The 115,343-nt window shown below is 52.7% G+C and carries 106 protein-coding genes, 1 tRNA gene and 2 pseudogenes (1 of these 109 running past the window's edge); 57 read left to right on the top strand and 52 right to left on the bottom strand.

The window, feature by feature from the left end:
• Positions 1–960 carry the end of an ABC transporter permease gene (locus tag GO984_RS15270; protein WP_157023481.1) on the top strand. 1,560 nt of this gene lie to the left of the window's left edge, so the window shows 960 of its 2,520 coding nt (coding positions 1,561–2,520); its start codon lies beyond the left edge, outside the window; the stop codon is at positions 958–960.
• 20 nt (positions 961–980) lie between these two features.
• Here GO984_RS15270 and GO984_RS15265 read toward each other — a convergent pair whose 3' ends face one another.
• Complete coding sequence (locus GO984_RS15265) at positions 981–1,427, bottom strand: RrF2 family transcriptional regulator (RefSeq protein WP_157023480.1); 447 nt, start codon at positions 1,425–1,427, stop codon at positions 981–983.
• Positions 1,428–1,533: 106 nt separating this feature from the next.
• On the opposite strand from GO984_RS15265, the gene GO984_RS15260 reads away from it, so the two are divergent.
• Positions 1,534–2,103 (top strand): gamma-glutamylcyclotransferase family protein, encoded by a 570-nt coding sequence (locus GO984_RS15260; RefSeq protein ID WP_157023479.1) that lies wholly within the window; start codon positions 1,534–1,536, stop codon positions 2,101–2,103.
• A gap of 543 nt (positions 2,104–2,646) precedes the next feature.
• Positions 2,647–3,300 carry a class I SAM-dependent methyltransferase gene (locus GO984_RS15255; RefSeq protein WP_167740365.1) on the top strand — a complete coding sequence of 218 codons (654 nt, stop codon included), beginning with the start codon at positions 2,647–2,649 and terminating at the stop codon, positions 3,298–3,300.
• A gap of 98 nt (positions 3,301–3,398) precedes the next feature.
• On the opposite strand, the gene GO984_RS15250 is transcribed toward GO984_RS15255, so the two are convergent.
• Positions 3,399–4,229 carry a class I SAM-dependent methyltransferase gene (locus tag GO984_RS15250; RefSeq protein WP_157023477.1) on the bottom strand — a complete coding sequence of 277 codons (831 nt, stop codon included), beginning with the start codon at positions 4,227–4,229 and terminating at the stop codon, positions 3,399–3,401.
• 303 nt (positions 4,230–4,532) lie between these two features.
• Here GO984_RS15250 and GO984_RS15245 point away from each other — a divergent pair, with 303 nt between their 5' ends.
• Positions 4,533–5,420 carry a DMT family transporter gene (locus GO984_RS15245; RefSeq protein ID WP_157023476.1) on the top strand — a complete coding sequence of 296 codons (888 nt, stop codon included), beginning with the start codon at positions 4,533–4,535 and terminating at the stop codon, positions 5,418–5,420.
• 56 nt (positions 5,421–5,476) lie between these two features.
• Here GO984_RS15245 and GO984_RS15240 read toward each other — a convergent pair whose 3' ends face one another.
• Both GO984_RS15240 and GO984_RS15235 read right to left on the bottom strand, forming a co-directional pair.
• Entirely contained in the window at positions 5,477–7,126 is a 1,650-nt protein-coding gene (locus GO984_RS15240; RefSeq protein WP_157023475.1) for a lysine--tRNA ligase, read from the bottom strand.
• Positions 7,127–7,247: 121 nt separating this feature from the next.
• On the bottom strand, positions 7,248–8,135 hold the full coding sequence (locus GO984_RS15235) for a LysR family transcriptional regulator (RefSeq protein WP_157023474.1): 888 nt from the start codon (positions 8,133–8,135) through the stop codon (positions 7,248–7,250).
• A 96-nt stretch (positions 8,136–8,231) separates the two neighbouring features.
• On the opposite strand from GO984_RS15235, the gene GO984_RS15230 reads away from it, so the two are divergent.
• The 4 genes from GO984_RS15230 (at position 8,232) to GO984_RS15215 (ending at position 10,539) form a co-directional block, all read left to right on the top strand.
• Entirely contained in the window at positions 8,232–8,690 is a 459-nt protein-coding gene (locus GO984_RS15230) for a cupin domain-containing protein (RefSeq protein ID WP_157023473.1), read from the top strand.
• Between the two features lie 89 nt (positions 8,691–8,779).
• Complete coding sequence (locus GO984_RS15225) at positions 8,780–9,202, top strand: tellurite resistance TerB family protein (RefSeq protein ID WP_157023472.1); 423 nt, start codon at positions 8,780–8,782, stop codon at positions 9,200–9,202.
• 59 nt (positions 9,203–9,261) lie between these two features.
• Entirely contained in the window at positions 9,262–9,948 is a 687-nt protein-coding gene (locus GO984_RS15220; RefSeq protein WP_167740364.1) for a pentapeptide repeat-containing protein, read from the top strand.
• Between the two features lie 51 nt (positions 9,949–9,999).
• Positions 10,000–10,539, top strand: coding sequence for a GNAT family N-acetyltransferase (locus GO984_RS15215; protein WP_157023470.1), 540 nt, complete (start codon positions 10,000–10,002; stop codon positions 10,537–10,539).
• A 150-nt stretch (positions 10,540–10,689) separates the two neighbouring features.
• Here GO984_RS15215 and GO984_RS15210 read toward each other — a convergent pair whose 3' ends face one another.
• The 3 genes from GO984_RS15210 to dacB form a co-directional block, all read right to left on the bottom strand.
• The gene (locus GO984_RS15210; protein ID WP_167740363.1) at positions 10,690–11,148 is read right to left on the bottom strand and encodes a hypothetical protein; all 459 of its coding nucleotides are present in this window, start codon (positions 11,146–11,148) and stop codon (positions 10,690–10,692) included.
• A 44-nt stretch (positions 11,149–11,192) separates the two neighbouring features.
• Positions 11,193–11,354, bottom strand: a complete 162-nt coding sequence (locus GO984_RS15205; protein ID WP_157023468.1) for a hypothetical protein — start codon at positions 11,352–11,354, stop codon at positions 11,193–11,195.
• 283 nt (positions 11,355–11,637) lie between these two features.
• Positions 11,638–13,122, bottom strand: coding sequence for a D-alanyl-D-alanine carboxypeptidase/D-alanyl-D-alanine endopeptidase (dacB, locus tag GO984_RS15200; RefSeq protein ID WP_157023551.1), 1,485 nt, complete (start codon positions 13,120–13,122; stop codon positions 11,638–11,640).
• A 90-nt stretch (positions 13,123–13,212) separates the two neighbouring features.
• Here dacB and GO984_RS15195 point away from each other — a divergent pair, with 90 nt between their 5' ends.
• Positions 13,213–14,040 carry a DMT family transporter gene (locus tag GO984_RS15195; RefSeq protein WP_157023467.1) on the top strand — a complete coding sequence of 276 codons (828 nt, stop codon included), beginning with the start codon at positions 13,213–13,215 and terminating at the stop codon, positions 14,038–14,040.
• On the opposite strand, the gene GO984_RS15190 is transcribed toward GO984_RS15195, so the two are convergent.
• Positions 14,020–14,652 (bottom strand): nicotinate-nucleotide adenylyltransferase, encoded by a 633-nt coding sequence (locus GO984_RS15190; RefSeq protein ID WP_425339656.1) that lies wholly within the window; start codon positions 14,650–14,652, stop codon positions 14,020–14,022. The genes GO984_RS15195 and GO984_RS15190 overlap by 21 nt on opposite strands.
• Before the next feature lie 74 nt (positions 14,653–14,726).
• The gene (locus GO984_RS23660; protein ID WP_245231137.1) at positions 14,727–15,287 is read right to left on the bottom strand and encodes a hypothetical protein; all 561 of its coding nucleotides are present in this window, start codon (positions 15,285–15,287) and stop codon (positions 14,727–14,729) included.
• A gap of 95 nt (positions 15,288–15,382) precedes the next feature.
• On the opposite strand from GO984_RS23660, the gene ettA reads away from it, so the two are divergent.
• The 4 genes from ettA (at position 15,383) to GO984_RS15165 (ending at position 21,421) form a co-directional block, all read left to right on the top strand.
• Positions 15,383–17,038: an energy-dependent translational throttle protein EttA gene (gene ettA / locus GO984_RS15180; protein ID WP_157023466.1), complete on the top strand. Its 1,656-nt coding sequence runs from the start codon at positions 15,383–15,385 to the stop codon at positions 17,036–17,038.
• 59 nt (positions 17,039–17,097) lie between these two features.
• Entirely contained in the window at positions 17,098–18,162 is a 1,065-nt protein-coding gene (locus GO984_RS15175; RefSeq protein ID WP_209279428.1) for a DUF262 domain-containing protein, read from the top strand.
• Between the two features lie 2 nt (positions 18,163–18,164).
• The gene (locus GO984_RS15170; RefSeq protein ID WP_342448097.1) at positions 18,165–18,671 is read left to right on the top strand and encodes a HEPN domain-containing protein; all 507 of its coding nucleotides are present in this window, start codon (positions 18,165–18,167) and stop codon (positions 18,669–18,671) included.
• Positions 18,672–19,135: 464 nt separating this feature from the next.
• Positions 19,136–21,421, top strand: a complete 2,286-nt coding sequence (locus GO984_RS15165) for a glycosyl hydrolase family 28-related protein (RefSeq protein ID WP_157023463.1) — start codon at positions 19,136–19,138, stop codon at positions 21,419–21,421.
• Here GO984_RS15165 and GO984_RS15160 read toward each other — a convergent pair whose 3' ends face one another.
• Positions 21,422–21,904, bottom strand: coding sequence for a HugZ family pyridoxamine 5'-phosphate oxidase (locus GO984_RS15160; RefSeq protein ID WP_157023462.1), 483 nt, complete (start codon positions 21,902–21,904; stop codon positions 21,422–21,424). It lies immediately after the preceding gene.
• A 161-nt stretch (positions 21,905–22,065) separates the two neighbouring features.
• On the opposite strand from GO984_RS15160, the gene GO984_RS15155 reads away from it, so the two are divergent.
• Positions 22,066–22,386: an antibiotic biosynthesis monooxygenase family protein gene (locus GO984_RS15155; RefSeq protein WP_157023461.1), complete on the top strand. Its 321-nt coding sequence runs from the start codon at positions 22,066–22,068 to the stop codon at positions 22,384–22,386.
• A gap of 8 nt (positions 22,387–22,394) precedes the next feature.
• On the opposite strand, the gene GO984_RS15150 is transcribed toward GO984_RS15155, so the two are convergent.
• Positions 22,395–22,952, bottom strand: coding sequence for a hypothetical protein (locus GO984_RS15150; protein ID WP_157023460.1), 558 nt, complete (start codon positions 22,950–22,952; stop codon positions 22,395–22,397).
• Between the two features lie 343 nt (positions 22,953–23,295).
• Here GO984_RS15150 and GO984_RS15145 point away from each other — a divergent pair, with 343 nt between their 5' ends.
• Together GO984_RS15145 and GO984_RS15140 are read left to right on the top strand one after the other, a co-directional pair.
• Entirely contained in the window at positions 23,296–23,703 is a 408-nt protein-coding gene (locus GO984_RS15145) for a universal stress protein (protein ID WP_157023459.1), read from the top strand.
• Positions 23,704–23,779: 76 nt separating this feature from the next.
• Positions 23,780–24,373 carry a rhodanese-like domain-containing protein gene (locus GO984_RS15140; protein ID WP_157023458.1) on the top strand — a complete coding sequence of 198 codons (594 nt, stop codon included), beginning with the start codon at positions 23,780–23,782 and terminating at the stop codon, positions 24,371–24,373.
• A gap of 106 nt (positions 24,374–24,479) precedes the next feature.
• Here GO984_RS15140 and GO984_RS15135 read toward each other — a convergent pair whose 3' ends face one another.
• Together GO984_RS15135 and GO984_RS15130 are read right to left on the bottom strand one after the other, a co-directional pair.
• On the bottom strand, positions 24,480–25,073 hold the full coding sequence (locus GO984_RS15135; protein ID WP_245231136.1) for a hypothetical protein: 594 nt from the start codon (positions 25,071–25,073) through the stop codon (positions 24,480–24,482).
• A 94-nt stretch (positions 25,074–25,167) separates the two neighbouring features.
• The gene (locus GO984_RS15130) at positions 25,168–25,638 is read right to left on the bottom strand and encodes an aminoacyl-tRNA deacylase (RefSeq protein WP_157023456.1); all 471 of its coding nucleotides are present in this window, start codon (positions 25,636–25,638) and stop codon (positions 25,168–25,170) included.
• 208 nt (positions 25,639–25,846) lie between these two features.
• On the opposite strand from GO984_RS15130, the gene GO984_RS15125 reads away from it, so the two are divergent.
• Entirely contained in the window at positions 25,847–26,131 is a 285-nt protein-coding gene (locus GO984_RS15125) for a cupin domain-containing protein (protein WP_167740362.1), read from the top strand.
• Between the two features lie 3 nt (positions 26,132–26,134).
• Here GO984_RS15125 and GO984_RS15120 read toward each other — a convergent pair whose 3' ends face one another.
• The 3 genes from GO984_RS15120 to uvrB form a co-directional block, all read right to left on the bottom strand.
• A complete protein-coding gene (locus GO984_RS15120) occupies positions 26,135–26,920 on the bottom strand; it encodes a formate/nitrite transporter family protein (RefSeq protein WP_157023455.1) in 786 nt (261 codons plus the stop codon).
• A gap of 182 nt (positions 26,921–27,102) precedes the next feature.
• Positions 27,103–27,975, bottom strand: coding sequence for a DUF4238 domain-containing protein (locus GO984_RS15115; RefSeq protein ID WP_157023454.1), 873 nt, complete (start codon positions 27,973–27,975; stop codon positions 27,103–27,105).
• A 185-nt stretch (positions 27,976–28,160) separates the two neighbouring features.
• Entirely contained in the window at positions 28,161–30,353 is a 2,193-nt protein-coding gene (gene uvrB, locus GO984_RS15110) for an excinuclease ABC subunit UvrB (RefSeq protein ID WP_157023453.1), read from the bottom strand.
• A 173-nt stretch (positions 30,354–30,526) separates the two neighbouring features.
• Between uvrB and GO984_RS15105 the strand changes: the two genes are divergently transcribed.
• The 3 genes from GO984_RS15105 (at position 30,527) to GO984_RS15095 (ending at position 31,427) form a co-directional block, all read left to right on the top strand.
• Positions 30,527–30,838, top strand: a complete 312-nt coding sequence (locus GO984_RS15105) for an ETC complex I subunit (protein ID WP_138164288.1) — start codon at positions 30,527–30,529, stop codon at positions 30,836–30,838.
• A complete protein-coding gene (locus GO984_RS15100; protein WP_157023452.1) occupies positions 30,839–31,315 on the top strand; it encodes a GNAT family N-acetyltransferase in 477 nt (158 codons plus the stop codon).
• Between the two features lie 35 nt (positions 31,316–31,350).
• Positions 31,351–31,427: transfer RNA gene (locus tag GO984_RS15095), tRNA-Arg, on the top strand.
• A gap of 8 nt (positions 31,428–31,435) precedes the next feature.
• Here the strand turns inward: GO984_RS15095 and GO984_RS23655 are convergent.
• From GO984_RS23655 to GO984_RS15070, 6 genes are all read right to left on the bottom strand, one after another.
• Positions 31,436–31,756: a tyrosine-type recombinase/integrase gene (locus GO984_RS23655; protein WP_245231135.1), complete on the bottom strand. Its 321-nt coding sequence runs from the start codon at positions 31,754–31,756 to the stop codon at positions 31,436–31,438.
• Between the two features lie 36 nt (positions 31,757–31,792).
• Entirely contained in the window at positions 31,793–32,458 is a 666-nt protein-coding gene (locus tag GO984_RS15090) for a hypothetical protein (RefSeq protein WP_245231134.1), read from the bottom strand.
• Between the two features lie 24 nt (positions 32,459–32,482).
• Complete coding sequence (locus GO984_RS15085; protein WP_157023451.1) at positions 32,483–32,731, bottom strand: helix-turn-helix domain-containing protein; 249 nt, start codon at positions 32,729–32,731, stop codon at positions 32,483–32,485.
• An 842-nt stretch (positions 32,732–33,573) separates the two neighbouring features.
• A complete protein-coding gene (locus GO984_RS15080) occupies positions 33,574–34,359 on the bottom strand; it encodes a gamma-glutamyl-gamma-aminobutyrate hydrolase family protein (protein WP_157023450.1) in 786 nt (261 codons plus the stop codon).
• 29 nt (positions 34,360–34,388) lie between these two features.
• The gene (locus GO984_RS15075) at positions 34,389–35,363 is read right to left on the bottom strand and encodes an amino acid ABC transporter permease (protein ID WP_157023449.1); all 975 of its coding nucleotides are present in this window, start codon (positions 35,361–35,363) and stop codon (positions 34,389–34,391) included.
• A gap of 9 nt (positions 35,364–35,372) precedes the next feature.
• Positions 35,373–36,209: a transporter substrate-binding domain-containing protein gene (locus GO984_RS15070; protein WP_157023448.1), complete on the bottom strand. Its 837-nt coding sequence runs from the start codon at positions 36,207–36,209 to the stop codon at positions 35,373–35,375.
• Between the two features lie 113 nt (positions 36,210–36,322).
• Here GO984_RS15070 and GO984_RS15065 point away from each other — a divergent pair, with 113 nt between their 5' ends.
• Complete coding sequence (locus GO984_RS15065) at positions 36,323–37,270, top strand: LysR substrate-binding domain-containing protein (protein WP_157023447.1); 948 nt, start codon at positions 36,323–36,325, stop codon at positions 37,268–37,270.
• Between the two features lie 540 nt (positions 37,271–37,810).
• Positions 37,811–38,620: a class I SAM-dependent methyltransferase gene (locus tag GO984_RS15060; protein ID WP_157023446.1), complete on the top strand. Its 810-nt coding sequence runs from the start codon at positions 37,811–37,813 to the stop codon at positions 38,618–38,620.
• 478 nt (positions 38,621–39,098) lie between these two features.
• Here GO984_RS15060 and GO984_RS15055 read toward each other — a convergent pair whose 3' ends face one another.
• From GO984_RS15055 to GO984_RS15035, 5 genes are all read right to left on the bottom strand, one after another.
• Complete coding sequence (locus GO984_RS15055; RefSeq protein WP_157023445.1) at positions 39,099–40,595, bottom strand: UxaA family hydrolase; 1,497 nt, start codon at positions 40,593–40,595, stop codon at positions 39,099–39,101.
• 4 nt (positions 40,596–40,599) lie between these two features.
• Positions 40,600–41,616, bottom strand: coding sequence for a zinc-binding alcohol dehydrogenase family protein (locus GO984_RS15050; protein ID WP_157023444.1), 1,017 nt, complete (start codon positions 41,614–41,616; stop codon positions 40,600–40,602).
• The gene (locus GO984_RS15045; protein ID WP_157023443.1) at positions 41,613–42,398 is read right to left on the bottom strand and encodes an ATP-binding cassette domain-containing protein; all 786 of its coding nucleotides are present in this window, start codon (positions 42,396–42,398) and stop codon (positions 41,613–41,615) included. The genes GO984_RS15050 and GO984_RS15045 overlap by 4 nt, the downstream gene beginning before the upstream one ends.
• Positions 42,399–42,459: 61 nt before the next feature.
• Complete coding sequence (locus tag GO984_RS15040) at positions 42,460–43,398, bottom strand: ABC transporter substrate-binding protein (protein WP_157023442.1); 939 nt, start codon at positions 43,396–43,398, stop codon at positions 42,460–42,462.
• Positions 43,399–43,441: 43 nt separating this feature from the next.
• A complete protein-coding gene (locus GO984_RS15035) occupies positions 43,442–44,455 on the bottom strand; it encodes an ABC transporter permease (RefSeq protein ID WP_138163339.1) in 1,014 nt (337 codons plus the stop codon).
• A 150-nt stretch (positions 44,456–44,605) separates the two neighbouring features.
• Between GO984_RS15035 and GO984_RS15030 the strand changes: the two genes are divergently transcribed.
• Positions 44,606–45,511, top strand: a complete 906-nt coding sequence (locus tag GO984_RS15030) for a GntR family transcriptional regulator (RefSeq protein ID WP_157023441.1) — start codon at positions 44,606–44,608, stop codon at positions 45,509–45,511.
• On the opposite strand, the gene GO984_RS15025 is transcribed toward GO984_RS15030, so the two are convergent.
• Both GO984_RS15025 and GO984_RS23935 read right to left on the bottom strand, forming a co-directional pair.
• Positions 45,508–46,485: an aldo/keto reductase gene (locus GO984_RS15025; protein ID WP_157023440.1), complete on the bottom strand. Its 978-nt coding sequence runs from the start codon at positions 46,483–46,485 to the stop codon at positions 45,508–45,510. The two genes, GO984_RS15030 and GO984_RS15025, sit on opposite strands and share 4 nt — an antisense overlap.
• Complete coding sequence (locus GO984_RS23935; RefSeq protein ID WP_167740361.1) at positions 46,485–47,597, bottom strand: mannitol dehydrogenase family protein; 1,113 nt, start codon at positions 47,595–47,597, stop codon at positions 46,485–46,487. The genes GO984_RS15025 and GO984_RS23935 overlap by 1 nt, the downstream gene beginning before the upstream one ends.
• Positions 47,598–47,699: 102 nt before the next feature.
• Here GO984_RS23935 and GO984_RS15015 point away from each other — a divergent pair, with 102 nt between their 5' ends.
• The 4 genes from GO984_RS15015 to GO984_RS15000 are packed head-to-tail and all read left to right on the top strand — an operon-like array spanning position 47,700 to position 51,467.
• Positions 47,700–48,554 carry an amidohydrolase family protein gene (locus GO984_RS15015; protein WP_157023439.1) on the top strand — a complete coding sequence of 285 codons (855 nt, stop codon included), beginning with the start codon at positions 47,700–47,702 and terminating at the stop codon, positions 48,552–48,554.
• Positions 48,551–49,792 (top strand): PfkB family carbohydrate kinase, encoded by a 1,242-nt coding sequence (locus GO984_RS15010; RefSeq protein WP_157023438.1) that lies wholly within the window; start codon positions 48,551–48,553, stop codon positions 49,790–49,792. Before GO984_RS15015 ends, GO984_RS15010 begins: the two co-directional genes overlap by 4 nt.
• A 58-nt stretch (positions 49,793–49,850) precedes the next feature.
• Positions 49,851–50,600, top strand: coding sequence for an SDR family oxidoreductase (locus GO984_RS15005; RefSeq protein ID WP_157023437.1), 750 nt, complete (start codon positions 49,851–49,853; stop codon positions 50,598–50,600).
• Between the two features lie 21 nt (positions 50,601–50,621).
• Positions 50,622–51,467, top strand: a complete 846-nt coding sequence (locus GO984_RS15000; RefSeq protein ID WP_157023436.1) for a fumarylacetoacetate hydrolase family protein — start codon at positions 50,622–50,624, stop codon at positions 51,465–51,467.
• Positions 51,468–51,983: 516 nt separating this feature from the next.
• On the opposite strand, the gene GO984_RS14995 is transcribed toward GO984_RS15000, so the two are convergent.
• From GO984_RS14995 to GO984_RS14975, 5 genes are all read right to left on the bottom strand, one after another.
• Positions 51,984–52,292: a hypothetical protein gene (locus tag GO984_RS14995; protein ID WP_157023435.1), complete on the bottom strand. Its 309-nt coding sequence runs from the start codon at positions 52,290–52,292 to the stop codon at positions 51,984–51,986.
• Positions 52,282–53,160 (bottom strand): hypothetical protein, encoded by an 879-nt coding sequence (locus GO984_RS14990; RefSeq protein WP_245231133.1) that lies wholly within the window; start codon positions 53,158–53,160, stop codon positions 52,282–52,284. The genes GO984_RS14995 and GO984_RS14990 overlap by 11 nt, the downstream gene beginning before the upstream one ends.
• A gap of 170 nt (positions 53,161–53,330) precedes the next feature.
• On the bottom strand, positions 53,331–53,738 hold the full coding sequence (locus GO984_RS14985; RefSeq protein WP_157023434.1) for a hypothetical protein: 408 nt from the start codon (positions 53,736–53,738) through the stop codon (positions 53,331–53,333).
• Positions 53,735–55,222, bottom strand: a complete 1,488-nt coding sequence (locus GO984_RS14980; RefSeq protein WP_157023433.1) for an FAD-binding oxidoreductase — start codon at positions 55,220–55,222, stop codon at positions 53,735–53,737. Before GO984_RS14980 ends, GO984_RS14985 begins: the two co-directional genes overlap by 4 nt.
• Positions 55,223–55,986: 764 nt before the next feature.
• Positions 55,987–56,739: a hypothetical protein gene (locus tag GO984_RS14975; protein ID WP_157023432.1), complete on the bottom strand. Its 753-nt coding sequence runs from the start codon at positions 56,737–56,739 to the stop codon at positions 55,987–55,989.
• Between the two features lie 387 nt (positions 56,740–57,126).
• On the opposite strand from GO984_RS14975, the gene GO984_RS14970 reads away from it, so the two are divergent.
• The 3 genes from GO984_RS14970 to GO984_RS14960 all read left to right on the top strand — a co-directional run bounded on the left by GO984_RS14970 (position 57,127) and on the right by GO984_RS14960 (position 60,734).
• Entirely contained in the window at positions 57,127–57,429 is a 303-nt protein-coding gene (locus GO984_RS14970) for a hypothetical protein (RefSeq protein WP_157023431.1), read from the top strand.
• A 49-nt stretch (positions 57,430–57,478) separates the two neighbouring features.
• Entirely contained in the window at positions 57,479–58,039 is a 561-nt protein-coding gene (locus tag GO984_RS14965) for a hypothetical protein (RefSeq protein WP_157023430.1), read from the top strand.
• Between the two features lie 487 nt (positions 58,040–58,526).
• On the top strand, positions 58,527–60,734 hold the full coding sequence (locus GO984_RS14960; RefSeq protein ID WP_157023429.1) for an adenylate/guanylate cyclase domain-containing protein: 2,208 nt from the start codon (positions 58,527–58,529) through the stop codon (positions 60,732–60,734).
• Between the two features lie 7 nt (positions 60,735–60,741).
• On the opposite strand, the gene GO984_RS14955 is transcribed toward GO984_RS14960, so the two are convergent.
• Both GO984_RS14955 and GO984_RS14950 read right to left on the bottom strand, forming a co-directional pair.
• Positions 60,742–61,221 carry a YHS domain-containing (seleno)protein gene (locus tag GO984_RS14955; protein WP_209279427.1) on the bottom strand — a complete coding sequence of 160 codons (480 nt, stop codon included), beginning with the start codon at positions 61,219–61,221 and terminating at the stop codon, positions 60,742–60,744.
• A 14-nt stretch (positions 61,222–61,235) separates the two neighbouring features.
• Positions 61,236–61,832 (bottom strand): ankyrin repeat domain-containing protein, encoded by a 597-nt coding sequence (locus tag GO984_RS14950; RefSeq protein WP_157023428.1) that lies wholly within the window; start codon positions 61,830–61,832, stop codon positions 61,236–61,238.
• A 535-nt stretch (positions 61,833–62,367) separates the two neighbouring features.
• Between GO984_RS14950 and GO984_RS14945 the strand changes: the two are divergent.
• From GO984_RS14945 to GO984_RS14920, 6 genes and pseudogenes are all read left to right on the top strand, one after another.
• A pseudogene (locus GO984_RS14945) lies at positions 62,368–63,159 on the top strand (transposase); the annotation flags it as partial.
• A 68-nt stretch (positions 63,160–63,227) separates the two neighbouring features.
• A pseudogene (locus GO984_RS14940) lies at positions 63,228–64,364 on the top strand (IS3 family transposase).
• Between the two features lie 790 nt (positions 64,365–65,154).
• The gene (locus tag GO984_RS14935) at positions 65,155–67,329 is read left to right on the top strand and encodes a tetratricopeptide repeat protein (RefSeq protein WP_157023427.1); all 2,175 of its coding nucleotides are present in this window, start codon (positions 65,155–65,157) and stop codon (positions 67,327–67,329) included.
• 89 nt (positions 67,330–67,418) lie between these two features.
• Complete coding sequence (locus tag GO984_RS14930; protein ID WP_157023426.1) at positions 67,419–67,862, top strand: hypothetical protein; 444 nt, start codon at positions 67,419–67,421, stop codon at positions 67,860–67,862.
• Positions 67,863–68,331: 469 nt separating this feature from the next.
• Positions 68,332–68,568, top strand: a complete 237-nt coding sequence (locus GO984_RS14925) for a hypothetical protein (RefSeq protein ID WP_157023425.1) — start codon at positions 68,332–68,334, stop codon at positions 68,566–68,568.
• A gap of 450 nt (positions 68,569–69,018) precedes the next feature.
• Positions 69,019–69,276, top strand: a complete 258-nt coding sequence (locus GO984_RS14920) for a hypothetical protein (protein WP_157023424.1) — start codon at positions 69,019–69,021, stop codon at positions 69,274–69,276.
• Positions 69,277–69,342: 66 nt separating this feature from the next.
• Here the strand turns inward: GO984_RS14920 and GO984_RS14915 are convergent, their stop codons facing one another.
• Together GO984_RS14915 and GO984_RS14910 are read right to left on the bottom strand one after the other, a co-directional pair.
• The gene (locus GO984_RS14915; protein ID WP_167740359.1) at positions 69,343–71,394 is read right to left on the bottom strand and encodes an ABC transporter permease; all 2,052 of its coding nucleotides are present in this window, start codon (positions 71,392–71,394) and stop codon (positions 69,343–69,345) included.
• 20 nt (positions 71,395–71,414) lie between these two features.
• Positions 71,415–72,773, bottom strand: a complete 1,359-nt coding sequence (locus GO984_RS14910; RefSeq protein ID WP_157023422.1) for an efflux RND transporter periplasmic adaptor subunit — start codon at positions 72,771–72,773, stop codon at positions 71,415–71,417.
• 412 nt (positions 72,774–73,185) lie between these two features.
• On the opposite strand from GO984_RS14910, the gene GO984_RS14905 reads away from it, so the two are divergent.
• From GO984_RS14905 to GO984_RS14895, 3 genes are all read left to right on the top strand, one after another.
• Positions 73,186–73,677, top strand: a complete 492-nt coding sequence (locus GO984_RS14905; protein ID WP_157023421.1) for a hypothetical protein — start codon at positions 73,186–73,188, stop codon at positions 73,675–73,677.
• A gap of 129 nt (positions 73,678–73,806) precedes the next feature.
• A complete protein-coding gene (locus tag GO984_RS14900) occupies positions 73,807–73,998 on the top strand; it encodes a hypothetical protein (RefSeq protein ID WP_157023420.1) in 192 nt (63 codons plus the stop codon).
• A 209-nt stretch (positions 73,999–74,207) separates the two neighbouring features.
• Entirely contained in the window at positions 74,208–74,744 is a 537-nt protein-coding gene (locus GO984_RS14895) for a GNAT family N-acetyltransferase (RefSeq protein ID WP_157023419.1), read from the top strand.
• 9 nt (positions 74,745–74,753) lie between these two features.
• On the opposite strand, the gene GO984_RS14890 is transcribed toward GO984_RS14895, so the two are convergent.
• On the bottom strand, positions 74,754–75,149 hold the full coding sequence (locus tag GO984_RS14890; RefSeq protein ID WP_157023418.1) for a hypothetical protein: 396 nt from the start codon (positions 75,147–75,149) through the stop codon (positions 74,754–74,756).
• 12 nt (positions 75,150–75,161) lie between these two features.
• Positions 75,162–75,827 (bottom strand): hypothetical protein, encoded by a 666-nt coding sequence (locus tag GO984_RS14885; protein ID WP_157023417.1) that lies wholly within the window; start codon positions 75,825–75,827, stop codon positions 75,162–75,164.
• Between the two features lie 465 nt (positions 75,828–76,292).
• On the opposite strand from GO984_RS14885, the gene GO984_RS14880 reads away from it, so the two are divergent.
• Positions 76,293–78,023 carry a hypothetical protein gene (locus tag GO984_RS14880; protein WP_157023416.1) on the top strand — a complete coding sequence of 577 codons (1,731 nt, stop codon included), beginning with the start codon at positions 76,293–76,295 and terminating at the stop codon, positions 78,021–78,023.
• 371 nt (positions 78,024–78,394) lie between these two features.
• On the opposite strand, the gene GO984_RS14875 is transcribed toward GO984_RS14880, so the two are convergent.
• From GO984_RS14875 to GO984_RS14860, 4 genes are all read right to left on the bottom strand, one after another.
• Complete coding sequence (locus GO984_RS14875) at positions 78,395–79,033, bottom strand: insulinase family protein (protein WP_245231132.1); 639 nt, start codon at positions 79,031–79,033, stop codon at positions 78,395–78,397.
• Positions 79,030–79,641: a hypothetical protein gene (locus GO984_RS14870; protein ID WP_157023415.1), complete on the bottom strand. Its 612-nt coding sequence runs from the start codon at positions 79,639–79,641 to the stop codon at positions 79,030–79,032. Before GO984_RS14870 ends, GO984_RS14875 begins: the two co-directional genes overlap by 4 nt.
• A 1-nt stretch (position 79,642) precedes the next feature.
• Positions 79,643–81,046 (bottom strand): M16 family metallopeptidase, encoded by a 1,404-nt coding sequence (locus GO984_RS14865; protein WP_245231130.1) that lies wholly within the window; start codon positions 81,044–81,046, stop codon positions 79,643–79,645.
• Between the two features lie 201 nt (positions 81,047–81,247).
• A complete protein-coding gene (locus GO984_RS14860; RefSeq protein ID WP_157023414.1) occupies positions 81,248–82,144 on the bottom strand; it encodes a LysR family transcriptional regulator in 897 nt (298 codons plus the stop codon).
• Positions 82,145–82,218: 74 nt separating this feature from the next.
• Here GO984_RS14860 and GO984_RS14855 point away from each other — a divergent pair, with 74 nt between their 5' ends.
• From GO984_RS14855 to GO984_RS14845, 3 genes are read left to right on the top strand one after another with little or no spacing between them, the layout of a single operon-like run.
• Complete coding sequence (locus tag GO984_RS14855; RefSeq protein WP_157023413.1) at positions 82,219–83,274, top strand: four-carbon acid sugar kinase family protein; 1,056 nt, start codon at positions 82,219–82,221, stop codon at positions 83,272–83,274.
• Positions 83,275–83,283: 9 nt separating this feature from the next.
• Positions 83,284–84,288 (top strand): 4-hydroxythreonine-4-phosphate dehydrogenase PdxA, encoded by a 1,005-nt coding sequence (gene pdxA, locus GO984_RS14850; protein ID WP_157023412.1) that lies wholly within the window; start codon positions 83,284–83,286, stop codon positions 84,286–84,288.
• A complete protein-coding gene (locus GO984_RS14845) occupies positions 84,288–85,343 on the top strand; it encodes a cupin domain-containing protein (RefSeq protein WP_157023411.1) in 1,056 nt (351 codons plus the stop codon). The genes pdxA and GO984_RS14845 overlap by 1 nt, the downstream gene beginning before the upstream one ends.
• Positions 85,344–85,415: 72 nt before the next feature.
• On the opposite strand, the gene GO984_RS14840 is transcribed toward GO984_RS14845, so the two are convergent.
• Positions 85,416–86,279, bottom strand: a complete 864-nt coding sequence (locus GO984_RS14840) for a cobaltochelatase CobT-related protein (protein WP_167740358.1) — start codon at positions 86,277–86,279, stop codon at positions 85,416–85,418.
• A 613-nt stretch (positions 86,280–86,892) separates the two neighbouring features.
• Between GO984_RS14840 and GO984_RS14835 the strand changes: the two genes are divergently transcribed.
• The 7 genes from GO984_RS14835 to GO984_RS14805 all read left to right on the top strand — a co-directional run bounded on the left by GO984_RS14835 (position 86,893) and on the right by GO984_RS14805 (position 94,658).
• Positions 86,893–88,425 (top strand): DUF4153 domain-containing protein, encoded by a 1,533-nt coding sequence (locus GO984_RS14835; protein WP_157023409.1) that lies wholly within the window; start codon positions 86,893–86,895, stop codon positions 88,423–88,425.
• Positions 88,426–88,432: 7 nt separating this feature from the next.
• Positions 88,433–89,125 carry a response regulator transcription factor gene (locus GO984_RS14830; RefSeq protein ID WP_157023408.1) on the top strand — a complete coding sequence of 231 codons (693 nt, stop codon included), beginning with the start codon at positions 88,433–88,435 and terminating at the stop codon, positions 89,123–89,125.
• Complete coding sequence (locus GO984_RS14825; RefSeq protein WP_157023407.1) at positions 89,110–90,648, top strand: sensor histidine kinase; 1,539 nt, start codon at positions 89,110–89,112, stop codon at positions 90,646–90,648. The genes GO984_RS14830 and GO984_RS14825 overlap by 16 nt, the downstream gene beginning before the upstream one ends.
• Positions 90,649–90,899: 251 nt before the next feature.
• Positions 90,900–91,826, top strand: a complete 927-nt coding sequence (gene rlmF, locus GO984_RS14820; protein WP_157023406.1) for a 23S rRNA (adenine(1618)-N(6))-methyltransferase RlmF — start codon at positions 90,900–90,902, stop codon at positions 91,824–91,826.
• Between the two features lie 34 nt (positions 91,827–91,860).
• Positions 91,861–92,457 carry a hypothetical protein gene (locus GO984_RS14815; protein ID WP_157023405.1) on the top strand — a complete coding sequence of 199 codons (597 nt, stop codon included), beginning with the start codon at positions 91,861–91,863 and terminating at the stop codon, positions 92,455–92,457.
• A 63-nt stretch (positions 92,458–92,520) separates the two neighbouring features.
• Positions 92,521–92,979, top strand: coding sequence for a hypothetical protein (locus GO984_RS14810; protein ID WP_157023404.1), 459 nt, complete (start codon positions 92,521–92,523; stop codon positions 92,977–92,979).
• 314 nt (positions 92,980–93,293) lie between these two features.
• Entirely contained in the window at positions 93,294–94,658 is a 1,365-nt protein-coding gene (locus GO984_RS14805; RefSeq protein WP_157023403.1) for a hypothetical protein, read from the top strand.
• 304 nt (positions 94,659–94,962) lie between these two features.
• Here GO984_RS14805 and GO984_RS14800 read toward each other — a convergent pair whose 3' ends face one another.
• Entirely contained in the window at positions 94,963–96,441 is a 1,479-nt protein-coding gene (locus tag GO984_RS14800) for an SH3 domain-containing protein (protein WP_157023402.1), read from the bottom strand.
• A 1,041-nt stretch (positions 96,442–97,482) separates the two neighbouring features.
• Between GO984_RS14800 and GO984_RS14795 the strand changes: the two genes are divergently transcribed.
• Complete coding sequence (locus GO984_RS14795; protein WP_167740357.1) at positions 97,483–100,221, top strand: ATP-binding protein; 2,739 nt, start codon at positions 97,483–97,485, stop codon at positions 100,219–100,221.
• A 134-nt stretch (positions 100,222–100,355) separates the two neighbouring features.
• Here the strand turns inward: GO984_RS14795 and GO984_RS14790 are convergent, their stop codons facing one another.
• Complete coding sequence (locus GO984_RS14790; RefSeq protein ID WP_157023400.1) at positions 100,356–102,185, bottom strand: methyl-accepting chemotaxis protein; 1,830 nt, start codon at positions 102,183–102,185, stop codon at positions 100,356–100,358.
• A gap of 43 nt (positions 102,186–102,228) precedes the next feature.
• Positions 102,229–102,807: a hypothetical protein gene (locus tag GO984_RS14785; protein WP_245231129.1), complete on the bottom strand. Its 579-nt coding sequence runs from the start codon at positions 102,805–102,807 to the stop codon at positions 102,229–102,231.
• 263 nt (positions 102,808–103,070) lie between these two features.
• Between GO984_RS14785 and GO984_RS14780 the strand changes: the two genes are divergently transcribed.
• Positions 103,071–103,418 carry a RidA family protein gene (locus GO984_RS14780; protein WP_157023399.1) on the top strand — a complete coding sequence of 116 codons (348 nt, stop codon included), beginning with the start codon at positions 103,071–103,073 and terminating at the stop codon, positions 103,416–103,418.
• A gap of 5 nt (positions 103,419–103,423) precedes the next feature.
• On the opposite strand, the gene GO984_RS14775 is transcribed toward GO984_RS14780, so the two are convergent.
• The 3 genes from GO984_RS14775 to GO984_RS14765 form a co-directional block, all read right to left on the bottom strand.
• Entirely contained in the window at positions 103,424–105,628 is a 2,205-nt protein-coding gene (locus GO984_RS14775; RefSeq protein ID WP_167740356.1) for a PAS-domain containing protein, read from the bottom strand.
• Positions 105,625–106,803: an FIST N-terminal domain-containing protein gene (locus tag GO984_RS14770; protein ID WP_157023398.1), complete on the bottom strand. Its 1,179-nt coding sequence runs from the start codon at positions 106,801–106,803 to the stop codon at positions 105,625–105,627. Before GO984_RS14770 ends, GO984_RS14775 begins: the two co-directional genes overlap by 4 nt.
• 110 nt (positions 106,804–106,913) lie before the next feature.
• Positions 106,914–107,576, bottom strand: coding sequence for a response regulator (locus tag GO984_RS14765; protein ID WP_157023397.1), 663 nt, complete (start codon positions 107,574–107,576; stop codon positions 106,914–106,916).
• A 221-nt stretch (positions 107,577–107,797) separates the two neighbouring features.
• Here GO984_RS14765 and GO984_RS14760 point away from each other — a divergent pair, with 221 nt between their 5' ends.
• From GO984_RS14760 to fdhF, 3 genes are all read left to right on the top strand, one after another.
• Entirely contained in the window at positions 107,798–108,685 is an 888-nt protein-coding gene (locus tag GO984_RS14760) for a LysR family transcriptional regulator (protein ID WP_157023542.1), read from the top strand.
• Between the two features lie 94 nt (positions 108,686–108,779).
• The gene (locus GO984_RS14755; protein ID WP_167740355.1) at positions 108,780–110,468 is read left to right on the top strand and encodes an NAD(P)H-dependent oxidoreductase subunit E; all 1,689 of its coding nucleotides are present in this window, start codon (positions 108,780–108,782) and stop codon (positions 110,466–110,468) included.
• 3 nt (positions 110,469–110,471) lie between these two features.
• Positions 110,472–113,249: a formate dehydrogenase subunit alpha gene (fdhF, locus tag GO984_RS14750; protein WP_157023395.1), complete on the top strand. Its 2,778-nt coding sequence runs from the start codon at positions 110,472–110,474 to the stop codon at positions 113,247–113,249.
• Between the two features lie 128 nt (positions 113,250–113,377).
• Here the strand turns inward: fdhF and GO984_RS14745 are convergent, their stop codons facing one another.
• Positions 113,378–113,659: a DUF1330 domain-containing protein gene (locus GO984_RS14745; RefSeq protein WP_157023394.1), complete on the bottom strand. Its 282-nt coding sequence runs from the start codon at positions 113,657–113,659 to the stop codon at positions 113,378–113,380.
• A 76-nt stretch (positions 113,660–113,735) separates the two neighbouring features.
• Between GO984_RS14745 and GO984_RS14740 the strand changes: the two genes are divergently transcribed.
• Both GO984_RS14740 and GO984_RS14735 read left to right on the top strand, forming a co-directional pair.
• Positions 113,736–114,632: a LysR family transcriptional regulator gene (locus GO984_RS14740; protein WP_245231128.1), complete on the top strand. Its 897-nt coding sequence runs from the start codon at positions 113,736–113,738 to the stop codon at positions 114,630–114,632.
• Positions 114,633–114,739: 107 nt separating this feature from the next.
• On the top strand, positions 114,740–115,285 hold the full coding sequence (locus tag GO984_RS14735) for an NADPH-dependent FMN reductase (protein ID WP_245231127.1): 546 nt from the start codon (positions 114,740–114,742) through the stop codon (positions 115,283–115,285).
• Positions 115,286–115,343 lie beyond the last annotated feature (58 nt).

Raw genomic sequence — 115,343 nt, 5'->3', positions numbered from 1 at the left:
GATATCCAACGGGATCAGATGCCTGCTTTTGCAGAGCGGATTAATGGTGATCCGGAGGTTTCCAAAATGGAAAGCGCGCCGATGTTGCGCGGTGTTGTCACTCAGATCAATGGCCAACCCGCGCGCGAAGTGGCAAGGGATCACTGGGTGGTGCGCGGCGACCGGGGGATCAGCTATGCGGGCCAAAAGCCCGAGGAAACCAAACTGACAGCTGGCGAATGGTGGCCTGAGGATTATTCCGGTCCACCCCAAATCAGCTTTGCTGCTGAAGAGGCCGAGGAGCTGGGGTTGACGCTGGGGGATACCCTGACGATGAACATTATGGGCCGTGACATCACGGCGACAATTACCAGCCTGCGTGATGTTGATTTTTCCAACGCCGGAATGGGTTTTGTTCTGGTCCTGAATGAACAAGCACTGGCTGCGGCCCCCCACAGCTTTATCGCCACCGTTTATGCCGAGGAACAAGCCGAGGCACTGATCCTGCGTGATCTGGGGCGTGACATGCCCAATGTGACAGGCATCCGGGTGCGGGACGCAATTGAGCGCGTGTCTGAGGTTCTGCGCCAGATTGCCTCTGCCACGGCTTACGGCGCGGCGGCAACGTTATTGACTGGGTTCTTGGTCCTGCTGGGAACCGCTGCCGCAGGCGAGCCAGCGCGTCGCTATGAAGCTGCATTGTTAAAAACGCTTGGTGCCTCGCGTGCACGCATATTGTCCAGTTTTGCGCTCCGTTCCGTTATCTTAGGCGCGGGGGCTGGCGTCGTTGCGCTGTCGGCCGGTATTGCCGGGGCTTGGGCGGTGAACACCTATGTGTTCGAGATCAGCTATCAAGTGATCTGGCCCAATGCGCTGGCCATTGTCAGCGGTGGTGTACTGGCAACCCTGTTGGCCGGGCTGGTGTTCGCCTGGCAACCTCTGGCCGCGCGTCCGGCAGGGCAATTGCGGTCACGGGAATAGAGTCAGAGTGCAGCTGCGGTTTAACGACCGCAGCTGACGGGTTGCAGGATTTTCATCAAGTCGAAGTTGTCACAGACCAGAGATTCAAGGGTAATATCATCCAGCGACGCATAGAAAGCGTGCGCAGCGTCGGTAAGGGCCAGTTTCAAACGACAGGCATTGGTAAGCGGACAGGTATTGTCGTTATCAGCAAAACACTCGACCATTGGCAGGTCGCCCTCGACCTGGCGAAAAACCTCGCCTATGCGGATGTCGGTGGCGGGTTTCTGCAGGCTCATGCCGCCGTTGCGTCCCCGTTGGGTGTGCAGAATGCCCAGTTGGCCAAGCTGATTGATCACCTGCGCCAGATGGTTTTCAGAGATATTGCAGCATTCTGCAATTTCAGATTTGGTCACCAACCGGTCAGTGTTGGTTGCACAATACATCAACAATCGTACTGCAATGTTGGTTCTTTTGGTTATACGCATTTCACTCTTCCAATCACTACTTGTAATTCATTATTGCACAGCCATTCAAAAAGCGGTTTGACATACATCAATAAGACAGATTGACGCTATGTGAGGTCCAACCCTGATGTCCAACCCTTATTTCTTTGGCTATGGAAGCCTGGTGAACCTGGCGACCCACGACTATCACGACCCACAGCCCGCACGGTTGAGAGGCTGGCGTCGCAGTTGGGCACATACCACCCTGCGCGAAGTTGCCTTTCTGACGGCTGTTCCCTGTGCAGAGAGCGAAATCGACGGGTTGATCGCTGCGGTTCCGAATGCGGACTGGGAGGCGCTGGACCAACGCGAATTCGCGTATGATCGGTTGTCGACACAGAACGCAGTCCAGCATGGGATGCAGCAATCCCCTGAAATTTCAGTCTATGCGGTGCCGCCGGCATGTCAGCAAGCGGTTACAGATCAGCACCCAATTCTGTTGAGTTACTTGGATGTCGTGGTGCAGGGCTATGCTCAGGTGTTTGGTGCAGACGGAGTGGCGGAGTTTTTTGCCAGCACGGATGGCTGGACAGCCCCCATTCTGAACGACCGTTCTGCGCCACGTTATCCGCGCCACCAACCCTTAGGTCCTGCTGAATTGCAATTGGTTGATGATCACCTGAACGCCCTGGATGCCCGGATTATCGCTGCAGCATAGCTGCCGAATTTGAAAAAACAGGGGTTACAACTATAATTACGGCAAACCTAATCAGGGCAGGTGGGCCGTAATTGAAATTTTTAAATCAAAATTCTGCTAAGCATGGTAAAGGTGATATATAAACTGAGCCGTGCACATTTTTGAAACTAGGCGCGGCCCAACTTCAATACACAGTGCCCACCTTTGTTACGCGGATATTTCTCCCGAACTATAATAGCTAAGGTTCATACCTCACATAAGAAACTCAACTGGCAAAAATCTTTGGAGCTTTGATTAATGTGTTCAAAAATGAATATTCCCTTCAAAGCATTGAGCGAAGTAAAAACCTGTCCCGTTTGCAATGAAAATTCAGTCGAATACGCGAGCAACTACCCATCTGAAGTTGAACCATTTGCATCAAGTACGATTGAGTATTGTACAGCCTGTGGCCTGGGCTACGTCGTAGATGCCGATGTCTTGCTAGATAACTTTTACAGCGTTCAATATTCCCGGTCCAATCGGGGGGATCGACAAATTGAACCAGAGCAATACTTCTCCCCTGAAATGCGGAGCAAAAGTCCACGCCTTTCCCGTTATTTTGCTCGTGCGAGTCGGCAGCTTTCGGTGCTCGAAAGCCTGAGAAATCCGCTTAAGCATATATTGGATTTTGGCAGTGGACCCGGCTATCTACTTTCGATCTCTCAGGCAAAAACACTTGCCGCGTTTGAACCTGATCTAGATAGCCAAAAGTACCTGTCTTATATTGGTGCTACCCAATATGAGAGCCTGGATGACTTGCCACGTGGGTCGTTTGACGCGATCATATCTTCACATTCGATGGAGCACCTTGTCGCCGAACGACTGGTGGAAACGCTGACTGTTCTGCTTGGCTGTTTGAAGGCAAATGGGCGCTTGTTGATCGAAGTGCCTCAAGGCGGGTTAAGCCATTTGGTTCTGAATTCCCGGCATGATCCGCATACCATTTTTTTTACACAGGAAAGTCTGACCAAGGCAATTCAGGCCGCAGGTGGTGAATTGGTTTTCTCGAAGTGCTTTGCCGAGAAACAGTCTAACAAGCGCCCAGACGCAGTTTATGAGCCCAAGGGGAGCAAGTTCCTCCGGTCTCGGTCAGGATCGGTGACAATTGTCGCCGGCCGTAAGCCGGGGTTTGCAGGTCGGGTTGGAAACAAATTTGACCGGCTCTCACGGGGGTTGTGAAAGGCCATTGGTGTAAACTGTACAGGGTCGCTCATCGCAGCAAAATTGCCGATCCCATCGCCAATATAGGATGCGTGCAATTCCTATCTGCTTTCCATCTACGGCTTCGACTTCCTGGATTGAAATGTAATTTCCCGAAACGGTAATGCGACCGGCACCGGTCCAAAGGTGTCTTCCAGCTTTTTGCTTGCTGCCGTGATGAGGGTTTCAATGTCTACAGAACCGCGGTCATTTACCTCTAACACCGTCGGATTTCCGGTGAGGAAGCCGCGTGCAACGTTTTCATGGTCGAGCACTTTTGCAGCTTCACTGACATGGGCGACCTCAACGTCCTGAAAACCCGCGCCATGGTACAGGCTTTCCACTGCGCTGACATCGAGCAGATTAAAGGGCACCTCAAGAAAGCGCGGTGGGTTGGCGTCAAACGCACTTTTAATGACGCTATCAACAATCCCGACAGCCGGGTTGAACTCAAAGCGATCCCAAATTGTGATGGTCAACTGACCGCCGGGTTTCAGAACACGCGACATTTCGGCTAGACCTGCGGCTTTGTCCGGAAAGAACATTACCCCAAACTGGCAAACCACGGCATCGAATTCATTGTCCGCAAAGGGCAGGGCCAGAGCGTCGGCCTGTTGGTATGTTACCCCCTCAAGTGAGCCATTTCTCTCAGCGGCAAAATCCAGCATGGCCTGGTTCAGGTCTGTTGCGGTGATTTCGGTTCCGCCAAGTGTCTTTTCAGACAGATGACGTGTCGAAATGCCTGTCCCACATGCCACCTCCAGAATTCGAGCGGGACCGTCTAGTCCGCTTGCCACCCGCTTTGCCATGTCAGCAGCCGAGAACTCAAATATCAACGGGCCAAGATAGCGGTCATAATTTGCCGGGATCGTGCCAATAAAGGATGCGCTGGGACTATCAATTTCCATAATACAACTCGCTCTCTTGAAACCATCGCCAACGGGGTCACACCGTTTTATGAGATAGCCAAATGTAAACGTTCCAAATCTTACCCCCGATCAAACAGGTGTCGAACAAATCGAGTCAATGGTTTTATGTCACCCGTCCGTCAATCAGGTGCAACGTTTTGCTCTGTAAAGGGGGTGGTAGACGTGAACGTTTAGACTGGACACTCGCTTCTGCCGCGCATTTAATCTCAAGCTGAATATTTCTCACGCTTAGTAAAGAGAACCCGGACCAGCCAAGCCAATTCAATCACCTAAAGATTTGGAATGTCACAGGATCAATTTGGCCTTGCCCTACGTGTAGCAGCGAGCTTTTTCTTCACCGTTATGGTGGTTTTTGTAAAGCTGACTACAGAAACCGTCCCTTTGGGGCAGATCATCTTTTGGCGCAGTGCTGTCGCTCTGCTGCCGCTGGTGATCTATTTGTACTTGACCGGAGATCTCCCAACCGGATTGCTGACCAAGCGCCCCGGGTCCCATATCCTACGCTGCTTGTTGGGGATGGCGGCCATGGCCACGTCTTTTGCCTCGCTAAAATACCTGCCGGTTGCTGACAGCACGGTGATTGGCTACCTTACTCCGATTGTAATGCTGATCCTTGGGCGCATCATGCTGGGAGAAGAGATCAACCGAACCCGCATCCTGGCCGTTGTCTTTGGCTTTGCCGGTGTGCTGGTGATTACCGTCCCCGCGATCGAGGGCAGCCAAGGCGACGGTTATTTGCTTGGTGTAATGCTGGGATTGATCACTGCAGTGATCACCGCCTTTGCCAAGGTGCAGATCCGTGGCCTGACCAAAACCGAACATCCCGGCGCCATCGCCTTTTACTTTGCCTTGGTTTGCGCAATTGGTGGGCTGTGTTCACTCCCGTTAGGTTGGGCCAGTCCCGACCTTGTCACCTATGGCTATCTTATTGGCGCCGGACTGGCCGGCGGTCTTGCCCATATCTGCATGACGCTTGGGTTGAAACTCGCCGAAACCGCCAAGCTGGCCGGGGTGGAATACCTATCGCTGATTTTTGCCGTGGGTGCGGATCTGGTGGTGTTTCAGATCTGGCCGGGTCTTGCCTTTGTACCGGCCACATGTCTGGTGCTGATCGCGGCCTATCTGGTCAGTTTCCGTGATAAGCCCACAGCAGCCAAATCGCCCAGCTAAGTAACAAAAAAGGCGCCGCAGGGGCGCCTTTTCTATCTTCAAACCGATGTTAAGCCTTAGTCGCTGACCAGCTCGCCCTTCAACGCGCTGTCGATCAGGGCGATGGTCTCGTCGACGCCATACAGGGCGATGAAACCACCAAAGCGTGGGCCTTGGGTTGCACCCAGCAGGACCTCGTAGATGGCCGAAAACCAAGCGCGCAGCGGGTCGAACCCGTGGATCTTGCCAATGGCAAAGACCACCGACTGTAGGAAATCATCGCTGCCAAAATCAACCTCTGGCAACGCATCATCCTTGCCGTCGATCTCATTCTTCTTGGCAATTGCCGCCAATGCTGCTTCGGGCGATTTTAACGCTTCGGCCAGATCGGACAGCGCAGTGCGTTCCTGATCTGTTGGCAGGCGGTAGGTCTTGGCCGGTTTCACGAAGTCATTGAAATAGGCCACCGCAAAGCCTGCGGCTTGATCCAATGTCGGGTTGCTTTCCGGTGTCGCGTCAGGGGCGTACTTGTTGATGAAACCCCACAGGGTTTCCTTGTCCTCGGCATTGGACACGCTGGCGATGTTCAGCAGCATGGCAAATGGCACCACCATATCCGACTGCGGAACGTCGCCGCCGTGGATGTGCCAGACAGGGTTGTTCAACTGCGCTTTGGTATCCTGCCCGTGATAGGCGCGCAGCTGCTGGTGATATTCATCCACTGCCTTGGGGATCACATCAAAGTGCATCCGCTTGGCCGTCTTTGGCTTGAGGTACATGAAGTACGACAGGCTTTCTGAGCTGGCATAGGTCAGCCATTCGTCAATCGAGATGCCATTGCCGGATGTTTTTGAGATCTTCTGCCCGTTGGCATCCAGGAACAGCTCATAGGTGAAATGGTCCGGTGCACGGTGGCCCAGAATGCGACAAATGCTGTCATAGATCGGTGTGTTGGTGCTGTGGTCCTTGCCGTACATTTCAAAATCAACACCCAGCGCGGCCCAGCGAGCACCAAAGTCCGGCTTCCACTGCAGTTTCACATTGCCGCCGGTGACAGGCACAGTCCACTCCTTGCCGTCTTCGTCGTCAAACGTGATGGTGTAGGTCTCGGCGCAGACTTTCTTCATTGGGACATAAAGAACGCGACCACTTTCCGGGTGGATTGGCAGGAAGATGGAATAGGTCTGGCGTCGCTCTTCGCGCAGTGATTTCAGCATCACCGCCATAACCTCGTCATACTTCTCAACCGCGCGCTTCAGCACCTCGTCAAACTGGCCCGAGCCATAGAAATCATTGGCCGAGATAAATTCATACTCGAACCCGAATGTATCCAGGAACCGTCGAAGCATGGCGTTGTTGTGATGGCCAAAGCTTTCGTGGGTGCCAAACGGATCTGGCACCGCGGTCAGCGGCTTTTGCATATGCTCGACCAGCGCATCGGGGTTTGGCACGTTGCCCGGGACTTTGCGCATGCCGTCCAGATCATCCGAGAAACAGACCAACTTGGTTGGGATGTCGGAAATCTCTTCAAACGCGCGTTTGATCATTGTGGTCCGGGCGACTTCGCCAAAGGTTCCAATGTGCGGCAAACCCGATGGGCCATAGCCGGTTTCGAACAGGACAAATCCCTTTTCCGGCGCGCCTTTGGCATAACGTTTGAGCACCTTACGGGCTTCTTCAAACGGCCAGGCTTTGCTCTTCAGAGCAGTTTCGCGCAGATCAGACATAGTGTTCTCCATCGGATGGCCTCAATTGGGCCGCATCGCGTATCCAGCTGCCCCATGCAGCCGACTGGCCCGGTCTATTGTGCTAGTGCAGCATGAGTCAATGAACAGCACAACATTGGCGCTATTTACAGGCCTCTTTTGTGATCCAATCCAGAATTTGCTGCACATCCTGCCCTGCAGCCAGTCCATCCCGCGCTGTCGCGAAATAACCGCGCAGGGAACTCGCGCTGGGCCCGTGTAGGCGCACCAGTGCTCCGGTTTGCAAAAAGGTATCCAGTACCCCACCCCAGGCCAGAAACACGCCTTGGCCAGCTAAGCCCGCATTCACCAACATTGCGTAGGAGCTGAAATCCAAAGATCGCACCCCGCGCGGCATCACCATTCCGGCGGCCTGAAACCAGCTGGGCCAGTCATGCCACTGACTGCGTGCGGCTTCCATCGTCAACAGGGTCACACTGGACAGATCATGCTGTTCGGGCGTCATCCCGCGTCGATCCAAATACAGGGGGCTGGCGACCGGAAAAACCTCAGTGCTGAGCAGGCGTCTTTCCTCTGTGGCTTCCAGGTCGGGTAGGCCAAACCGGATCACAACGTCACCAGGGCGCGCGGCCTCACCATACTCTTGACTTATGATACGAATGGTCAGGTCCGGGAAGCTTTCTTCCAGCTGTCCCAACCGAGGGATCAGCCAGAATGCCACAAACCCAGAGGGCGCGGTGACTGTGACAACACGCGATTGTGCCGCCTGCCGAATTTGCGCAACGGTGTTTTCAATCTGACCAAACCCACTGTGCAGCGCCTGCAGCAGGTCCCTGCCTTGTTGCGTTATCTGGGCAGGTTTATGTGATCGGTCAAACAGCAGGCACCCGAGATCCGCCTCTAACGCCGCAATGCGTCGTGATACGGCGGGTTGGGATACATTCAATTCCTGTGCGGCTGCCGTCAGTGTTCCGTGACGTGCTGCAGCGTAGAAAGCTGTGAGACCTGAGAAGCCTGGAAGTTGTCGCATGTATCATAACCTCAGCGTATGTTGTGATGCAGCTTTACCTTATTGAACTGGCTCCGCCCAGCCCTCTAACTGGCGGCAGGAAGAGGAGACTGCGCTATGACTGAGATTCTGTATGGGTTTGCTGCTGAGATTGGTGAAACGGAGGTGCTGAACCAAGCCAGTAACCTGCCGCATGCGCCTTTGGCGGTGAACGCGGCCCATGTCCCGTTGTCCGGCGGCACTGATCCGACCTATGGCGAAGTGCGCTGGCGCACGCTGATCAATGGCACCGCTGAGACACCGCGTGACATGGTTCTGGGTATTGCAGAATTTGAGGCTGGCGGCCGGTTGCAAGCTCATCGTCATGACCCGGCTGAGTTCTATTTTGGTCTGGAGGGCGCCGGGATTGTCACAATTGATGGAATGCCACATGATATCAGTCCGGGCGTTGCGATTTATATTCCTGGTGGCGCAGAACATGGCACCGTTGCGGGGGGCGAAGGTCTACGCTTTGCCTATGGGTTTCCAAATGGCTGCTTTGAGGACATCGAATACCAATTCTCAGCGCAGGGCTGATTGTCGCCAATATGAAAGGCAGCAGTTGAACCTATCCCGCAGGCTGCCTATCCTATCCTCTGCAAGAGACAGCATAAAAGGATGCGCATATGACCGAGCCAACCCCACACCCGCTTACCCCGCAGGATTGTCTTGTTGCGATCATGGTGGCGGTGTCGGCTTCGGACGAAAATATTCGCACCTCTGAACTGATCGAGATCCAGTCAGCGGTGAATATGCTGCCAATTTTTGCCGATTATGACATCGACCGGATCAAACGGATGTCGCAGACCGTGTTCGACCTTTTTGAACAAGAGGACGGGTTGGATGCGCTATTTGGCCTGATCCGAGATAACCTGCCCGAACGGCTACACGAGACCGCCTATGCGCTGGCTTGTGATGTCGCAGCGTCGGATGGGAAACTGGCCGAGACCGAATTGGAGTTTTTGGCTGAGATCCGATACGAGCTGAACATTGACCGGCTACATGCCGCCGCGATTGAGCGCGGCGCGCGGGCACGACATGTGACCTGATCCAATTTGTACTTGCTAAAGAGTGTCTGGTGGCCCTGGTCGCTAGGGGGTCTATGCCTATGTGTTTGAATTCAATGTTGGAAAAAGAAAAACTGCGGTTCACCCGAGGTGATTTTGAAAAGAGCCTGTCGCAGGATCAAACATCGTTTCAGTCGATCGACATTACAGGTGTGGATCTGTCTGGGCTGGATTTCACCGAATGCTCTTTCGAAGAATGCCGTTTTTCAGAGAGCAGGCTCACAAATTTGTCCTGTGAAGGCGCTACGTTTAAATCCTGTCGCGCCCTGAAATGTGACTTCAGCTACGGTGATTTTTCCGAAGCCAGGTTCGACAATTGCAACTTGTCGCTTTCTGTTTGGCGGGGTGCTTATTTGTCGGCAGCGAGTTTTACGGACTGCAAACTGACAGGCGCCAATTTTGGCGAGGCACGGACGTTGGGCGTCCAGTTTTCTAAATCCACTTTGTCCAATGCGTTTCTTAGGAAGATGAATTTCCGAAAGTATGAACTGGAAGAGGTTGATTTTTCTGGTGCTGATTTGGCGGACTGTGATTTTCGCGATGCGGTGCTGTACCGATGCCGGTTGGACGATGCGCATATGTCAACAACACGTTTTGCCGGCGCTGATCTGAGAGAGGCTGATCTGGGGGACCTTAGTTTTTCCAGCGCAGCAAATTTCAAAGGCGCAATTATTTCTAAAGACCAGGCCACCGAGCTGCTAAGGGGGCTTGGTCTGAAAGTTTTCTAGAGGGGGAAGAGTTTTTCGCCCTCGCCATATGTATTTTGCAAAGGACCACTGATGTCTGTTCCGGATATTGTCACCCAACGTCTTCAGTTGCGTCAACGCGGTTTGGTTGATTTCGACGACTGCCTGAGGATGGACCGTGACCCTGACGTCACCGAGTTCGTCAAGGGACCATGGAACAACCCAGAACAACACAGCGCATTTCTGACCGAACGCATGCAGACCAACTATCCGGACGGATTGGGGTACTGGACGGTTCGTCTATTGGGGTACTGGACGGTTCGTCTAAAAGACGCAGATCAGGGATTTCTGGGTTGGATAATGCTACTTCCTGATGATCCGGACAGGGAGTGTGCAGAGATTGGATGGCGCTTCAATCGCAAGACTTGGGGAAAAGGCTATGGGACGGAAGCGGCCAAAGCCGTGTTGGAGTATGCGCAAACCTTTCTAAAGTTGCCGCGAATTTTTGCTGAGATTGACCAACGCAACATCGGGTCAATTCGTGTTGCAGAGAAACTTGGAATGTTGGCCGTCGGTCGTTCCACCGACGCCGGACAGGGCGATCTTGTCTTTGTGGTAGAGGACAAGAAATGAAAGGTTCCGCAAAGCTAACCTTGAGCATGAAGTGCGACGGCGTGTCTTTGTGACGGTATTTACCTGTGTCCCTCGGATGGTGGGCAAAAAAGGGGGAGGCGGGCATTTCTGCCGCCTCCTTTCTTATCATTCGCAACCACATCGGTTGATTTACGGTTGCAGAATTTGGGTGCGGGTAAAGTTTCTGGTTTTCTTAGACCCGTTAGCAAAGGTCATTGTCACGCTGACAGTCTCGATGGAGTTCTGAGAAAAGGTCCAATATGGTGGGTTGGCCTTTGTTTTACCGCCTGTGCAGGGTGAGAACAACTGTGTCTGTGTTTCGCCACCGTTGACTGAGAACTGCATCTGTTTGATCCCGCAGTCGTAGGGGGCCACAGCTGACAGATCAAGCATATCATGAGGCCAGCTTTTTGAGAGTGTCGCCCAAAGTGTGCTGGCGTTCTTCAACGTGGCCTGATCCTGGGCAACACGAGAGGAAGACACAGATGGTGCCGGGGCTGCTGCCGCTGGCGCAGTTGATCGGCCAGTTGACGGAGGTGCGGCACCGCCATTTAGGCTTGCATAGTTTGCTTCCCAGACAGATCGGGACGGAAAGGTGAGATGTCCCATTTGAGCAGGGTCATTCCGTTTGGCTTCTTCGAACATGGCCCGGCCTAAAGCATAGTCATCGGTGACGTCGACGCCGGGATACTTTGCCGGTACTCTTCCTGAACACGACGCTCGGCGGCGTCATCTACGGCTGAATAAAATGGATCAGCTGCACCTGTAGCCAGTACCGCTGCGGTGCAGGCAGATTGCGACAAAACAATTGCCATCAGAGCCATTTTTAGCCAGCCCGCACCTGAACGTGATTTTCTGCGCGCACAGCACTGTCAAAATTGCAGTATTTCATTAATCAGATTTCCCGATGTAAAAGTTTACTAAGGTGTAAACAGTATACATCTTCTGGAATTCAAACCGTTTTGCTGTGCTGATCCGAAGAAACAATCTTTGATTGTAAGTGTTTTTGGTCTGTGGGCTTGGTTTAACTTGTGGGTTGAGTATTAGATCACAACGCCTTGGGCGATCCCTTGGCAGTGGGGGCCCGAACCGGTCACTTTAGCTGCCGTAGACCGACCCCCAGCGCTCGATCAGCTTTTGTTGCATCTTCTTGGCTTTTCGGTTCCAACCGCGTGCGCCTTCTGGCCGTTCACGATCGGCGCGTTTGATCCGCGAGCGTGCGCCCTGATCGGCAGCAAAGATGGCAAAAGCCAATTCGGTTCCGTCCGCAGCGGTCATAAAACCACCCAGACCAGAGACAAAATTCAACGTTCCGGTTTTGGCGTTCACCTTGATCGGGTGGTTCTTGTTCACCTTGCCATTAGCATCCCGCATCAGGAAGGGTTTGAGCAATGGTTTTAATTGACCACTCTTTCGGGCTGCAATCAGGGCACCAACCAGATCATTTGGAGTCATCCGAGATTTTTCACCCAGGCCTGAGTGATCCACCAGCCGGGTGCTGGTCATGCCATATTTGCCAGCGGCCCAGCGGTTCATGGCGTCTGCGGATGCTTTCAGCGAGTTTGGGCTTCGCCCGCTTGCCGCTGAGGCGGACATGCCGATCATTTCAGCCATCAGGTTGTTGGAATATTTCAACATGCCACGCAGCAAAACCGAGAGCGCGGCGCTACTGTGATGTGCCAGGACCTCTCCCTTTGGCAGTGATTTCAGCTTGCGGGGTTTGCCCAGTACAATGCCATTGGCGCGGGCCATGGTCCGAAACACATCGCCGGTGTATTCGGCTGGGCGCCGCACAGGCAGCCAGCGTGATCCACCTTTGCCCAAGGCTGCATTGGCCACAGTCCACTGATCTGCGCCACCTTTGTCAGAGTAAGTGTAGACTGGTGTTGTGCGTGTCACTACTTTCATACGCGCCGTAGATACCTCGGGGCGGTATTTTTCGGTGCGGGCGTCCATGGTTACGGCCCACTTTTGGCCCGCGCGCTTCCATTCAAAATGCACCCGGTTATAGTTTAGCGACAGACCTGAAATTGCCGGGCTATAGCCAACGTGGTCGGGTTGGTCGGGGTCGATGGAGCGCACGTAGGGCAGGGCACCGTCCCACAGTTTAAATCCGCCTTTGACTTCACGCACCCCGGCGCTCTTGAGCGCCTTGGCCATCTGCGCCAAATGATCGGTGCTGAGGGTCGGGTCGCCGCCACCTACAAGGATCAGATCCCCCTGGATTACACCGGCACGCAGACCACCAGTCGCGATAATTTTGGTTTGAAACCGATGGTCTGCGCCCAAAACATCCAATGCATACAAAGAGGTCAGTGCCTTGGCGACGCTGGCTGGGGGCAGGCCGGCGGCCCCATTTTCAGCCTCAAGCCGCAGACCTGTTTCAACATCGGCCACAGCGCAGGCGACTTTGCCCGGTAGGGCCGCGCGTCGTAAGACGCCTTTTAGACCGTCAGCGGTACTGATCCGGACCGCCTCACGCCGGGCATGAGGTCGCAATGAAGTGGTCGGGGCGTTGGCCCAGGCCCCACGAGCCCCGATCAGGGCCAAGCTGGATAGCAGAAAATGTCGACGAGAAACCATATTGCTCATAGTCTAATAAATTCGTTTCAAAACGGCAAACAATCACCATTAGGGGTTTTTAGTAAGTGGGCTGCCTGTTAAGGGAGCCTCATGTTACAGGCAGTCATTCTCATGTTCGTCGCGATGTCAATGATCCCTGCCGGGGATCTGTGTGGCAAGCTGTTGACCAGCAGCGGCATAGCAACACCTGCCTTTGTTGCCTCGTCGCGTTTCGTCGTCGGCAGCCTATTGCTTTTGCCGTTTGTTCCCCGGCGGGCCTATTTGCTGCTGAAGAACTGGCGTATGTGGCTGCGTGCCCTGTTTCTGGTTGGTGGTATTTTTTCAGTTCAGATGGCGCTTAAAACCGAGCCGATGGCCGATGTGTTTGCGGCCTTTTTTATCGGCCCAATTATCAGTTACGTTCTGTCGGCATTGTTCTTGCGTGAACCTACCACCTGGTTGCGATCTTTGCTTATGGCGGTCGGGTTTGCCGGTGTAATTCTTGTTGTCAGGCCTGGTTTTGGCGGATCGGTCAACCTTTTATGGGCGGTGCTCGCAGGTAGTTTTTATGGCGCATTTCTGACCACTGGCCGTTGGCTTGCACATCTTGGATCACCGCTGGAACTGAGCCTGATCCAACTGTTGTTAGCTGCTGTGGCAATGCTGCCTTTGGGTTTGGCAAACCTGCCGGAACTGACGCCGAGTACAACAGCCCTTACCGTCGGTAGTGCTGCGTTTTCAATGTTGGGGAATTTGATCCTCCTGTTTGCCTACAACAAGGTGGCAGCAACCAAACTGGCACCGATGGTCTATTTCCAGCTGATCGCGGCGGTGGGGCTGGGCTGGGCTGTCTTTGGACAACTGCCTGATATGCTGACATGGTTGGGGTTGCTGGTGGTTGTCAGCGCTGGTCTGGGGTCAGCACTGCTGCGTCGCTGACCAGTTGCCGTTTGCGCGAATAGCCGAAGAACTGGCATCGACCATTGGCACATTGATGAAACACCAGGCTGGTGACTGCGCATGGGCCAGCAAATGACTGCTATTCCCTTTTAGCCTTGCATGGGTATAGATCTGCGCCGCAGGAGACAAACGTGCCGAGATCCGATCTCGGGGCCGGGCCAACACGCCGATCGGGACCGTCTCCATAATATCGCGCCAGTCTTTCCAGCGATGGAACTGCGCCAGATTATCTGCACCCATCAACCAAACAAAGCGTACACCGGGATAGCGGCGCCGCAAATGCCGTAGTGTTTGTGCCGTATAGCGGGTCCCCAGCTGTGCCTCGGCGTCGCTGATAAGGATGCGCGGATGCTGCATGATCTGGCGCGCCGCTTGCATCCGTTTCTCTAACGGGGCGGGTTGATGGCGTTTCAGCGGATTGCCCGGGGACACTAGCCACCAGACCCGGTCGAGCCCAAAGTGTTTCAACGCCGCCCGGCTGATCTGTACATGACCCATATGGGCCGGATCAAAAGATCCGCCCAACAACCCAACGGTCATACCGGGGCGTAAAAAGGGAAAGCCATGTTCCATCCGGGGCTTGATGCACATATTTGGCAGGGAAGCCAAGTGTAACCGAGGGCGCGGACTGTTCTTAGGTAAGTGCTAGGTCGACGGTTTGATGGTCAGCCAGAGCACTTTAGATAGGTTTTTAACAGATTGTCCCAGGCGCGCTGATCATTGAAATCATCCACCAGACCGTCACCTTCAAATCCGGTAATGGCCTTCATGCCATGCTGAATCATATAAGATGGGGAATGCCTGGGCAGGCCTTGTTGTTTGACCTGCTGGCAGAGTTTGGTGTGATGAGGCGATCCAGTGCCACCAAAACGCTGAAAGGCTTCTTGCATTTGCCTTTGGTACCGACGTCCACCTGCATCCTGTGTCTGAAGAGCCAAAACCTGCATCGCTTGATGTGCTGTCTTGTCCGCAACGCGCAGCTTATCAAACTCACCACGCAGCTGAGCGACAATCATCAGTTCTACCGCTTTGTCATAGCTGCGGTCACGGTGGCATTCAGATATGCCACCAAACAGATCAGCAGGCGAGAAGTCTGCAGCCACTTGTTCGACGGAGATGCATCCAACGTCATGCTCCGACTTCAAATTGCCGGGGGTCTCAATATTTGTGACCTGCGCTATTGTCCCGCTGGCAACACAACACAGAACCAGCAAAAATCTCTTCATCTTGATATCCTTCAGAATAGGTTCCTAATTGCCCTTTACCCGCAGCTTGTCTAGACCAATTGCTAAATAGAAATTCCCCATCACGGAGCTGTCTCATGGCCGCCTATCAATACGTCTACCACATGCAGGGTGTCTCCAAGACATATCCCGGTGGAAAGAAATGTTTTGAAAACATTCACCTGTCCTTCCTCCCCGGTGTGAAAATCGGTGTTGTCGGGGTCAACGGTGCGGGTAAATCGACCCTGATGAAGATCATGGCCGGTCTGGACAAGGACTTCACCGGCGAGGCCTGGGCGGCTGAAGGTGCCCGCGTTGGCTATCTGCCGCAGGAGCCAAAGCTGGACGAGAGCCTGTCGGTGCGTGAAAACGTCATGCTGGGTGTGGCCTCGAAAAAGGCGATCCTGGACCGTTATAACGAGTTGGCGATGAACTACTCGGACGAAACCGCTGACGAGATGGCCGAGCTGCAGGACAAGATCGACGCCGAGAATCTATGGGATCTGGACAGCCAGATTGATGTGTCGATGGAGGCCCTGCGCTGCCCACCGGATGATGCTGAAATCGCCAATCTGTCGGGTGGTGAAAAACGCCGCGTGGCGCTGTGCAAACTGCTGCTTGAAGCGCCCGAAATGCTGCTGCTCGATGAGCCGACCAACCACCTGGACGCCGAAACCATCGCTTGGCTGCAGCAGCACCTGATCGACTACAAGGGCACCATCCTCTGCGTCACCCACGACCGCTATTTCCTGGATGACATCACCAGCTGGATCCTGGAATTGGACCGCGGCAAGGGCATACCTTACGAAGGCAACTATTCAGCATGGTTGGAGCAGAAAGCCAAGCGTCTGGAGCAGGAAGCCCGCGAGGACAAATCCAAGCAACAGACGCTGCAACGCGAGCTGGACTGGATGCGTCAGGGCGCCAAGGCCCGTCAGGCCAAATCCAAGGCCCGGATCAACGCGTACAACGATCTTGCTGCCCAATCCGAGCGCGAAAAACTGACCCGCGCCCAGATCGTCATCCCCAACGGCCCACGCTTGGGCAACAAGGTGATCGAGGTCGAAGGTCTGGCCAAGCACTATGGCGACAAGCAGCTGGTTGAAGGTCTGTCATTTGATCTGCCCCCCGGTGGCATCGTCGGCGTGATCGGCCCCAACGGCGCCGGTAAATCCACCCTGTTCCGCATGCTGACCGGTCAGGAACAGCCGGATGAGGGCACCGTGTCCTATGGTGACACCGTGAAACTGTCCTATGTGGATCAGTCGCGCGATGACCTGAAAGACAACGAAACCGTCTGGGAAGCCATCTCCGGTGGGGCCGAGATCATCGAATTGGGCGATGCGCAGGTCAATTCGCGCGCCTATTGCTCTTCGTTCAACTTCAAGGGCGGAGACCAGCAGAAACCACTGAACCTGCTATCCGGTGGGGAACGCAACCGTGTCCACATGGCGCGTCTGTTGAAAGAAGGCGGCAACGTGTTGCTGCTCGATGAACCGACTAACGATCTGGACGTGGAAACCCTGCGTGCGCTCGAAGACGCGCTGGTCGATTTCGCCGGCTGCGCCGTGGTGATCTCGCACGATCGCTTCTTCCTTGACCGGATCTGTACCCACATGCTGGCGTTCGAGGGCGACGCCCATGTCGAGTGGTTCGAGGGTAACTTCGAGGACTATGAGGAAGACAAGAAACGCCGCCTGGGCGCTGATGCGCTAGAGCCCAAGCGGTTGAAGCATAAGAAGTTTGTGCGGTAGGAAAAAAGAGGAAGGCGGGCATTTTCCCGCCTTCACCACAAATGTATTGCGAGAATGATATGAGCGAAGACGAATTTGAAGTCGAAACCCACAATGAAGACGCCGAAAGTTTCATTGAGTACGATTTGCAGATTTACCCCTCTGATTACACTCTCAGAGGCATCAACGACATGTGGAAAGACGGTGAAATTGAAATTCCGGAGTTTCAACGTAACTTTGTTTGGACCATCAAACAGTCATCTCTTCTGATAGAGTCCTTTTTACTCGGTTTACCTGTTCCTCAGCTTTTCTTCTACATTGATGACGAACACAAAAATCTTGTTATTGATGGACAACAGCGCATTACAACAGTCATTGATTTCCTCGAAGGTTACTTTGGGCCTGAAAACAACAAAGGTCGCCGCCAAGTTTTCCGATTGGCAGGATTAGACGACAAAAGCCCATATAACAAAAAGCGCTTTACTGACCTAGAAGAAAAGGATCAGAGAAAATTAAAAAATACAGTTCTGAGAGTAGTCAACATACGACAAGTCGCTCCGGCAAATGATACCACGAGTATGTATCACATATTCGAAAGGCTGAATACCGGGGGAACCCCACTAAAACCGCAAGAAATAAGAAATTGCGTCTTCTCGGGGCCTATCGTCAAAGAGCTGAGAGCGCTAAACCTTGACGAAAATTGGCGAACAATCCTTGGCCGTCCTGCACCAGAAAAGCACCAGAGAGATATTGAAATGCTTTTACGTGTTTTCGCATTTACCTTCCACGCCAGGGAATACGAGAAACCAATGAAAGAATTTCTCAACATTGCCATGAAGAAAAGCAAGGCAGGAACAACTCAAGACTGGGAAAAGTTCAAACAAGTATTCCCAGTTGTTTGTGAAGAACTTGTCAAACAGACGGGAGATCGCCCTTTCAATGTGAGAGGACCGATTAATCTTGCGGCTATGGACTCAATCCTACCTACGTTAATAAATTCCAGACCCCACAACGGAAAAAATCTAAAGGACAAACTGTCGAAACTATTTAGCGATGAAGAATACAGGGAAAACATCTTTTTCAACACGAGTGACAACGCCGCCGTTGAAAAACGGATAAAAATCGCAAAAACGTACTTGGCCTAAAAATGAGTTTCGAAAGTAGGTTCACTTTAGCAGACGACTTCTTAACGCATGTCGATGGACTAATGGATGACATTGATGATCCCTTTATTCGGTATAGATATTTAGGGTTTATCGCGGTGGCTGCGGTCACCGCATATGAGTTGGCAATTAAAGATGTCATGCAGCGTTTTGCTGATGAAAAACACAAGGCTCTTGGCGAACTCACCAGAGCCAAATTTTCAAGGTTGAACGGACGGATCTCACTTAATGACTTGAAAAGAGGACAAATTGTGTGCTTTGGGCGAAAATACCTGGTCAAATTTGACAAAAAGCTGCTGGAAGCTGAGACGATTGCACGCACAGCTCGAGAACCTAGCATTGCAAGCAGTTACGGGAACTTGGTGAGTTGGCGGCACAAGTTCGTACATGAAGGTGAACCACCAACCAACGCTACTTATCCGGAATTGCGAAGCGCATACACGCAAGGAAAAGAAGTCATTCGCTGTATGGACATGGCTCTCCGCAGATAGCTCCATACAGTGGACAAGCTAGATTATCGATTTGCACAATCGAACTATTTTAATTGTCCAACGTAATCTTTCGAGCAACACTAGGCCCGTGCCTGACCTTGGGGAGGTGCAAAGCGCCTGCCCGGGGGGAAGGTCAGGCGCGGGCCGTGCGGCTTTGCCTTACGTCCCAAGGGGGAATTCCTGCAGGCGTTACGTTTGGGGGGCTGTTGGTGCGCGGGGCTCCGCCCGTTCATGCCTCAAACAGCGTCCCACGCTGTTTGCCGCTGCGCGGACCGGTTCGAACTCCACGAGGGGAAGGTCAGGCGGGGGCTGGGCCACTGGGTGGCACACCCCAAAGAAAGCTCAACTGTTCTGTATTCGACCGGGTGTTGCCCACCCAGCGTGCGCTGTGCTTGGGGTGAATTAATCCTGACACCTTAAACCCTCACTCCCAAAGCTATTGGCGCTGTTGGAAAGGGTTTTACATGAACAAGGCAATCACCGAGGGCGTTGCATTGATGCCACCTGCATTTGTGGATGGTCTGGATCAGTGGTCCAGCGGCGATGGCACGCCAGGGTCGGATACCTATGACGGCGCGGTCAACGCGGCCTTTGTGCCGTCGGATGCGGATTTTGGGGGCTGTCTGGAGCTGCAAAAAACCGCCTCGACCCAGAACCTGCGGCATATGGGGCAAACGCCGTTGCTGCCGGGGTGCTATTTGCAGGTCAAGGCGCGGATCAAAGCGATCAGTGGTGCCTTACCCAGCGTGCGTATTGCTGCCTGGGCTGGTGGGTCAGGCGGTAGCCACATTGGCGGTGTGGTTGAAACCGGGCCCAGCACCACCCTGACCAGCTATGGCGCGGTGGTTGAGGTGAGCGCAATCATCGGCACCGGCGCGCGCGGTGGGGTGGATATGGCTTGGGGGCGCAATGCAACCTACGGCCATATGGGGCTGGATCTGACCGGGCCAACCGGTGGCGTGGTGCGGATTGAAGATATCGAGATCACCGATATCACCAGCGCCTATCTGCGCGATATGCTTAGCTTGGTGGATGTCACTGACTTTGGCGCGGTGGGCGATGGGGTGACCAATGATGCACCAGCGTTTGAGGCCGCAGATGACGCCGCGGATGGGCGGCGAATTCTGGTGCCGGCTGGTGAGTTCTATCTGGATGACACCGTGTCCCTAAACCACCGAGTGGTGTTTGAAGGTACGGTCACCATGCCCACCGACAAGATGCTGCTACTGACCAAGGATTTTGACCTGCCCACCTATGCTGCCGCCTTTGGCGAGGAGGAGATGGGGTTCAAAAAGGCCTTTCAGGCGCTGATCAACAATTCAGACCATGAATCGCTGGATCTGGGCGGCCGCAAGGTCAGCTTGAGTGGTCCGGTGGATATGCAGGCGGCGGTGCCGAACAAGACCAGCTATTCAACGCGGCGGATAATCCGCAATGGACAGATTGAGGCACAGTCAGGGGTGGCCTGGGATACCGAAACCGTGACGGCGCAGGCCACCTATGATCCCAATGACTCGCGGACCCTGACATCCGTTGCCAATATCGCCAATATCCCGGTTGGCGCCCTGGTCGAGGGCAGCGGGGTGGGGCGCGAGGTCTATGTGAAGTCGAAGAACACTGGCGCGGGTGAGCTGACGTTGAATTCGCCGCTTTATGATGCGGCCGGGACGCAGGTGTTTACCTTCAAAGATTTCAAATACATGCTGGATTTCAGTGGCTTCAGTTCGCTGAGCAAATTTGGCATGACGGAGGTTGAGATCCAGTGCAACAGCCATTGCAGTGCCATACGGCTGGCCCCGGCTGGGTCGGTATTCAGCTTGGATCACTGTTTTATCTCACGGCCCAAAGATCGCGGCATTTCGTCGATTGGGTCGGGCTGTCAGGGCATTTTGATCGACAACTGTCAGTTCCTGTCTGCAGAAGAACCCGACAATGTGCCAGACCGCGTCAGTGTTGCGCTGAACGTCAACGCCAATGACGCCAAACTGCGCAACAACAGGGCCACCAAATTCCGCCATTTTGCTATCTTGGCAGGTGAGAACAACACGGTGACCGGCAACCACTTCTTCCAAGGCGACACGGTGACAGACGGGGTTCGCACCGCTGGGTTGGTGATTTCCAGCACCTATTGTTCAACAACGGTGTCGGACAATTATGTCGATAACTGCTTTATCGAATGGACCAATGAGCTGGACTCGACACCAGATTTCACTGCCGGGTTTTCATTCAGTTCGCTGTCGATCACCGACAACGTCTTTCTGTCAGGGGATGTTGCACCGTGGTTCAGCTATATTGTGATCAAGCCTTACGGCAGTGACCACTTCCTGAATGGGATGTCCGTGAGTGGCAACAAATTCCGTTCGATCAATGGGTCAATAGACCGTGCCGAGCGGGTGGATACCAGTTTTTCCGGCCTGGACTTTAGTCGCACCAAAAACGTGTTTTTTGAGGGCAATACCTTTCACAATGTTAGTGCCGCTGTTTCGAACCCGTTGCGGGTGCGGCATGACCAATCATCCGCGACTAAAACCTGGACGATTGATCCTGATGATGGGTTGCCCTTTGGTGGTCGATCACGCGGAGTGGATAGCGTGATTGCGTTGGGGGCCATCAGGACCAGCGGTGGCTCGTCTCGCTATGCGATGCCCTATGTCGATCTGGAGCAGGGTAGCAACCAAGATCAGATAGATCTCGTTTGGGAAGAATCCGTGCATGGAGAAGTACAGGTGACCATGCGTATGGACAAATGATCAGGACTGGCCAAGGTCTTGGGCCGTGAGGTGAAAGGCCTTGCCAAAGCCGCCATTCAGATGGCCTTCGGTGACGTTCAGCTGGGCAAATGCAAAATCGCTGAAGTCGATGTAGAGTTTGGATTTGGGGTGGTCGCGCAGGTAATGTGCGGCCAGTTCGCTGTATCCGTCCTCACCATGACGCACAAATGAGGCGCGGCAGATCAGGCTCAATCGAGGATGAGTCAGGGGATCGCCCTTGTCGCCGGGTTCCCCCACCAACAGTGAACAAGCTGGGTTCGCCTGTAAGGCGCGGGTGTGCATTGACAGGGATGACACCAAACTAACAGGACGGCCCTGTGGGCACAGGCCAAAGGCAATACGGGTTACCAAAGGTGCGCCATTGTCTGTAACAACACCCAATGCTGCAAATCGGGCATTGACCATCAGGGATTGAGCCAATGCGCGGGCTTCGTTGTCTGTAGGTCGAATTGGGTTTGTCATGTTTTGGCGGTTCCAGTTGTGCGACGTGATGTTATCCGTCGGCTAACGACAGACAAGTTAAAACACGCGCAACGACTTCATTTCTATTGTGCGGATTGCTGAAAACTCTTCTGCTTTTGCAATGTCTTCGGTTAGGCTGAACCCATTCAACGGAGGAGCCAATGCCAACAATCGCCAAAGCCGCTGATATCCAGACGGTCATCACCACGTTTGAGATGACCCCCGGGACATGCCAGGATCTGCTGGATGCGCTGACCGAAGCTTACGCTGAATTCATTTCACTACAGCCGGGGTTTATTTCGGCGGGCCTGCACGTCAATGACGCCCAAACCCGGATTGCCAACTATTCCCAATGGCGCCGCCGTGAGGATTTTCTGGCAATGCTGAGAACCCAGGAAATGCGGGACCGAAATCGAAAAATACACGAATTATGCCGCAGTTTTGAGCCTGTGATGTATGATGTTGCCGAGACCTTTGGCTGACACCAGCGTTATGTCAGATGCTTGAACAGGACCTGCATCAACAACTGCGAGCGGATGATCAGCTTGTTGGAGCCGACAACCGAGGCAATACGTTCGTAGTGAATTCTGATTGGGCCATTGGCACGTAGCAGAATGGTTGTGGCCTCAGCCCGCGCACGCTCAAAAGCCGCGGAGGCGGACTTTACCGCGTCAGATTGGACGGGTTTGTAGGTGCGCCCATTGCTGCGCAGCGGTGGGGTTGCCTTGTCGGGGTATTGTTTCAGCACCGCCTTCAGGGTTTTTTCAACATGGCGGAAGGCTTTGCGTGCTTCGCTGTAATCGGGAAATTTGCTGACGGAGGAGCCGGCGCGACGGAACATTTGCCGGTAACAATCAAACTGATAGACATTCGGGATGCCACGACATTCATCGCCGCCCTCCTGCAACACCAACACGACTTTGCTGGTTACAGTGTCAGACATCGCCAGCTGTATGGTTCCCGTTTCGTTTGGCGAAGGGTTGGATGCAGCGACGCCAATTGTCGGGAGCGATAGGATCAATAGAATTTTTAGAGAGTGGGCAAACATGAGAGTACGCCTTTAACCAATTAAAACAGTTGTTTTGGCCTGCCGTTATCAAACAGGCCTACTTCGTCCGACAAACTACCCAATAATGTTCCGCACTATGCGTTTGAAGAACCGGATGGGCGTTCGCTAACTGAAGTCGAAGCGCTAAATAGTGGTGTGCCCAATGCTGAATTCTGTCTTGGGTCGGCTATGTGAGACTGGGCCGAGTATATTTACACCAAGGTATTGGGCAACAACAAATGCGTAAATTCCTGACGAGTTGTATTTTGACGCTGGCTGACCTGTATCAAGGTCAGTTGCCCGTCTGTGGAATAGCCTGAAACCGCAAGAGAGGAGACTAGTGATGTATCATAAAATTCTGGTGCCAATTTCCTTTGATCCCGACCGCGATATAAATGGGCCGCTCAAACTGGCCAAGCTGTTGTGTGCTGAGGGTGGAGCTGTAACGCTACTGCATGTAGTAGAGCATATTCCGGCCTATGCCATTTCATATATGCCCCTTGATTACCTTGCCCAGGCCCGGGCCGCGCTACAAACGGAGCTCGACATCTTGGCGGCCAGTCTGCCGCATGCAATTGGGGTTGTCATCGAGGGTCACTCTGGGCGTTCAATCCTGGACTGGGCTGAGACCAACAGCCCGGATTTGATCATTATCGCGTCACACCGTCCGGGAATGCAGGATCTATTACTTGGTTCGACGGCTTCCCAAGTGGTGCGTCATGCGGCCTGTGCTGTGCATGTGGTGCGGTAAATAGAAATGGAGTGTCTGCGCTCTGGTTGAGTAGTTCGCCCGGACGTGCTTGGGTGTGTGAAAATGGAAGGGATAGATGATGCGGATTTTTCATGCGCTGGCGGTTGTCGGTGTTGCGGTAACCTGTGCTGGGGCCACGTTGGCGGAAACGGTCGGGATCACCAAGACGATCATTGAGGTCACAGTGCAGACCTCAGACGGCCCGGTTGGAATTTCCCGTGTTCAGGACACTGAAAATCGGGTTGACGAGAATTGGGCCCGGACCTCGCGAGCCTGTCCACCGTTTTGCGTGCAGCCCATGGTGCCTGCCGAAGGCGTGACAGCGATTGGCGAACTTGAACTTATGGATATGTTAGTCGATCCAGAGGCCATGGTGGTCGACAGCAGGGTTGTTGCTAACTTTGCTGGAGGGTCGATCCCTGGCGCGGTCAATATTCCGTTTGCCGAGGCCTCTGATCGGCTGGACGAACTTGGCTGTGAGATCGATTTTGACGGGTTTGACTGTCAGGCTGCCAAGCCCGTGGCACTGTTTTGCAATGGACCATGGTGTGGCCAGTCGCCAACTGCAGCGCGCAATATGATTGCCGCTGGATATCCCGCAGATAAGATTTTTTATTATCGCGGTGGGATGCAGAACTGGCGGATGTTGGGGCTGACGGTCACCGATTAATCGGAACCCCGTTTATAGAAGAAAAGGCAGAGACGGCTCCCAATGGGCTGTCTCTGCCTTTTTCCCGTCAATGCTCAGATGAGTAAGTCACAGGGCATTAAGGTCGTTATACTGGCCTAAGCTGCATCAGGTGCCAAGCGAACCGTAACAATCCACCCGGCAACAGGGCAGAGCGAAGCAATACCTTGTTTGAATTCACTGCGTCAGCGATGCGGGCAAAATGCGTCTGCTTGTTGTCCGGAGCCCGCAATAACACTGTTTGAGCCTGATCCATTGCACGTTCGGTGCGGGCTTTGGCTTCGGGAATGGCCGCTTCGTGAATGGCTCTGTAAGTATTTAAACCTCGCCGGACCGGCTTTTTGCTAGGATCCACATTGTTGCGCACAACAAGACGAAGGGTGTCTTCAACGCCAGATATAGCCTTATGTGCTTCTGAGTAGACGAGGCTGCCACGCAGAACGTCCGAGGCCTTTTTGTATGTTTTCCAGTAGCAGTCATAGCGGTAGATCCGTGGAAGGCGTTTGCACTTGCCAAATCCCCGAGTCAAAATATCCACAACCCGACCGGTGGTTGAGGCATTGAGGGTATTCGTGTTGAGGTTATCGCCCCGGCCGCCACCTTCGTTTCCTCCACCACCTTCGCTGGCGAAAACAGGATGGGCGGTGACAAGGGCTGCAATCAGCAGAAAACGAAAAACCATTGTAAACATAAGCGATACCTCTGTTGATTGAGCATAGCCTGATTGCAGCAGGCGGCAAGCCTGCTGACGGGATCGCAAGCGACAGATTGTGTCTTTAGTGCATGGTGCAGAATGAGCCGTGTTTTGCCCCCTGCATCAACTGGTCAAAATGCTTGCCCTGCATTTCTACCAGTGTTTTGTGATCACCGGCTTCGAACCAGACTTTGTCCAACCCGGACAGGCTGTTGTCGACAATAGTCGGTACGTCATATGCCTCACCCACCGGTGGGGCGGCACCAAGATTGCAATCATCGAACAGGGCCTCGATTTCGCGTTCTGCGGCCAGGCCCAGGCGCCGGTCCAACATCGCCTGTAACTGGGTCAGATCAACCTGGTGGTTTGACGGGACCACCGCGAGCATTGGGCCTTCTTCCATATGGATCAGTACCGATTTGGCCAGATGATCGCCGGGTACATGCGCGGCCTCGGCGCAGCCACTGGCGGTGGCGGCATAGGGGTGCGAGATCATGTCAAAGGGAAGTCCCTGCGCATCAAGGTGGTGTTTCAGGCGTGCGGCAATAGTCATGGTGTCCTCCGGTTTGCGAAGGCGCAAGGCCGCAGAGCCATCCAACCAGCGCGGCCATTGCGCCGGTGATTGAGGGTAGGGGGCTAGTGTGCCCCGATTGTGCGAGTCGGGCAAGGGGCAGGACTGGTCCGTGTTTTCGCGTCAACTGGAGGTATAGCGCCGGCTGGTTGGCCGCTAGGTTGCGAACAATAGATGGAGGATAAACATAATGGCAATTGAGGCCACAGCTATACAGATGATTGATGACCCACGAGTGCGGGTGACACGGTTTGATTTCGAACCGGGGGCAGAGACAGGCTGGTATACCCACGCGATGGACTATGTGATCACCGCCGTTACTGACTGCCACATGCGGCTGGACATGCCGGGTGGAGAGATGCGCGAAGTCGTCGTGCCCGCCGGCACCGCCTATCGGCGCGAGGAAGGCGTGGAGCACAATGTGATCAACATCGGTGACGAGGTGATGAGTTTTGTTGAGGTGGAGTTGAAGTAGGCCTTATTTTCCGGCGGGCAGATAGGCGAAACGATAGGCAAGGGCGACCCCGCCCGCACCGCCGATGATATTGCCCAGTGTGACCCAGAACAGGTTGGTGATAACGGCTCCAATTCCCACCTGCGCTCCGGCGATGATGCCTTGGGGCAGCAGGTACATATTGGCGACTGAGTGCTCGAACCCCAGCAGCACAAAGGCGCTGATCGGCCAGAGGATGGCGAGGATTTTGCCCGCTGCGGTGCGCGCCGCAAAAGTCAGCCAGACGGCGAGGCAGACCAGTGCGTTGCACAGGATCCCACGTGTTAAGGCCTCTAGTGGTGACAGGGCGGCTTTGCTCTCGGCGATGCTTGATGCCATGGCACCAATGGGGCCGTCCAGCAGCCCGGTGCCGAGCATGGCGATGGCCAGCGCCACGGCGCCGATCAGGTTGCCGAGGTAGACAATCCCCCAGTTGCGCAGCAGGGCGGGCAGGGTGATTTTGCGGTCAACAGCGGCCATGGTCATCAGCGCGTTGCCGGTGAACAGCTCGGCCCCGCCGACGATCACCAGGATCAGCCCCAGCGCGAACACCACCCCACCCAAAAACCGCGCTGGGCCGGTGGGATCCACCCCGGTCATCACCGCCGTATAAGCCGCGCCGCCAAGTGCGATGAAGGCCCCGGCCAATATAGCAAGGGTCAGGGTCTGGGCCGCCGATAGATGTGCCTTGGCCACCCCGGCGTCTTCGACCCGCCGGGCAATCTCGGCAGGCCTATAGGCATCCAGTCCGGTTGGGTTTGGTTGAGGCATAGGGAGAGGGTAGGGCAGGGACAGGTGATGGGTCTTTGATTGGGATCAAGGGGGGGATCGGGTGAGCCCGTTGGGAAGGGGTCGCAAACCTATGCCCGTGCAAAGCACGGGCTGCGCCCGACCTAGGGAGGGCGCATTCGCACCCACCCTAGGTCGGGCGCGTCAGTTTGAGAGATTCAACGTTACCAAGCAGCTTTCTTCAAGGATTCCAAGAGAGCTTGGGATTTGCCTGCAATGGCATGGCTCCTTCTGGCAAGGCTTTGATTGAGTTGCCGTACAGAGCGGTCATCTAATCTAAGCAAGTCCGTTTGAAGGTTGTCGGTTTTGTCATAGTGGGCAAAACCGACAGCTATTTTTGGGGAAATGGTGGTCCATAGCTCGACACCTGGTGTGCCCAGCTCTTGAAGAGGGTAATCTTCGAACCGAACTACTGGATTACTTGCCACAATAAACTGTTTGGAGACCCTTTGGGGGGTCGCAACAAAAATGCGCATAGCGGCGAGACGATTTAAAATATTTTCCGATTGCTTTCCGAAATTTGACACCCTGCTATTTGCAGCTGCGCGGTCTCTAAATTCGTCTTGTTCTAACAATTTCTTTTCCTGCTCCGTCAGTGGGCGGTGCCTTTTTTCGAATTCACTCTCCAAATCTCGGCTGAAAACTTCAGATTTGACTTCTTCGACAAGCGGAGCGGTTAAGTCAGGGGTCCGCTTCATATGATTGTAAAAAAATTGGATGAAGCGGTAGCGGCTTTGCTTTGAAGAAAATAGTATTTTATTGTCGCCCTTGGCAGCTTGTTCAAATGCCACCTGCCATTCTGGAATAAAATTGTCGAGTTCACGAGCAAAGAACTTTTCAACTTGATCGTCTTTCCGCCCGTCGACGAGCTCAAAGCTATTGTAATGCCAGCGGAAAAATATCCTGTTGATGTTTCTCCGTCCCGGTAGCCCGTTATCAGCGCGTCTAGTGTACAGGGTACTTTCCCCGGAGATGCAAAAATTCTTCAGAATTGAGACTGGAATAAAATGGTGTCGTTTTGAAACCTGCTGAGTCAATGCACTCTACTTGCCTCCGCTAATTCACATCCCAATGCCCGAGCCTCGCACGGGCCGCGCCTGCCTCGGCTCCGCCTGTTCAAACCTGAAATGATCCCCCAGATCATTTCCAAGACGGTTTTCACTCCCCCCGGGAAGGCGCTTTGCGCCCACCCAAGGTCAGGCGCGGCCCTTTATTGCGTTAGTTAACGTCCCCGCCGCTTCACATTCCCGCCGCGTTGTCCTGACCTACCAGCCGTTGATCGCCCACGTGATTTCACCGCCGCCTCAGACGCCTTCTCAACCGCATACTGTCGCGCCAGTGGGTCATTGGAAATCGTCAGGTCCACCGCCTCCAGTCGTTTGACCTCGTCGCGCAGGCGGGCGGCTTCTTCGAATTCCAGGTTCTCGGCCGCCTTGCGCATGTCACTGCGCAGCCCGTCCAGAACCGCCTCCAGATTGCCGCCGTGCATCGGTTTGTCGATGGTGGCGGTGACGCGGGACATGTCGGTGTCGGCGGGGTAGAGGCCGGCCAGAACATCCTCGACGTTTTTCTTTACCGTGGCCGGGGTGATGCCGTGCTCGACGTTATAGGCCTCTTGCTTGGCGCGGCGGCGGTTGGTCTCGGCCAATGCGCGCTCCATCGAACCGGTGACCTTGTCGGCGTACATGATGACGCGGCCATCGGCGTTACGGGCGGCGCGGCCGATGGTCTGCACCAGTGAGGTTTCAGAGCGCAGGAAGCCTTCTTTATCCGCGTCCAGAATGGCGACGAGTCCACATTCGGGGATATCCAGACCTTCGCGCAGCAGGTTGATACCGATCAGCACGTCAAAGGCACCCAGACGCAGATCACGCAGGATCTCGATCCGTTCCAGCGTGTCGATGTCAGAGTGCATATAGCGGACCTTGATGCCCTGTTCATGCATGTATTCGGTCAGATCCTCGGCCATGCGTTTGGTTAGGGTGGTGACCAGCGTGCGCATGCCGTTTTCGTTGACCCTGCGCACCTCGTCCAGCAGGTCATCTACCTGCATTCCGACAGGGCGGATTTCGACTGGCGGGTCCAGAAGGCCAGTGGGACGGATCACCTGTTCAGTGAACACACCGCCGGTGCGTTCCATCTCCCATTTGGAGGGCGTTGCTGACACAAATACCGACTGGGGCCGCATGGCGTCCCATTCCTCGAACTTCAATGGGCGGTTGTCCATACAAGAAGGCAGCCGGAAGCCGTGTTCCGCCAGTACGGATTTGCGCCGAAAGTCACCTTTGTACATGCCGCCGATCTGCGGCACAGAGACGTGGCTTTCATCAGCAAAGACAATGGCATTGTCGGGGATGAATTCGAACAGGGTGGGGGGCGGCTCGCCGGGGGCGCGGCCGGTCAGATAGCGCGAGTAGTTTTCGATGCCGTTGCAGTGGCCAGTGGCCTCCAGCATCTCAAGATCAAATTTGCAGCGTTGTTCCAGCCGCTGTGCCTCGAGCAGTTTGCCTTCGTTGTTGAGTTGGTCCAACCGCTGACGCAGCTCTTCCTTGATCTTGACGATGGCCTGCGTGAGGGTTGGTTTGGGGGTCACATAGTGAGAGTTGGCGTAGACGCGAATCTGTTCAAAGCTGCCGGTGCGTTCCCCGGTCAGCGGGTCAAATTCGGTGATGGTTTCCAGTTCTTCGCCAAAAAAGGACAACCGCCAGGCGCGATCATCCAGGTGGGCCGGGAAGATTTCCAGAGAATCGCCGCGCACACGGAAAGAACCACGCTGAAATGCCTGATCGTTGCGTTTGTATTGCTGGGCCACCAGATCCCCCATGATCTGGCGCTGGTCATAGCTTTCGCCGGCCTTCAGATCCTGGGTCATGGCGCCGTAGGTTTCGATGCTACCGATACCGTAGATGCAGGACACCGAAGCGATGATGATCACATCATCACGTTCCAACAGCGCGCGGGTGGCCGAGTGGCGCATCCGGTCGATCTGTTCGTTGATCTGGCTTTCCTTCTCGATGAAGGTATCGGACCGGGCGACATAGGCTTCGGGCTGGTAGTAGTCGTAGAAGGACACGAAGTATTCGACGGCGTTGTCCGGGAAGAAGCCTTTGAATTCGCCGTATAATTGTGCCGCCAGGGTTTTGTTTGGGGCGAGGATGATGGCCGGGCGCTGGGTTTCTTCGATCACCTTTGCCATGGTGAAGGTTTTACCTGTACCGGTGGCCCCCAGCAGCACCTGATCGCGTTCGCCGTCCAACACGCCTTGCGACAGTTCTTTGATTGCGGTGGGCTGATCGCCAGCCGGATCAAACTCGGTATTCAGGGCAAAGGCCTTGCCGCCCTCCAGTTTGGGCCGGTCGCGCACATCCGTTTCCCCCATACCGGGGTTGGTTTTGTCGGAATGGGCATAGGGCATACTGGCTCTCCTGTCTGGCGGCTGATTTTTGATCTGTTTTTGTTCTTGTTCAAGCGGATTCGTACAGGTGATGAAAAACTGCGGCAAATCATGGGTGAAGTGAGACAAAAGGCACCTTGCCGCGCAGCCCTGTTTTGCGCATATAGGGGGCAGTGATTTATCAGGAGATTGCGATGCAAGCGCGGATTTTCAAGCCTGCCAGAAATGCAATGACATCGGGCATGGCAAAAACACGCAAGTGGGTGCTGGAGTATGCACCATCCAACACGCGTGAAGTGGATCCGTTGATGGGCTGGACATCGTCCAGTGACACCCAGACACAGGTACGCCTTCGCTTTGATAGCAAGGAAGCTGCAGTTGATTATGCTGAGGCACACGGCATCGACGCACAGGTTGTTGAGCCCAAAACGCGCAAAGCCAATGTGCGACCCGGCGGATATGGTGCAAATTTTGCCACCGACCGACGTGGTGTCTGGACCCACTAAATGCCCGAATTTACGATTGCCTTGGCCCCGACCGGTGATCCGGATGCTGCGCGGCTGATCCAGCGGCATTTGGCGCTTATGACGTCTCAATCGCCAGCTGAAAGCTGCCACGCACAGGGGCAATCCGATCTGGAGGCCCCTGGTGCGCGGCTTTTTCTGTTGCGGCAGGACGGCGTTGCGATTGCCATGGGGGCGCTGAAATCTTTGGATAACGGCGCATTGGAGTTGAAATCCATGCACACCGTATCAGAGGCGCGCGGTAGTGGTGCTGGACGGGCGATGTTGACGCATCTGGTGACCCTAGCCCGAAATGAAGCTGCGACAGGTGTCTTCCTGGAAACCGGCTCGGCTGAAGAGTTCAGACCATCGCGCCAACTTTATGCGACGCTTGGTTTTGTCGAGTGCCCACCGTTTTCGAACTATGAAGAAGACCCTTTGTCGACATTTATGTACCTGGATTTGTCCAGCGCGTCTTGACCCCCCCTGACCCCATGCCATAACAGGCATCAAGCGGTCCCTTAGCTCAACTGGATAGAGCAGCTGACTTCTAATCAGCAGGTTGAGGGTTCGAGTCCTTCAGGGATCGCCAGTTGCCTTTTAAGGCATTGAAAAACAACAATGTTTACGCTTGGAATTGGATTGTTTTACAGGGTTCTGGTCTTGTTCTGTTCCTAAAAATGCTGTCCGTCGCTGCGCTTTGCGAGTGTACTGTTCGATCTCATCAAGGGTGGCGTGGCCGACCCAAGCTTGCATTTGTAGAACTGAGGCTCCGTTTTCTGACAATTCATTCATGCGATACTTGCGCAATCCGTGTGCTGAAAAGCGCATTAAGTCAGCGTCGGAGCAGGCCTTTGAGAACCATTGCGAAAACGATCTGTGAGATCGTGGCTTGCCGTGAGCTGTGGTAAGGAACACCATATGTTTAGTTTGGTAGCTGAGAAGAGCTTCGCGCTCCTATTCAAGCCCCAGAGCGGGGCAAGTCCAAGGGATGTGGGCGATCACTTTAGTTTTTTGCTGCCTGAAGGTCAGGAGGCCGTTGCGGTCAATCATGCCGGGGCCTAATGACACGGCATCGACGCATCGCGCTCCCCTCCACTGCAAGAGTTCGAGGGCATGGCGTTGAGGGGTGTCAATTGGCCAGTAGTTGCGAAACAGGGCGACTTCGCTGCGCGTCCATTCCTTGTGCCCCTCTGTTTTGGGCATTTTCTTACCGACAGCCGCGCGGGAAACATCGTCTGGGATCATTCCTTGGCCTGTCCAAAAGCCGCATAGCTTCTTCCAGGCTTTCAATCGGGACCTCGCCACGGCGGGTGTCAGTGGGTCGAGGTCCGCATTTATGTGATAGGCGCGAAGTCCGGTCACTGGTGCCTTGCCCCGTGTGTCTCTGATAGCTTCGACATGGCGGCGGATAACAGGGCGGTAGGAATCTGTCAGATCGCGATATGAACCCGATTTTAGATAGGTCTTGCACCCAGCAGCGATCGTGCCAAGTTTGGCGCGTGATTTGGTTTCCGGCTTCTTTTGTTCTTCAATCGACCAGGCAGCAATGAATTTAGGGTGATCCTCGGGTATATCGTTGGGAAGTTCGGCGGTGGTATTTGTACAGTGTCCCTCTGGCAAAAACTCGATGAACCCTTGGCAGTTTCATTTAGTCATACCAAAGGCATCATCGCAGGCGGTGATTGCCTTTTCCTCATTGTTGCGGTTCTCTGGCTGAACCTCATAGGGCAGGTCATCCGCATGTGCGTCAAGGTCTGATCGGTCATACAAGCGCTTCGCCCCTTGTTCCTTTCGGGGGATGCCCAGCTTGCGCAGCATGCTCTCAGATACGCCAAGATAGGCTGCTGCAGCGGGGCTGGGCAGTAGGCGGGGGGGGGGGAACCCATATGACATTTGATAGGCCCTCCTGGTTTCCGTCGTTAGCCCAATATGATGGGCCAAGGAGAGAGATCAGGGATCCTGTCGCCACCCGGCCAAGGGATTTCAGCGGCGGGGTATCAGTCAGATTGACCGATTAGGTGTTAGTTCTTTCCACCAGCCCGGCGCATCCGACGGATGCAGCAGCCGGATTTGACCACCTTCATGGACGCGATATGCGGTCGCCTTGTTTGCACTTAATACTCTGGAGCAGAGGTCAAAACGTATGATTTCGCGCGGAAGAAAATATCGTGGCGGGCTGAGGCGTGAACGTCCGGGAGGACTGGACCACGGCTTACCCCGCGTCCAGATCGACCGTTTGTACTCGGTTGGAAGTGTGAATTCGCTGTGCTGGGGCCCAACGGCAGCTATGTGCAGATCGCGACATTTGCAAAGTCTGACTGCAACTCGAGTTGATGTACAAGAACGGTCCACAACCGCCGTTGACTGGTCCGCCGTTTCTGCGCTGCCGCTTCCCCAGACCGGACGTTCGACATCTTGCGCAGCATTTTTATGGTTTGAGGTCGGCTCTACGGACGAAGCGGGCTTTCACCACAGCTGCACAAACGGCTGCTTTAGGTTCAACATTTAGTCAGCCGATCCAAACAGAAACCACCAATGGCATCGCTGAATTGTCGCAAAGCGACAGGCACACCAACGCAAGGAGAGTCAGAATTTTAGCAGTACTTTGATGAGATTTAGAGAAGGCTCAAAGAGCCTTGGAAACCCCAAAATAGAATGGACGCGGTTATACTGACCGGACATGGCGGTCTCGAAAAGTTGAAAGGCCGAAGAACTCCTAACCAACGGATAAAACGTCACAAAATGTATGGAGTGCTTTCTTTGCGGTCCTTCATGAGTCGGGCAAAATGGGAAAACAAGGCCGCGGACAAGGGCTTTTCAGTTGCCCTGTATTCCGGGTGCCATTGAACCCCGATAATAAATTTGCTCGAGCTGTGTTCAAAGGCCTCGATAATCCCATCATCGGATAGGGCTACGGGCGTAAGGTCTTTGGCCAATTCGTCAACAGCTTGTACATGTACGGAATTCACAAATGCGCGCGTCTTGCCGATGGCGGCACCCAGCTGGGTTTCAGAGTTCACACTAACCGGGTGTGCTTCCTGATAAACAAGGTCCGGGTCCGTGACTTTGGGCAAATGTGGATGGTCCGGGTAGTCAGCGCTTCCAGCAAACCCTGTCTGGATTGTGCCCCCAAGGGAGACATTGATCTCTTGCATGCCGCGGCAGATGCCAAGCAGGGGCAGTTTCCTTTTGCGGGCCGCATTGACCAGATAGAACGCCGAGGCATCCCGTTGCGGATCAAAAGGGCCGTGGCTCTGACTGTTGCCGGTTGCACCATAGGCACCGGGTGCGATGTTTGATTGATCCCCGGTCAGAATGATTCCATCAACCAGGTCAAGGAAGGCTTCCAGCTGTGCCGAGCTGGAGAGGGTCGGAACGATGATCGGTAAAGCGCCGCAACCTTCGAGCGCCGCCGTCAGGTATTTGTCGTCCAGGGTTTGCCGTGTCAGGCCAATGTCCGAGTCAAACCCCGAGTTGGCCATCACGGCCACTCTCAACGGACGGTCACTATACGCAGTCATCTTGACAATATTTCTTTCTGTTCTTGCGGTTATCGGATCAAGGATTTGGAGAAATGCAGCTCAATCCGCTTTTGGACGAGTTCCAGGATAATCGACATCAACCAGTAGACAATCGAGGCCGTGATCAGCATTTCGAGGATTTTGAAATCAGACCGGCCAACGGTGCGGGCCAGGAACATCAGGTCCCAGACCCCAACGACACTTACAAGGGAGCTGTCCTTTAGCATGGCGATGAACTGGTTGCCTGTTGGAGGGATGATCACGCGCATGGCCTGCGGCAGGATCACCTTGCGGAAGGTCACCATGCGGTGCAAACCCAGCGCGTCGGCGGCCTCCCACTGTCCTGCGGGCAGCGATTGAATTCCGGATCGGAAGATCTCGGTCATGTAAGCGCCATAGACCAGCGAAAGTGCGGCAATGGCTGCGGGCACCGGATCCACGACTATGCCAATCTGGGGCAGCCCCAGGTAAATCAGGAACAGCTGCACCAGCAGCGGCGTGCCGCGGAAGTATGAGGTGTAGAACGATCCGATGCCTTCAAGAATGCCAATGCCAGAAAGTTTTGCGGTTGCCCCGGCGAGGGCAAAGACAAAAGCGAGGGCGATCGAAATCGTAGAGACATAGAGCGTTGTGACCGCCCCCTGCGACAAGAGAAAGGGCAGTTTCTTGCCGATGAAGCCGAAGCTCAGATCAAAGGAATAGAATAACCCGAGCGCAATTGCGGCCAATACAGCCCAGGTCAGATAGGCTTGCAAACGGCGTTGAAGGCCGAGGAGGGCGTAGACCACGCCCCCCGCGATGAGAAAGGCCACCAATGCCGCCGAAAACCGCCCCCAGTTTCCGGCCAGAGTCTCAGGGCGCATGGCGGGCAAGAGCATCTCGCCCAAAGCCCCTTGATTGGCCGACAGCAGGAAGGCTGCCGCAAAGACCGACAGCGCCAGACCGGATGCCAGCTTCAGACGCTCCGGCCCATGCTGGAAGCTGCTTTTGAACAATGTGACCATTGGCTTGCCTTATTTGGTGCTGACGAGGTCAGTGCCGTGCCATTTGACCGACAGTTTGGCCAATGTGCCGTCGCTCCGCATCTCTTCGATAATGTCATGCAGGCGGGCATTCAGCTCAGCGTCCCCCTTGTCGGTGGCTAGGGCGAGTGGTTCAAAGAAGACGGGCTCTCCCAGCTGTTTGATCGGAAGGCCAACGGAGACCGCCTCAGCAATAACGGGCACCGATTGCAACACTGCATGAAGTCGCGCGCCATCGCCAAGGGCGAGGTCATCAAACTCGTTCACATCGCTATAGGCCCGGATCTCGCCGGGGGTGACATCATAGGTAAAGGCAGGCATCCCCACCACGTCGAGCTTCAGATCGTGCTCCAGATACCGGTTGTAGGTTGAGGCAGAGACCACACCCACGGTTTTTCCGTCCAGATCCCCCGGTTTTTCGGCAGGCGATGTCTTATGCACCGCAAAAGCAGCGGGGCTAAAGTAATAGATTGCTGGAAAGTCCAGGATCTCGGCGCGGGCCTTAGTGGGCGTCATCGAGCCAACAACCATGTCCCAGCGGCCTGCCCAGTGTCCTGCGGTCATGACCTCCCAGCCAGGGGTTACGAATTTGACGTCGACGCCTAAGCGTGCGGCAACTTCCTTGGAGACCGCGATATCAAAGCCGTCGAGTTCATTATTGTCATTCATGAAGGAATTGGGCCGGTAATCCGAGTTGGTGCCGACGGTCAGCACGCCTTCGCTCAGAATGCGATCCAGCGCTTCTCCGGCCTGAGCGGCCAATCCACTGAGGCTCACTGAAAGTGCCGTAGCAAAGCCTGTGATCACCGCTCTTCTTGAAATTGTCATGTCTATCCTCCCGTTTCGACTAAAACAAAACTAGGCTGATCATTCGCCTTGCAGGTGGTTTTTTACAAATCAGTAAAGTTGAAAGTCCCATAGAAAACCTCTATGAATTCAGCATGAGCGCCCCACGAAGATTCATCCCAACACTGCAGGAGGCACGGTCTCTCGATGCGGTATCACGGCTGAATTCAGTTTCTGCCGCCGCGCGTGAACTCAATTTGTCTCAGCCAACTGTATCCTATCATATCAGCAAGTTAGAGGAGAGGTGGAACGCAAAATTATTTCGAGCGAAAGGGCGAAATCTGGAGCCAACAGAGTTTCTGCGTGCTATCATCCCAGAGATCCGCGCCGTGACACATCAGTTGGAACATATTGGTCATTTGGTGGGGAGCCAGTATCATCAAAAGGTTCTTTCAATAGGGATTGCCCCATCTTTGGCCTCTATCGTATTGCAGCCAAGACTAGACGGTTTTCTGAGGCGTTCCCCAGAAATCAATGTCAGAATCTGTGCTGCAAACCGTTTTGTGAATCTGGAGGAAGAGCGGATCGACGTCGCGCTGCGCTTGCTTCCGCGCCTGCATTCGCAAGAGGCAGAGGTAAATGGCAATGCCTTGCTCCCGGTGCCCCAAGAACACATGAGGGTGGTGTGCGCCCCTGATTACTTGGCCGCTTTGACAGGGGAGTTGCAGCCAAATGGCAAGCCTGATGTCGGACTTCTCAGCCAGGCGCAATTGATCCACGAAGATGAAACCGTACATTGGGCCAACTACTTTGCGGCCTTTCTTGCGGGCCATCCCTTTGAAACCCGGCCGCGCTTGACCTTTAACAATGCAGATATGATCCTTCAGGCGGCGATCTCGGGGCAAGGTTTTGCCCTGCTGCGTGACGTTTATGTGATGGACGCGCTTGGAAAGGGTTGTTTGGTTGAACCCTATGCATCTCGCTTACCCTGCGAGCGCGTCTTTCAGTTCGTTGCTCCTGAAGCCATCGGTTTCACTCAACCCGCCTCCAGCTTCGTTGCCTGGTTTGGGGCTGAACTAAAAGCCCTGCTAAACCAAGCTTGAAACCGATGTCTGCATACCTGCGACGGCACATCAAGAGGCCTGTCTAGAGGGCTGCAAAGGTAAGGTTAGCAAAGCCTGTTTTCTGCGCATTGCCGATCTTTGTGCGCGGCGCAGCATTTGGATTACGGTCTGCTAGGTCTTGAATGGCCGCTTTTGCCTGCCTGACATAGAACCTTCGCAGACGCAGACGCAGACGCAGACGCAGACGCAGACGCAGCCAATGTCCGGTTTCCGCCCTTCTTGTCGGATGCTGCACAGGCCACCAAAGTCGCAGAAGGGCTGGAACCGGCCAGTAGACGGGTTTGTCACCAATGGCGATAATGCGCAGTTTGTGACCTTTGCAAAGTCTGGCTGCGGCTCGACCTTATAGGACGTGAGCAGCCAGGCCGGTCATTCACGGGACATCACGTCGCCGCAGTACAGCTTCTCCAGAACGACCAATCAATCTGAAAATTGGTCTCGTCCACGATACGAGCTAATGTGTAGTGTGCAGCCTAGAATGATCAGTTGCGTGGGCAAACTCAATCTGGAGATAGCACATTGGCTTCGAATTCATCGAATTTTTCTGCCTCCAGTGGCAAAGGTTACGAGTTGCAAATGGGGCGTTTTAGCCGCTTGCTAGCACCAAAATTTCTGGATCTCATAAAGTTTGAGGATAGCTGCAATATTCTCGACGCCGGATGCGGTACAGGCGCACTGACATCAGAGATGTTGGGCCGCACCGAAACTGCAGATATTACCGGTGTCGACATCTCTAAAGCTTATGTTGAATTTGCTTCACGACAAATTTCAGACCCACGCGTTTCGTTCGAAGTTGCTGACCTGAATGCTCTTCCAATGCCGGATGAAACATTCGATCATGTTGTATCCCAACTCGTCCTAAATTTCGTTCCAACCGCAAGCGTGGCGATTTCCGAGATCTCGCGTACTTTGAAGGTGGGTGGCCGTCTTTCGGTAGCCATTTGGGATGTAAGAGGAGGCCTCGTGTTCAATCGCTTCTTTCTGGACACAGCTTCAATGCTGGACCCTGAGGCCAACGAGCTCCGAAAAAAGAACTTCACACGACCGCTAACGCGACCCGGACATCTGGAAAGTGCTTTGAAGTCAGCGGGCTTTGCCCATGTTCAGATCAGTGAGACCCACATCCGGACTGAATTTGCATCCTTCGAAGACTATTGGAGACCGTTCGACGGGAAGGATGGCCCAATTCCATCCTACCTTTCGAAGAGACCCGCCGAACTGAAAAAACAGATAAAGGATGCCGTACGAGATGCCTATCTAGATGGCGAAGCTGACGGACATCGTTCTTATGTTGCAACAGCATGGGTAGCAACGGGGCGACGGCAATAATGAACTTCATAGCCTGCTTTGGGCTCGGGGGTCGCCTCGCGGCGGCGCAAAAAAGAGCCGGTTTCGAGGTCACCTGAAAGCCGGCTGCCGACATGGTGCCTTGAATGGCTCGCATCTGCAACGAAAGTCTGGAATCCGCCCTTCCAGCTTCAGCCGTCCCCCATGCTGCGCCCGGCACGAATGTCGTAGAAGGGCTGGAACCGGGAGTTCGCTGCAGTCAGCTCCAACGGCGGCATTGCGCAGGAAGCGGACTTTGCAAAGTCGGGTTGATCAGGGTCCCTGACCCGATGACAACAACCCGTTGCGGATATTGATGGCGTACCTGGCTCTGGAACAAATCTCCCGCAAAACGGTCGTTCTTAAATTAGAAATTTTTACCGTCGTGGATAGCTGTTAGTCGTAACGAGTTTCCAACCATGCATATCGTTGCATGACAAGTTTTCTCTGCCGGATCTGAGGGGAAATGGAACGATAACGCCTAAAGGACCGCTCCAATTTGCCAAGGAACAAATTCAACCCCGCCAAATCCGAGATCTTCACTTTTTGAGTGCTGACCGCTGGCGATCGCTATCAGCGCCTCGAAGATTTCTTCACCCTTTTCAGCAAGAGATGCGCCTTCCGCGATGTCACCGCAGTTGATGTCCATGTCCTCACCCAAACGTGTGAACATGTCAGTATTGGAGGCAATTTTGAGGCTGGGTGCTGGTTTGTATCCCGAAACCGAGCCACGCCCAGTTGTAAAGGCAATCAAAGTGGCCCCGGACGCAACCTGCCCAGTGACGGAACAGGGATCGTAGCCTGGACTATCCATAAACACGAAGCCTTTGCTGGTCAGTGGCGCGCCATATTCGAACACCCCAGACAGAGGCGCTTGCCCGCTCTTGGCCACTGCGCCTAACGATTTCTCGAGGATCGTGGTCAGACCACCACGTTTATTACCAGGGCTTGGGTTGTTATCCATTTTTGACCCATGGCGCGCGCAGTAAGCTTCCCACCAGGCGAGTTTGTCCACCAGGTCTTGCCCCACTTCTGCTGATACAGCGCGGCGGGTCAATAGGTGTTCAGCTCCGTAGATCTCTGATGTTTCAGACAGGATTGAGGTGCCACCTTGCTGAACCAGAAGATCAGACGCGACGCCGAGTGCCGGATTGGCGGTGAAGCCGGAATAGCCATCTGACCCACCACATTGCATCCCCAGTACTAGTTCAGATACCGGTGCAGGGGCTCGTTTGGCTTGGTTAGCATAACTCGCAAGCGAGGTGAGGTGTTCGAGGCCCGCCTCTATGGTGCGCCGAGTTCCACCCATTTGCTGGATCGTCATGTAACGTAGCGCACCGTCCTGGGTAATCTTGCGATCACCTACCAATTCGGCCAGTTGCAGCACTTCGCAGCCTAGTCCTACCAATAGGATTCCGCCGAAATTCGGATGGCGCGCATACCCAGCAAGTGTCCGCAGCAGGAGGTCATAACCTTCTCCTTGATTGGACATGCCGCAGCCACTGCTATGCACGATGGGCACAACGCCATCTACATTGGGGAATTCATCCAGAAGGCCGGACTTTTCCGCCGCTTCAGCAATGAAGCGGGCGACAGATCCGGAACAGTTCACTGATGTCAGGACGCCAATGTAATTGCGTGTTCCAACACGCCCGTCCTCGCGGTGATAACCCTCAAACGTGCGCAGTTGTTTGGGATCTGGCAGGGGGTGGGCTGCGGAACCAAAGGCGTAATCCGCCACATGATCGCTCATGCTCATATTGTGACTGTGTACGTGAGAACCTGCCACTATGTTGCAATCTGCTTTACCGATGATTTGGCCGTAGCGGACCACGTGATCCCCTTTGGCAATATCTGTCATGGCAACTTTGTGTGACCTTGGGATCGGCTCGATTGCAACGTCATCGCCTGCCGCAAGGGTTTGCAGAGTGATGGCAACGTTATCCACATCGTTCAGAAGGAGTGTTTTCGATGACATAGAGCTATTCCTGCAGCTGAACGATGACTTTGATCAGGTCCGCGCGTTCCTCAGCTAGACCGTTAAACTGGACGGCCAATTCATCCAGTGTGAGTACCGTGGAACACAGGGCATCTGCATCAATCAAGTTGTCACGAAAGGCTGACATGACCCAATCAAAGTCGGACTTTAATGCGTTGCGACTACCGATCAGGCGCATCTCGCGCTTGTGAAATTCTGGGTCGCTGAAGGTGATGTTGTCCTTGACTACGCTGACCAGAACGTATGATCCACCGTGGGCCACGGCCGGAAAACCTGCTTCGATTGCGCCGGCATGTCCGGTGGCATCAAACAAGACGTCGTAACCTTCATCACCCGTCGCTTTGATTGCGGCTTCGATTCCTGTGTGTCCCATGTCGAAACCAAACTTATCTGACGCCATAGCCAAGCGTTCAGGGCTGAGATCCAGCAACGTGACGGTTGCACCCTTTAGGCGCGCAAACAAAGCCGTGCCGATACCAATGGGGCCGACGCCGGTTACCAGCACATTATCACCCTCGGATACGCCGGAACGTTGCACCGCGTGCGCACCGATGGCCAGAAACTCTACCATTGCAGCTTGGATCGCTGACAAACCGTCCGCGGCATAGAGGTTGCCCGCAGGTACGGCCAGCTGGGGGATTAACCCGCCATCGCGGTGCACGCCCAAAACCTCAATATTGTAGCAGCAGTTGGGTTTTCCGCGTTTGCAGGCCCGGCACTCACCACATGTCAAATAGGGGTTCACCAAGACTAAATCACCAGCCGACCAACCTTCTCCATCACGTGCGACATGGCCGCTTAATTCGTGACCGATGACCCGTGGATAGTTGAGAAACGGATGTTTCCCTTCGAGAATATGATAGTCGGTCCCGCACAGACCCACGGTGCAGATATCAACCAACACCCAGCCTTCTGGAACTTCACTCACGACGGGGCGAGGTTCTATTGCAAAGATTCCCGGTTCGACGACTGTACCTGCTCGCATTGTATTGGTGCTCATTTGGACTCACCTCGTGGTACCCAGCCATCTGGCAATGTCCCCTTAATGATGAGGCTCAGAATATCGTCTTTGTTCACGTCTTCGATCCGGAAGGTTCCAACATTGCGGCCCTTGTTCATCACCATCACTCGGTCACACAGGTCAAACACATCATGCATATCGTGGCTGATCAGGAAGATGCCGATGCCTTCGTCTTTCAGGCGTAGCGTCAGATCGGCCACCATCGCCGTTTCCGAGGGCCCGAGCGCCGCCGTCGGCTCGTCCATAATTAGAACTTTGGCTTGAAAGTAGATCGCGCGGGCAATGGCGATGACCTGCCTTTGGCCACCAGACAGCTTGGCCACTGGGTCCTTGAGGTTCTTGAAATTCGGGTTCAACTGGCGAAGTGCGTCTTGCGCCTCGGCATGCATGCGTGCTTCGTCGAGGTTTCCGAAACGGGTCTTTAACTCGCGTCCAAGAAACAGGTTCTGCGCCGCATCCAGATGGTTGGCCAAGGCCAAGGTTTGATAGATTGTTTCAATGCCGTGTTTTTTGGCGTCGTGCGGAGATTTAAGATCAGCCTCTTGGCCGTTCACGTAGATCTCGCCGCCATTGGGTATCATTGCTCCGGACAGGATCTGCATGAGACAGGATTTTCCAGCCCCGTTGTGGCCCAATACACCGACGACCTCACCCGGATAAAGATCAACTGAGACACCTTCAACGGCATGAACACCGCCAAAATGTTTGTAGATCTCTGACATTTGCACCAGAGGGGTCTCTTGAGCGTTTGCGTCCAACATTATTCGTCCTATCGGAATCTAGAATTGGGTCAGCGAAGCCTGTTCGCTGACCCAGGCACAATCAGTACAAAACGTTTTGTGCGACTGGTGTGTCGATGTTGTCTTTTGTGACCATTACAACACCGGTGTCGATGAAGTTGGTGATCTCGTTGCCAGCCAGAAGATCTGCGATGGCATTCACACCCAGTTCTCCCATCTGGAACGAGCCCTGTACGGCAGTCGAAAGGAGGGTTCCGCTTTTGACCATGTCTTGCAGGTCCGCGTTGCCATCAAAACCGATGGCGGTCAGTTGACCCGCTTTGCCTGCTTGCTCAATTGCGCGGCCCATGCCGATTGCTGTTGGTTCATTGGCACCGAAGATACCAACCAGCTTGTTTGCAGCCAGAATATCAGTGGTTTGGTTCAGTGCGGTTGCCATTTGCGACTGCGAGTAGAACGGGCCAACGATCTCGATATCCGAGCTTTCGCCGATATGTTTTACAAAGCAGCCTACACGGCCGATTTCTGAACCAACGCCAGCGACATATGACATCACGGCCACTTTGCCTGAGGTGCCGACAGAGTCGATCATCATCTGAGCAGCCTGCTCACCCGCTGCACAATTGTCTGTGGACAGGAAGGTCTGGTAATACTTTTCGTTGCCTTCGGCCAGACCGCTATCAATGATTGCAACAGGGATGCCGCTTTCATATGCGCGCTTTACCACAGGGGCGAGTGCCTCTGGATCAGATGGTGCCAGGACGATGCCGGAAACGCCGCGGTTGATCGCATTTTCGACCAGGGCGACCTGATCTGCGATGGCGGATTCAGCAGCTGGACCGTTGAATGTCATCGTGTGATCGCTGTGGCTTTCAATGGCGGCAGTCGCGCCTTTGTTGACGTTTTGCCAGAAGCTGGAGTTCGTCGTTTTTACGATCACGGCGATCTCGCCGGCCGATGCGACTGTAGCTGCAGTGGCTAGGATGCCTGTGGCTAGCGCCGTTGTCAGTAGTTTCTTCATGGTTTCCTCCCGTTAAAAACTAGTTCTTGGTGATTGAGTTTGGTTAGTTCCGGTTGCGGATTTGGTCGATGTAGACCGCGCCGATCACGACAATCCCGATGATGATTTGTTGAATGAAGGCAGAAGTGCCTGCCATGTTCAGGCCATTTCGCAGCACACCGATGATAAATGCGCCGATCATGCTGCCTGAGATGCTGCCAACGCCCCCCATCAGCGAAGCGCCACCAATGACCGAGGCCGCAATGGCATCAAGTTCGTACATCACACCTTCGTTGGGCTGCACTGTGACAAGGCGTGACATCAGGACCATTCCGGCCAGTCCTGCCAGAGCGCCTGACGCTGTGTAGGCCCAGATTTTTGTTCGGTCGACTTTTACACCGGATAGGCGCGCGGCTTCTTCATTTGAACCGACTGAAAAGATGTGGCGACCAATCTGACGGCGCTGCAACAAGAACCCGCCAATCAGTGCCATTACGACCAACAGGACTGCGGGATAAGGAATGCCTGGGAATATCACCTTGGGAAAACCATTGGCCTGCATTTCGACAATGCGGAAAAACGAGCCATTGCCCAGTTGTCCAAAGGCCTCGCCAAGGCGGCTGATAGGGGCTGCGCCCGTCAATTGCAGTGCTACTCCACGCGCAATCATCATCATGCCCAGTGTTGCTACAAACGGAGTAATGCGCAGTTTTGTTATAACGAGACCATTGATGAACCCGCAAAATGCACCGGCTAGAATTCCGAAAGCCATAGCTGGCATGACTGGGACGCCAGCCTTGATCGCCAGCCCGGCAACCACACCGGACAAGGCAAGGACAGAGCCGACGCTTAGGTCAATGCCGCCGGTGATAATCACCAATGTCATACCAATGGCCAGTAGCCCGATAACGGAAGTTTGCAGAAGAACAGTCAAACCGTTATTCACTGAGAGAAAGGCCGGACTGGTAAAGGAGAACGCCAGTATCAGCAGCAGCAGTGTCAGTAGAGCTGACAGTTTGTGCAGGCTTGATCCGGTCGGCAAGAACCGCAATTTAGTGTTGCCATTAGTGTTGGACATGGTTGTTCTTGCTCCCCGAAAAGACATGGTCTGTCTTTAATAATAATAAACATATTGGCGGGAAGTTGACCCGTCAAATGTTTTTAATTTTTTTGAACATTTCAAAAAAACAGGTATAACGGGCCAATCGAGAGAGGAATGATACGACCTATGGCAAGGACCAATACCCGCTTCGTTGAGGCATACAATGAACTCTTAAACCTTTGTGATCAATTGGAAGTTGGGGCGTATTTGCCGTCTGAAAATGCTTTGTCCGCCCAGTTGGGCGTTAGCAGAACCGTGATCCGAAGCGCCCTGACACGGCTGGATGACTGCTCCATTATTGCGCTCGATGGCCGCGAAAAAATCCTAAGGCGTCATTCGAATGTGGAAGATCGGTTGGAGGGCCCGCCTGTTTTGTTGGGCATCGAGGAACTGGAGAGCCGATTCCTTGACTGGGTTTTGCGCATGGATGTTCCGCCCGGCACCGTGCTGAATGTCGCGCAGCTCTCTAAAGATTTTTCTGTGGCGACCCATACCTTGCAGGAATTTTTCTCGTCACTCAGTCGTTTTGGTATTGTCGTGCGCAGGCCGCGCGGAGGTTGGGTGCTGCTAGGATTCACCAAAAACTACGCGGTGGAATTGTCAGATTTTCGAACCGTCTTGGAATCGAATTCCGTACGTCATCTTGCTGCCCTTCCATTGGATCACGAAATTTGGGCCCGTCTAGATAGTCTGGAACAGGAGCATCTGGATCTGTTGCTGCGCATTGACAAAGATTTCCATGATTTCTCACCGCTCGATGAAAAATTCCACGCCGTCATCAACAGTGTGGTCGTAAACCGTTTCGTCAAAGAGTTTCAAAAAATCATTTCTCTCGTGTTCCACTACCACTTTCAGTGGAACAAAACCCACGAGCGCGAACGAAACGAAGATGCCATTCGTGAGCATCTTGCGCTGATCGAGGCGCTGCGCAGTCGAGATGCAGATAAGGCTGAGGCGGCCGCGCGTCGCCATCTTGCCACCTCTAAGCAAACACTATTGTCCTCGTTAGAGACCAATAGCCACGCGACCTAAGTGGTGACAAAAGTCATTGCTGCGTCTGACAATTGCTTGTTGGCGGCATCAAGATTGCGTTGCAGCGAACTGACTTTGCCGGTTCCCAGCAAGACAGAGCAGGCCGCGGGATGATGCAGCGCAAATTGCAATGATGCCTCTGCCAAGGTTAGGTCAGCTGCTTTTGCGCTGTCCTGCAAAGCTGTCACCTTGTCTAATATTTCTTGTGAAGCTGGCGCATAGTCAAACCAAGCCCCCGGTTTTGGCCCGGTTGCCAGAATGCCTGAATTGAAGATCCCGCCGAGCACCAGACTGGTGCCTTGCTGGGCACATAAGTCCAGCAACTCGGCTTCGGCCTCGCGGTCTAACAGGGTCAGGCGTCCAGCAAGCAGAATGACGTCTAATGGAGTTTGTTTCATCACGTCGATGCAGACCTTGCTTTCGTTCACGCCAAGCCCGATCGCCCCTATACGTCCGGCTTGCTTTAGGTCTTGCAGTGCAGACATGCCTGATCCCATCAGGTCTTCCATATGGCGAGCGCCGCTGGCTGCGCCGTGGGTGTAGTCGCCGATGTCATGCACAAACACAATCTCAACGCGGGAGGTTCCCAGCCGTTCGCAACTGCTCTCAAAGCTTTCTAGAATGCCGTCTGCTGAATAGTCGTAGCGAACCGCATTTGGCAAAGGTTGGACAAATCCGTCGGCTTCGGCCAATTGAGGGCCAGGTGACAAGACCCGTCCCACCTTGGTGGACAACACATAGTCGTCACGTGGGATATCCTTGAAAAAGTCGCCCATCCGTTGTTCGGACAAACCGCGCCCATAGTGGGGGGCCGTGTCAAAATAGCGGATTCCGGCGGACCAGGCGTGTTGCAGGACATCGGTCACGTCGCTGTCACGAACGACATGGCCAAGATTGCCAAGGCTGGCACCGCCCAACGATAGAGACGTTATTGAGATATCGGTTTTGCCGACGCGGTTTGTCTTAAGGGGCATCACACTGTTTCCTTATTATAGGCCACAATCTCGGTTAGAATTGGCTTGATAGAGTGGTCGCCTTGGGCCTTGGCCCAGTCCAACATCGCAGCGATCCGGCGCGTAACCTTCTGGCTGTGGTTTTGCGAAATATCCGCAATCCGGTGATCCAGAAATGGATTTGAAAACCGCTCTATTGTTGTGTCAACGTAAGGATCGAATTGATCCTCAAGCCCTGCCGCAACAAAGGCGGGCCTAACCTCGTTGTTCAGCACGTCTTTCAGGCTAGTCAGTTCGGTTGTATCCTGAACCAAATTTCGAACGAAAATGTCCTGTGAACCGCGAGCTCTCAACCATCGATCAGCCAGAAACGTGTGACCAAGGTTGAGGATGAATAGCTTTAGCGCTTCGATTTCGCCCAATGACGGAACAACTTGTACCGAGGGATGATCACAGGGTAACGTTATTCCCGGCTGATCCTCTATCGCCCAAAGCGCATAGGGTTCAGCCACAGCACCTGCAGGTTCGATTGGTTGCGACACAATCCGATCCACCAGTGAGTTCACCCAGACAACGTCACGGTCAAGATAGTTGAGGAACTCAACAGGATCTTGTTCGGCCAACTGCATCACCCGATGTTTCAGAACCGTTCCATTGTCTGCAATTAGCTCCATCGGCATGATCTGGATTGGCGCAGCCCCCGCCGCAAAACGCAGGCGCAATAGTTGGGTCAGCTTGGCTGGATAGGACATGGCCTGGTCAAATTGCAAAGCTGAGTCTCTGGCATTGGGGGCAAACCCAGCGTCCCCTGTGTTTGACAGAACAATCTGCGCTTCGTTCACAAAAATACGTACGATCTTCACCCAGTCGCGCTCAGTCGACAGCGCGCGTGCGACGCTTTGAACGGCGATTGTTTCTTGCTGCCGCTGCCCATCTTTCAGGCCTTCGATCCGCACGGGATATGACCCTATCAAGGCACCCAGACGCTTAGCTCGCGCTGGATTGCCAGAGCTTTGGACCACGGTAATCGGCCCAACATCCTGGCCGGCCTCCATTGCTTGAGACAGGAATAAATCGGCATGGGCTTGCAAAAACCGGCTGGTACCAAACTGGAGGATAGGGGTGGTTCGCACGAATTTTCCTTTCACAGGCGTTGACCGAGATCAGCACTTTACCTGAAATGTTTTTAATTATACAAAACAATTCGAGTCAAGTAGGCATGATGGGAACTTGAGATGGTCGAGCCTGTAAAAATCGATGCACACCAGCATTTCTGGCAAATTTCGCGTGGTGACTATGATTGGATGACAGACGATGTCGCGGACATCCGTCATGACATCCTGCCGCCAGACCTATCGTCACTGATTGATTATCACGGTATTACAGGAACGGTTGTGGTTCAGGCCGCAGCGACCGTGGCTGAAACAGAGTTTTTGCTTGGACTGGCGGACCAAACCAATTTCATCAAAGGTGTTGTGGGTTGGGTCGATCTTGAGGAAGCCGATGCGCCGGAGACTTTGGATCGTTTATTGCAGTCCACTGCCTTCAAGGGCGTGCGACCGATGCTGCAAGACATCGAAGACACCAATTGGATTTCCCGGCCCAAGGTTAAGGCCAATCTTGCAGCGCTGGCGGAACGAGGACTGCGGTTGGATGCTCTTGTTGTGCCACGCCACTTAAAAGTCTTGGCTCAGGTGGCTAAGGAACTGCCGGAACTTTCTATCGTCATCGACCATTGCGCCAAACCTGTGATTGCGGGTGGGGCAGAAGCTGGGGACGCCTGGTATGATGGCATGGCTTGTTTGGCCGAACTGCCTAACCTTACGTGCAAAATCTCGGGCCTCGCCAATGAAGCCGGGCCAGGGTGGGGCACAGAGCATTTACAGCCCGTTGTTGATCATGTCCTGCGCCATTTCGGCGCCGACAGAGTCATGTGGGGCAGCGATTGGCCGGTCTTGAACCTAGTCGGTGATTACGATCGATGGCGCGCAGTCTCAACACAGTTGTTACAAGGGTTTTCCGACCAAGATCGTGCAGCAATCTATGGTGGCACTGCTGTTAAGTTTTATGGATTGGAATTTGACGTATGACTTTTCACATTGTCTGTATCGGCGAACCATTGGCCGAAATCTCGCGCCAGAAACCCGAACTAAGTGTCGGGCTTGGTGGGGATACTCTCAATACGGCAATCTACTGCGCGCGCGGAGTTCAGGGGCAGGATGTAGCAGTTCACTATGTCACTGCGATTGGTCAAGATGTGCTTTCCAATAGCATGGTCGAATTGATGCAAAGCGAGGGCATTGGTACAAACTATGTCACCCGCGATCCACATCGACAGATTGGGATCTATGCCATCCAGAACGATGATCAGGGCGAGCGTAGTTTTCATTATTGGCGCGATGCATCTGCCGCACGTGAGATGTTCAGGACCGAGACTTCGCCGCACCTGGAAGCGATTAAGGAGGCGGATCTAGCTTATCTATCGGGCATCACACTGGCGATCCTGACGCAAGACGCGCGGGACCGGCTATGGGACGCTCTGGCAGAGCGACGCAAGTCGGGACTCCTGGTGGCGTTTGACTCCAACTATCGGCCCAAACTGTGGGAAACACCTGAGATCGCCCGTCGTGAGATCGCCCGGTTCTGGGAAATTTCAGATATCGCTCTTCCGTCACAAGAAGATGAGGTCGATTTATTCGGAGACAGGGACAATGCGGCAATTGTTGATCGCATCTTAGCCTCTGGGGAAAAAAGCGGTGCCCTAAAATGCGGAGCAGATGGACCTGTACCTTTGCCTCTATCGGCGACGACCCAAGTTTTTGCAGCCGTCGAATCCGTTGTAGATACAACAGGTGCAGGTGACAGTTTCAATGGCGCGTATCTGGCTGCGATTGTTTGCAAAAAGACGCACAATACGGCCCTGGTATCAGCACATGATCTGGCCTGTCGTGTAGTTGGTCATCAGGGCGCGATCTTGCCAAAGACACAGCCTGTGACCCCGCAACGCATGGGCAGTGTGATCCAACTCAAACCCGAGCACCTTGATGAATACAAACGCCTTCATGCGGATGTCTGGCCGGGTGTTTTACAGCGGCTGCGTTCGTCTAACTTCAGCAACTATTCGATTTACCTGAAACATCCAGAATGCCTGATGTTCGGGTATTTTGAATACACGGGCAGTGACTTTGCGGCTGATAACGCTGCCATCGCCGCCGATCCAATCACCAAAGACTGGTGGGCGGTCTGTGGCCCAATGCAAGAGCCGTTCGAGACACGCGCCGATGGCGAGTGGTGGGCAGAGATGGAAGAGGTTTTCCATCTGGACTAGCGCGGTGCCGCTCTGTCTGTGCGGCTGGTAGAACTCTCAGTATAGAAATGGAATGAAGATGGCTCAATTCGAAGGACGACTTTTAGGCAAGACCGCACTGATCACGGCTGCCGGGCAAGGCATAGGCCGCGCCACAGCCGAGCTGTTTGCACAGCACGGGGCAACGGTAATCGCTACGGATGTGAACGATGCGTCTCTGGCGGAATTGGAGGCCGTGGATGGCGTGTCCGCCGTGAAGCTGGATGTCACTGACGCTCAGGCAGTCAAGGACGTGCTCGGCCAAGCTGGCCCGCTGGACGTCTTATTCAACTGCGCTGGCGTTGTGGCCAATGGCACGATCCTAGAGTGCTCCAAGGCGGACTGGGATTTCAGTTTTAACCTGAACGTGACGGCCATGTTCCAAATGATCCAGACCGCACTGCCTGCAATGTTGGAGAATGGTGGCGGGTCGATCATCAATATGTCCTCCGTCGCGTCGTCGATCAAAGGCGTGCCAAACAGATTTGCTTACTGCGCCTCTAAGGCAGCGGTTATTGGACTGACCAAATCTGTGGCTGCCGACTACATCAAACAGGGAATTCGGTGCAATGCGATCTGTCCCGGAACGGTTGATAGCCCCTCGATGCATGGACGGTTGCGCGCAACTGGAGACTACGAAAGTGCCCTTGCGGCATTTATCGACCGGCAGCCTATGGGCCGCATTGGCAAAGCCGAAGAAATCGCATCATTGGCCTTGTATCTGGCAAGTGATGAAAGTGCGTTCACGACTGGTCAGGCACATGCAATCGACGGCGGTTGGTCGGTTTAACGAAAAGGAAATTGGGAAGAGATGAAACTACTTCGTTTTGGAGACCGTGGTGCCGAACGCCCCGGCATGGTGGATGCGGATGGTATCATTCGTGATCTGTCGTCAGTGATTGGTGATGTAGCTGGCCATGTGCTGGGCGACGAACAGCTCGCAAAGCTGCGGGCGGTTGACGTGTCAACGCTACCCATTGTTCCCACTGAAACGCGGATTGGTGCTTGTGTAGGGCAAGTCGGAAAATTCATCTGCATCGGTCTGAACTATTCTGACCACGCCGCCGAAGCTGGGATGGCGCTTCCTGATGAACCCGTGGTATTTTTTAAAGCAACCTCGGCCATCACCGGCCCAAATGACGATGTCGAAATTCCACGCGGGTCGATCAAAACTGACTGGGAAGTCGAATTGGGCGTGGTCATCGGCAAGGCGGCAAAATACGTCAGCAAAGAGGACGCGTTGAACCATGTCGCGGGTTATTGTGTCGTGAATGATCTGTCTGAACGTGACTTTCAATTGCACCGATCGGGCCAGTGGGTGAAGGGTAAGTCCTGCGATACTTTTGGGCCAATCGGTCCTTGGCTGGTGACACGCGACGAAGTGGAAGACCCACAGAACCTGGACATGCATCTTGAAGTAAACGGACGTCGCTATCAGGATGGCTCTACCTCGACTATGCATTTCGATGTGGCGATGGTCATATCACATCTGTCCCAATTCATGAGCCTTCAACCGGGCGACGTCATTTCCACAGGTACTCCTCCGGGGGTAGGTATGGGGCAAAAGCCTGAAACTTACCTGAGAGCGGGTGATCGCATGACGTTGGGTATTTCTGGCCTCGGAGAACAATCCCAGAATGTCAGGTCCAGCGAATAATGAGGACACAGGTGCCCCTATTTAGGTAACTCAAGCAGTATCGGATCTCCAATATGGGATTGCTATGGCAAGAGGCTGAGTGAAACCTACGAAGGTATGCTTTTTCCCAAAACCTATTTTTCAGGTGCGAGGACGAAAGTGATGGCTTCCACCCAAACTTGGATGATCTGCTGCATTAATCAGACATAAAAATGAATGTCGCGTTAGGGCTGGAAGCGGACCTTAGCTGCGGTCAGCTCCAACGGCGGCATTGCACAAAAAAGTCACCTTTGCAAAGTCGAGGGTCCTACGTCACGAGAGTGCATAAGCGGCCCATTTCCGACCTTCGTTGACGACACCGCGAATGGCTGGTCAAAGCTTAATGCTATCGTCGCAGAAACTCGTCAGGGAAGGCGGAGAAGAGATATTCATCACAGGTACATGCGGCCAGTTAGCGGGCGGCAAAGCGGCCGTTTGTTCGTTGGTAAAATTGCATATGATGTTGGCGGGCATTCACAGAAATACAGGTGTTCAGCCTTAGTAACCAATCCCTTTTCGCGTGACTGGTGCTGGCAGGCAACCCGGTAAACCTGCAGGCAAAACAACTTGAGCACCTGCACTATAAAGGCGCGCCGCAACGCGGGGGCTGTCTGCAGCAAGGGTGATGCTAATCGGTCCAACTGCAAGGATCGACATATCCGGGTCGAGCTGATCCACAAATTCCGCAGAAGGCAACAGCACGATGTATGCAGGAGCCGCATCAGTCATCAGGCTGACTGCCAAGAGTATACAGAACCAACCTAAACCCAAAAGCGGCACAGCCAACAGGATCTGTCTAATAGTCATGGATATGTTCTAGTCGCAGGCCAGCCTCATCTAGTCCCCGCAATGTTTTTGCCAACTCGCCAACCTTCACCGAAATCAGGTGGCGATAATCACCATATCCCTGCCGGGCAAAGCTGTAGAGCGCTGGAATATGGGACGGATCAGGAGAAAGCGCGGTGAACAGGATATCATCATTTCCGGCAATTTCGACGAACTCAATACCCTCATCCGCCATTCTGACAAGGATAGCCGTGAGAGCCCGATACCGCGGTGTTTCGATGACAACGCCATCTGGCAGCACCTTGATGAGCTTTACGCTTTCATAAGATGCGAGTTTGTCGGGATCAGTGCCAGTCAACACCATCCGCAGAGTCAGTTCGTCGCCGCCAGTTTGTGCAACAGCGGACGCAATCACATTCGCGTAAGCCGCCTTTATCTGATACTCGAGGCCAAGTGCTAGTTTACGCTCCCTGTCACGAAAAGTCCTGACATCAACTCCAGACAATGCCTCAGCATCTTCCCGAAAATCCCATTTGTACCACGGCACCTGTTGCAGAAAGAGAGCATAGGCAGCTGCTTGCTCAGCTGAAAGTTCATCCGTGGCTGCCCGCTCTGCACCTCGCATCCATGCTGTCACTCGACCAATCGTCTCTTCGTATGCCGCCTTCATCGCCAGCTCGAGCGTGAAGCTTGATCCGATTACATAGACCATCTGCTTGGTTGCACTGTCGATCCCGCCATGTGCGGCAGACTTTTCCGTAAGCGCGCAGAGCGAAGACCAGTAGCCGACGATACCGCTCAAATATCCATACTCATGCGGGTCACCATTCTGGATTACTCTTCCGTAATCGTCATATGCGTGGACGATGTGCCACTCTGGGTAGGTCATAAAGGTTCGGGATTCCGTCCGGTGGTATTCAATCGGGATCAAGGAAGCATAGTCTTCCCCAATCGCCTCTCCCTGGCAGCTTGTTTCCACGTAGACAATTGGAGCGACCAGAACCATCGTAAGCAAGATCAAGGCCAGCAGGCCCCGCTTTGTCCAACGCCAAAGGGCCTTCACGCCCGTCGCTCGATGAAGAGTCCCGAAACAAGCGCAAATCCACCAAGTGCCAGATGTGGTAGGTTCGCAAGACTGCGTCCAAGCGACAGTTCCATGCCCAGAGAGGCGTTCGTGAAGATACCCATATCCAGAAAACCATAACCTGTGAAGAAACCAAAGATGCCGTCACTCAGGTATGCTGCACCAAAAAGGACAAGGAAGATCCTCGAAGCATTGCGTGACATCAGACCCGCGATTAGCGCCCAGAGAGCCGAAGCCACATGCAAAGCATCGTCGTATAAATCCAAAGCAAAGATACCAAAGGCCAGTCCACTTTCATCGGTCAAACCGGGAATGTAGTTGATCGAGGCAGCGATCATCAGAGCTATAAAATAGCCAATCGAGATTTTCTGAAGTTGGCTCATAGCGTTCTCAAATATGTGTCCCAAAAATTATTCCGCAGGATGAGGTCAGGGTCAATACGGCGTTTGGCTTCCACGAAAGCAGACACCTGCGGATATGAAGCCACCAACTGGTCAATCCGTGCGTGTGGGCGGTACGGCAGGTAGAAAGCGCCGCCAATTGCCACGATCCTATCGATCAATATCTCAGTCATCCGTGCCATGTCTGCTTCGGCGCGCTCGGTTAACTCTTGGCTGAAGGACATGACAGCGGCAATGCGCGGTTTAGGTGCGTAAGTCAGGGTGCTTTCCGCATCAACCGCCACATAGCGCAAAGTGACATTCAAGAACTCCTGGTAAGAGGCCGGGATGACCTCTCGGCAAACCGTCAGAAACTCGTTGAACCTATCGAAATCAACAAAATACTCATGGAGTATGTCAGTCCGGTCTGGATCCCGGTCATCAAGCGTTTTGACCGGCTCGTTCATCAGGCCGTTACGTGTAACATCCCCTCCACCGACGCGCGGTCCGATGACTGTCTCGTTCCACCAGCGGAAATCCTTCATCGGCTCATTACCGAGCTGGGCCCGGTAGATACGGCTTGCCAATATTGACATCCAACCTGATCCGCTCACTGGCGGAAGGTTTTCCTGATCTGGCGTTTTCCGGTAAGTAACGAGTAATGCCTCCTCAAAAAATGCCGCCCGTTCCACATTGAGGCGCCCATAGGCCATTGTGACTTCCGGATCCTTTAGGGCGGCCTGGTAGGCCTTGCTAAACTCGTCTGCTGGCATGACTTCATAGAGAGGATAGAGCCGGGTATTGGTCTCCATCTCTACGTCCAGATCCACGATCGCGCCAATCAGGCCGTAGCCGCCCATAGCATGTCTAAAAAGGTCGGAGTTCTCTGTCCGTGAACAGGTAACAAGTTCACCGGATGGCAGGATCATATTGAGAGAACGCACCGTCGACCCCATTGGGCCATAGGGTACTGGCCACCCATGCGCATTCACGCTGTAGGTTGCAGCAACTCCAAAGTCGTTGTTCGATTGCATGACCTTGGGAGAAAAGCCAATCGGATCCAGGGCGGAAATCACCTGGGACCAGCGCGCACCAGCATGAACACGGTAAACGCCTGTGTCCGTATCGGGATCAATCATACCATTTTCGAAAGTCATTGCGTTGCCATTCCTTGGAATGGCTTGCCCCCCCATCGAATGACGCGCCGCGCCGATGTTGAACGGCCGCCCATCTGCCTTTGCCTCACGCATCTCTTTGCGCACGACCTGAATCAGGGCTTTGCCTGGGTCCTCTCTAATCATGATGTGCTTGTGAACTCGTGTTGCAGAAAGTCCGCTGGCATCGTTGAGGATACCACTTCCCGATGAAGGCATAATGCGTTTCGCACCATCAAGCACAGGTTGCTTCACACTGAACTGGTTGGCCGCAACCCATCCTGCTGCGCCACCAGACCCAAGCAAGAAAGCTCGGCGGGCAATCTTTTTCATCTGGCCTCCATTCAACAGCCGAACTTCAAATAACGGCTGCTTGAGTTTCCCTGTAGGTCACAGGAATCTATTTTACACACCAATTGGCCATTTTCATTGAAGCAACAAGTCATGAAATCCTCCACTAATGTCGTCACGTTGGACATTTGCCCAAACTTGGTGGCTTTCTCCACTTTGGTTCTGGGCTATCTTGCTGATCACGGCACTCCCCACGAACGGCAGTAAAGCGAAGTCTGCACTGTAGAATTTTTGACATGGGACTAAAGGCAAAAAAGAGCCGATCGCTCTAGGTGGCCCAACAACTTTGGATAACAGCTATGTCCGCTTAGCGGGCATTCGTGCGACGCTCAGCGAAGGTCGGGAACGCTCTTCGTGTCAGATGCTTCACCGTGCACCAAAGTCTTAATAGGGCTGGAACCGGCTAATAGACGCAACCACCGCCAACGGCAGCTCTGCGCAGTTATTTACCTTTGCCAAGTCGGGCCCCAGGACGTGCCGACATGTCGCGAGCGGCCCTTTGCCGACATTCGTGACCATTGCGTTGAATGGCCGGTTCGAACGTCCCAGAACATTAGGGTCACTGCAAAGAATGACGGCTTTCAGCAATCAGTTTAGGAAGAAAACAAAGTCATAGTAGTTTTACCAGGGGATTGTGGTTCTGCATCTCTCAGCGAGCTCGAGGATCAGCGTTTTTGTGACGATTACGACTATTATTGGCATAATGGTAATAGCATGTGGTCGATGTACGCACCGCGGAACAATACTCAAGGCTTTTCACGGAATAATCGCAGGAACCTGTTGATAGTTCGGAAATTCACCTCTTCGCTTTTTTTTTGAACGGGTTGTTTCCGAAACAGTGATAACTGACGCCATTCCGTCCCGTCCAAATGCTTCTGTAGAACTCGGTAGGGCGCTCGCGGATCTCCGGAACGCATCGCCGTGACAAGTTTTCGGCGAACAGATGATGGAATCGTTTTTTCGAGCTGGGCGGCGGTAGCGATTTCCCGGCGATCAACCTGCTCTTCCTTGCAAATGCCGTTTTTATCCCAGATGTACCATCTTTGCATAGTAGGAGCGATCTTTTCGGTCCAACGGAAACCGCCTTCTACTTGTTCACTGTAGCCACATTTTACCAATAGCTTGAGAGCTTTTAACAGGCTGCTTGGCACGGTAACAACGCTGCGATATCCCGACAAACCACCGCCATAAGTGATGTAGTTTTCGATAAAGGCCGATAGCAAAGTGTCGAAGGCTTTTCGGGAAACAACATCCGCGCCCGACATGTGCTGAGCAACACGTTCGACCGGTACAACTATTTGGTGCCGTGTGTAGTGTTGAGCTTGCCGATAAACACCAACAAGATTGAGCGCAAGACATCCGCATTCGTAGTTCGACTGGCCAATGTTGTAAATCTCGCCATCGACCCGATCCAGTTCGATATCCATTTTCTTGGCGACCAATTCAGCAAGTTCGTTTGCTAGCAGCCGTTCTGGGAGATTTAATGGGTGTTCAGCCATATGACTTCGAAACCTTTTTCGTAGAATTGAGCAAAGCCGTCTTTATGGCGCATCACAGTAAAGGAGAAGGTGCGAGAGGCGACCGGAATACTCATGGGTGCATACTCACACCATGAGCCAAGTGGCATCGCTATCGCAACGGTTAAAAATCTGTTTTATTAAAGTGTCTTGTAGCCAGACTTTGGCACATCAAAACTGAAAGGCTGATTTTCCCGCGTAGCAGCCGTTCGGGCAGAACGCAGCGAATGTCGGCAATCCGCCCAAACTGACCGATGCTGCAAATTGTTCAAACGTCTGCTATGAGGTTTGGGCGTAAATAGAATTCCGTCAAAATTTGGGGACGTTATTATCGTCTCTGCCCAGCAAGTTACCAAAGTGAGACATTCCTTGATATTTGATACGATCCCTTACCGAACCAAGGAAGCCAAATATTGGGAAACTCTTGGTAATGAAATAGAAGAACATTACGGACTGCTTGACGACATCTCCGACTTGATGGTTCGACGAACGAGTAATGCGCACATAAGTGATGTCCTTCTAGCTGCTGAAGGCATCAACCAATACACGTCAGGGCATGGATGCGATGCGACCTGCTTGTTGCCAATGGCCGACCTTGCAGAAAAGCTCGGGGGTATCGTTTTGGCAAAAAAGGTAAGATCTGCACATGAGACGATAAAAAACGCACTCTAATTGGACCACTCAAGAGATCGATGATTTCATCCACGACGCCCTTTTGGTTTTGACTGACAAAGAAATTGCGGAACAAAGGCAGTCTCAATCACAAAGGAATCAGGCTTTTAAAAGTGCATTTGCGGAATGGCTCAAGTCGCATTTCCCACGCATGGAAGTCGCAGATATCAACGCCTATCTGCGCGAAAAATGGAAGCAGGTACGACCAACACATCCAGAGATTTGGCGCGCTCATCAGATTGGCAAACTTGGACCAAGGATCGATGGAGAAACAGCATTCACGCTTCTTAGGCAATGTGGTTTCGATGGTGCCATCAAAGTTAGAAGGGCAAAGTCAGCAGTCGACGCAACGGCATCCGTTCATTTCCTTTGGGTCGAGACCGTAGAAGGCCACGAAGTCGTCATCGTAGGCTTTGTCGACGCTACGAGCTTGCTGGATGTGGCTAGTTGGAGTGAGCTGGCCCGAACCCCTTCAAGCCCGCCGCTCAACAGCAAGACGCAGTGGCTGGCAAGTCAAAACAAACAGTTCATGATTGATCGAGATAGTCTTTCAATAACTGAACCAAAGTTCCTCCGCCCGTTGCCCAGAAAACTAGTTTATTTGAATTAGCGGTCACTGTCGCAGCCGCAGCGAAAGAGCGCTTCGTCCGGCTTTGCAGCTGTCTGTTCACCGTGCAGCGAATGTCAACTTTCCGCCCTTTGTGCTCGATAAACCGCGTCATGCTGCACCCTACACGAATGCCGTAGAAGGGCTGGAAGCGGACCTTAGCTGCGGTCAGCTCCAACGGCGGCATTGCACAGTAAGTCACCTTTGCAAAGTCGGGGCGCCAAGTGTGTCGGGTCGACAAGACCGGACCTCTGCGAACTTCGTGGACGGCGCAGCGAATGACAGCTTGTGAAACACAACACACTTTAGCCGAAGTTCAAAGTCGACCACCAATGCTCCTCGTTCGCCGATTGGAAATTACTATTATGGGATAATGCCAACCAAAAGATCGGAGCGACAGGAAATGAGCGCACGGGCCATCGCATAATTGAGCCAATTCTGTTGTAGTGTTTTAAACAAGTATGATGTTTATCGCGATCAGCGAGGGAAAATGGAGCGCCGCCTCACAGCAATTCTTACCATAGACGTTGTCGGCTACAGCGGCCTGATGGCGAAAGACGAAGCGGACACCTACGAAAGGTTACGGGCTGAACGAAATAACTTCGTTGAGCCTACTGTTGCCACTCACAACGGGCACATTATTAAGCTGATGGGCGATGGTGCCCTTATCGAATTTCCCAGCGTGGTCGATGCCGTTTCCTGTGCTATCGCAATTCAAGAGGGCGTCGCGAAACGCCAGATCGAGGTTCAGGTCGATCAACGAATTCTGTTTCGCATCGGCATCAATGTTGGTGACGTGATCGTAGAGGAGGGAGACATTTATGGCGACGGTGTAAATGTCGCCGCCCGGCTCGAGTCGCTGGCACACCCCGGAGGCATCTGTGTTTCGCGCGCGGTTTTCGAATACACGCGCGGAAAGGTCGATCACCCGTTCGAGGCAATGGGCGAGCATCAGGTCAAGAATATCCCCGATCCCATCGACGTCTATCGCGTGACCATGCAGAATACCGTGGGTAAACCTCCGCCCACGCCAAGGCCTATGTTTCGGTGGCTCAAGCTCGGCGGAGGTGGAATCACTGCCATGCTGGCGGGACTTGTGCTCTGGTTTCAGCCCTGGCAACCGACCTCTTCACCACTTCCCCTTCAAGAGTTTCAGGCTCCCGCGGATCGGCCTTCGCTTGTTGTGCTTCCTTTCGACAACTTGAGCGCAGATGCCAGCGACGACTATTTCGCAGACGGATTGACGGACGATCTGATTACGGATCTCTCGGGGCTCTCTGGGTTGCTGGTCATCGCCCGTAACACGGCGTTCAGCCTGACAGACCAACCTGTCGACATTCGCGACGTGGGACGTAAGCTTGGCGTCCGCTATGTACTAGATGGTAGTGTGCGCCGCGCCGGTGATCGTATCCGTATCAACGCCCAGTTGATTGATAGTCAAACAGGCGACAGCCTCTGGGCTGACCGGATTGAGCGCAACGCTTCAGATATTTTTGCGGTTCAAGACGAGGTAATCCGCCACATTGTCGAAACTCTTTCGGTCCGGCTCTCACTGTCTGAGCAGAAGCGTCTCGAACGCCTGCCGACCCAAAATCTCGAAGCATACGACTATTATTTACGCGCCGAGCATGCAGCCCGAACAGGCTTTCGTCCACAGCTGAACGAGGCACTAGCTCTTTACACAAAGTCGACGGAACTCGATCCTGAGTTCGCTCGGGCTTTTGCGGCGATAGCGAGGACCGAGGCCTATGTCATGCGTAGCAACTACGACGATGTTTTGGCATTCCCGGTTGCTCGAAAGCGAGCCTATGAACACGCCAGCAAAGCGCTGAAGATCGACGCGGAACTCTCCTTAACCTACTCAGTACTTGCGGAACTACAGGTGATCGACGGTCGCTATGAGGACGCTCTAATCTCTGCTGAACGGGCTGTCGCCTTGGGACCAAACGAGGCAGAAGCTTATGCGGCACTGAATCTCGTACATACCTTTAGCGGCCGCCATGCCGACGCGGTTGCAGCCATCGAAACCGCACAAAAGCTGAACCCAAACCTTCCCAACGGAACCCGCCTGGACGCCAGTTTAGCCTTCATGCTTAATGGCCAGCCAGAACGTGCGGTCAGCATACTCGAACAGGCTCGCGACGCGGCACCGAACGTCGATGAAATTTACACTTATCTCGTTGCCGCCTACACATTGGCAGATAGCATAGAACTTGCCCACGCTGCAGCCGCAGAGGCAGAGCGTCTGGAAGCAAACATGTCCGTGGAGCTATACCGGATGAAATTTGGACATCTCCGCAGAGCGGAAGATTTGACGATAGTTCTTGGCGCTCTCGCCAAAGGTGGATTGCAAAAATGGCCATGGGGCTTCGATGCCGGAACCCGCGAGCCCCTGACCGCAGATGAAATCAGGCACGTTACATTTGGGAGCATATGGCAGGGCAATGTCGAAGGGATAGGCCCCGGTGTTACGCAGATCGGTACAGATGGTTCATTGGCATTCCGTACAAACGCTTACATCGCAACGGGTGAAGTGACCATTTCGGGCGACATGTTGTGCGAACGTGTAGAATCATTGTCACTCGGTCGAACCGTCTGTGGTCCGATCTACCGCAACGCCGACTCTTTGGTCGAAGGGGAGTACATGTACACCTACGTAAACGCGACAAAAGTCTTTCATTTTTCGCCAGTCGACTGATCCTGTTTCAGTTGCTCAGTTCCTGCTCCACACGCGCTTTCACTTCAGGCCAATTGGCCTCGGCTTTTGCCAGCCATTCGTCCCGTGAAGGACCATCAAGCTCACCAACATATTCTGCAGCGTAGACGAAATAGAGCTTGTCATCGATGATCCTCCAAGATGTTTCCGGATCAATGTTTTCTGCGGCGTGCCCGTCCAGACCAACACCAAGGGTACAGTAACCGCCATATTGCGGCGCGTACTTACCAGGGTCATCCACGAACATGTCTCGATGCTTTGCGTTGGCGAAATGCCACGGTGTGCCGAGCCAGTTGTGGGAGAACTCTTCCGAACCTTTCATTGCTCGACCCTCAGAAAAATACGCGACCGTGTCATACCCCTTTATCGCCACCCCGCCAAAAAGACCGGTGTTTACCGGGTCGGTCGCAAAAGCAGGGCCGCCGAATACCACCAGCATTGCGAACCAAAATCGGAGAAAAACATACATTTTCGACCCTCCTACTATTTGCCATATTCAACGCATTTCCTGTAATATTCTTCTGTCCCAAGCACCTCACTAGGTTGGCAGACCGCGCCGTTTTGCTTTAGCAATCGCACCATCTCAATCCGGTTTTTTGACCATGCCCCGGTCAGCGCAGAAAATCCGTCTCTGTCCAAGATACTTATATTTGCACCACGCGCGATCAACAGCTGAGCAACATCCACCCTGTTTTCCTCTGCTGCTACGATCAAGGGTGTTGCGCCAGAAACATTCCGGACGTCTTCAAGGCCAGCGCCGTTGGCTAGCAATAACGCCGCGACTTTCGCACTTCCAACATAGGCCGCGGCATGCAAAGGTGTGAACCCGCCAGTGTTGCGCGCCATTACATTGGCGCCACGGTCAATTAGGATTTCGGCAATTTCGACATCGTCTCGCAGCGTAGCTGCTGTTAGTGGCGTTTCCTTGTTTGGGCCTAATGCGTCAACATTTTCACCAGTGGAAAGAAAATGTTCAACTGACCCCAGATCACCCATCTTTGCCGCATCGTAGAGCGCACCGGATTCAGCAAAACCGGATATCAGAACTAGAGCAAAGGTCGACAGGCAAACGCGTAACATGAAAGGCCCTCCGCGTTTAGCATACCACGAATTGTAAGAATCCTACATCGTTTCTTTGACGTCTCCGGCTTGACCTGCCTTTTGCATCGCAGATGCTGGTGAATATTCCCGACGTCGAAATCGTTAGAATTTTGGATGCACTATGGCTCGAGTCTAGCCGGTATCTGCACTTCCTGGGGCACCAAAATTTGCCTATGCCTTAGCCTGATATCGGGGTTGACCAGTGCCAAAGACACGACTGCAGAAGGCTCGAAACAAAAAATTACTTCGCGTTCCTTACTTGGTGGCTCTGGACCGTTCGAGAAAGTCCGCAAAGTTCTCGATCTCCGCATAGCGGTCCTTGAATTTGAACGCAACGAACGGCTCCTTACCGCTCTTCCTGCTTCAAACGTCCCCCATGCCGCACTGCGCACCGATGTCGTAGAAGGGCTGGCAGCGGCCGCTAGACGGAAGTTGTACCAATGTCAACAATGGGCCGAGGCTGTGTGAAAACGTATATTTCTGCTAATCTGATTGAGTAATTAGGAGATGTCGGATGAAGCGTTTCATTGAAGGCGATGACCGAGAACAAGTCGTTCTTTTCCCTGATCATCTTGAGGACTTTGTAGGTGACGATAACCCGGTTCGTGCTGTGGACGCCTTTGTTGATGCACTTGATTTGATCGATATCGGTTTCAGTGACGCTGCGGTGACAGGACGGCCCGGTTACCATCCGGCGGTATTGCTCAAGATTTATGTTTACGGGTATCTCAATCGCATTCAGTCGAGCCGTCGGTTGGAGTTGGAGGCAGGTCGAAACGTGGAGGTGATGTGGTTGACCGGTCGTCTTGCGCCAGACTTCAAAACAATTGCGGACTTCCGGCGCGATAATAGCAAGGCGATCCGGCAGGTCTGCAGTCAGTTTGTGATGCTGTGTCGTCGTGTTGGTCTTTTGAACGGTGACGGTGTTGCGATTGATGGCAGTAAATTCAAAGCGGTGAACAACCGGGTTAAAAACTTTACGCCTGCCAAAGTGACGCGACGCATGGCAGACATAGAGGCCAGCATTACTCGTTACCTTTCTAAGCTGGATGCGGCTGACCGCAATGAGCCTGCTTTGCCGCCAGCCAAGGTTGCTCGTTTGCAGGAACGCATCCTCAAACTCAAAGAACAAATGCAGGAATTGAAGGCCATCGAGGCCAAGGTGCAAGACGCACCTGATGCCCAGGTCTCTTTGACTGATCCAGATGCACGCTCGATGCGGCATCGGGGCGGCGGCATTGTCGGCTACAACGTACAGACAGCCGTTGATGTTGAGCATCACCTAATTGTGGCACACGAGGTGACAACAGAGGTGGTCGCGGGATTTTAGACCAGTAGCTAAGGTGGATCGACTTGTGAAAGAGATGATCCCAAATGACGAAGAGAAAGAACCACTCAGCAGACTTCAAGGCCAAGGTTGCGCTTGAGGCGATCCTTGAAGAAATGACGGTGGCAGAGCTTGCAAAGAAATACGGCGTCCATCCGACCCAGATTGGCACTTGGAAACGAACAGCGATCACCAATATGGCCTCGACGTTTTTCAAGCGAAAAGATGACGCCACACGTCCCAACGAAGCTGAGATCGACAAGCTGCACTCCAAGATCGGCCAGTTGGTGGTGGAGCGCGATTTTTTGAAACGCGCCTGGGATCGCTAAGCAAGGATCGCAGGCAGATGTGCATTGAAAAAAAATCACCCCAAAATCAGCTTGCGACGGCAATGCAAGTTGCTGTCATTGGCACGTTCAAATCTGTATTATCAATCAACGGGTGAAAGCGCCGAGAACCTGCGCTTCATGGCCATCATCGACAAACAGTTCCTGGAAACGCCATGGTACGGGTCGCGTCAGATGGCGCGACACATGCAACGGCAGGGTCACAAATGCGGCCGCCACCGTGTGCGCCGTTTGATGCGAATTATGCGTTTGGTCCCTATTTACCAGACGCCAAACACCAGCAAAAAACACCCCCAGCACAAGATTTACCCTTACCTGCTCCGAAGGCTGACGATTGACCGGCCAAATCAGGTTTGGAGCGCGGACATCACCTACATCCCAATGCGGCTGGGGTTCCTGTATCTGGTGGCGGTCATGGACTGGTACAGCCGTAAGGTGCTTTCCTGGCGGTTATCCAATAGCATGGAAGCCGACTTCTGCCTCGAAGCCCTAAAAGAGGCCATAGCCAAATATGGTGCGCCCGAGATCATGAACAGAGATCAGGGTAGCCAATTCACCGGTTTTGAATGGATACAGGCGCTGAAAGATGCCGACGTGAAGATCTCCATGGATGGCAAAGGTCGCTGGATTGACAACCGGATGATCGAGCGGCTTTGGTGATCCCTCAAGTATGAATGCATCTTCCTGAATGCATTCGAAACGGGCTCAGAGGCACGGATCGGGATCGGAAGATGGATGACATACTACAACGCCGAACGCCCGCATTCGTCCCACAGAATATTGACGCTAGAGGAGGCATATGAAAGCAAAGAGAAACCAATGAGAATAGCAGCCTGAATGAAACCCTGATCCACCTTAATCATGCTGCAATATGGTCGAAAAAGTAGGACCACCTCTCATGCCCTACTATAAGCGCAGCGATAATCCAATTATGCCGTTTATCGAACAAAACAAACGGGTTTGCCAGAATTGCGAAAAACGCTTCTTATCTGGGGTGATTGTTGTCGAGCGCTGCTATCCAGTGCGTGCTCTTTGTCAAAAATGTTCACATCTATAGTCGGAGCGCGATTGGGGTGAAAACAGTTTCAACTAAGTAGCGCCACTGTTTGTTTCTCTTGAAACATGGGTTGTTAGACCCAAAGTCTGTGATGTCTTTTAGTTGGTCCCCATAAGGAGCGTGTCGTGAAAGCTAAATGCAAATGCGGACACGTCGGCACGCCTGATTATAAGACCATGAAATCCTTGAAGCTCAACCAAGGTCGTATTGTCTACATCTGCCGTGACTGCGACACGTGGTACGATCTGCACGGGATACCGGTTGAGTTTTTGAATGGCTTTTCTGATGATGACGAGTCCAAATAAGGAGGGCCAAAGAAAGCGTCAAACCGGTAGCAGGGACCAAGAATATCGTCTTGACGGCGCTAAGGAAGGCGAAATCGCAGAACGGCACGGCCCAGAGTCTAGATCAAGTTGAAAATATGCGGCAACTGTGCAACCACAGGTGTTCCACTTGGGGGGCGGATAAGGGGAAGACTGACCTTAGGCCGATATGTGCAACAAAGCCGATGTGAGGCGAACAAAACGCCTGGTGAAAATTATCTTCGCCAATTTCAAATAGGGATACCTAATGGCAAAACTATCAGTGGACAAGGCGTTTTTTAAGGCAAAATTTCATGCCAAAAATGGCGAGATTGAAGAAGCGAAAAAGGTTTATCAGGCAGTTCTGCAAGCTTTTCCCAGGAACAAACGGGCGCAGCAGGGATTAGTCGCTCTAAATAAACCTAAACAATCTGCTGCCACGCAAGGCCTGCCTCAGGATACTGCTAAAAAACTGCTCAACCTTTATAATCAGGGGCAATTGGTCGCGGCAGCAGAACAAGCGCAAACCCTTACAGTTCTATATCCTGAATCGTTTGTATTTTGGACTATTTTGGGAGCCGCACAAAACGGTCTAGGAAAATTTATTGAAGCCGCAGCGGCTTTTAAAAAAGTGACAGAGCTAAATCCTAATTCCGCTGATGGTTACTACAACATGGGCAATGCTCTCAAAAAGCAAGGCAAGCTGGAAGAGGCGATAGAGGCTTATAACAAAGCTCTAGCTATCAAGCCTGATAATGCCGATTGTTACTACAACATGGGCAACGCTCTCAAAGACCAAGGTAAGCTGGATGAGGCGATAGAGGCTTTCAACAAAGCCGTCGCCATCAAACCTGACTATGTTGAGGCCTTCCGCAGCATGGGCAATGCTCTCAGTGAGCAAGGCAAGCTGGAAGAGGCTATAGGGGCTTTCAACAAGGTTCTCGCCATCAAGCCTGATAATGCAGAATTTTATTACAATCTTGGAAACCTAAATCATCGAGTATCAGCACATAATCAAGTTGGTAGATTGTACGCTAGCGCACTAGATTTATCTCCATTTGATGCAAGATATGCTTTGGCAAAACTAAGCAGGTCTTTGCCAATTGTTCTTTCGAAGGAGACCAATGAAAACCCTCTTAAATCTTTTGATGACGAGCTGGAAAGTTTTTGCGTTTGGTCAAAACCTACTAAAGCAGAACTCGACTTAAGGGAAAATTTTGGATCCAGCCTACCATTTTACCTTGCATATTATCCAGAGAACATGGTTGAGCGACTAACTTTATATTCTGATGCTGTTAACTTCGCTGATTTAGATCGGGTGGTTAATTCAAAACGTAAGGACGCTAAAATAAAAATCGGAATTATTACAGGCCACTTGAGCCAACATTCTGTTTTTAACGTTTTGACCAAGGGCATCCTTTCAAATTTGGACCGACTTCAGTTTTCCGTTCATGCGTATATCACCAATGAAAATGGAGAAAATGAACAGATAAAGGATAGTCTTGATTTTGATGATTTTTTTTCGATTTCAAGCGAAAATCAAAAAAGGGACATGGCTGAGAAAATTTTGGCCGATGAGTTAGACGTATTGTGGTATCCTGAGGTTGGGATGGAGCCAGTGACAGCCTGGTTATCGGTGCAACGGCTGGCTCCGGTTCAATTTGCATCTTGGGGTCATCCGATTACGACTGGATTTAAAAATATGGACTATTTTTTGTCGGGTGAGTTGATCGAGGGTGTTGATAGTGAAAAACATTACCGCGAGAAGTTAATTAAATTGCCAGGTACTGGCTGTGTAACTGAATTTGGAAAATGGGCTTCTAAACCTGGAGATTGGGAGAAGAGCTATCTTCATGAAAATGAACTTACCTTCTTAATTCCCCAGAGTCCGTTCAAATTTCACCCACATAATGACGAAATTATTGTGCAGATCGCTAAAGAAATTCCTGAGGCAAAATTTTTGTTACCTGATAGCGAAAAATTTCCGGGGAGTATTGAACTAATTTTGGGGCGCTTGAAGGATAGATTTGAACAAGATGACGTACCTTTTAATGATCGTTTTGTAACGTTTCCTTGGATGAAAACCGATGAATTCTTAAGCTTGATGGAAAAGGCTGACATTTACTTGGATCTGCCTACATTTTCGGGTTACACGACGGCTTGGCTGGGTATAAATTGTGGCATTCCAATTGTGACATTCGAAGGGGAATTTATGCGGCAGCGCCTCGCTTCTGGTCTGTTGAGAAAAATTGGTATTACCGATACAATTGCGCAATCACTTGAGGATTATGTTTTGATTGCTCGTAGGCTGGCTTCCTTAAGGGATGAGCAATTGCTTTGGGAGGAGTATCGCCGGAAAATCAAGAATGCAGCTCTCATGGCAGATAACGACTTTTCAGTCGTTCGAGCCTTTGAGAAATTCGTGTTACAAGCTGTCAAATGAAACTTGGTGGGCAGATCAACAAATAACTTCTTAGTTGTTCCATCCCGAATGCCCCTTTAAGGAATTGCCTTCTGTTCAGTAAAGGATAATTGGTAATACGCACAATTCTTACGTTAACTTGTGCTTCCAGTGTTTTATTGGCCAGCATTGCCGTCGCTGAAAGTGCGTGCGAAGGGTTTCTTGATAGTCCCGCAGGAACCTCTCTCGTCAAACATGATAAAATTACCATGGGTGTAGATTGTTTAGAGCAGTCAATTAGGGAATTTCAGGAAATTACGGTTGTACTAGAGGAAGAAAGAGCTTCATTTCGGAGTAAGCATGAAGAGCGATTTTCAACCGAGATAGAACTCATGCGGATTGCAAACTCCATCCCTTCGGGTGCAGTTATTGCTTTTGATGTTTTTGAAGGATGCGCACCGGGCTGGACTTTTTTTGAAGCCGCTGGCGGGCGGAGTATCATAGGTGTGGATGGCAAAAAGTACGAATTGCCTTACAAGCGCGGGATTCCTGATTATCAAATCGGAGGCAGTTAAACCCATGTTCTTACACCGGATCAAATGCCCACACACAAGCACGGGCTCTTTATGTCCTTGGCAGATAGTGGCCAGCACCCAGTTCATTGGAAGACGCACGCGACAGCGAATACTAATTTAATAGCGTCGAACAAGAACATCGGTGCAGGCGACGACATTGTTTCACAAGGCGGGGGAGCACCCCATAATAACCTCCCCCCGTATATCGCGCTATACTACTGTAAAAGGGATTAGGGTACTGATGTTACGAAGAACCATTTATGGATGTCGATCTCTCACATCTCGTCCCTCAGTAATAGTCGTTCCAACATAACTGCTCTGGTTTGAACATATCTGCGGGAACACCGGTCGGTCGAGGTTGGCCAATAGGAAGGCCATCCAAATAGTCGCTCGGATCCAGGCTGGGAAATCCATCAAAGGAGGCTTGAATCTACAAGATATGTTCCTTAAATGTTCTAGCATGTGGAGGATGCGAAAAACTCTAATTGCTGGCGAAACCAGACCCAACGCCTGGGTCATCGTCAATGGCGAGAGGGAGGTTGGGCGTATCATTCTGGACGAATATCCCAATAATAGCGCAGCGCCGTGGGGGTGGTCTTTTGGGGTCCATCCAGCAAGCAATGGCCGAGTTGATACGATGAAAGAGGCGAGGGAGGCGGTGCGCCGGGCGGTTGGTACCGCTGTGGCTGGCTCTGACAGAGAATGAACTACAGCGCGTCGGCAGAAAACGCCCGAACTGTTTTACAAATCAAAAAATAGATCGTTGAAAATCAATAGGGGTAGAGTAGGGCGTTTTACATCGTAACCTCTTGTAATATATGAACTAGAGCTGTCCTTCAGGGATCGCCAGTTGCCTTTTTGAGTGCCATTTTTTCTGCAGGACTGGCTTACACCCGCATTAAGAAACCTTCGCCGTGGCAACCACGACCTGCCTGCACACTATTATGCAATCAAGTTGATTCGAAACGGACCCCATGCAACTGCGTTAGAACACTCATGGGTAAACTGATTTAAGCGGCATTCACCGTTGGCGCGAAGGCTCGTTACACTAACAGTTTGCTTTTCTTCTGTATTGCGTTTTTCGTGCGTGCGAAGTGGAAAAAATGACAAAAATGTGAGACAATTCCGGCCTTCATCCAGATAAGAGGAATTGACAATGAAACATGTGTTCACAGTGATTTCTACCGCTGCTCTGATGGCCCTGTCTAGCCCGGTCCACGCGGGGGGTAATGGCCAAGCTATTGGCCAGGATGATGCTCTTCTTGCGGCGACAAAATGCGCCAACTCTGGCAAGGGTAATGGTGCGGAGATCGTAGTCACCAGACGCGGAGTAACAACATGCCGCAAAAACTTGGGGGGGAAGAATGCTGAAGACCACCCAAGAGACATTGATCCAGGCAACTCTGGTAACTAAGGCCTGAACTCATACAGCTTAAGTCCATTCAAACCCGCGCTCTGAAAGCGCGGGTTTTCTTAGGGGCTATTCACTTCTCAGAGCCTCTATTGGGTCAAGCTGTGCGGCCCGGCGTGCCGGAAAATAGCCAAAAACGATCCCGACAAGCCCCGAGAATGACGCAGCTAAGATCACAGCGAAGGGTTCGATTATGATCGGCCAATCTGCGATCGTACCAATCGCAGTGGCAAGGCCGATCCCGATCGAAATGCCAATCGCCCCTCCAATTAATGCCAGTACCAAGGCTTCGGTCAGGAATTGCGCGCGGATGTCGCGCGGGCGGGCGCCTAGCGCCAGACGCAAGCCAATCTCGCGCGTGCGCTCGGTTACGGAGACAAGCATGATGTTCATGATCGAAATCCCGCCAACAACCAGTGAAACCGAAGCGACTGCAGCCAAAAGAATGGCGATAGAACGTGAGGCTTCGGTCTTTGCGGCAAAGATTGCACCAAGGCTTTGAATAACAACATTGGCGGACCGGCGCTGTTTTCGTTCGATGATAAGTTTTTTAATTTCTTCTTGAGCCGTCACCATTTCCGCATCGGACGTGACTTTTGCGAGAATGTAGCGCACGGCATGCCGGTTCGCCCGGTATTGTGTGCCAAGCAAACGTAATTTTGCTGTCGGCATTGGAACCAACAGGACGTTGTCCTGATCGTATCCGTTTGGGCTCTGCCCCTTTTCAGCAAGACGTCCAACTATCTGTATTGGCATATGATCCAATCTGATGACTGCGCCCACTGGGTCTTGCTCTCCAAAAATTCGATTGGCAACGGTTGCACCGATCAACCCGACCTTGGCATGCGAGCGGAATTCGTCTGTGCTGAAGTTGCGCCCCGAAATGATGTCCCATTCGCGCACGAGCAGATAGTCCAGAGTAATGCCGACAACGGTTGTCCAACGGTTCCGGTTGCCGTTAACGGCACGCATCCCTCCTGACACTACAGGTGCTGCCACTTCGATGCCCCGGATTTCCTCTGAAATCGCAACGGCATCATCCACGGTCAGCGGAACAATGCGGTCCTCACTGCCAGTCCCCTCCTGCGGCGCTGCTTCAATCAGCAACACGAGGGCCCCAAGACTGTTAATTTGTTGTTCAACTTGAACCTGCGCCCCGCGCCCGACCGCGACCATAGTGATCACAGCAGCAACTCCGATTACGATCCCAAGCGCCGTCAGCGCGCTTCGCATTTTTGCGGTCCAAAGAGAGGCGAGCGCAATGCGCAGTCCGGCAATGAGGCTGAGACCAACTGGTTCTAGCGGCCTTGACCTGGAAATTGCGGACTTTCCCGTCGTGTGCGGTAGCTTTTTTGTGTGTTCCTCGTCTGTCTGGGATAATGCGCTGAGCCTATGCGCGGGCGCTGCGAGGGCATCTGGAGGTGAGGTGTGGGTTGTCGCATCGTTGGGCATGAAAGGGTCGGCGGTGTCTCCTATGACCTGGCCGTCACTCAACGTTACGATCCGCTCTGCATTAGCGGAAACTTCGGGGTCATGGGTCACGAGCACTATCGTCATGCCCGCCGCGTGAAAAGATTTTAGCATTTGCATAACGGAATGCGCCGTTGCGCTATCCAGCGCGCCAGTGGGTTCGTCGGCGAGAATGATGCTTGGGTCGCATACAAGAGCCCGTGCAAGTGCCACACGTTGTTGTTCACCGCCAGAGAGTTGTTGCGCGCTATGATCTGAACGGTCGGAAAGCCCGACAACGTCGAGAGCATGTTGCACGCTTTTCGAACGCTCGCCTGACGATAGCCCCCTGTAGATCAGTGGGACTTCGACATTTTGACGCGCATTGCTTCGAGAGAGTAAATTATAGGATTGGAATACAAATCCGATCCTTTGGTTCCGAATAATCGCCCGGCTTTCTGCGTCCAGCACAGATACATCCTTACCTTCAAGCTCAAACCGGCCACTGCTGGGAGAGTCCAGAAAACCGATGATATTGAGTAACGACGACTTTCCGGACCCCGAGCGGCCCACAATCGCAACGAATTCCCCTTCGTTGATCTGTAAATCGACTTCATGTAGGGCTCGAACAGAGTGCCCCCCCATCTCATAAACGCGAGAGAGCTTGCTCAATTTGAGAATGCAGGGTGGCATCAAAACCCGATCTTCAGGCCAAAGAGACCGCGTACATCACGCGTTACGCGCGTGCCAATCACCACATGATCTCCAGCGTTTAGTTCGCCCTGGACCATTGCAGTCGCAGTCCCATCTGTCAGCCCGCCCTGGATGGGGAGAGGCAACAGGCCACCCACGCCGTCCTGTTTCCAAATCAACTGGCCCGCATCGAAACTGGGCGTTTCCAACTGCGCAATTTCCAGAAGTTTGTCAGCATTTTGCGGGCGGAACCGAAGCGCGGAATTTGGAACTTTCAGCACATCCAAATTCTCCTCCACAACGATGTCGACCAAGGCTGTCATGCCAGGCAAGAGGATAAGATCAGGGTTTTGAACGGTCAGGACAATCGTATAGGTAACTACACCATCCTCGTCATCTGAAAGTCTCCGGATCTGTGTGACCTTGCCGGAGTAACTTCTATCCTCCAAAGCATCGACAGTTACCGTCGCAATTTGGTTTAGCCGGATTCGAATAATGTCGGACTCGTCAATGATCGCGCGCACTTCCATGTTCTTCAGGTCTTCGGCTAAGGTAAAGAGCGTCGGAGCTTCGAGGCTTGCAGAAACGGTCTGGCCGAGCTCAACACTGCGCCCAACAACTAAACCGTCGATAGGAGCCCGCACTGTGGCGCGCTCCAGTTCTATAATTGCCCGGTCGACGGATGCCTCCTTTTGTTGGATCGCGGCCCTGGCATTCGTGAGTTCCACTTTGGCTATCGTGACATCTGCAACAGCGCTCTGGATTCGCATCTGCGCGACTTCCTGCTCCAATCGTGCGATTGCCAGTTCGGAAAGCGAGGCTTGAAAAGCATATTCAGCTCGTTCGAGTTCGCTTGCCGCGACGCTCTTTCGTTTTAAGAGCAAGCGTGTCCTATTTAGTGCGCTTTCTATCTGACTGTGCTTGGCAAAGCTGCCATCGATTTTGGTGCGTGCGACTTCACCGCGCAGACGGGCGTCGGCCAAATCGGCGTCGGCTTTGGTAATTCGTGCTTTGGCCATCTCGGCATTAGCCTGCGCGACAGCGAGTGCGGCTCTGACCTCTTTTAGGTTGGCGACCAGCACCCGGCGGTCAAGAACGGCGAGCGGCTCGCCCTTCTTGACTGTATCATTGAAGTCGACATTGATTTCAGCAATCTGGCCGGAGGTGGACGAACTTATTTCGACCATTCCAATGGGTCGCAAACTCCCAACAGCCGAGATAGAGACCACAATATCGCCAGATGCAATCTCTGTCTCAATGTAAGAAATTCTCTGACGATCCTCGGAGAAATACCTCGCCCCCGCGACGACGGACGCAATCACGATGGCGAGAAATCCAATCCGGTTTTTAAATTGCATAGGGCTAAATTAGGTCTTTGAACGCGTGGCGCCACAATTTCCAGTTTTGATGAACCGCGGAATTTCCTGTGGTGCGTAGCAAATCCGGCTCTCCGCTTGCCTGCGTGTAAGCCCACTGGTCAGTGCGATCTGCATAGATCGTTGCGAAATTAGTTCACTGCAGTCCTATGCTTCGTCTCCTTTGTTGCAATTAATGCGATAGGAGGCGCGGCATCAGGCCGAGACAGGTCCGTGTTGGCTCTAGTGGTCGAATTCCAGCTGCCTAGTCAGAGAGGAATGTAAGAGCGGCCTATATTTTTGGCGGCGGGTAGGTCACAGTTGGGCAGCCATATTGCAGGTGGTTCGTATTTGAGATTTGAAATCTGCCGTCAGAAGGGTTTTTAGCCCGCTTGGCGCGGTCATGGAGTGGAAAATGAATAAGTATTTCAAGAACTTGATTATCGGAGCTTTATTTGGAAGTGCGGCACTGGCTTTTGCCGATGTTGCAAAGGCGGATGCCATTTCTGGAGATTGCGACTATCACGATACAATTGGAGATATCCCCTCTCCCGTTAGCGAAAATGTTTTTGACATTGTGGAAACTGACGGGTTTCTCGGCCGTGTGCGGATCTCCTTGTCTTTCGCAGGAGAGCCCGTTTCTGCTGGCGCTTGGGTGGTTCTTCACATTGAAAATGATGAAGGTTCGTCAGATTGCTATTTGGTCCACAAAGGAAGCACCACAGACCCTAGAGGTTTTAATGACGCTTATGTGTCAAAGACCATAGTGCGTCCCAACCACGAAACTGAAGGCTTGGAGATCTTTATTCCGGTCTCAGAATATCCGTATGCTTCGGACGAAAACCACATAGTCAGGATGGTTGAAATCAACATATCTAAGAGTGGGCAGCCATTTCTAGTGGAGTGATGCATGGGAGTTCCTTTCCACCGTTCGAGTGATGAGGGTTGGAGGTCTAATGATCTCCTCTACGCGTTGCGCGGTGGGGCTTGACCTAGGGGTGCAGGGCCTTGCAGCGGTCTAACAAAGGAACAGAACGTGACGTCACTGAGGCTGTCGATTTCTCTTTTTGTCATTGTGGGGTTTTCTGCATGCGGTCAATTTCAGTTGCAAAAGGTGCGACTAACCGCGGACGAAGCAATGGCGAAGCTAAACGACGGACAAGCCGTTTCGCTAGGTGTCGATCATAGCGGTTGGGTTGGTCTTGAAGAGCGCGATGGGGCTCATTGAGTGGTTCGTTCTGAGGAGATCGGTAGCATAGAGGAAATACTTGATCGGTGTATTGGTTGTTCAGATATGACTATTTGGATTGAGTAACCTGCGTATGCCTCTGCTAATTTAACATCTAACAAGGGAGCGCCGTACTATCGAAGTACAGCAGGTTTGATTTTTAATGCTTTCAGCTGAATGTCATTGAACCCAACACTGGACGAGGCCGCATGATTTCCGGGCGAACGAAAACCATACAGGCTCTTGGGCTGGGAACGGGAGGCGCTTGGGTAGAGGTTGTTTCAACTGATGCACGCGTCGCCTATAACCTTGGCTCTGGTCTTGAGATTTCGCGCGACCCGGATGTGATCCGGAAGGAAGCCGCTGAGCTTTCGAGTGCTTGGGCAGGGGCAAGCGACTTTGCCCAAACCACCTTGCTGGTCATTCGGTGCCTGCCCGATGGCCTCGCCGATGGCTGTGCCTATCTGCAGTTTCACAACGAAGGCAGCTGGCGGGTGATCAATGTTGACCACCTGGCCATACGCCCCGAAAAGCGGCGACTTGGCTATGCTAGTGCCTTGTTGAAGTTGGTCAGCGACATAGCTGCCGCACTCAGTTACGACGCTGTGACGCTACTCTGTGCGACAGATAATGTCGCGGGTTTTCAACTCTATACCAAAAAGCATGGCTATCACATCATGTCTGAACTGCCAGCTAGCTCACCCTCTGCAACAACAGATCAAATATTGATCAAATATATCGCATAGGCATCTACATTACGAAATTTTCAACTTCTTAAGCGACGAAATAACTTTGTTCGCTCCGACAGCATAGGCTTTGAATGCCTTGTCATCTTTGTTCTGACCCTTGGCCTCCTTTACGTCCTTTTCCATAGCTGCGATCGCTGCGGCCACTTTTGCTTTGCTTGCGTCCTTTTCAGCCTTTTTCAGCGCCTGAACCGTAGAAGGCTTCCCATTGACAAGACCGTTGCTTTTTTTGATCGCAGCCATGTACTGGCTTTCAATGTTGGTAAACTTGATCAAAGGCGCATCGTGGCCGGTAATTTTTTTCACAAGCGTTTTCGAAGATTTATCCAGCTTATCCGCATCACTTTCGAGCGACTTCAACTTGGCCTGAATAGATTTACTGGCTACTTTTATTGACTTTTTCATGGGCGGTTTCCCTTACAGAGTAAGTTCAAAAATCTGTTGCTCAAGCTTGATCGACGCGATGCTTGCTTGACGAGACTTGACTGCCTTGCAGAGGGTATCGATTTCTTTCTCTACTTTCGCGATCTCCTGGATTACTTCCTCGCGCTGTGTCGCAGCTGCGCCCCAGGCCCAGCCGATCCAAGTGTCAGCTTCTTTTTTGAGCTTGGCTTCGGTAAGATTGAGGTCCTTCAACACCTGTTTGTCCTTGATTAGCGTAGCAATATCCTTGTCCAGGTCTGCTTCCAATTTTGCCAAGGCGTTGTCCTGCCTTTCCTCTTCCTCCACAGCTTTCTCAAGAAAATTGGCAAGGGCGACAGCTAGGGCAGCAATGAGATAGATACTGGGGTCTTCTATGTCCTGTTTCAGTTTATTCATACGCGTCACGTAATCCTTATGCGCGGATTCAAATTGCTCTGCCTTCAATTTTGCAAGCGGGCCACCGGAAGGAACAAAGGATCCGTTGATGTTGGCAAAACTTGGTTTTTTGGCAAACATGACGCGTTGGTACATCGCTTGTTTCAGGCGTATTTCGCCCAAACATAGCCCATAGGTCTTTGCAGGATCCTGGATCGCTGCTTTTACATGGCTCACACGAACTTTTTTGAGATGTTTGAAGAATACGGGTAACCTGTTCGACATAAACGAAGATCTCCTAATAAAGAAAAATGCAAAAACACGTAAAAGAGGAGTAAGCCAAACTTAAACCATTGAGCTCATTTTCCAAATAATAATTTGCGGATTAATGAGGTGGTCCTAGTTGTTCGACCACTTCGCAGCCATGTTAAGAAGGATCATGGTGTCATATCAATCTGCTATTCTCAGCGGTTCTGTTCTGCTGGCACAGGTTTCAATCGGGGCCGGTATGCCATGGGGCGAGCACGGCCTCTGGGCCTTGAAGGGTAACAAAGGTTTTTTGGGGTCAGATAATTCCGGTCGATGGCTTCCGCATCTCAGGGCGCTGTCCTGCGTTGGGCATGTAGCGCAGCTTGATTGAAACATAAAAACGCGACAACATGCAGAAGATTGCATTCAAGTTGGGCAAGAGCGGTTGAAATTAGCCGGTTTTATTCGTTTGCCGTTTAGGTAAAAAAAAGGATTTCGCGCATGGCAAAATTTCCAAAAATGGACAAATCGGAAAAGGAATATGAGCGCGAACTCCGCCAATTCAAATGGAATGATGCACGCGCCTTTGTTGGTGTGGATTTCGATTCCACAGGCCTTACTCGTGCTAAAAATTTGATGGGTCAAGCCGCAGGGGCTGCGCTAAAGAAGCCCTATTGTAAAATCGGACTGGTACAAAAGAACCTTGTTTTCAGGATCAAACATGACAAGAAACACCATTTCGGTGAAGACGACATTATTCTGATCCGCAACTATGGTGATATCTCGGGCGAGGAAGCGTTAAGCAGTAAGTCCAAAAATCAGGGTGTTTTGGGCCGCGCGACGGCGCGTGATCCGCTGACAGTAGAATGGTGGCAAAGGACCCTGGGCTCAACCGTCCAGGACCCGTCAGATTTGAATGTGATGATCCCACAATTTCAGTCCAAGCTCGAGACTTTGAACGGAGTAACAACCGCGCGCGCGTTTGACGAAACCATTCAGGTTTTGGACAGTATCAAAGGAGAGGCCCGTAAAGTCATTGCTGCCTTTCCTGCTAAAAATGATCGCATTCTTCTCAAAAAACTGGTTGCTGGAATTGCTTTCCACGAAAAGGCGGTTCGGGCCAAACAAGATCAATTCCAGGCTAAAGTCGGCAATGTGCTGCGGGTCATTATAGATTTTCTGAATAAGACTTCGAAAGAAAGAACAGCTGAGCTTATTAAGTCCGTGCAACAAGGGAAGAAATGCCTTGCAGCTGGCGACCAGCGAGGCGGTTTGCGTTGCCGTTCTGAGGCCGAACTCAACCTGAACAAGCTCACCGAAGAAACAAGTGAAACCTTTACAAAGCGTCTGATTGCACTTCAGGCTCAGAAAAACGGCATTCATTCCGACGAGTTTCCGCTGCGCCTAGTGGCGTCTGCACTGGGCGATGCCAGCCGGCGCGTTACAACGGCCACTGCAGAGTTCAAAACACTTGCGGATGAAATTGACGCCACGACGACTGAAGCCTCACCCGGTAAGCGAAGTTTCAAGGTGGTCGACAAGCTGGAAGACGCGCTTAAGAAGATTATGAAACTGGCAAAAGACGTCGAAACCGCAGCGGTGCATGCGAAGGAAATGTTTTTGGATTGCACCACGGGTAGCAGGTTAGGTCGTTCAGCAGACGAATGGTTTGAAACGGCAACGACGGGGTTGAACGATACCCTTATTCCCACAATCAATAAAATTTCTGCTATGATCACAAAATCTCGCTCTGAAGCCGGTCAGGACGATAAGGAACTTCTTAGTGCCCTGAAGAAATTGGAAACTTTGAATTCCCGACTGGAAGCCAACTGCAAAAGCGGGAAGTTACATCAAAGCGTTGAAGCCGCCCAACAAGCCTATGATGACGCGCCCAGACTGGTTGAGGAAATGGTGCAATCCGTTAGCGCAGATACAGACGACCTTCAGGCTATGGCGGAAGCCGCTCAATCAATAGTCAAGGATTGGGAAGACAATAGAGCGGAAGCTGCAGAGACTAGAAAGCTGGTTCGGGAGGCCGTTTCACGAGCCACAATAATGTCTACAAGTGGGCAGGGTGGATATTCAATGTTGGGGTACTTCCCATGGGGGCATCTTGATAAAGTGGTCAAACATCAGCACTATTCTGGTTCGCGGAACTCTTACATCAGAACCAAGGCCAAGTTTGAAGACGTCAAACAAATGCTGGCAGATCTTGAACAACGGGTGGCGTGAAACCCGTTTCATACCAACCCAACGCTTACTATGGCTGTGGCAACCCCACTCAAAACTAGGGGTGCCGATCCATTGCGAAGGTTGGATAAGATGCGCACTTGCCAGCATTCGTAAAAAACGCAGCAAGTAGTCGGCTGGAACCCTTTTACTGAAGTTCGGTTCCACTGCTTTTGGCAGCAATCACTGTGAGGCTAATTGCAATTTTTAGCTTTGGACATTCGACAGCGTATCAAGGCAAAAACTAAGGGGAGTGTTCTTTGGAAGCGAGCAATAGCCATTTGACTTTAGAGCCTCCGCCGGAGCTATTCCCCCTCCGATGAGAATAAGAAGGAAATCGTCCAAAGGCGGCAAATGCTCCTCTGAGTTTGCAACTATCTTGTCCAGAGACACAGTTTCAAGCGCTTCAAAAGCGGGAAAGTTATTGTGCCATCGGCCCCTGTTGGATGTTCAGTAAGATAAAATTGCGCCCCCCAGACCGGGTCACTAAAGAAACGATTGAAATATAGTCTATTCAATTGATCATGTTGGATTTTCAACCCTGTTCGCTCAATCCCTCCAGCACGAGAGGTTTCATAAATCTCCTGCATTTTAGTATGAACTTCCGGCCATCTTTCCGCCTCAACTGTCGCACTCAGCGATAAGATCGCCTGGTTCTTATTCATGATAATGAAGTCAGAGCGTGGATCGTAGGCCGCGCGCATTTCCTGTCGGATAATCCGGAACATCTCGGAGCCTTGGTTGGCACCAATATAATCCATTAACAGATTTGCGCCTATTTGATCGACATCGTCTTTGAACGCTTCTGCTTTCACGAACAGGATCAGCATTTCAGTGGAGTTGGGGTCCGCAAAATGAATGGTACCGGTTGGCAGGGCAAACGGGCGTTTTTCTATTCCGGTTAGTGCGTTTGCCCAGCTTGCAAAGGGCCATTCCCACTTTGCCTTCGCCTTGGGAAGTTTATTGATCAGGCGACTGGCACGGCGTTCTACTTTCGGATCTCCGGATCTCAAGATTGCCTGATTGGGGCGCCCAAAACGAAACTGGCCATAACTTCAACGATAGCTGCTTCATCAGGTTCAAATGCAAGTAAGTAAGAGACTTCGTTTAAAACATCCGATGGTCTTCTCGTTTTGCTAGAGTTCTCAAGATTGATTTCTTGAAGTTCCCTTGCATACCAGCCTTTCGAGAATTCCGGCTTAAGCAAAAGGTTCTCGAGGTGTACAAGTGTTTCTGGAAAAACCTCTTCGGGTGCAGAAACGGTGAGCAACAGATTGCTCCCGTTTGTACTGATGTCTTGCCTGATCCCCTTTAATCTCAGGAATGTACTGATTTCATAGGGGGAGCGGCTCGACGTTCCGCCTGAAATAATACTTGAGAGATTAGCTGTCAATTTGGCGATCCGATCTTGCGTCGGACGATCTATTGACCAAACCAAAGTTATTGCTGAAAGACCATTTCGAAGAGGGGCAAGATAAGCAAAATCCGTCTTCCCAGTTGAAGCAACAAGCTCTGCTCGCGCTTGGTCCTTTCGCGTTTGATCGGCGCTCGCTTGCTGTGCTGGTAGCAAGTAAAGAGACAGGAGAAGGGCAGAAACAAAAAGATATCTGAGTGCTCGCATTTTATTCTACCTTTTTGGCCAAAATGACGGATGTAGCTGATGGCCTCAAAACGGTATTTGCAAAATCAATGACCTCTTGGTCTGTCGTATTGCTTATCAGCTCAACGAACACTGAGGGGCTAATAGGCGGGAAACCATCGGCCGCAACATTTTGTAGGAACGACAGAAACGTTGCTGACCGACGGCTGGCGGCTTGGGCGTTTACCACTTCTTTCTGGCGCGCTTGATTGATCTCATCTCTGTTGATCGGTTCGTTTAACAAGTTGTCTATAGTCTCTTTCAGACTGTTGTGCGCCGCATCCAAACTGAAGTCGGGCATCAACTGCATATCTATGAAGAGTTCAAGATCGCTATTTTTAGCAAAGTACCAATCTAGATAAACTCCAAGGATCCTCTCGTCCTCAAAGTACAGGGCATTATGTAGTCTGCTGTTCAAGATATCGATCGCGATGAAAAACGCGCCCTGCATGTCTATGCTGGTTGACCGATCTTCGAAGTCCACGAACTTTGCATACTGCACAGTGTTATGCTTCAACCTAGTCGATTCTACGTACTCAACAGATCTAAGCGCAGGATCTGGCTTGTAGTCTAGCCAAGGTTTTTCAGGAACCGCAGAGGGCTTTGTATCGCCGAATATACGCGAAACAAGTTCTGCGGCTCTATCGGGTTCAATTTTGCCCGAGACGATTACAGTAACATTGGAGGGAGCATAGTGTTGCTTGTGAAACTGATAGGCCTTTTCAAGGCTCAATTTGGGCAAGTCATCAATTGTATTATTCGCACGACCGCGCAGAGTGCCATACAGGTTTTGAAGCGCAATTCGTTTCAGCCAACGACGCGGAGATTGCCTTTCCCGAAGCAATGTTTCGCGCTGAACGATGTCAATTTCACTTTCAGCAAAGCCTGTTGGCAAATTCGGTGTGTCAAGGACGGCTCGAGACAAACGCAATAGCATTTCAATGTCGGAAGGCGCGCCAGAATTCGTGTAAACCGTGGACACATTGTGGGTTGATGCATTGAGATCGCGTTCTCTAGGTTGCCTAAGTACGGCCGTATCCGACGAAAAAGCCGCCAGATGCTCTGTCAGGTGAGCCGTTCCCGATGGCTCTGGATCATCATATGACCCTGACAGAACAATCAACTGAACGTCTACGCGGTTGAAGTCATCTGTCGGAACAACATAGGCTGCGTGCAACCCACCCTTTTCCGAAAGGGGGATGACGCTTTGTGCTTGAACTGCTCCACCAATGAATAAGAAAAACGACGATAGAAAAAAACCAACTGCGCGCATTATGGGCCTTTGAAATAAATTACCTGAGCAAAAAAAAGAAAACCCGCCTTGGGGAAGCTTTTGAAAGTGACTTTGGTCTGCGAAATGCTTGCTGGAAATGGGTTGTTTTTTCAAGCAGGCAATTGTGAAGTAGCGGCGAACGACTGCAAAGTAGGCCCAAACTGCGGTAAACGAGGTAGGTATTTCCCTTAAATTCGGCTAACGGCATTTGCAGATTCTGGCGCGTAGCGCTGTATTTGGCACAATGGGTGGGTCGCGGATACTTGTTGCTGCCTGTTTGAAGGACTGCATAGCTGGCTTTTTGCAGTTTGCAGCTTACTCGAGAACGTCAACTTCTACGTTAGAAATAGTCAGGAAAACGCTCTCGATCCATCCCAATAGCTTTTTTTCAGAATCACTTAAGCCCGGCTTCGCTGGGAAGATCAGGCCATATGTCGAACTGTCGGCGACAAATCCATATGGGGCCACCAGACGGTCCTTGTTGATGTCATCACTGACAACGATACGGGGACAAATGGCGACGCCCAATCCACTCGCCGCAGCCTCTGCCAGCAAAAAGTGGTGGTCAAATAACCTGATGTCCTTGGGTCTTGGTGAGTCTGGGTGCATATTCATCCAGGTCGTCCATGCGTCTGGACGTGTCTTGCTGCCAAGTCCAATGTAGTCACCGCTGCGAAAAGTAGCCGACATCTCTGGCGCCATTACCGCGCCAATTTCTTCGTGAAGCAGCGTCTGCACATGCCAAGCCGGGTCAATTGCGAAATCGAGCCGTCTGATAGCGAGCGTCACCCCATCTTTTGCAAAATTCAATGACCCGCCCCCCACTGAGAGGTGCACTGGAATGTGAGGGTGGGCATCCTGAAACTGACTAAGTCGCGGGATCAGCCAGCGCATCGCAACTGACCTTTCGCAGGACAGTACGATGGGTGCATCCCCTTCTTTGTCGCGGATGGAGGATAACGCTTCACCAATTACTGACAGACCTTGTTGAGTGGCCTGCGCGAGCAAGTCGCCGTCTGGTGTCAGTGCGATGCCGCGCCCCTCGGGTGTGACAAGAGTAATGCCCAGATCACGTGACAGCTTCGCTACGCGTCGACTGATCGCGCCATGCGTCAACGCCAGTTCGTCAGCTGCGGCACGCATTGATCCAAGGCGGGCAACCGTTTCAAAAGCACGTAAGTCATCAAGGGAAGGGATGTCGGATCGTTTCATTGGTGACCATATATCACCACTATAGGTGAAAACATATCGATTTATAAAGGCAAGCGGATCGTTATGTTCACCATATGACGAATAGTTCACCTCTCATCCCATCTGTTGGGATCCTCGCAGACGACTTGACCAGCGCCGCCGATGGCGGTGCGCCCTTTGGGGAAAAAGGGTTGGAAATCAGGATCATTCGAAAAGGCATCCGGCAGGAGACCGGTTCTGCTGAAGTTGTTTCTATAGATTGCGCAACGCGTTCACTGGACGAAGCCGCTGCCATCAAGGCAACAACGCTGGCAACCCGATCCATCGCCGGTGCTCGCGTCCTGTACAAAACCATCGATAGCACCTTGCGTGGACATATTCGGGCTGAGATAGGGGCCGCCTTTCTTGCCAGTGGTCGAAATCGTTTGGTTGTCGCGCCGGCCTTTCCTGATGCTGGGCGGATTACGCGAAATGGAGTGCAATTCGTTCATGGCCTCCCTGTCTGCCAGTCCAATTATGCGCAAGACCCGGTACACCCAATACAGTCATCAAACATCTCCGACTGCATTCCATCTGACATCCTCAATGTGATCATACTGGACGCTGAAACACAGCAGGACCTGAACGACCAGGTTACTGCTCTTGGAGAGATCGAAACGACTCTTTGGGTGGGTTCACCAGGAATGGCAAAAGCTCTTGCCAGCCAACTGCCACACAAATTGGGAGCAGAACGTCAGGCTCCAGTTTCTAAGTCTGTCTTGGTGGTCGTAGGCAGTGCAAACCCCATGAGCACATTGCAGGCGAGGAGACTTAGAGACGATCCGCGCGCGGTTTGTCTGAGCGTTCCCAACGAACGTGCGGTTGATCCGCGAAGGGTGGTTTCAGACCTTATTAGCAAGGCAATTCAGCAATGCTCCCAATGCGATACAGTGATTGCGACTGGTGGCGATACAATGGAAGCGTTTCTTGATCGGCTCGACGTGTATGAATTTGTTCTGGCTGGCGAAATTGAGCCCGGTTTTCCATTAGCCACAGCGCGTCTCTCAAACGGCGCACCAATAACCCTTGCAATGAAGGCTGGTGGCTTTGGCGATGAAAACACCTTGCGCCGCGCAGTAGATCACCTTTGTTCCCGCTCTTCATCCAACTGAGAAATCCAGATGACACAAAACAAACTGCCAATGGCAATTACGATGGGTGATCCATCCGGGATTGGGCCTGAAATCACGGTTAAGGCGCTGATCGAGAGTGGGGCTTCAGATCGCAGCATCGTTTTCGGCTGTCCACGCGTAATGGAACGGGCCGCAAGGATGGTGAACGCGGATATAGAAATCCACTGCCTGAAAAGCATTGATGATGCCCGCTTTGCTCCGGGTACAATTGAAGTGCTCGGCACCAGCGACCTGGATACCCCGCCACCTATGGGAAAGGTGAGTGCCGCCGGTGGTCAGGCCGCTTTTCGTGCCATCAAGACGAGTATAGATTGTGCCTTGGCTGGGGATGTTTCGGGCATCGTGACCGCACCGATCCATAAAGAAGCACTCAGTGTTGCGGGCATAAAGTACCCGGGTCATACGGAAATGCTGGCTGATTTGGGCGGCGCGGATAAAGTTGCGATGCTTTTGGGTAATGAGGAAATCCGAACGGTTCTTGTGACGATCCATTGTTCGCTCAGCGATGCAATCAAGGGGGCGGATTATGACGCGCAAATGGATGCAATTCGTCTGGCGCATCAAGGCGCCATCGCACTTGGGTTTGAGAACCCTCGGGTTGCAGTCGCGGGGCTTAACCCTCATGCGGGGGAAGGCGGGTTATTTGGGCGCGAAGAGATCGAAATTATCTCACCAGCCATCAAGGCGGCACAGGCCGAAGGTATCAATGCGTCGGGACCTTGGCCCGGTGACACGGTGTTCATGCAAGCCCGGCGGGGATACTTCGACATTGTGGTCGCGCAATATCATGATCAGGGATTGATCCCCGTAAAATACATGGGGCTGGAAAAAGGGGTCAACATCACGTTGGGACTGCCTTTTGTCCGTACGAGCCCCGATCATGGAACCGCTTTTGATATCGCCGGGACGGGCAGGGCCGACGCGTCCAGTCTGATCACCGCTCTGAACTACGCCGACCGTCTGGTCGCAGCCAAACAAGAAGGAAAACTCTGATGGGACTTCGTTTTATTTTTATGCTCACCCGCAATGACAAAACTGTCGAAGACGCAGAGCAACATCTGGCCACGGCTCTTGCAGCAGGTGTGCACCACATAGGGTTCAAGGATGTAGGCCTGCCATTTGAACGGCTGACAGATCTAAATGCAGCGATCAAATCTGGCGGTGCTACAAGCTATCTCGAAGTTGTTTCACTCGACAAGGAAAGCGAGGTTGCGTCAGCAAAAGCAGCGATCGACATTGGTGTCGACATCCTTCTGGGGGGTACAAACGTTGACGAAGTTCTGCCAATCCTCAAAGGTACGGGTATTCGGTACTACCCTTTTCCGGGACGGATTGAGGGGCATCCAAGTGTTCTAGCTGGGTCTATTGATGAAATCGTAGAGAGTGCTCAAGCACTCGCGGCACGCGACGGCGTTCACGGTCTTGATTTGCTGGCCTATCGTTCAACAGAAAACGTTACGGGCCTCATGGCTGCTGTTTGCGCAGCCGTGGATAAGCCTGTGATCATGGCGGGTTCAATCGGCAGCCGTGAACGTATTGAGATTGTTCGTCGGTCCGGCGCGGCGGGCTTCACCATTGGAACCGCAGCGCTGGATGGGGATTACCCCGCAGATAGTCCGGAACTTGAAACTCAACTGCGTTCAATCCAACGCGACGTCGCTGGTGTAAACAAGCATCTTTCCTCGCACACACCCACAAACCTAGATGCGTGTTTCGCCACTTTCACGGAAACCTGGAGCCCGAGAATAGCTGGTCAGGTAAACAACATGATGATTAAACTTGCGAAATTTGAAGGCGAGTTTCTCTGGCACCACCACGAAGTGGAAGATGAGCTGTTCATGGTGCACAGGGGCAAATTGATGATGAAATTTCGTGATCGTGACGAGATCATCAACGAGGGTGAGTTCATTATCGTTCCGCATGGGGTGGAGCATTGTCCGGTCGCTCTGGATGGGACATGTGAAGTGCTGCTGTTGGAACCTGCTACAACAGTTAACACAGGTAACGCCGACGATCCTCGTAGGGTCACTGACCTTGCCCGCGTGTAGATCAATTCGCCGCTTGTCATTAGAACAGTTGCCGCAGTTCGACATTCTCATTCCAACCATTTCTTGGAGGACCTAAGCAAATAGATTGCTCAAAAAACGGAGTAAATCTGTTGGTAGCTGATCTAATCTACCGACCTTTAAGTTGGTTTCGTAGAGAGTGCTCACGTCATGCTCAATTCCGATACCAACGACTGAGAAGCCCGGCGTTGCCTGTAAATCTTCAATAACTGATTTGAGATGAGACAAGAGAAAGTCAGGCCCGTTCTCTTGAAGGGTTCCAGCATCGGTTGGTGCCCGATCAGAAATCATCAAAACCAGGTTTGTGTCTGTGTTCAATGCCTTCAGCCGTTCGGCCGCCCAAAACAGAGCCTCTCCGTCGATGCTTTCTTTGAATAGCTCGCCTCTGAGCAGACTTCGGGTTTCATGTAGAGCACCAGAGGTGGCCGAAGAAGCGTCTCGGTACACAATATGCGTAACGTCGTTCAGACGTCCAGGGTTCTTTGGGCGCCCTGAATTCAGCCATTTCTGTCGCGATTTTCCGCCATTCCAGTCGACTGTGGTGAAGCCCAGGGTTTCATATTGTACCCCGATCTTGTCCAAAAAGTCGGACATCACTTCGACCAGCAATAAGGTCTGGGTGGCTCGTTGCTCACTTAGTGGTCCGGCCTGAGCAACGACAATTGAAACTGCGGTACGGGAGGGGGTAAAAGTTGGGTTTTCCAGCACTGTATCCACCTGCCCCTGGCAGCCAAACGCTGCCATCATCCGCATTTCTCCCACAACGTTTTCGTATGCCAGCCACTGGTCATTTAGGGACAGGTTTCGTTGCGGGGACATATCCGCCCAGAGAGAAAGTGCTGAGGTGTAAATGTCATTTTCTGTCGTGAATATTTTGTAATCCGAGCCTGTGTATGAGCTCTCCCATGGCTTTTTCACACTATGCCTCCCTGCTGAATGCTTCATTGGAGATTAGAAACCGTTCAAGATCAATGATAGTTCAGGGGGAGGTCTGTTTTCTGTGGTTCTGCAGGTCCGCAGTGACAACGACCACTTTCCAAAGTCAGTGGAGGTGGATCCGTTAAGGTTCAACAACTGCAAAAGATCGGTTTTGATCAACGGCACTATACCGATGATGCCGGGGCAGGAATGATCACCGTTGTCTTGGATGGAGTCGGCTTACCAGTCGCAACCCGAGAACGTTGTGTCTGATGGCCCGGTGCACATCGCAATCCGGGCCTTAGAAGGTGTTGTCGCGGTGGAAATATGAGTGGACAGCCGTCATTCGCTACGCTGCATCAATGACAGCGATCAGCGCATTGGAGCTGAAAGTCGTGGCCTGTTCTTCCAAATGATTGTTGGTGGCTGCGGCAGATCAATCAGGCTGAAAAGGAACAATTCACCGGATCTTCGATGAATGTGGTGCCGCAAGAAGGGCCTGCACAATTTATGCACGAAACCAGTCTTTTTTCTGCACAAGTCGTGACCGTGAAATGCAAACTGCTCAGTCATTGGTTTCCTCGAAAACAAATTGATTTCTTGGAGAGCATTGATGAGCAGGCAACTTGTAATTGACGGTGTACCTGATTGCATACGACAGGATGGATGGTGGCTAACATGTGACAGCCCCCAGACAGACGATGACGTTGGTCGAGATCGCGTTCCGCGATCCACGACCTTCATCAAACGGCATCCCTTGGCCTTTCCGGCACTGGCCCTTCTGACTCTGCTTGCGGACTGGTTGTTCTGGCAGAAAAATCTTGGGATTTCCGTTGTTCTATTTGCACTTGCTCTGTCCTCCGCCATTCTTGCGTTGAAACCGGGGGGTGTCAGCCGTCGTGAGACCATGGCAGCACTAGTATTTGAACTGATTTGCAACCTCCCAGTGGTGGAACAGCTTCAGCCCATGTCCTTTCTGTTCACCGTCCTTGGGATCGTCGCATTGATTGTTTGGGCGGCTTTTGGACGGGTAGTGGAGTGGTGGCAGGCCATTTGGGCATTCCTGCGGATCTCAATCGTCGGGCCGTTTGTGCTGCCTGTAATGATTGTCGACGAGATAAAAGGCTCCCAGACAAAAATAGATCTTAAGCAACAAGCCAAGGCTTTCATCCTGCCGCTGTCCATCGGGCTGGTATTCTTGTTTCTCCTCACCTCCGCCAACCCAATACTGGAGCGTTTACTTGAACAGTTTGCAACGCTGGAGTTCTTGTCTCCCAAGCAGATCATGCGTGGCTTGTTCTGGATTATCACGGCATCACTGATCTGGCCCTATCTGAACCTGCGTGAGAAATGGCTAGGCCCGGTAGCGAAGGCACCAGCCTTTACCTCTGCTAAATTAGCGTGGTGGGGTTCAATAGTGAATGCAGAGTCGGTTCGAAACTCACTGGTCCTCTTCAATGTTCTTTTTCTGTTTCAAACAGTTATGGACATCGGCGTTTTGACGGGGGGGATGTCCATGCCCGAGGGGATGACCTATGCCCGATATGCTCATCGCGGGGCCTATCCGTTGGTGGCCACTGCGTTGTTTGCCGGGGTGTTTGCTATCGCCACCCACAAGATGATCAAGGCGAACAGGTTTCAGCAAAAACTTTTGTACCTATGGCTTGGCCAAAATCTGTTTCTGGTCATCACAGCGGCATACCGTCTAAGCCTATATGTTGAGGCCTATACACTGACCTACCTTCGGGTTGCGGCTTTCATCTGGATGCTGTTGGTGTTTGCGGGGCTGATCCTGACCATAATCCAGATCCGCCAGTCAAAGAAAATTGCGTGGTTGGTTCGCTCCAATCTGGCGGTATTGGCAGCGACACTTTATCTGTGTTGTTTCGTAAATTTTGCCTTTGTGATCACGAGCTACAACATACAAAACGCAAGTACTGCAAACCGGTTTGATGAAAGATACATATGTGAACTTGGCGAGCAAGCATTGCCTTTGATCTTGGCACAAGACCAGAAGACAGGAACTCGCATGTGCATGGGATACCACTACGGTAGGCCTATTTTTGAACCAATCAGCGACTGGCGCGAATGGGGCTTTCGCAAATGGCGTCTGCAAGCGTATCTTGGCGAAAAATTGCATAGGTGAGACAATTATGTCCGGCCGAATTCTTATTGTCGACGACGACCCAAACATTCGAGAAGTGATCGGTTACGCGGTCGAGAGTTCCGGCTTTACGACGATGTACGCAGAAGATGGTTTGGCTGCGCTGGATGCCGCCAGAGGCAGCAATCCGGACCTGATCGTGTTGGATATTGGCCTGCCCGAGATTGATGGGTTAGAGGTTTGCCGCGCGGTCAGGAAAAACTCTGATGTACCCATTCTGTTTTTGACCGCTAGGGATGATGAGATCGACCGGATTATTGGCTTGGAAATTGGTGGCGACGACTATGTTACCAAGCCGTTTTCGCCAAGAGAACTGGTTGCACGGATCAAGGCAATTCTGAAAAGGGTAGCGCCACCCCTAAAGGAAATCGAGCAGACGTTTGCCCACGGTGATTTAGAGATCGATGCCCACCGGCATTTGTGCCTCGTGGCCGCACAAGAGGTTGCGTTGACTGCCTCAGAATTTGCCCTGCTCAAGGTCCTGATGGCAAAGCCCGTTAACGTCATGACCCGTCAGCAGCTTACGGTTTCGATGTATGGCAACAACATCCATGTGTCAGATCGGACAATCGACAGTCATATCCGAAACATCCGAAACAAACTGACGAAGGCAGGGTGTCCGAACAGCATCATCACCGTACATGGCGTAGGACTGAGGATGGGAACATGCCAGACGGGATAACTTCAGGATGGCGTCCTCGCCTTTGGGCAGTTCTGTTGCTCGTACTTGGGCTGGTGTTGTGTTTGCCCTTTGCCGGGCTGTTTCTTTTCAAATTCTATGCCAGCCAGTTAGTCCAGCAAACTGAAGAAAGTTTGCTTGCGCAGGCTTCGGTCTTGTCTGCCACTTACGCCCAGTTTTATGAGATGCAGACTGGCGAAGAAAATTCGGTCCAAGAAATCCAACAGGATGTTGCGCCCGTTTTTCCGTCGATATCTATCAACAGCGATCGTGTTCTTCCACCTCGTCCGGACGCTGTGCCAAGTGTCGACTTGCCGAGCCCCGCTTACGTTGAAATTGGCGCGCAACTCACACTGATATCGGAGGCTTCCCAAGCGCAGACGCTGGCCGGATACAGATTGCTGGATGCCAAGGGGAACGTGATCGGCGGTAGTGCCGAGGTGGGACTTTCATTGGCCGCAGTGGATGAGGTGGCTCGGGGGCTCAAGGGGGAAGCCGTTTCGGTGGCCCGTGTGCGCATTCGGGAAGGCCGGGAGCCTTTCCTATACGCATTCAGCCGTGGAACCAGAGTCAGGGTCTTTGTGGCGATGCCCGTAGCCGTCAAAGGTAAGATTATTGGGGTCGTCTACTTAAGCCGTACTCCAAGTCACATCTTTCGCTTCCTTTATGGCGAACGTTTCACCCTGGCCAAAGCGGGCGCTTTCATCTTCATTTCAACGGCTTTGATTGGTCTGGTGTTCTGGCGTTTCATTACTCGTCCGATACACACCTTGATGCAGCGCACACGGTCAATTGGGAACGGAGGCAGAAGATGGGAACCTATCAACCACTATGGAACCCGAGAAATTGAAAACCTCAGCAACAGTTTTCAGTCTCTGACTGCACGGCTTCAGGATCAACAAGACGCACTGAAATCTTATACGGCTCATGTGACCCATGAATTGAAATCCCCATTGACCGGGGTGAAAGGTGCCGCTGAACTGTTGCGCGAAAGTGAGATGTCGCAAGAGCAGCGGCAAAGGTTCCTTGATAATATCGAGAAAGATACGGCCCGCATGGAAGAGCTATTGGCCAGCATGCGCGAATTCAGCTTGGCCGACCAAAATGCAAACATTGGGACCTGTAATCTAGGTGGGTTAGATAAGGAATTCCGTTCCAGTTTCCCCAACCTCGAAATCGGGGTGAAAAATGAGAACCTAACTCTGCCCGTACACCAAAACACATTGAGGATCATCCTGACACATCTGTTGGAAAATGCCGCTCAGCATGAGGCAAGTGCAGTCGATCTGGAAGCTGGCATGAATACCAGGGGAGTTTGGTTGACAGTCAGCGATGATGGGGCAGGTATCAGTAAGGGAAATCGGGAAAAAATCATGACTCCCTTCTTCACGACACGGCGAGAACAAGGGGGGACTGGAATGGGGCTAAACATCGTAAAATCAACTGTTGAGGCACTTGGCGGAAACCTTTCCTTAGACCCTCGGAACAACGGGACCTGTTTTCGCATCAGTTTTACCGACGACTAAAATTTCGATCTACGCAAAGTCCCACCCAATCAGCTTTCCACTTTTTCAGGGCAGCGAGTATGAAGGGTTTTGAGACAGGGAGCTGCCAGTAGACGCCAAAAAGACGGATGCTGTACAGGAAAAGAAGGAGCTGTCCAATGCGAGAGCAGGGGATCTTCGCTGCTCTTGGTTTTACTATTGGTGGCTGAGGGCCTAAAACCAACGCACCCTTTGGCGAATGACGCCCACAAACTTTTATGAAGGCGTCCCCCATGCCCACCAAAGCGAAACTGCATCCCCGCAATCAACATTCAGAAAGTTACGACTTTGCGCGTTTAGTGACGCAGACACCTGAACTTGAGCCCTTCACGATCAGCAACCCCGCGGGTCAGACGACGGTTGATTTTCAAGATGTGGGGGCTGTCCGCATGCTCAATCGGGCATTGCTAAAGACGCATTACGATATTGATTTTTGGGATATCCCTAGCGGCTATCTATGCCCACCAATTCCCGGCCGTGTCGATTACATCCACTATCTCGCGGATTTGCTTGCCGACAGAAATACTCAAGAAATCCCGCGCGGGCGCCACATCAAAGCGTTGGACATCGGCACCGGTGCGAGCCTAGTTTATCCCCTATTGGGGCAAAGCGAATACGGCTGGCACTTCACCGGCTCCGATATCGATGCGGGTGCTCTCAAATCTGCAAAGCAAATTTGCAAATTGAACGGGTTGAAAATCACTCTTAGGCGACAAAATGAACCTGAGAGTATTTTTCGTGGCGTGATCACACCCAACGATGCTTTTCACGTAACCCTGTGCAACCCGCCTTTTCATTCGTCGATGGAGCAAGCGCATAGAGGCACCCAACGTAAGTGGGCGAACCTTGGCAAAGGGCGGTCGAAAAAGCTCAACTTTGGTGGCCAAAACGCTGAACTTTGGTGTCCGGGTGGCGAAGTGAAATTTATCGCCCGCATGATCGAACAGAGTATCGAGTTTGCCGACCAGTGCCTGTGGTTTACCTCGCTTGTGTCAAAAAAAGATAACCTCCAGCCACTCCAACGAATTTTGAAAAAGGCCGGTGTCGTTGATTTTAAGATCGTCGAAATGGCTCAGGGGCAAAAGACAAGTCGTTTTATAGCTTGGACTTACATGAAAAAAAAGCAGCGCTCTTTGTTTTTTAACAGAGCCGAGACATAGGGGCCTCTGGTGCCGAAGGTCTGCAATGTGGCTAATGACTGCCCAATTCATCGGCACACTCGACGACACCCGTTTTGTTTGCGAAGCCAATATCAAGGACGTCATGGCTGAGTCCGCACGCGTCGGTGGCAAATGTAAAGCAGTTGAAAGAGCGCCGAGATTAGCCAACGACAATCAGAACAATTTGCTGAAGGACTTCAACGTTGCGGTTGCTAACGCGAAGGTGATGGTCAAGAAAGTTTCGTCTGCTCACAGCATGATGCTAGGCCGGCTTGAGGACTTAGAGATCGCTAAGAATGAATTGAAAAAGCATGATATTGATACGCTCACTGAAAAAGCTAAGAGCCAACTCAAGGCGTTGAAAAAAGAACGAGACGAAACCATCAAATCAATCGAAGAAATTACCAAAATCGCAAAAGTTCTTGTTTCAAAGAACCTCATCAATATTTTCACTTTGGCGCTTAATAAAGTCGCAACACACAGTGTGAAAGCCGAATACCAGCCCGAGCTTTCGAAGCTCGCGGATAAAATAAAGAGTATGAAGGAAAAATCTGCCGGACTTGCTAAGGATATCAAGTTGGGTGAGATTAAATCTGCCACCCACAAGTTCAACGCAGGCGTCGATACGTAAAACGCGGCGGAGAGCGAATTCAATGCTCGGATTGACGAGGCTGCGCAGGCGCGGAAGAATTTGATGAACAATCTTGATGGCACGCCATCGAAGGCGCTTGCAGACGTCATGCGTGCCCACAAAATAGATGATCAGCGTGTTGCAATTGCCAGGCGAAACGTCTGGGAATACAAAACCGGGCTTCAAGGCGCATTGAAGAGTCTGTCAATCCTCTTGCTAAGCTATAAATCTGCTAAGAACACCGTCAAGAAAGCTGTAAAGAAAGACAGTTCTTACAACCCGGTGTCAGAGTATGGGAAGGCTGTGTGTGGAGGGGCGTTTCAGAACGGTCACCATTTGGAAGCCTGGAAACGCAATGCCGTATCTGAGATCGGTTACTGCAAAAAACAAGAAATTTATCTGGACGACGATAGCAGGAAGGGACCGTTCGGAGGGTTCCATAAAATGAATGCAATGGTAGATGCGGCACGAGACAAAACTCGCAAGGAACTGAAAGCAAACCGTCCGAAGTGTCCGGTCTGAGGTCTAAGTTTTGGGCGGATGAATTTGAAGAATACCAGCTGCCTGGTTGGATGACATGATGCAGGAGAAGGTATTCTACATGGGGAATGTCGCGTAAAAGCTATTGGATTTGTCGAGGAAATATCAGAATCGCTTTCCTCGTTTTCTCTTGATCTTTCCGTCATCATTTATTCAACATATGCGACCATTCCAACAACACGGTGATTCAGTTGCGTTTATTAGTCTCATTGGCTTTCACTGTTCTTTCCCTTATTTCGACGTCAGCTTTTGCAGCTGATTTCAGCCCTGGTGAACCAGGGATCTGCCAGTTGCGCATGACGGGACCAATAACAACTGGGGACGTGCAGAAACTTGCGTCCCAGATCGATGTTTTTGGCGAAGCCGTGGAAAGCACAAGTGATCATATTCTTTGTGTGTCGGGCCCAGGCGGAAGTCTGGATGAAGCGCTGAGAATCGGAGCATTGCTGTATGACAAGGGGATTGGTACCCGGATCGAGGCCAATCAATCCTGCATGTCAGCCTGTTCGATCGTCTTTATGATGGGTACCGTTTTCTTTTACGAGGGGATTGGCGACGGACACAACTCCAATCGCCGGATGCACGTTACTTCTCGTCTTGGGTTTCACCGACCAGAATTGAAGCTAAAGGCCGAAAACTTGTACGACGCAGCAGCCGTTGAAAAGTCCTTTGATATTGCCTTGCAGGCCACGTTGGAATTCATCCGAATGGCTAATCTGGGATCTAGGTCTCAGACAATGGTGCTACCTGATTTGATCGAAAACATGTTCGCCCATAAGGGGCAGGACTTCTATTTCGTGGAAACCACTGGTCAGACCAGTCGATGGGACATTGATCTAGACGGCTTTAACTCACCACAGTTGATGGATTCACGCGCGGCCCACAACGCATGCAGCAATCTGGGTGTTTGGCAAAAGCGTTATGAAACTGATGCGGGGCAATATTACGAACCCAATGTCGAAATTGTTGCGAACCCAAATGAAGGCGCTGTATTTCGGGTTTACGGCGCCTTTCAAAGTGATGCGTCGCATGAGTGCCTGATCCAATTACAAACCTATTCAGGAGGCGATGCGACGTTATTTGCATGTGGTAGCCTTGGACGCGAGAACCTGCTGATTGCAGGTAAGGCTTGTGGCAATGGTTTTGATGAACTGACCTACCGGTCTTCGGACCAGCTAACGTATGTGCATAACTATGATAAACGGGCATTGTTGCCGCCTGCCACCCCCTTAGAGTTGGCAAACGCCGAGGCGCGCAAGATTGAAAGCCGGGCGAGGGACTATTTGGCCAATCAAATTTTACCCAGTGACGTAGCGCGACTGAGGGCTGAATGTACTGCTCCAAATGGACTTGTTCAGGTCGCAAATGTGCAGAATTTCGTCAACATGCGTAGAGGGGCCAGTTTCAGCGACGCAGTTGTAACCCAAGTTCCATTGGGTGCCAAACTACGTCCTGCCGACGATAAAATTTACCGGTCTTCGAACCATTCAGCCCAAGGCGGACGCTGTACTGATCTATGTATCAGCGCACAAAATAAGGAATTAACGGCGGTTGATTTTCTCGCGTTGAACCAATGCTTTGATGATAACTACTTTTGGTACAAACTTCAGACACAACGTGGACACACTGGTTTCGTAAGTGCCCGATTTCTTGAGTATTGAGAATAATGGGATATGATTTCCAAAGCTTTATTCGGCATTTGGAACGCACCCTTCTGGGGTGCAAACAAACGGGTCACTAAAGCTATTGGGAAGTCCATCAAAGGAGGGGCCGAGCTATGAAACAAGCACTTCGATACTATGGATATCTATTGATAATTGGTTTTGTTTGTTTGGGTATTTGGTACTTTTTTGAAAGATATACGTTCCTATGGGTGGCCTTGTTGAATTTTGGTGTCTTCACGTATTGCTTGGTAAAACTAACCCTTGGTAAGTCTGGACCTGATTGAAATGTAAGCGTGGTCCGTCAATATTGTAGGAATTTACCACTTACGAAACCGACCTGTCCATTTTCGGTTTCCACTTCATACCAGTAGCGGTTCGCATCATAGCATTGAGATATTTCGTCAAGATCATATTGCTCAGAAATGAGTGAAGTTAGGCCGAAAGCGCTATATTCACACAGGGTTTCACATCGCTCTCCCGCTTGGGTGTCCCACAAGTGAACCTGACCAGTTATCGGTTTTACAATTCCTCCAAGTTCTATTTGGCCTATGGCAGTTGCTTCCAAACCTGGTTGAGAGCGAAGGTTTGTAAACGAGCTAACTCCTCTGACACGCGCTGACATCCCGAGATTGCTGCAACGTCGGCGCAAAGATTCGACCGGCGATGAGGCTACCTTTGCAAGCGCACGACCTTTCCTTTGCACCTCTCGTGCGGCAACTTGCACCGAACTCAGCGGCGTTGATGGCTCAAAGATTACATTCATTTCAAAACGGGGGCCGATGCTTTGCAAGGGCGATGCCCAGCGTTCAATATTTGGGTCAGCCGCTGCAATACTGCGGCAGTCACCGTTGCCGACAAAACGTTCATCACTTGGGAAAGAGCCACATACCTCCAGTACAGGCGCTTCTTCACCTGTAACTCGCACAAGGCATTCGTTGCCGCTGCTTTCGGTCAAAAAGTTACCAAGCACAGCAAAGACGAATTCGTTATCGCTTCGGGTTAGAATATCGACATGGCGATCTGCATCCAGGTCGTCCATCAGCACTTCTGAGTACCGTGATTGCCACTCACCTAGATTGTCGCAGGCATGGATTGCCGCGCGTTTGTCAATTGCGTCCGGCCAGCGCACCCCATCGATTCCAATGTTCCAGCGGCCAGCCTTTCCAATGGTATCAATGTAGAAAAAATCATTGCCACGGTGGGCATACATTGACTGGATCAGATCCGATGGGATCATCGTTTCCCGGTAAGATCCAAAATTTGCCAAAACGATAAATTGCAGCGACGCTTCAATAGCTAAGTCAAAGGCTTCTCCTAAGAGAGCTGAATCATTTCTGTCTGCCACAGAAGATACCAATTCGGGGCGATGGAAACCCAGAACTGAAGAAGTGTGCATTCGTCGGTCCGCGTTATGACCGTCACCTGGGGCGTGGTCTCCGTATGTGTTGCCCATCATAAACGCAATAGCGCAGGAAGACAGGCACTCCGCTTCTGGTTCCAATCGCGTAGGGATGCCGCGATCATAAAGTAACTGTCCGATGTGAAGCCCCTCAGTTATCGACCCTCCTGGGCTGTCGAGGCAAAGCTTTTGGCCGTGGATACCGCCTTCTAAGGCGCCATTCTCGTCAAATACCTTGCGGAGGGTATCAGCGTCACCTTTGATGATCTGGCCAGAAAAGCGGGTTTGGCAAAGACCATCTCGTCCAACTTCAACTGTCCCAGCCCAAAGGGGGGCTCCGATCAGGAGCCCGATAGTTGCGAGAGAAATGGCGGGTTTCATCACAATTTATCCTTCCGGGCAGCTCAAGACACTTCCGGTAAGAAGGATGCCTCTCGCTTAGCGATTTCGTCCAGCAAAAAGTAGAAAACTGGCTGTGAATTCGTTTCTTGGGGGGCAAGCCAGCAATAAGTAAAGCGGGGCTTGAAATCCCTTGCTTTCAGCGCCTGCTAGAACGTCCCTGACATTCACACCATCGTAAGCGGTATCAATGAGGTTAACGATGTCCTTTAGTCCAACAAAAGGAGCGCTCTAACAGAGTGTTTCGTTTTGGGTAGTTGTGTGAGAGCGGATATTGAGGACAACTCGCGCATCCGCTCTCATCTCTCAAATCTGCCTTGTATACGCGCTCAACAGAACCAGTGTTGAGCGCAGACTTCTATGAGGGTACTTATTTAATTAGGCCTACAGAGGTGAAATTAATCAAAGTTTGCTGAATTGGCCAGTCGACCAAGTGACGTTGGGTTAGTCCGTTTAAGGAGAGCTGGTGGTCAGAAAATTGATTTCTTTGGTGTCCCTCGGTTTGGCGGCCATATTCGGATTTTTCTTCTACGTTCAATACTTCAAGTGGCGAACGTGCTTTAACGAGTTGGGTCGATGCTATGACCGTGAAACGGGAACGGTATATCTAGAACAGTCGGGGCAGGTTTGGATTTCCCTGACGGTCTTGGCCCTCGGCATTTCGTTCTACCAAGTGCTGCGAATGAGGCGTTGATTCCAATAGAGAAGTGATCAATGAGGGTAGATAGGGGTGTTTTACAGCCTAAAGGCTTGAAACATATATACTAGAGCTGTCCTTCAGGGATCGCCAGTTGGTTGAAGCGCAGTGCATAGTCTACTCATCTCATACCCTCTTGACGAGAGTCTCAAAAATTTGCCGCAGATGGTGGAAATGTGGTAATTTTCTCTGCAAACCTACTGGCCAGTCTGCCAATTCCACCAAAAGGCCTGCCTGTTTGGGGCCAGAGCGGATGCGCTATCCTGTAGGAAATATGGAGTGGCAGTATGAAGAAAATGGTTCAGTCAATTGCTTTTAGACTATCCATGCCAATCCCACTATTTCTCTTACTGTGTATGGGTATCGCTTGGGTTACCGTTCCACGCATTCTTGAAAACAGCACTGTAGATTTTGTTACGAAATCTGCCACCAATGCGGCGAACCAAATCAAGCAAATCCGCGGGTACTATACCAGGAATGTGGTGGTGGATGTCGAGGCTTCGGAGGGGCTGTCGGTTGGGGTGGACCACGAAGATAACCCAGGTGTAGTTCCATTGCCTGCCACATTTGTTCACGATATCAGTGATTTGATTGCAGATCAGGATATCAGCCTTTCACTATACAGTGCCTTACCGTTTCCGGGCCGGCGAGACCGTCAAATGGATGGTTTTATGCAAGAGGCTTGGACCTATCTTAATGAAAACCCGGAGGGGACTTTTAAACGTCAAGAGGTTGTGGATGGGGTGACGTTTTTGCGTGTAGCAGTCGCGGATCTGATGGTGGTTGATGCCTGTGTTTCATGCCACAACTCACACCCCGACTCACCAAAAACCGGCTGGAAGCTGGGTGACGTTCGCGGCGTGCTGGAGGTGCGTGAGAACATTCAGGCGCCTCTGGCAGCTTCGCTTGATCTGACGCGCAATATCCTGATTGGTGTCGCATTGGCGGGTTTGGGGCTTCTCCTCATAGTCTGGGCGACAACCCGAACGATCACCCGGCCGATTACCAAAATCTGCGAAAACATGGATGTGTTGGCTGCTGGAAATATGGAGGGTGAAATTTCTGCAGCCAGTCGAGGCGATGAGTTAGGGCAGATTGGCAAGACGCTGGTCAACCTGCGCAATGATCTGAAGAGTGCAAACGATGTTGCCAAAGAAAGCGTTGATCGAATGACGGCTTTGCTGGGCGCCTTGCCTGACAATTATTTCCGCATTGACCAAATGGGGGCCATTTTAGAATACCGGGTTCGTCCAGGGTTTGGTCCGGTCAATGACCCGGTTGCATTTCTCGGCTGCAATTTGGCAGATATTCTTCCCCCTGATCCACTTTTGTTGTTCCAGGAAAATATGCGTAAGCAACAGGATACCCAGGGCGTCGTGTCTTGGGAGTACACGCTGGAATATGAGGGTGAGCGACGGGACCGTGAAGCACATCTTTGCCCCATCTCTGGAGGCGAGGAGCTGGTTCTGGTGGTGCGCGATATATCGAAACGCCGCCAGGCAGAAAGGCAGCGCACCTTGGTTGAAGCCCGCTTGGGACGGCTCATCAGTAATTTGCCGGGTGTCGTCCTGAGTCGAAAGCTCTCGCCAGCGGGGGAATCCGAAGTCATCTATGTCAGCCCACAGAGTGAAGATATTTGGGGGTATACACCTGAGGAAATCTACACCACCAAAGACATTCTAGAGGGGACGCTTGACCCGGAAGATTTGATCACACTTCGGCAACTCTTTGTGACCTCCGCTGAGACTCTCAAACCCTATTCTCACCGCTATCAAATCACCTCTCGCTCGGGGCAGCGCAAGTGGCTGGAAACAAATTCCAGTGCTTATATGCAAGACGATGGGAGCACTTTAACCGTAGGATTCATCTCGGATGTGAGTGCGGAAGTCCGGACACAAGAACAGTTGGAAGGGCAACGGAAAATTGCAGATCGCGCGCAAAAACTTGAAAGCATTGGTCAACTGACCGGTGGTATGGCGCATGATTTCAACAACCTGCTTGCGGCCATTATGGGTAGTCTGGAATTGTTGCGAGATGACGAAACAGACCCCGAGCACCAAGCTCTGATTGATGCAGGTATTAGGGCTACCCAACGGGGAGCCGATTTGACACGCAGCATGTTGGCCTTTGCGCGCAGGGCTAGTCTGGATCCGAGTGTGATTGATCTAAATGCACTGGTGAATGAAACCTGCAATTGGGCCGGGCGTACTCTTCCCTCCAGCATCGACATCAATACGTTTCTAACTGTCGGATTGTGGCCGATTAAGGCCGATATTAGTTCCACTGAAAGTGCGGTTTTAAACCTGATCGTCAATGCGCGAGATGCGATGCGTGAGGGAGGCCAGCTGACGATTGAAACCTCAAATATCCGTATTGACGAGGACTATCTGGATGCGCGTCAGGAGAAGATGGAACCGGGCCGATACGTCATGCTTGCGGTCAGTGATACTGGGCATGGCATTCCGGATGCAGCTTTGGACAAGATTTTTGAACCGTTCTTTTCAACCAAAGCACTTGGAGCGGGGACTGGCCTTGGCCTGTCAATGATCCTAGGTTTTATGCGGCAATCTGGTGGTATGGTGCAGGTCTACTCGGAACCAGATGTTGGCACGACGTTTAAGCTCTACTTCAAGGCTTTCACCGATGAGGTTGAGGCCACAGTAACAGAGCGGGTTCAAAAAGTTAGTTTAACTGGAGACGGGCAGAAAATCCTTGTCGCTGAGGATGATAAACACGTTCTTCCCATTCTCGTCGCGACGCTGGAAAAGGCAGGTTACGGTGTAACCGCAGCCAGATCTGGAGACGAGGCGTTTGCCCTGTTTGAGGCCGATCCGACCTTTGATCTGCTTTTGACGGATATTATGATGCCCGGAACTCTTAAAGGCATAGCATTAAGCAGGGCAGTTCGCGAAAAAGTGGCAGATCTACCCGTCATCTTTATGTCCGGCTACGCCAACGAAGCAACTGTCCACGGCAACGGGTTGCGACCAGAAGACATCCGCCTGATGAAACCTGTCATGCGGGCCGACCTTCTGACTGCAATCAAGGAAACTCTGATCGGCTGAAGGCCCATGCTAAATAGAAGATAGAAGGCGAGGCTGGCAATTGTTCAATTTTAGCCCCTTTGAGCACAAACTGAAAAAGCGCAGTGCGAAACCGCACCGCGCCTTTCATGAGACTTTTGCATAGCAAGTTGGCTTTAGAAATCTTCCCATCCCGAAGCTGCGCGTCTTGGCTCGGGTGTTTCGAAATCAGGCTCGTGCGCTGAAAAGTCTGTGTCCCCCATTGGTGCTGCAGGTGCACTGTCAAACGAGACCAGATTATCGTTGCCCTCGCCGGTTTTGAACACGGACACTTGGAGAGCCAGTTCATTTGCGTCATTGCGCAGCAGTTGGCTGGCAGCAGTGGATTCTTCAACCATAGCCGCATTGTGCTGGGTGACCTGATCCAACTGTAAGACGCCAGCGTTGATTTCGGCCAGTGCGATTGACTGCTCTTCTGCACCCGAAGCAATGCCAACCACATGGCTGGAAATTGTACCGACGCTGTCGATGATTTTGCGCAGCTCTTCGCCAGTACGTCCAACAAGGTCGACGCCGTGGTTGACCTGCTGCGAGCTGTCACTGATCAGTTGTTTGATCTCTTGTGCAGCATCTGAGGAGCGCTGGGCGAGAGCCCGCACTTCGGAGGCAACCACTGCAAATCCCCGACCAGCTTCGCCAGCGCGAGCAGCTTCTACTCCGGCGTTGAGAGCCAGCAGGTTGGTCTGGAATGAGATGTCGTCAATCACCGAGATGATCTGAGAGATCTGTACCGAGGATTTTTCAATCTCTGCCATCGCATCTACTGCTTCACGCACAACAACGCCGCTTTGCTCTGCTGTGGTGCTGGCACTGGCAACGATACCCTCGACCTCTTTGGCGCCAGAAGCCGCAGATTTCACACTGGAGGTCAATTCGTCCAACGCAGCAGCGGTTTGCTCTAGCGTTGCGGCCTGACTTTCTGTGCGCTGTGACAGATCGTTGGAAGACTGGTTGATTTCTTCGGAGCTACCACGGATCTTTTCTGAGTTTCCGACGACAGAACCGATGATACCAAGCAATGTTTCAATTGTGAGGTTATAGTTTTCGCGCAGGGTTTCATATTCAGGGTCGAACGGCTGGTCGATGGTTTCAGTCAGATCGCCCTCTGACAGCCGCTGAAGAGCACCGGTCAAATCGTCGACCACTTTCTTTTGACCTTCCTGAGCCTGGATGCGTTGCTGCTCCACCTCTCGGGCCTCGGATAGCTGTGTTTTGAGGTTTTCCACTGTCCGTGCAATGGCACCGATTTCGTCACCGCGCTCCAGATGGATTGGGTCTTGATTGTAGGTGCCATGAGCAATTTCGTCGATCAGTTTGCCAACATCCTGTAGCGGGCGTGACATCATCGAACGCAGCAAGAACGTTGAAATTGTGCACATGATCAGGAAAGCGACGCCTGCTACGACATAGGAAATCAGCTTGGCCTCGGCAACTTCGGCAAGAGCCAGATCTGGTGACCAGATGATCGCGATCGCGCCTACGATGCTGTCCCCTTTGGCCCCAGCTGTTGCTGGCATGGCGATGAAATACCCATCCCCTGTGGTTTCACCTGCACCCGTTGCAAAAGAGGCCTGCGCCAGGGTTTCCAGTTGACCCATTTGGGCTTCATCGGCGACACCAGATGTTGCAATCACCTCATTTGAGCTGTTGGTGGCAATGGCATAACGTGCGCGGCCTTCGGACTCTTCAAGAATGCGGTCGAGTGCGATTTGAACACCGCTGGCATCACCAAATCGCATGGCTCCGCCATTGCGGGCGCCTGCGGCCTGAGTGATTTCGGCCGCAAGGCCCAGAACGCCATCTTCGATGGCCTTGTTGACGATCCGCTGGTTCTGAAACATCAAAACGCTAGCCACAATAAGTGTTGTCGCGGTAATCAGCAGGGTACATTTGATAAAAACCGACATGCCGTTAAACACTGGTTTTAGTGGATTTCGAATTTTCATGTGAGTGCCTTATCGGTTCCAGGCCAAGCGGCGTTGGCTGAGATTATATTAGGGCTTCTGCATCAATGCCGATGGTCATTGCGCCAATGGACTGCCCGGTTTCAGGATCAATTATCGTCAACGAGATCTGGCCTTGATAACTTTGGGTGGATTCATCGAGCTCCACATCTCCAAAGTGAACTGCATCAGGGCCTACGCTGTAAGTCTGAGAAAATTTAGCTTCGTCGCCTTGCCACATGTCAGAGGTCATGCTGGAAGCGGCCACATTTAGACCTCGGGCATCCATGATAAAAACTTCGGTGACGCGGCCGCCAGACGCCTCAACCTGCTGGCGTAGAAAGTCCGCAGTGGCGCCTACGATGACTGGCGTAATAGTTGGGGTAGAAGGCGTTCCAATTTCAGCGCGCCAGGTTTTGTCCAGTTCGTCGATCATCCCCTGATCATAGCTACTGGTGCGTTTGTTCTGGGCGTTGATTGCCTCCACCAGGATTGGAGATTGGACCCAATTCCGAATCTCTGCTTCCAAGTAAGCTGACATCGCTGGCGCGTACTCATTTGCGTGAACATGAGCTGACAGCATGGATGTCGTTATGGCGAGTGCTGATAGTGTAATCGTTTTCATTTGTCGGACCCCTAGTAAAATTTCCTCAGAGTGAATGAGGACAGGCTGAATTTGGGGACAGGGTATTTACGGTGAATTAATTCACTTTTGGAATGTTGCGTAAAATTTTAAGAAATGAGAGGTGAAGTTCTGTTGTGCCAGTGTCGCAAGACGTGGTGGTAGAATTGAAAGGCTTGTTCCACTGCACATGGGTGCCGTAGAGAAAAGGGGAGCGGAGTTCGCGTATTTAGCTTCTCCTAATACACTGTCCTGAAAGGTATAAAATGTCTGAGATTACTCGTAAACACACCGGCGCTCGCATGAGTCAAATCGTCATGCATGGCGATACAATTTATCTGGCGGGCCAGGTAGGCACAGCTGGCGAAAGCGTCGCAAAGCAAACGCAAAGTTGCCTGGAAAAAATTGATGCATTGCTTGGTGAAGTTGGATCAGACAAGACAAAAATCCTGCAAACGACCATCTGGCTGGCCGATATGGCGGACTTTGCCGAGATGAATGCAGTCTGGGATGCTTGGGTGCCGCAGGGCCATACCCCAGCACGGGCCTGTGGTGAAGCAAAGCTAGCGCTACCAGAATTCAAGGTTGAATTCATGGTGACCGCAGCCCGCTGATGGGATCAGGTCTGCGTTGATTGCAGACTGCGTTGTAATACAATGCGCAAGGCGGCCGGATTGATCGGCTTGTGCAGGAGACCGACATCTATACCACTGCACAAAACGGTCACGTCGGGATCGCGGTTGGCTGTGATCAGGCAGGCAGGTAGCGGACCATACTGTTGCCTGAGGTGGATAATTGCGTCGCTACCCAATAGCCCATCGTCGAGCTGGTAATCCGCAATCACCAGATCCGGGGCGATGTCCACTTCATGTAGTAGTGCGATAGCTTCCGCTTCGCTTGAGCAGGCAAATACCTCCAGCCCCCAATCTTCCAGTGTAGCGGTCAAAGCTTTGCGCAGGCCGGTGTCATTTTCCAACAGCAGCACTATAGCCGGAGCCATGATGGCAGGCCCTAGAATTTGGTCGGGGAGGGGGCTGTCAGGTTTTTGCGGGCTGACAATAGGAAGCGTGACGCTAAACACCGTGCGACCTGTGGTTGAGCGAAGCTGAAGTGGGTGATCAAGAAGATCACAGGCCCGTTTGACTATGGCGAGTCCTAGTCCTACGCCCTCGCTTGGGTGGGACGGCGTGACAATGCGGTGAAATTCGTCAAATACACGTTGATGCTGATCCAAAGGGATACCAGATCCGGTGTCATGTACCTCGATCCTCAGGTTGTCACCACAACGACGAGCTCCAACCAGAACTTTGCCGCTGTTGGTATAGCGTACAGCGTTGGAAATCAGGTTTTGCAAGATTCGGCGTAAAAATGTGGCGTCGCTGCGGACGGTGGCGCGCGGCAGCACAATGCGAAAATCGAGCCCCTTTTGCATTGCGAGCGGCGCCAGTTCGTCCCCCAGTTGGACAAGGATATCCGCCAGCGCCACGTCGGTAACATCAACGGCTACTCGACCACTATCGAGTTTTGAGATGTCTAACAGAGCTTCTAGAATGTCTTCGACGCCAACCAGCGCATTGGTGGCCTTGTCTAGGCGGTCCTGTAATTCGGGGGTGGTGATGCCTTCGGCGAGCGATGCCATATACAGTTTTGCTGCTGACAACGGTTGCAACAGGTCATGGCTGGCGGCTGCAACAAAACGAGACTTGGAAGTATTGGCCCGTTCGGCATCCGCCAGGGCGGCTTCCAGTTCCAGCGTTCGCTCCGCGACGCGGCGTTCCAGGGTTTCGTTGGCCTCTGCCTGGGCGCGGGCTGCGGCCCGTTCGATGGTGACGTCAGAGAAAGATATTACAAAACCACCGTCTGGCATTTGCTGGGCAAAGGCGCTGAGCGCACGCGAGCCGATCAAAACGTCAAACGACAGTGGTACACGGTTTTCTTTGCTGGCAATCCAAGAATGTAACGTGTCGGCGGCATCTGGATCGGGGAACTGTCCTTGGTCCTGCAACAGCTGGAATAGCGCCCCGGCACGACTGCCCAGCGTCAGGTGGTGCAGTGGCAAAGCTAGTAACTCTCCTAGGCGCTGGTTCCGGCCTGCCAACAGGTTATGGGTGTCAAAAATACAGACCCCCTGATCCAGATGATCCAAAGTGGCCCGGATCAACTGTGCCTGATCGTCCAACAGCCGGTCTCGCTCACGCCGCTCCAAACGCATCATATCGGTGACATCGGTTTGCAAAATGACAGTGCCACCGTCAGTGGTGCGCTGTTCACTCACTTGTAACCAGCGTTGGCCCGCAATGCGGGTATTGAATACCGCGTGTTTGTCCCGGTGGTGCAGCATCCTGCGTTTGGCCCAAGTGGCAGGTGAGATCCCTTTGGGCAGGGCCAGTGAACTGCTCCTTGAAACCAATTGTACGTAGGTCTTGAAGCTTAACCCCGGTAGTAATTTTGGGTGTACGTCGCGCATCCATTTGCCAAAGCGGCTGTTGCACATCACCAGTTCATCCCGGGCATTGAACAGGGCAAAACCCTCGCGCACTGTTTCGATGGCATTGCTTAGATCAGCGCGGGCGCGTTCCGTGGCGGCATTGGCGCTCGCCAGCTCATTATGTGTTAAATTCAGCTGCTCCAGAGCCTGCTCCAGATCCAGTGTCCGGCTGCGAACTTCCTCTTCCAGTAGCGCGGCGCGTTCAAATTGTGCATAGGCCATGCCGCTATCCGACGGGCTTTGTTCGACCCGGCGCATCAGCGTTTCAGCGATTTTCAGCAGCTTTTGGTTTTGTCGTTCCAGCGTATCGGCAGGGTTGATCAATGTATGGCTCACGGCACGTCAGCCTGTGTCGGTACCAGATCGGGGGGCGGATAGATCGCCACACCGGTCAGGGTCTGGTTTACGTGCATGGAATTCACTTGCTCACCGTAGGTGGAAAACCCAAACACCCGATTGGCGGAAAGGATGTGCGACACGGCATTGGTTTGTTGTTTTTGCTCGGCATCTATACGGCGCAACAAGCAGTCGCATGCCAAAATCATGTCGGGCGCCCTTTGCTGCCCCAAACTCTGCATTTCCTTTTGCAGGTGTGTCACCATATCCTGCTGGTCCGCCAGCGCCAGCACCATGCCTTCGTCGATGGCAGAGAAGAACACCAGCGACCCGTCCGGGGCGACCTGTTGAATGGCGCGGACATGGTGTTGGTCGCCCAATCGCACCAGCAAGGGATGGGCTGCAAAGGTATAGGTCGACAGTTGCTCGGGATCTTTTCCCAGAATCCGGGCCAACTCGCGCGCCGCAGGTTCGGCGTTGATCTCATGGACAAGGCGCTGACCCGGGTCGGCGGCGGTCACCACCATTCTGTTATTCGTCGGGGTCAGATTATCTGCTTTAAACACCTTTACGGGGCAGATTGACCGGACCTGAGTAAGGACAGCAGCATTTTCAAAGACCTTCCCATCATACAACACTGAAGTCTGCTGAAAAGCGTCTCCATCGCCAGCGGATCCGCCAAACAACGGGACAGGCCCTAAGCCCGGGGCCAGTTGTGCCGTCAAGGTATCCTCGCGTCGCGATAGGCCATCGACCATCAAAAAGGCGAATTCAGATTCCCAATCCGGGGCGGCCAGGGTCATCTGACGACGGTTACGAATGATCTGGTGCAGCGCGGTTTGTATCTCGGGGGTGTCCAAAGTCTCGATCAATGTGCAACATGTGGTGAAGTGAGATTTTGGAAAGCCCACGGCGACGATCCCACCCTCACCATACCCACTTTGTGAAATTTCTCCGGCTGTGGTGCAACCTACCACCGGAACCGGCGCAAATTGTGCATGTGCTTCGGCGGCAATCCGGGAGATGTCTGCCAAAGGGGAGACAAACAACAACACCAGTTCCAATTCCTGGTCAGGACAATCTGTTGCTGTTTTCGCGGTGTCGGACGGGGCCAAACCCTGAGCAAGTTGAGCTACAGCTTCGGGGTGCTGGCAGTCTGCATAGGCCGTTCTCATTAATGAGGGGGAGGTTTCGGGGAGGTGTTTCAGGCTTGGGGCTTTCGTTCTGACTATGGTTGCAACAGCTATAGCGTTGCCGTTTTGGAGAGAAAAATCCAGAGTTCAGGTTAGCGAAACCCTGCGTCCTTGGCCCGCAGCACAGCTTGTGTGCGGCTTTGGACGGCGAGCTTGCGCATAATGGCAGTGACATGGGCCTTGACCGTGGTTTCGGCGATCGACAGGTCAAAGGCGATTTGCTTGTTTAGTTTCCCCTCGCAGATCAGTCGCAGAATGCGGGCTTGTTGTTGCGTCAGACTGCGCAAACGGCTGAGCGCATCGGTGCCACCTTGGTCTTGCTGTTCTGGCAACAGCACATACCCCGCAGGTAAAAAGCGTTCGCCCCGGCGCAGGGCATCAACTGCGGCGCGAAACACCTCGCGTTGGCTGTGCTTGGGAATAAACCCAGCCGCGCCCGCATGCAGCGCGGCGCTGATCACCCGGTTGTCGGCCATAGAAGAGATAACCAGAATAGGGGCCTTGGTCAGCCGTCGCAGCTGCTTCAAGCCATCCAAGCCCTGAACGTCTGGCAGGTTCAGATCCAGCAAAATCAAATCCGGGGCTAATTCGAGCTGCGGCAATGCCTCTTGCAGGCAGGGGGCGGTGGCGATCTCCTGCAACCCTGCCACCGATTGCAATGTCATCAACAGTGCATCACAAAACAACGGATGATCATCGATGATCAAGGCCGAAGTAAAGCCGGGAGGGGCAATCTCTGCAGCGGATTGGGTCATGTTCAGGCTCCTTGCAGGGGCAGACTAGCAAAACCTCCCTGCGGGTCAAACCGCCACATAGGTCGCAGGGGTCATTGGCCTGGGGTCCTTCATCTAGCTGAAAATATCCTCGGGGGTGCGGGGGCAGACAGCCCCCGCTTCTGATTGGCGATTGAGTGCCTTTGCCCTGTTCATTTGTCCGATCCAACGCCAAGATGTGGCAAACCGAAAAAAGGTCTATGATGATTGAGCTGAAAGACATGCAGCTGCTGAGCGCGCTGGCGCGACACCAGCACTTTGCCAAAGCCGCGCAGGATTGCGGCATGTCACAACCGGCTTTTTCCATGCGGATACGCAACATGGAAGAGCGACTGGGGGTTTCAATTGTACGGCGTGCCAATCGTTTCCAGGGATTGACCGAAGAAGGACAGATGATCCTGCAACGGTCGCGGAGCATTTTAGATGATGTTAAAGCGCTGGAGCAGGAAATTGCTGCCAGTCGTGGTGAGGTGTCCGGGACTTTGGTGTTGGGGGTGGTGCCCACAGCTACGGCCTATGCTGCGCAGTTGGTTGATCAGGTGCTGGCCCAACACCCACGTATACTGGCGCGGGTGGAGGTGACCACGTCGCTCTCTATCCAGCAACGGCTGTATGATGGGACAATTGATGCTGGCATCACTTATGATGACAGTCTGGGCCGTGATCTGGTCAATATCATACAGTTGTATGAAGAAGCCTATGTTCTGCTCGCACCAACAGAGATGGTGTCCGGGTTCGACGGTTCCATCAGCTGGGCAGAGGCCGCTAAATTGCCGTTGAGCTTGCTGGATCCACAGATGCAGAACCGGCGCATTCTGGACCGGGTTTTCGATGATCTTGGGCTGACACCAAAAATTGTGTCTGAATCCAATGGGTTCATGACGTCGATGGTGATGGCGCGGGCTGGGTCTACGGCGACGATCCTACCATTGGCGCTGGTCGATGCCCTGGGCGATCTGGGGGGGACACGGGTGTTGACGCTGATTGAGCCTGAGCAGGCAAAGCCGATTTGTATAGCCACTTTGGACCGAACACCGGAGTTGACCACCGTGCGGGCGCTGAAGCAACTGGTTGCCGGTTTTTCACGATAAGCATTCGTTATTGTGCCTTTGGATTTTCAGATTTGACGATATTCATTCCTGATGACATTCCGCTTGGAAAGACTCGTGCGAATTGGAGATCACCGTGGCACCATTGGATCAAGGCAAAGGCGTTTGGAAGTCCGGTAAGGGCAAGGGCCGCAAAACGCCCAAGGGACGTCAGGTTGATGACATCGCGTTGGGCGAAGTTCAGAGCCTGTTGGGTGATAACCCGCGTCGCCGCGACCTGCTGATCGAATTCCTGCATCTTATACAGGATGAATATGGCCACCTTAGCGCGGCACATATCCGGGCCTTGGCCGAGGAAATGCGCACGGGACAGGCCGAGATCTATGAGGTTGCCAGTTTTTATGCCCATTTTGATGTGGTGCGCGAAGATGAAACGCCTCCGCCTGCACTGACCATTCGGGTCTGCGATTCATTGTCGTGTGAGCTGGCCGGTGCCGAACAGTTGCAACAGGCGCTGAAGGACGGGCTGGACGAAAGTCAGGTTCGGGTTCTGCGCGCGCCCTGCATGGGCCGTTGCGATACCGCGCCGGTGCTGGAAATTGGCCACAACCATATTGACCACGCCACGCCGGAAAAAGTGCAGGCGGCAATTGCTGCGGATGACACCCATGCCCATGTGCCTGATTATGAGGGCTATGACGCTTATGTAGCCGAGGGTGGCTACGCGACCTTGAAATCTTTGCGCGCGGATGGCGACTGGGAAGAGGTGCAAGCCAAAATCAAAGAGGCCGGTTTGCGCGGTCTGGGGGGCGCAGGTTTTCCGTCGGGCACCAAATGGGGTTTTGTGCGCGCCAATGCGGGCACTCGTTATCTGGCAGTGAACGGCGATGAAGGCGAACCGGGCACGTTCAAGGATCGCTACTATCTGGAGCGCACGCCACATTTGTTCCTGGAGGGCATGCTGATCGCGGCCTGGGCTGTCGAAGCTGAAAAAGCATTCATCTATATGCGCGATGAATATCCGGCGGTGTTGGAAATCCTCGCGGATGAGATCAAAGCGCTGGAACAGGCCGGTATTGTCGAGGAAGGCTATATCGATCTGCGTCGTGGGGCAGGGGCCTATATCTGCGGTGAAGAAAGCGCGATGATTGAAAGCATCGAGGGCAAGCGCGGCATGCCACGCCATCGGCCGCCATTTGTGGCGCAGGTGGGGATCTTTGGTCGCCCGACTCTGGTGCACAATGTCGAAACCCTGCTGTGGATCGCCAAGATCAACCGCGAGGGTCCGGAATGCCTGAACGCGGTGGAAAAAAACGGTCGCACAGGGCTGCGGTCGTATTCTGTATCTGGTCGCGTCCAGAACCCCGGCGTGCATCTGCTGCCAGCCGGCTCAACCATCACCGAGATCATCGAGGCCTGCGGTGGAATGCTGGAAGGGCATGTCTTCAAAGCTTACCAACCCGGTGGCCCGTCTTCAGGTTTGTTGCCAGCCTCGATGCATGATGTGCCGCTCGACTTTGACACACTGCAGCCTCATGGCACCTTTATTGGTTCAGCAGCTGTGGTAGTTTTGTCCGATCAAGACTCGGCCCGTGATGCAGCGCTGAACATGCTACGGTTCTTTGAAGATGAAAGCTGTGGCCAGTGTACCCCGTGCCGCGTTGGTTGCGAAAAAGCGGTCAAACTGATGAACGCGCCCAAATGGGATCAGGATCTGTTGGAAGAGTTGAGCACAACCATGGTTGATGCCTCGATCTGTGGCTTGGGACAGGCCGCGCCGAACCCGATCCGCCTGACGATGAAACACTTCCCGGATGAGGTATAAGCCATGAGCAATTCGATCACCTTTACCCTCGATGGCAAAGAAGTCACCGCTGAAGCAGGCATGAGCATTTGGGAAGTGGCCAATGGGCGTGGATTGAAGATCCCGCATCTGTGCCACAAGCCAGCGCCGGGTTACCGCCCCGACGGCAATTGTCGCGCCTGTATGGTTGAGATCGAAGGCGAGCGTGTGCTGGCGGCGTCCTGTATTCGTGAACCGTCTGAGGGCATGGTTGTTACCACGAATAACGCCCGCGCCGAAGGTGCCCGCAAAATGGTGATGGAACTGCTGGTCGCAGACCAACCCAAACAGGAAGAGGCGCATGATAAATCCAGCCACCTGTGGGACATGGCCGAGCTGAACGGGGTTTCGGAGTCACGTTTCCCCAAGCTTGAAAAAGCCCGTATTCCGCTGCTGGATGACACCCATGTGGCCATGTCTGTAAACCTGGACGCCTGTATTTCTTGTAATCTCTGTGTGCAGGCTTGCCGTGAAGTGCAGGTCAATGACGTGATTGGCATGGCCGGTCGCGGCCATGATGCCTATCCGGTATTCGATGTCGCAGATCCGATGGGGCAATCGTCCTGTGTGGCCTGCGGCGAATGTGTGCAGGCCTGCCCAACCGGGGCGTTGATGCCATCAGCAGTACTGGATGACGCCGGGCAGGGGGATTCCAAGGATTTCGACAGTGAAACCGAAAGCGTTTGTCCGTTTTGTGGCGTGGGCTGCAAGGTCTCGCTGAAAGTCAAAGACGGTAAGGTCAAATCTGTTGAAGGCATTAATGGCCCGGCCAACGAGGGCCGTTTGTGCGTTAAGGGCCGCTTTGGCTTCGACTATATCCACCACCCCCACCGGTTGACCAAGCCGCTGATCCGTCGCGACGATGCCCCTGCCAAGGGATTGAACGTCGACCCTGGTAATCTGGGCACTCATTTCCGTGAGGCAACTTGGGAAGAGGCGATGGATCTGGCGGCCAAGGGGCTGGTAGGATTGAAGGATGAACACGGCGGACGCTCGGTTGCGGGCTTTGGTTCGGCCAAGTGCACCAACGAAGAGGCCTATCTGTTCCAAAAGTTCATTCGTCAGGGGTTCAAGCACAACAACGTTGATCACTGTACGCGGTTGTGCCACGCGTCCTCTGTTGCGGCGCTGATCGAAAATGTTGGATCCGGCGCGGTGACCGCAACCTTCAACGAGATCGAAAACTCGGACGTGGCGATCATTATCGGTTCGAACCCGATTGAAAACCACCCCGTAGCCGCGACCTATTTCAAGCAGTTCACCAAACGTGGTGGCAAGCTGATTGTAATGGATCCGCGCGGCGTGGGCATGCGACGCTTTGCCGAAGAGATGGTGCAGTTCCGTCCTGGTGCTGATGTGTCGATGCTGAACGCGATCATGAATGTGATCGTCGAGGAAGGTCTCTATGATGAGGCCTATATCGAGAAATACACGGAAAACTGGGAGGCCGAGAGGGCCCATCTGGCGCAGTTCACGCCTGAGGCGATGTCCGGGATTTGTGGCGTCAGCCCCGAGCAATTGCGCCGGGTTGCCCGGATTTATGCCAATGGCAAAGCGGCGTTGATTTTCTGGGGTATGGGCATTTCCCAGCATATTCATGGCACCGATAACTCACGCTGCCTGATTTCGCTGGCGCTAATGACCGGAAACGTGGGCAAGCCAGGCGCCGGTCTGCATCCGTTGCGTGGGCAAAACAACGTTCAAGGGGCCTCGGATGCGGGTTTGATCCCGATGTTCCTGCCGGATTATCAGTCGGTGATGGATGATGGCATTCGCAAATCCTTTACTGATGTTTGGAACAGCGATGACTTCTCGAATGAGAAGGGGCTAACCGTCACTGAGATCGTTGATCAGGTCTATGCAGGCAATATCAAGGGCATGTATATTCAGGGTGAAAACCCGGCGATGTCAGACCCGGACGCAGGCCATGCGCGCGAGGCCTTTGCCAAGCTGGACCTGATGATTGTGCAGGATATCTTCCTGACCGAAACCGCCAACTACGCAGACATCATTCTGCCGGCTTCTACTCTGTATGAAAAGAACGGTACCGTTTCCAACACCAACCGACAGGTACAGCGGGTGCGTCCAGCGGTGGCACCTCCGGGTGAGGCGCGTGAGGATTGGAAGATAACCACGGAACTGGCGCAGCGTATTGGGCTGCATTGGGGCTACACAGATGTCAGCGAAGTCTTCAACGAGATGAAGCTGAACATGAAGTCGCTGGACAATATCACTTGGGAGCGTCTGAAGACTGAGACGATCACCTACCCGTCGCTACATGAGACAGACCCCGGTCAGGCGATTGTGTTTGGTGATGGCTTCCCACGTCCCGAAGGGCGGGCGAAATTCACCCCAGCCAGCGTTATTGCACCGGATGAAGCGCCGGATGCCGAATATCCGATGATCATGACCACTGGTCGTCAGCTGGAGCATTGGCACACCGGGTCGATGACCCGTCGGTCCAAAGTGCTGGATGCGGTCGAGCCAGAGGCAAACTGTTCGTTGAACCCACGGACACTGAAACTGATGGGGGTTGAGCCGGGCGATATGGTGCGCTTAAGCACACGCCGTGGTTCGATTGTGATCATGGCGCGGGCAGACCGGGCGATTGCCGAGGATATGGTCTTTGTACCTTTTGCCTATGTCGAGGCCGCTGCCAATATCCTGACCAACCCGGCAATTGACCCCTATGGTAAGATCCCCGAGTTCAAATTTGCAGCGGTGCGTGTGGAAAAAGCCGTAGGGCAGATCGCGGCAGAGTGAGTTGCGGTTCAGTTTTATGAAACAAAGCGGGCGCGGAACCATTGGTTCCGCGCCCGTATTCCTAGTGGCGCCGCGCTGACGCGCGGCGCAGTGGTGGCCCTCGTTGGCCTGTCAACAGGGCGCGGAGGTCACGCCATCAGGGTTACAGTGCTTTTGCCGGCGCCCCGGCGCAGGGCGTGAACCTCAGCCAGTTCTGGGTCATTGATCCAGGATTTTGCGGCCTCGGCTGTTTCAAATTCCAGAATGGCACCAAGACCCATTTCGCTGCGAGTACCTTCAAGCACAGTTTGCTGAGGGGTGGCCTGTACGACGCGGCCACCATGTTTGGACAGCGCGTCGCCTGCCTTTTCCTTGTAAGCGGCCAGTGACTCAGGCGCAGTTACGATAATGTTTGCGTAGGCATAAACCATTTTGAAGCTCCGTGTTTGAATGACACGGCATACATGGAAGGATGTGTGGCAAACGAAAACACGTGCATTTGCACGCATGACATGCGTAAATGCTTGGATGCAGGTGAACTGGGATGATATGCGCACGGTGCTTGCGCTGGTGCGGGCGGGGACACTGGCTGGCGCGGGCGAGGCATTGGGCGTGACCTACACCACAGTCGCCCGCCGGGTGCAGAGGGCTGAAGACATGTTGGGTCAATCGCTGTTTGAGCGCCACCCCGACGGGTACCTGCCTACAGCACAGGCCCATAGTATGGCGGACGCAGCGGAGCAGATGGAACAACAGGAGCATCAGCTGTTGCGCCAGCTGGCGGGGCAGGATCGGTCCTTGTCTGGCCCCTTTACCTTAACTGCACCGCAATTATTGATACAGGCGCAGCTGGCGCCTTTGCTGGCTGAATTCACCCTGCGCTATCCAGAAATAGAATTAAGAGTAAAAGCCAGCAACGACCTGCTGAACCTGACCCGGCGTGAAGCAGATTTGGCCATTCGGATTAGCGCAGATCCGGGTGATACTCTGGTGGGGCGGCGGCTTTGTGATCAACGCAGTGCCTGTTATGCTACGCCCGAGCTGGCACGGCGCGCTTCTGAGGATCCAAGTGCACCGTTAGACTGGGTTCTATTCTCAGAACACGCCGCCGCCCCCAAAGCAGCGCTGGCCTGCTACCCAAATGCACGCATCCGTGGTCGGTTTGATGATATGGTTGCTCTGATCGCAGCGGCGCAAGCTGGAATGGGGGCCTTGCGACTGCCTCTATTCTTGGCGCGTGCGACCCCTGGACTGGTGCCTCTGCCGCAGGTGCCAACAACCCCATATGCTCCGATCTGGATGCTCAGCCACCGAGATCTGCAACATGCGGGCAAACTGGCTGCCTTCAAGGGGATACTACTGCCTTGGTTCAAAGAGCACGCCGATCTGTTTACCCACCATTGACCCCATGTCCTCGCTTGGTAGCTTCGCTTAGTTCTAGCTCTGGCCAAAGGAGTACTAATGCAAAGCCAAATGAAAGACACGCTGCCCATGAACAGCTCTGGTTGGGAATGGCAATGAAGCTTCTTGCTCTCTCTGGCAGTGCCCGCGCCGCTTCAACCAACACAGCTATGCTGGAATGCTTCTGCCAACTGGCTCCACTTGATATTGAATTGGAGCTTTGTCATGGGCTGGCCGACTTGCCGATATTCTCTCCTGACCGTGAAGGTGAGAATATTCCGGCATTGGCGAGCGAGTTCATTTCAGCCGTGCGTCAGGCCGACGGGATCATTGTGGCCAGCCCTGAGTATGTCCGGGGCATCCCCGGTGGATTGAAGAATGTGATAGATTGGCTGGTGTCCGGTGACGAGATCATCGCAAAGCCAATTGTTCTGGCGCATGCCTCACATCGCGGCTTGGACATGCTGGCTTCGCTGCGATTGGTGCTGGGAACTGTATCGCAGAGGTTCAATGCGGAGCTGTTTGTGCAGTTCCCTTTGATGTCACAAACCCCACGGGATGTACGGCGTACATTAGAGATCGAAGAGAACGCCTCGGTTATCGAGGCCTTCCTGAAGGATTTTAGCGCCTACATCCTCCATTCCGACTCGTTTTGACATATTCCGACTCGTTTTTTGTTGTTTTTGAGGGTTGAGTCTGTGGATAGGTCTGTGG

Source organism: Parasedimentitalea huanghaiensis (assembly GCF_009753675.1).
Taxonomy (GTDB): Bacteria; Pseudomonadota; Alphaproteobacteria; order Rhodobacterales; family Rhodobacteraceae; genus Parasedimentitalea; species Parasedimentitalea huanghaiensis.
This window is presented reverse-complemented; position numbering and strand designations above follow the sequence as displayed.

Bases quoted from the DNA above. Each gene is read 5' to 3' on its own strand.
- GO984_RS15265 (WP_157023480.1), bottom strand. From the start codon at position 1,427: ATGCGTATAACCAAAAGAACCAACATTGCAGTACGATTGTTGATGTAT.
- GO984_RS15260 (WP_157023479.1), top strand. From the start codon at position 1,534: ATGTCCAACCCTTATTTCTTTGGCTATGGAAGCCTGGTGAACCTGGCG.
- GO984_RS15255 (WP_167740365.1), top strand. From the start codon at position 2,647: ATGCGGAGCAAAAGTCCACGCCTTTCCCGTTATTTTGCTCGTGCGAGT.
- GO984_RS15250 (WP_157023477.1), bottom strand. From the start codon at position 4,229: ATGGAAATTGATAGTCCCAGCGCATCCTTTATTGGCACGATCCCGGCA.
- GO984_RS15245 (WP_157023476.1), top strand. From the start codon at position 4,533: ATGTCACAGGATCAATTTGGCCTTGCCCTACGTGTAGCAGCGAGCTTT.
- GO984_RS15240 (WP_157023475.1), bottom strand. From the start codon at position 7,126: ATGTCTGATCTGCGCGAAACTGCTCTGAAGAGCAAAGCCTGGCCGTTT.
- GO984_RS15235 (WP_157023474.1), bottom strand. From the start codon at position 8,135: ATGCGACAACTTCCAGGCTTCTCAGGTCTCACAGCTTTCTACGCTGCA.
- GO984_RS15230 (WP_157023473.1), top strand. From the start codon at position 8,232: ATGACTGAGATTCTGTATGGGTTTGCTGCTGAGATTGGTGAAACGGAG.
- GO984_RS15225 (WP_157023472.1), top strand. From the start codon at position 8,780: ATGACCGAGCCAACCCCACACCCGCTTACCCCGCAGGATTGTCTTGTT.
- GO984_RS15220 (WP_167740364.1), top strand. From the start codon at position 9,262: ATGTGTTTGAATTCAATGTTGGAAAAAGAAAAACTGCGGTTCACCCGA.
- GO984_RS15215 (WP_157023470.1), top strand. From the start codon at position 10,000: ATGTCTGTTCCGGATATTGTCACCCAACGTCTTCAGTTGCGTCAACGC.
- GO984_RS15210 (WP_167740363.1), bottom strand. From the start codon at position 11,148: ATGGGACATCTCACCTTTCCGTCCCGATCTGTCTGGGAAGCAAACTAT.
- GO984_RS15205 (WP_157023468.1), bottom strand. From the start codon at position 11,354: ATGGCAATTGTTTTGTCGCAATCTGCCTGCACCGCAGCGGTACTGGCT.
- dacB (WP_157023551.1), bottom strand. From the start codon at position 13,122: ATGGTTTCTCGTCGACATTTTCTGCTATCCAGCTTGGCCCTGATCGGG.
- GO984_RS15195 (WP_157023467.1), top strand. From the start codon at position 13,213: ATGTTACAGGCAGTCATTCTCATGTTCGTCGCGATGTCAATGATCCCT.
- GO984_RS15190 (WP_425339656.1), bottom strand. From the start codon at position 14,652: ATGTGCATCAAGCCCCGGATGGAACATGGCTTTCCCTTTTTACGCCCC.
- GO984_RS23660 (WP_245231137.1), bottom strand. From the start codon at position 15,287: ATGAAGAGATTTTTGCTGGTTCTGTGTTGTGTTGCCAGCGGGACAATA.
- ettA (WP_157023466.1), top strand. From the start codon at position 15,383: ATGGCCGCCTATCAATACGTCTACCACATGCAGGGTGTCTCCAAGACA.
- GO984_RS15175 (WP_209279428.1), top strand. From the start codon at position 17,098: ATGAGCGAAGACGAATTTGAAGTCGAAACCCACAATGAAGACGCCGAA.
- GO984_RS15170 (WP_342448097.1), top strand. From the start codon at position 18,165: ATGAGTTTCGAAAGTAGGTTCACTTTAGCAGACGACTTCTTAACGCAT.
- GO984_RS15165 (WP_157023463.1), top strand. From the start codon at position 19,136: ATGAACAAGGCAATCACCGAGGGCGTTGCATTGATGCCACCTGCATTT.
- GO984_RS15160 (WP_157023462.1), bottom strand. From the start codon at position 21,904: ATGACAAACCCAATTCGACCTACAGACAACGAAGCCCGCGCATTGGCT.
- GO984_RS15155 (WP_157023461.1), top strand. From the start codon at position 22,066: ATGCCAACAATCGCCAAAGCCGCTGATATCCAGACGGTCATCACCACG.
- GO984_RS15150 (WP_157023460.1), bottom strand. From the start codon at position 22,952: ATGTTTGCCCACTCTCTAAAAATTCTATTGATCCTATCGCTCCCGACA.
- GO984_RS15145 (WP_157023459.1), top strand. From the start codon at position 23,296: ATGTATCATAAAATTCTGGTGCCAATTTCCTTTGATCCCGACCGCGAT.
- GO984_RS15140 (WP_157023458.1), top strand. From the start codon at position 23,780: ATGATGCGGATTTTTCATGCGCTGGCGGTTGTCGGTGTTGCGGTAACC.
- GO984_RS15135 (WP_245231136.1), bottom strand. From the start codon at position 25,073: ATGGTTTTTCGTTTTCTGCTGATTGCAGCCCTTGTCACCGCCCATCCT.
- GO984_RS15130 (WP_157023456.1), bottom strand. From the start codon at position 25,638: ATGACTATTGCCGCACGCCTGAAACACCACCTTGATGCGCAGGGACTT.
- GO984_RS15125 (WP_167740362.1), top strand. From the start codon at position 25,847: ATGGCAATTGAGGCCACAGCTATACAGATGATTGATGACCCACGAGTG.
- GO984_RS15120 (WP_157023455.1), bottom strand. From the start codon at position 26,920: ATGCCTCAACCAAACCCAACCGGACTGGATGCCTATAGGCCTGCCGAG.
- uvrB (WP_157023453.1), bottom strand. From the start codon at position 30,353: ATGCCCTATGCCCATTCCGACAAAACCAACCCCGGTATGGGGGAAACG.
- GO984_RS15105 (WP_138164288.1), top strand. From the start codon at position 30,527: ATGCAAGCGCGGATTTTCAAGCCTGCCAGAAATGCAATGACATCGGGC.
- GO984_RS15100 (WP_157023452.1), top strand. From the start codon at position 30,839: ATGCCCGAATTTACGATTGCCTTGGCCCCGACCGGTGATCCGGATGCT.
- GO984_RS23655 (WP_245231135.1), bottom strand. From the start codon at position 31,756: ATGGTGTTCCTTACCACAGCTCACGGCAAGCCACGATCTCACAGATCG.
- GO984_RS15085 (WP_157023451.1), bottom strand. From the start codon at position 32,731: ATGTCATATGGGTTCCCCCCCCCCCGCCTACTGCCCAGCCCCGCTGCA.
- GO984_RS15080 (WP_157023450.1), bottom strand. From the start codon at position 34,359: ATGACTGCGTATAGTGACCGTCCGTTGAGAGTGGCCGTGATGGCCAAC.
- GO984_RS15075 (WP_157023449.1), bottom strand. From the start codon at position 35,363: ATGGTCACATTGTTCAAAAGCAGCTTCCAGCATGGGCCGGAGCGTCTG.
- GO984_RS15070 (WP_157023448.1), bottom strand. From the start codon at position 36,209: ATGACAATTTCAAGAAGAGCGGTGATCACAGGCTTTGCTACGGCACTT.
- GO984_RS15065 (WP_157023447.1), top strand. From the start codon at position 36,323: ATGAGCGCCCCACGAAGATTCATCCCAACACTGCAGGAGGCACGGTCT.
- GO984_RS15055 (WP_157023445.1), bottom strand. From the start codon at position 40,595: ATGTCATCGAAAACACTCCTTCTGAACGATGTGGATAACGTTGCCATC.
- GO984_RS15050 (WP_157023444.1), bottom strand. From the start codon at position 41,616: ATGAGCACCAATACAATGCGAGCAGGTACAGTCGTCGAACCGGGAATC.
- GO984_RS15045 (WP_157023443.1), bottom strand. From the start codon at position 42,398: ATGTTGGACGCAAACGCTCAAGAGACCCCTCTGGTGCAAATGTCAGAG.
- GO984_RS15040 (WP_157023442.1), bottom strand. From the start codon at position 43,398: ATGAAGAAACTACTGACAACGGCGCTAGCCACAGGCATCCTAGCCACT.
- GO984_RS15035 (WP_138163339.1), bottom strand. From the start codon at position 44,455: ATGTCCAACACTAATGGCAACACTAAATTGCGGTTCTTGCCGACCGGA.
- GO984_RS15030 (WP_157023441.1), top strand. From the start codon at position 44,606: ATGGCAAGGACCAATACCCGCTTCGTTGAGGCATACAATGAACTCTTA.
- GO984_RS15025 (WP_157023440.1), bottom strand. From the start codon at position 46,485: ATGCCCCTTAAGACAAACCGCGTCGGCAAAACCGATATCTCAATAACG.
- GO984_RS15015 (WP_157023439.1), top strand. From the start codon at position 47,700: ATGGTCGAGCCTGTAAAAATCGATGCACACCAGCATTTCTGGCAAATT.
- GO984_RS15010 (WP_157023438.1), top strand. From the start codon at position 48,551: ATGACTTTTCACATTGTCTGTATCGGCGAACCATTGGCCGAAATCTCG.
- GO984_RS15005 (WP_157023437.1), top strand. From the start codon at position 49,851: ATGGCTCAATTCGAAGGACGACTTTTAGGCAAGACCGCACTGATCACG.
- GO984_RS15000 (WP_157023436.1), top strand. From the start codon at position 50,622: ATGAAACTACTTCGTTTTGGAGACCGTGGTGCCGAACGCCCCGGCATG.
- GO984_RS14995 (WP_157023435.1), bottom strand. From the start codon at position 52,292: ATGACTATTAGACAGATCCTGTTGGCTGTGCCGCTTTTGGGTTTAGGT.
- GO984_RS14990 (WP_245231133.1), bottom strand. From the start codon at position 53,160: ATGACCTACCCAGAGTGGCACATCGTCCACGCATATGACGATTACGGA.
- GO984_RS14985 (WP_157023434.1), bottom strand. From the start codon at position 53,738: ATGAGCCAACTTCAGAAAATCTCGATTGGCTATTTTATAGCTCTGATG.
- GO984_RS14980 (WP_157023433.1), bottom strand. From the start codon at position 55,222: ATGAAAAAGATTGCCCGCCGAGCTTTCTTGCTTGGGTCTGGTGGCGCA.
- GO984_RS14975 (WP_157023432.1), bottom strand. From the start codon at position 56,739: ATGGCTGAACACCCATTAAATCTCCCAGAACGGCTGCTAGCAAACGAA.
- GO984_RS14960 (WP_157023429.1), top strand. From the start codon at position 58,527: ATGGAGCGCCGCCTCACAGCAATTCTTACCATAGACGTTGTCGGCTAC.
- GO984_RS14955 (WP_209279427.1), bottom strand. From the start codon at position 61,221: ATGTATGTTTTTCTCCGATTTTGGTTCGCAATGCTGGTGGTATTCGGC.
- GO984_RS14950 (WP_157023428.1), bottom strand. From the start codon at position 61,832: ATGTTACGCGTTTGCCTGTCGACCTTTGCTCTAGTTCTGATATCCGGT.
- GO984_RS14935 (WP_157023427.1), top strand. From the start codon at position 65,155: ATGGCAAAACTATCAGTGGACAAGGCGTTTTTTAAGGCAAAATTTCAT.
- GO984_RS14925 (WP_157023425.1), top strand. From the start codon at position 68,332: ATGCGAAAAACTCTAATTGCTGGCGAAACCAGACCCAACGCCTGGGTC.
- GO984_RS14920 (WP_157023424.1), top strand. From the start codon at position 69,019: ATGAAACATGTGTTCACAGTGATTTCTACCGCTGCTCTGATGGCCCTG.
- GO984_RS14910 (WP_157023422.1), bottom strand. From the start codon at position 72,773: ATGCAATTTAAAAACCGGATTGGATTTCTCGCCATCGTGATTGCGTCC.
- GO984_RS14905 (WP_157023421.1), top strand. From the start codon at position 73,186: ATGAATAAGTATTTCAAGAACTTGATTATCGGAGCTTTATTTGGAAGT.
- GO984_RS14895 (WP_157023419.1), top strand. From the start codon at position 74,208: ATGATTTCCGGGCGAACGAAAACCATACAGGCTCTTGGGCTGGGAACG.
- GO984_RS14890 (WP_157023418.1), bottom strand. From the start codon at position 75,149: ATGAAAAAGTCAATAAAAGTAGCCAGTAAATCTATTCAGGCCAAGTTG.
- GO984_RS14885 (WP_157023417.1), bottom strand. From the start codon at position 75,827: ATGTCGAACAGGTTACCCGTATTCTTCAAACATCTCAAAAAAGTTCGT.
- GO984_RS14880 (WP_157023416.1), top strand. From the start codon at position 76,293: ATGGCAAAATTTCCAAAAATGGACAAATCGGAAAAGGAATATGAGCGC.
- GO984_RS14870 (WP_157023415.1), bottom strand. From the start codon at position 79,641: ATGCGAGCACTCAGATATCTTTTTGTTTCTGCCCTTCTCCTGTCTCTT.
- GO984_RS14860 (WP_157023414.1), bottom strand. From the start codon at position 82,144: ATGAAACGATCCGACATCCCTTCCCTTGATGACTTACGTGCTTTTGAA.
- GO984_RS14855 (WP_157023413.1), top strand. From the start codon at position 82,219: ATGACGAATAGTTCACCTCTCATCCCATCTGTTGGGATCCTCGCAGAC.
- pdxA (WP_157023412.1), top strand. From the start codon at position 83,284: ATGACACAAAACAAACTGCCAATGGCAATTACGATGGGTGATCCATCC.
- GO984_RS14845 (WP_157023411.1), top strand. From the start codon at position 84,288: ATGGGACTTCGTTTTATTTTTATGCTCACCCGCAATGACAAAACTGTC.
- GO984_RS14835 (WP_157023409.1), top strand. From the start codon at position 86,893: ATGAGCAGGCAACTTGTAATTGACGGTGTACCTGATTGCATACGACAG.
- GO984_RS14830 (WP_157023408.1), top strand. From the start codon at position 88,433: ATGTCCGGCCGAATTCTTATTGTCGACGACGACCCAAACATTCGAGAA.
- GO984_RS14825 (WP_157023407.1), top strand. From the start codon at position 89,110: ATGCCAGACGGGATAACTTCAGGATGGCGTCCTCGCCTTTGGGCAGTT.
- rlmF (WP_157023406.1), top strand. From the start codon at position 90,900: ATGCCCACCAAAGCGAAACTGCATCCCCGCAATCAACATTCAGAAAGT.
- GO984_RS14815 (WP_157023405.1), top strand. From the start codon at position 91,861: ATGACTGCCCAATTCATCGGCACACTCGACGACACCCGTTTTGTTTGC.
- GO984_RS14810 (WP_157023404.1), top strand. From the start codon at position 92,521: ATGAACAATCTTGATGGCACGCCATCGAAGGCGCTTGCAGACGTCATG.
- GO984_RS14805 (WP_157023403.1), top strand. From the start codon at position 93,294: ATGACGGGACCAATAACAACTGGGGACGTGCAGAAACTTGCGTCCCAG.
- GO984_RS14800 (WP_157023402.1), bottom strand. From the start codon at position 96,441: ATGAAACCCGCCATTTCTCTCGCAACTATCGGGCTCCTGATCGGAGCC.
- GO984_RS14795 (WP_167740357.1), top strand. From the start codon at position 97,483: ATGCCAATCCCACTATTTCTCTTACTGTGTATGGGTATCGCTTGGGTT.
- GO984_RS14790 (WP_157023400.1), bottom strand. From the start codon at position 102,185: ATGAAAATTCGAAATCCACTAAAACCAGTGTTTAACGGCATGTCGGTT.
- GO984_RS14785 (WP_245231129.1), bottom strand. From the start codon at position 102,807: ATGAAAACGATTACACTATCAGCACTCGCCATAACGACATCCATGCTG.
- GO984_RS14780 (WP_157023399.1), top strand. From the start codon at position 103,071: ATGTCTGAGATTACTCGTAAACACACCGGCGCTCGCATGAGTCAAATC.
- GO984_RS14770 (WP_157023398.1), bottom strand. From the start codon at position 106,803: ATGAGAACGGCCTATGCAGACTGCCAGCACCCCGAAGCTGTAGCTCAA.
- GO984_RS14765 (WP_157023397.1), bottom strand. From the start codon at position 107,576: ATGACCCAATCCGCTGCAGAGATTGCCCCTCCCGGCTTTACTTCGGCC.
- GO984_RS14760 (WP_157023542.1), top strand. From the start codon at position 107,798: ATGATTGAGCTGAAAGACATGCAGCTGCTGAGCGCGCTGGCGCGACAC.
- fdhF (WP_157023395.1), top strand. From the start codon at position 110,472: ATGAGCAATTCGATCACCTTTACCCTCGATGGCAAAGAAGTCACCGCT.
- GO984_RS14745 (WP_157023394.1), bottom strand. From the start codon at position 113,659: ATGGTTTATGCCTACGCAAACATTATCGTAACTGCGCCTGAGTCACTG.
- GO984_RS14740 (WP_245231128.1), top strand. From the start codon at position 113,736: ATGACATGCGTAAATGCTTGGATGCAGGTGAACTGGGATGATATGCGC.
- GO984_RS14735 (WP_245231127.1), top strand. From the start codon at position 114,740: ATGGCAATGAAGCTTCTTGCTCTCTCTGGCAGTGCCCGCGCCGCTTCA.